Below are 115,343 nucleotides of genomic sequence, written 5' to 3'. Positions count from 1 at the left end.
CGCCGGTGACGTCCTTCCCGTCGGTGTCGGTGAACCGGTACTTGGCGAGGTTGCCGCTCAGGCCGACCTTGATGAGGTCCTGGTAGTGCAGGAGGCGGGCCTTCTGCTCGGCCGAAGTGCCGTTCGCCGTAGAGGAGTTGGGGTCCGTGTAGAGCCCGGAGGCGAAGCCCTGCACACCCGGGTCCTCGTCGAAGGGGCTGCCGCCGCGTACGGCGTCCCGGGCCCGGTCGGAGAAGGTCGCGATGCCCGTGCCGGCCATGTTCTTCTGCGTGGCCTGCACGAAACGGGCGTCGTCGGCGACCTCGCCGAAGTTCCAGCCCTCGCCGTACATGATGATCTTCTTGCCGTCGACGCCGTCCTTCGCGAGGGTCAGCGCGTCAAGTGCCTTGCGTACGGCGAGGATGTTGGCCTTCGGCTGGTGGCCCATGAGGTCGAAGCGGAAGCCGTCGACCTTGTACTCCTTGGCCCAGGTGACCACGGAGTCGACGACGAGCTTGCCCATCATGGCGTTCTCGGTCGCCGTGTTGGCACAGCAGGTGGAGGTGGCCACGCTGCCGTCGGCGAGGAGCCGCTGGTAGTAGCCGGGCACGATCTTGTCGAGCACGGAGTAGTCCGCCTGCCCGCTGGCCGCCGTGTGGTTGTAGACCACGTCCATGACGACCCTGAGGCCGTCCTCGTTCAGCGACTTGACCATCTTGCGGAACTCGACGGTACGGCCGGTGCCGTCCGGGTCGGTCGCGTACGAACCCTCCGGAACCGTGAAGTGGTAAGGGTCGTAACCCCAGTTGTAGGCGTCCTTCGCGGCGACGGCCGCCACGCACTCCTGCTGCTTCTCCGAGTCGGCGGCATAGGAGGCGAGATCGCAGCCGGTGACCGCCTGCTCGGACTTCTTCTCGGGGATGGTGGCGATGTCGAAGGCGGGCAGCAGATGCACGTACGACGTCCCGGACTTGGCCAGCTCCCGCAGATGCTTCGAGCCGTCGCTGCTCTTGTCCGTGAAGGCGAGGTAGGTCCCTCGGTCCTTCGCGGGGACCGTCTTGTCGTCGACCGAGTAGTCCCGGATGTGCAGTTCCTGGATCTCGGCGTCCTTCAACGCCACCGCCTTGGGCTTCTTCAGGCTCGACCAGCCGCTCGGGGCAAGGGACTTGTCGCCGAGGTCGACGACGAGGCTCTGCTTCGAGTCGGTGGTGAGGGCGACCGAGTAGGGGTCGGTGACCTCGTTGGTGACGAGCTTCTGGACGGTCGGCGCCCACACCTTCACGACGTACCGGTACGGCTTGTTCTTCCAGGAGGCGGGACCGGTGACGGACCAGACGCCGGTGGTGGAGTTCCGGCTCATTTTCTTCAGCGAGCCGTCGAGGTCGAGGGACACGTTTTGCGCGGTCGGCGCCCAAACGGCCAGCGTGGGAAGGCCGTTGTGGAAGGTCGGGCCGAGGTCGGCCTTGGTCGCGGAGTCGTACACGTCGTCGAGCACTCCGGCGATCTGCACGCCGGTGGCCGCCAACACCGCGCCGTTCACGGCCCGTTGGGAGGCGACGAGCTGCCCGTTCAAGGCCTCCTTGACGCGGTCGCGGTCACGCGGATCGACCGACCAGGCCGAATAGTCCTTCAGATAGGGGAACTTGGCCTTCTGGGCGTCGGTGAGCGTGGTCTTCGACAGGCGCAGCCAGCGCTCGTCGTCGCTCGTCAGCGTGCCGTCCTTCACGGCGATCGAGCCGTCGTGGGAGTAGAGGAGTTGGGTAGAGGCGGCAGCATCCGAGCCGTTCCAGGCGACCGTGTTCCGGTCGATCCAGACCGCCTTGGAGGTGGTCAGGTCGAGGGCGGCCGCGCTCCCGGCGGGCTGCGGCAGGAGGTACTTCTCCTGGCCGTTCAAGAGCCAGACCTCGTTGCCGTTGGTCTTGAGGTCGAGCGACTGATCGGCGGAGAGGTCCTTCTCGTCACCCTTGTGGATGATGTAACTGAGGCTGGTGGCACCGGAGTTGAGCGGCACCTCGAAGACAGCGCCATACGCGTCGGTCTTCACCGGCTGGAGCGGGCTCGACCAGTCCGTGGGGCTCGCGGCACCCGTCCAGACGTGCAGCCCCCAGCCGGTGTAGTCGCCGTCCGCGCGGTGGTAGTGGATGACGGCCTTGGTGGTGTCCTGCGCCGGATAGTCGGGCCGCTGTGTCTGTACGGCCTCCTTGCCCTGCTCGATCCACACCTCGCCGGTCTGCGAGACGTCGATCGAACGGTCGGCGGAGACATCCTTGTCGCCGTCCTTGTCGATCACCAGGAAGCTGACGTTCGTAGCGCCGGGCTTCAACTTGACGTAGGCGAAGGCGCCGTAGGCATCGCGGCCGGCGAAGGGGTGACTGGCCGGCCAGGTCGTGGCCTCGCCGTCGGCGAGGTCGCCCCAGGCGTAGAGGCCCCAGTTGTCGTAGTCGCCGTCGGTGCGCTTGTAGTGGACGATCGCGTAGTCGCGCGAGGAGGCGGTGGGGGTTTCCTCGGCGGGCGGGGTGCCGGTGGTGGAAACGGCCGTCGCACTCGCCGTGCGTCCGGTCGAGTCGACCACAACGGCCTTGTAGCGCAGGGCGGTTCCGGCCGGTACGTCCTTCCCGATCGCCTCCGTGACCTTGTACGGGGCGTGGTCGGCGGAGCCGAGGGTCCGCCACTTGCCGTTGCCGGTCTGGGCGGCGAAGACGACCCGGTCGAGCTGACCGCCGGTGACGTCGGCGCTCAACTCGACGGTGCCGGTGGCGCCCGCGTCCGGCGTCTTGAGGGTGATCGTGGGCTTGGTGACGGGCTTGGCGAGGGCACCGGCCGCCTTGAGGACGATCGCGGCACCGGCCGGGACGGTGACGGTGACCTTGTTGTCGGCGCCGCTCGTCGCGGTGGCCGAAGTACCGTAGATCCCCCGGTACTTCATGTCCGGCGAACCGGTCGCGAAGGTCACCGTCTTCGCGGTGTCGGCGTTGTTGAGGGCGACGATGTACTCGGCACTCTTGCCGGTCCGCGTGAAGGCATAGACACCGGCGCCGTCGGCTGCGTAGCGCTCGGTCTGGACGCCGTCGGTGAGGGCCGGGTTGTCCTTGCGCAGCTTGGAGAGAGCGGCGATCTCCTTGTACAGCGGGGCAGTTGGGTCGTAGGCGTCGCCGGCGGCAGTCCGATCGGTGCCGATCTCATCATCATCGAGATAGTCGGCGACCTTCGACGCGAACATCGTCTGGCGGGCGTCCTTGTCGCCGCCGGAGCCGGTGAAGCCCTGTTCGTCGCCGTAGTAGACGACGGGGTTGCCGCGACTGAGGAACATCAGCTCGTTGGCGAGCCTGTCCTTGGCGAGGAGTTGGGCGTCGGTGGCCTTCGGGTTGTCCTGGTCGAGGAAGTAGCCGATGCGGCCCATGTCGTGGTTGCCGAGGAAGGTGACCTGCTCGTACGCGTTCGCCTTGTCGGTCGTGTACTTGTAGTCGTCGCCGAAGACACTCGCGAGCTTCTGCGCGCTGCCGCCCTGGGAGGCGTAGGCACGGGCCGCGTCCTGGAAGGGGAAGTCGAGCGTGGCGTCCAGGCGGCCCTGGGTGACGTACGGCGAAGTGACCGACGTGTCGGCGGAGTAGACCTCGCCGAACATGAAGAAGTTCTTCCGGCCGTGCTGCGCCGCGTAGTTGTCGAGTGCGGTGGCCCACTGGGTCCAGAAGTCCATGTCGACGTGTTTCACGGTGTCGATGCGGAAGCCGTCGACGTCGAAGTCGCGGACCCACTTCTCGTAGATCTTCTCCATGCCGCTGACGACCTCGGGGCGTTCGGTCCACAGGTCGTCGAGGCCGGAGAAGTCGCCGTAGGTGGCGTTCTCGCCGACGTAGGTCGAGTCGCCCCGATTGTGGTACATCGTCGGGTCGTTGAGCCAGGACGGGACCTTCACGTTCGCCTTGTCGGCGGGGACGGTCGGGGTCTTCGGGAAGGAGGAGGTGGAGACGGAGGGGAAGGTCTTCCTGCCGTCCGCGTAGTCGGCGTCGTCGAAGGGCTGCCCGTCCTTGGTCAGGTACGGGAAGGCGCCCTTGGAGAGGTAGTCGTAGGACTTGCCCTCGTAGTCGACGACGTCGGCGGTGTGGTTGGTGATGACGTCGAAGAAGACCTTCATGCCCTTGGCGTGCGCCTTGGCGATGAGGGTCGCGAGGTCCTTGTTGGTGCCGAAGTGCGGGTCGACCTGGGTGAAGTCGGTTATCCAGTAACCGTGGTAGCCGGCGGAGGCATCGCTCCCCGTGCCCTGCACGGGCTGGTTCTTGAAGATCGGGGCCATCCAGATGGCGGTGGTGCCGAGGCCCTTGATGTAGTCGAGCTTCTTTGTCAGGCCCTTGAGGTCGCCGCCCTGGTAGAAGCCCTTGTCGGTGGGGTCGTAGCCGGTGCTGAGACGTGAACCGGTAAGCCCGCCTTGGTCGTTGGCGGTGTCGCCGTTGGCGAACCGGTCCGGCATCACGAAGTAGAACTGCTCGCGGGTGTCGTCGTGCCGGGCGGGCGTGGCCGCCAGCTTCGCGTCCGACGGGGGTGCGGGCGGGGTCGCGGCGTGGGCGGCGAGGGGTTGGACGAACGCCGCGAGGAGTGCGGCGACGATGACGCCGGTGGCCCTTCTCCGTCGCTCGGTACGGCGCGTGCGGGGCGCCGGCCATCTCGGTATCACAGGCGTGAACTCCTTGCGATTACGGCTCAGTTCGGGTCCGACCCCGGCGAGACCGTATCGCCGACGCAAGGGTTGCAGCAAGAGTCATGAAAGGAGGAGAAAGAACTTTCAGCGCAGCTCCTGTCGGTCGCCGCGCTCTGTCGGGCGCAAGCGGGACGCGGGGGCCGTAGCCGAGTGGTTCCTCTGGTACGACACCGGGCGGCCGGGGTACTCGGCACGGCGCGCGTACGGACGCGTCCCGGCAGTCGTCGCCCGACTGGAGGCGGCACTGGCCGGGCCGGAGGACCTGACCACGACACGGCTCGCCTGGGAACCGGGTGTCGCTCACGCCGTCGCGCGGGCCTGTCTCACCGAAGCGGCACGGCAGTTGATGCCCCGTCATGGGCTTGTCGCCCGCGGCGACATAGCGGAACTCCTGGAACAGTCCGGCCACGACGGGACGGCCGAGCGGCGACGCGAGCGGGTGAGAACCCTGCTGAGCCGGAAGGGCGCCCCGCGTAAACACATCTCGGTCAGCGCCGGACGGCGACGATGAACAGCCGGTCGGCGGTCTTCCGGCCGACTCCGGGTCCGATCTCGATGTCGTGGAAACCTGCCGTGGACAGACGCTCACGGAGTTCCGCCCTGCTCCACGGACGCATCGTGAAGTCGTAGCTCGACCTGCGCCGAGGCTCGTCCCTTGCGAGAAGGTCGTACTGCTCGTGAACACGCAGCAGTCCCGCCTGCCATGTGACGGTGCTGGTGAAGATCAGCAGTTTCCCCGGGCCGAGTTCCACTGTCCGTTCATGGGGCGTCCCGTCCGCGCGGGCCCGGGACCCGTGCTCGTCGCGGACGTCGAGTATCAGCAGACCGCCCTGCCGCAGACTGCTCTCGAGGGAGACGAGCACCGCGTCACGTTCGAGATCGGTGATCATGTCGTTCAGCACGCCGCGGCAGATCACCGCCTGGTAGGGCGATCCGACGTCAAGAGAGCACAGGTCGGCCTGATAGCGCCGCGCTGCGGGACACCGCTTCGCCGCCTGGTCCAGGAGAGTGACGGCCGCATCGGCGAGGTCGACACGGTGCCCTTTGGCCGCGAGGGCGGCGGCATGCCGACCGGTACCGCAGCCTGCGTCCAGCACCGACGCCGCGTAGTGGCCGGTCCGTACGAGCACGTCGTGGACCGCGTCGACCCAGGGTTCCACCGGATCAGTGATGAGCAGGTCATAGGCCGCGGCATGATCGGCGTAGAACGGTCGGGACCGACTCACCTGCGCGGAGTGTGATGTCACGCCGGACATCCTGCCCATGCCGTGAACTTCCAGTGCGCCAGGCCGTATTGGATTGCCGTGCTCTGGTGTGGGCGAGGAGAGGCTCGGCACGTCCCGTTGCACCGTCCCGGCATCGACCCGACGGTGTCTCTACGTTTACAGCCCCAGCCTGAGCGGTCGTCGACCTGCCGGAGAGATCTCATGTCAGCCGTTGTTGTCGTAGGTGCGGGAATCGTCGGCTCCTCGGTGGCCTACCACCTGGCCCGGCGAGGCGTCCCGGTCACTCTGCTTGAGCAAGGGCCGGAACCGGCCGCCGGGGTGACCGGAGACTCCTTCGCCTGGATCGGCGGCTCGGGCGGCGACTGGCCCGGCGGAGCGCGGGATCTCCGCGAGTACGTCCTGGCGGACTACCGGCGCCTGGAGAACGAGCTGCCCCAGGTCACCGTCCGAAGGACCGGCTCGCTGTCCTGGGCCGACGTACCGGCTGAGGGCTCACGGCAGTCGGGGCCGGGCCGGTTCCGCATCGGGCGAAGCGACATCGCCGCTCTGGAGCCCGACCTCCGGCACCCGCCCGACCAGGCCGTGCACACCCCGAGCGACGCGGGCGTCGACCCAACGGCCGTGTCCCGCGCACTCGTTGAAGCCGCCGGTGCCCACGGAGCGACCGTGCTCCATGACACCGAGGTCACCTCCTTGCGCGTGAGCAACGGGCGCGTCGAGGGAGTCCTGACATCGACCGGGCTCCACCCCGCCACCACCGTCGTACTCACGGCCGGAACCGCCGTCCCCCGACTGTGCGAGCGGCTACCGGCCGACCTGGCCATCGCCGCCTCCCCGGCCACCCTCGCGCGGGTCGCAGCGCCCCCGGGCCTGGTCAGGACCATCGTGGCGAGCCCTGATTTCGAGGTCCGAGAGGTACGGGACGGCCACCTCCTGCTGGTCGTGCCGCAGGCCGAAGGCACGGCGCGAAACCGTGAGCGGGCCGCGCAGGACGCGTTCCGGCACCTCAAGACGGCCTTCCGAGGAAGCGACGGATGCCGCCTGCTGGGGCACCGCACCAGCAGCCGCCCCATGCCCGCGCACGGACCCGTCATCGGGTACGCGACACACGACCGGTCCGTCTACGTCGCCGTCATGCACTCCGCCGTCACCCTGGCGCCCACCGTCGGACGACTCGTCGCGGACGAACTCGTGACCGGCAGACCGGCTCCCGAGCTACGGCGGTGCCGACCGCGCGTCCACTGACCTCACACGGCCTGACATCACACGGACCGCCATCACAGGGACCGCTCCACGGCGGCACGCGGATTCTCTTACCTTCTCCCGCGAACAAATCCGCGACACCACGCATCGAACCTTGTGTACGGCACCAGAACGACGGTGCGGGCCGCAGACCACGGCCCGCGAAGCAGGAGTGGGGACCATCACCGTGAACGAGCACCTGAACACCACCGACCAGCCCGGCACCGCCAAGCACCGCCACCGCGCGGACCGACGCTTCGGGCGCACGATGATCGGCCTGGGCGCCGTCGTCGGTCTGGGGCTCGCGGCCTGGGCGGGTACCGCGAACGCCGCGACCTCCAGTGGTACGGCGACCGCGAAGGCGACCCCGACCTGCTCCGCCGCCGCGCTCAAGGCGACCTACGGCCAGCAGCTCGGCGGTGGCATGAACCACGCGGGCATCGTCATCAGGCTGCGCAACCTCAGCGGCAAGACCTGTGCGCTGCGCGGTTACCCCGGCCTGGGCCTGGAGAGCTCCGCCCACAAGAAGCTCACGACCCACACCACCTGGGGCAACACCTGGTACGCGCACAACCCCGGCAAGAAGACCCTCACCCTCAAGGACGGCGAGAGCGCCGAGGCCGTCGTCGCCTGGACCCACGCCAACACCGGCACGTCGGGCGCGGTCCACGCCGGCTACCTGGAGATCACCCCGCCCGCCTCCACCCAGCACAAGACCCTGGCCCTCCCCCAGTGGGTCGACCACGGCGACCTCTCGGTCACCGCGCTGGCGAAGCACATCACCGTCAACTCCTGATCCCCCACGGGCCGGACGGCGGCGACGTGCCCCCTCGCGCCGCCGCCGTCCAACACCGGGATCAGCAGCTCGACTTGCCCGAGTAGATCGCCAACGCCGTGTTCGAACCCAGCGTCGCCGTGAACTGCCCGCTGGAGTTCACGGTCACCGACGTGTTGTTCTGGACGTTGCAGTACGTGCCCGCGGCGAGAGACGTCTGGTACGTCTGCGTCAGCGACGACGTCTCGTGGTTGATGGCGACGTAGCCCTTGCTGCCGCGGCCGAACGCGATCGCGTCGTTGCCGTCGTCCCACCAGTTGGTGAGGGACTGGCCGCTCGTCGCGTTGCGGAAGGCGACCATGGACTTGATCTCCGGCCAGGCGTGCTGGCACTTCCAGCCGTCCTGCCAACAGGCCGTCACCGAGCCGCCGTTGGGCGGGCCGGCGTCCGCGTCCGTCCACTCGTAGCCGGAGTTGATGTCGGGGGCGCCGTAGGGGTAGGCGAGCATGAAGACGTTGGCCAGGGTGTAGTTGGCGCCGTCCTTGTAGTTCAACGTGCTGCCGTTGCGCTCTGTGTCGTGGTTGTCGACGAAGACTCCCGCGACCGAGCTGCTCAGGTAGCCCCAGCCCTCGCCGTAGTTCTTCAGGTAGGCGAGGTTCTCGTTGTTGAAGACGCGCTTGAGGTCGTAGGCGTAGCGGAACTCCTGGACGTCGCCGTTGCCGGTGTACTCGGTGGGCTGGACGGCCTCGCCGGCACCGTAGATGACCTCCTGCTTCCAGTACGCGGAGGGGTTGCTCAGGCGGGACTTGATGTTCGCGAGGTCGGTCGCCGGGATGTGCTTGGCCGCGTCGATGCGGAAGCCGTCGGCGCCGTAGCCGAGGAGGGTGTTCATGTAGCCGGCGATGGTGGCGCGGACGTACTCCTCGCCGGTGTCCAGGTCGGCCAGGCCGACGAGTTCGCAGTTCTGGACGTTGGCGCGGTTGGTGTAGTCGCTGACCGTCGACGTGCAGTCGTCCATGTCGTACGAGGAGTACAGGCCGGGGTAGTTGTACTTCGTGTACGACGAACCGCCGGTGCCGGTGCCGCTGCCCGCCGACATGTGGTTGATGACCGTGTCGACGACGACCTTCACGCCCGCCGCGTGACACGTGTTGATCATGTTCTGGAAGGCCGTGGCGTCGCCGAGCCGGCCCGCGATCTTGTAACTCACCGGCTGGTACGACGTCCACCACTGCGAGCCCTGTATGTGCTCGGCGGGCGGGGATACCTGGACGTAGCCGTAACCGGCGGGGCCGAGGGTGTTGGTGCACTCCTTGGCGACCGAGGCGAAGTTCCACTCGAAGAGGACGGCGGTGACGTCCTTGGTGCCGGGCGGGGAGGCGTGTGCGGTGCCGGGCACCAGGAGGGCCGTCGCGGCGGCGAGGGCGCAAGCTCCTGCAAGTGATCTGCTGTTGACCATGCGGGGTTCCTTCTCCGTTGAAGGTTCTTGACAGTTCTTGCTGAAACACCGTGGAAACCTTGCAGTCGCCCAGATGTTAGAGGCCCGCCGCCCAAAAGGGCAGCGGGCCGTGTGAAGTTGCTGCAAGAACTTCCCGTGGCGGAGCGGAAGTTGCGGAGCTATGGGCTACAGAGTGGTGGTTACGGAGTGGTGGTCCACCAGACCGTCGTGTCGGCCGGCAGCTTCGCCTCGCCTGCCACCTCGGTCACCTCACCGCTCGCCAGCAGGAGACGACCGTACGCCGATGTCGTCACCGACTCCCCGCTCGTGTTCGCGACACACACGAACTCCCCACGCCGGAAGGCGAGTACACCCTCGGGCGCCCGCAGCCAGTCCACCGAGTCACCCGCGCCGAGGTCGGGCTGGGTGCGGCGGGCGGCGAGCGCGGCCCGGTACAGCTCCAGCGTCGAACCGGCCGTCCCGGTCTGCGCCTCGATGCTCAACTCGCCCCAGCCGTCCGGCTGCGGAAGCCAACTCCCGCCGTCTCCGAAGCCGTACGACGATCCGTCACGCGTCCACGGGATCGGCACCCGGCACCCGTCCCGGAAGCCGTCCTGGCCCGCGCCCCTGAAGTACGCGGGGTCCTGGCGGACTTCGTCCGGGAGGTCGACGACGTCGGGCAGGCCGAGTTCCTCGCCCTGGTAGACGTACGCCGAGCCGGGCAGCGCCAGCATCAGGAGCGATGCCGCGCGGGCTCGGCGCAGGCCCAGTTCCCGGTCGCCCGCCAGGCGGATCTGGGTGCCGAGGCCGGGCGGGTTGGCGAAGCGGGTGGCGTGCCGGGTGACGTCGTGGTTGGAGAGGACCCAGGTGGCGGGGGCGCCTACCGGGCGCATGGCCTCCAGGGTGCGGTCGATGACCGTACGGAGTTCCGCCGCGTCCCAATCCGTCGACAGGTACTGGAAGTTGAAGGCCTGGTGGAGTTCGTCCGGGCGGACGTAGTTCGCCGTCCGCTCGACGGTCGGGGTCCACGCCTCGGCCACGAAGATGCGCCCGCCCGTCTCCCGCCCCCGCCCTTCCAAGGAAGGCCCTTCGGGCCCCAACATATTTCCCGCGTACTCGTCGAGGACCGTGCGCCACTGGCGGTAGACGTCGTGCACGCCGTCCTGGTCGAAGAACGGCATGACATCGTTGCCCAGCAGCTTGAGTTGCTCGTGCGAGCCGAGGTCGGGCAGCCCCTCCGCCTTCACGAGACCGTGGGCCACGTCGATGCGGAAGCCGTCGACTCCGATGTCCAGCCAGAAGCGGAGGATCGAGCGGAACTCGTCGCCCACCGCCGGGTGTTCCCAGTTGAAGTCGGGCTGCTCGGGGGCGAAGAGGTGCAGGTACCACTCCCCCGCCGAGCCGTCGGGTTCGGTGACCCGGGTCCAGGCCGGGCCGCCGAAGATGGACTCCCAGTCGTTGGGCGGGAGTTCGCCGTGCTCGCCCTTGCCGGGGCGGAAGTGGTAGCGCTCCCGCAGCGGCGAACCGGGGCCTTCCCTCAACGCCCGCTTGAACCACTCGTGTTGGTCCGAGGAGTGGTTCGGGACGAGGTCGACGATGATGCGCAGGCCGAGCCCGTGGGCGTCCCGGATCAGCGCGTCGGCGTCGAGCAGGTTCCCGAACATCGGGTCCACGGCACGGTAGTCGGCGACGTCGTAGCCGGCGTCCGCCTGCGGGGAGGCGTAGAACGGGCTGAGCCAGACGGCGTCGATCCCGAGGTCCCGCAGATACGGAAGCCGGGCGCGGACGCCCTCCAGGTCGCCCATGCCGTCGCCGTTGCTGTCGGCGAAGCTGCGGGGGTAGACCTGGTAGATCACCGCGTCCCGCCACCAGTCGCGGTGACGGTTGATGGTGACGGTGGCGGGGGCCGGTGCGGCGGACTGCTGCTGGCTCATGGCGTCCTTGATGCGTAACTGGTTTTCGGTCATGGGGAGTTGGTGACGAGGCGACCGCGGTGATAGCGGGGTCGGATGACCACCACGGCCGCCCCGGGTATCAGGGGGGCTTGGGGGGCAGTGCCCCCCAAAAGGGGCGCGGGGAACTGCGCGACCAGCCCCCACGCACCCGCGGACAACAACGAAACCGGATTTTCTAGCCCTTCGTGCCACCCGCGGTAAGCCCGGTGACCAGGTTCTTCTGCACTAGGTAGAAGAACGCGGCGACCGGTATCGCGATCAACACCGCCGTCGCAGCCATCAGGTTGCGTTGCGCGTCGTGCTCGCTCACGAACGTCTGCAACCCGACCGCGAACGTGTACTTCGTGTCGGACAGCATGAACGTCGAGGCGAACGCGACCTCGCCGAAGGCCGTGAGGAAGCTGTAGAACGCGGCGACCGCCAGGCCCGGCTTGGCGAGCGGCAGGATCAGTCGCAGGAACGTGCCGAAGGGGTTCAGCCCGTCGACGCGTCCGGCCTCGTCGATCTCGAACGGGATCGTGTCGAAGTAGCCCTTGAGCAGCCAGGCGCAGTAGGGCACGGCGGTCGAGCAGTAGACGAGGATGAGACCAAGGTAGCTGTCGATGAGCTGTAGGTCGGCCAGAATCTGGTACATCGGCACGATGAGTACCGCTATCGGGAACATCTGGGTGACCAGCAGCACCCACATGAACTTCCGGTAGCCGGGGAAGCGCATGCGCGAAACCGCGTAGCCGGTGCTCGCGGCGATGGTCACGCCGATGACCGTGGTGCCGAGCGAGACGATCAGCGAGCTCTTCAACCAGTCGAAGAATCCGGTGTGTTGGAGGACGAACGAGTAGTTGTCGAACGTCATCTTCTTCCAGATGCCGGCCGGGTGGAGATAGTCGTCCGAGTCCGGGCCGAGGGAGAGGAAGACCAGCCAGGCGATCGGGAACAGCGCGATCAGGCTCGCGACGATCAGGATGCCGTGCGAGCCGAGAGTGCCGGCGCGGCTCAACTCGCCCCGGCGGCGGGTCCGTTCGGGTGTCGTGGTGCTCATGGGGACTCCTGCCTCAGATCGCGAGCTGTTGGTCATTGCGGTTCAGCCAGCGGCGGTAGAAGGAGGTGAAGACGATCAGGATGGCCAGCAGCAGGATGCCGTAGGCGGCCGACTGGGCGAATTCGCGCGGCTGTTGGCCGAAGCCGAGGAAGTACGACCAGGTGACCAGGATCTGGGCGTCGGGCGCGGTGTTGCCGAACAGCAGGAAGATCACGGCGAATTGGTTGAAGGTCCAGATCACACCGAGCAGGACGACGGTGGAACTGACCGACCTCAGGCCCGGGAGAGTGACGTAGCGGAAGCGCTGCCAGGGGCTCGCGCCGTCCATCTCGGCGGCCTCGTAGAGCGAGGCGTCGATGGACTGGAGGCCGCCGAGCAGCGAGACCATCATGAACGGCACACCGCACCAGGTGTTGACCATGATCGCGGCGAACCGCTGCCAGAACGTGCTCTCCAGCCAGTCGGGTTGGGGCAGATGCAGGCTGTGCAGCGCGGAGTTGATGATGCCGCCGTCGGCGAGCATGAAGCGCCAGCCGAAGACCGTGACGAAGGTGGGGACGGCCCACGGCAGGATCAGGATCAGGCGGTACAGGGTGCGGGCGCGCAGCTTCTGGTTGAGCAGGAGCGCCAGGGAGAGGCCCACCGTGTAGTGGAGGGCTACGCAGAGCCCGGTCCAGACGATCGTCCAGATGAAGTGCGACCAGAAGCGGTCGTACGACGTCGGGCCGAACAGGATGTCCTTGTAGTTGTCGAGCCCGATGAACTTGTAGGTGGCGTCGATGTGGTTGACGCCGATCGTGCGCGCGGTGTTGAGGCTGTCGGCGTCGGTGAGCGTCAAGTAGAGGCCGTACACCAGCGGGTAGAGCACGAGGACGCCGAGCACGACGACCACGGGGATGATCATCGCGTACGCGTACCAGTGCTTCTGGTAGGCGTACTTGAGGCGGCTGCCGGGGCCGGGTCGGGGGGCGCGGTCACCGTGGCGCTTGCCGGTCGCGCGGTCGATGGCGACTGTCATGGTTCGTTCGACACCTTCTGGAGGACCTTCTGGAAGTTCAAGCGGGTACGGCGAGTTCGAGGGCTACGGCAAGTTCGCGGGCTACGGCGGCGCGTGCCGATGGCCGTCGGATCCGTCCCCCCAGTTCCTGATCCGGCGGATCCGACGGCCGTGCGGGGCTACTTGCTGAAGTCCGGGACCAGCTTGGCGATCGCCAGCTCGGCGTTGCTCAGGCCCTTGTCGAGGGACTCCTTGCCACCGGCGACCTTGGGCAGTTCGGTGTCCAACGGGCCCCACAGGGAGCTGTATTCGGCGAGCGCCGGGCGCGGCTGGGCGGCGCCGAGCACGCTCTGGTAGCCGGCGATGCCCGGGTCGGACTTGACGGCGGCGGTGTAGGCGTCGTCGCGGGTCGGCAGCGTCGAGTTCTTCAGCGCGATCGTCGACTGGGAGGCCGCGGAGGTCATGAAGTTGACGAACTTCAGGGCCGCCTTCTGGTGCGCGGAGTCCGAGCCGGCGTAGACCGAGAGGTTGTGACCGCCGGTCGGGGCGCCGGACTTGCCGGTGGAGCCGGCCGGGATCGTGGCGATGCCGAGGTTGGACTTGTCCTTGAAGGCCGAGCCCTTGTAGAAGTTCGTGATCTCCCAGGGGCCCTGGATGATCGCGGCGACCTTGCCGTTGACGAACGCGTCCTGGATGTGGGCGTAGGCGTCCGCGGTGGTGTCTGCCTTGTGCAGGCCGGTGCCGGAGAAGAGGCTCAGCCAGGTGCCGTAGGCCTTCTTCGCGGCGGCGGAGTCCACGGTGATCTTCTTCGCGGAGGCGTCGACGGTGTCGGTGCCCTCGCCGTAGAGGAAGGTCTGCGCGTAGTAGGCCTGGGTGGAGCCCCAGTAGCCGTCGACCTTCGCCTTGGCCTTGATCGTCGCCGCGTCGGTCTTCAACTCGTCCCAGGTGGTGGGCGCCTGGGTGATGCCGGCCTGCTTGAAGAGGGCCTTGTTGTAGACGAGCGCGAGGGTGTCGGTGACCAGCGGCACGCCGTACGTCTTGCCGTCGTACTGGGCCTGCGTGATCAGGTTCGACTTGAACTTGGCCTGGTCCGCGAGGGCTTCGGTGCCGTCCAGCGGCAGGAAGTAGCCCTTCTTCGCGAAGGCGGGGGTCCAGCCGACCTCCGAACGCAGCACGTCCGGGGCGCCCTTGGAGCCGGCGGCGGTGTCGAACTTGTTCTGCGCCTGGTCGAAGGGCACGTTGACGTACTTGACCTTGACGTTCTTGTTGGCCGCCTCGAACTTGGCGACCAAGGCCTTGTACGTGGGTGCCTCATTGGTGGCGTTCGAGGTGTCCCACCAGGTGATGGTGACCGGCCCGTCGGACTTGCCGCTGCCACTGTCACTGCCGCCGCAGGCCGTCGCCGCGAGGGCGATGGACGCCACCAGCGCGGTGGCCGCTATGCCACGCCGCATGAGTTCTCCTTGAGGGTGAAAGCCCGTGAGGTGCAGGGCAGCGGTCCCGTCCGCCGCCCTGTCGACTTGCCGACTGCGCCGTTGCGTCCGCCGGGCGTCGCCGAACGTAACAGCGATGCAAGCCCGGCGAAAGTCCTTGCTGCAAAAAACTGCAAGACGGCCCGAGAGTTACTCGTCCGTGACCTCTCCTCGACCCCCGCGAAACCCAGCACTGGTGCGGCTGAGCGGGCAGGGGGACACTTGTGCAAGACTCTGCAAGCTCTTGCCGCATGCCGTACGTCGACCAGCAGCCGACCAGAACACGAGGGATCGCGATGACGCAGCAACCCGCAGCGCGCCGACGGCCGGTACAGTCCACTCCCGTGACCACACGGCTTGCCGACATCGCCGCCCAGGCGGGGGTGAGCGAAGCGACCGTCAGCCGCGTCCTCAACGGCAAGCCTGGCGTCGCCGCCACCACCCGTCAGTCCGTCCTCGCCGCGCTCGACGTGCTCGGCTACGAACGTCCGGTACGGCTGCGGCAGCGCAGCGAGGGCCTGGTGGGCCTGATAACACCGGAGTTGGAGAACCCGATATTCCCCGCCCTGGCGCAGGTCATCGGCCAGGCGCTGACCCGGCAGGGCTACACACCGGTGCTCGCCACCCAGACCCCGGGCGGCTCCACGGAGGACGAGCTGACCGAGATGCTCGTCGACCGCGGCGTCGCGGGCATCATCTTCGTCTCCGGACTGCACGCGGACACCTCCGCCGACATGCAGCGCTACGAGCAACTCCGGGCGCAGGGCGTGCCGTTCGTGCTCGTGGACGGGTTCTCGCCGAAGGTGCAGGCGCCGTTCATCTCCCCCGACGACCGCGCGGCGATGACCCTCGCCGTCACCCACCTCGTCTCGCTCGGGCACACCCGCATCGGGCTGGCGCTGGGCCCCAAGCGGTTCGTACCCGTACAACGCAAGATCGAGGGCTTCGTCCGCACGATGCAGGACCAACTGGCCCTGACCGCCGAGGACGTGGAGACCCGGCTCGTGCAGCACTCGCTGTACACGCTGGAGGGCGGGCAGGCCGCGGCCGCCGCGCTGATCGACCGCGACTGTACGGCGGTGGTGTGCGCGAGCGACATGATGGCGCTCGGTGCGATCCGGGCGGCGCGGCAGCGGGGTCTCGATGTCCCCAAGGACGTCTCCGTGGTCGGTTTCGACGACTCCCCCCTGATCGCGTTCACCGATCCACCGCTGACGACGATCCGCAAGCCGGTGCCGGCGATGGGACAGGCGGCCGTGCGGACGCTGTTGGAGGAGATCGGCGGGACGCCTGCCCCGCACAGCGAGTTCGTGTTCATGCCGGAACTGGTGGTGCGCGGGTCCACGGCTTCGGCGCCCGGGGACCGGAACCGTCCCTGACTCCTCCCCGAATCGTCCCTAAGGGGGAGGAAACGCGGCTGCGTCCAGTGCGCTGGTAGTAGTCCGAGGCCTCTTCTCGTCGTAGAACATGCGAGCCGGACCCGACCAAGGGATGATCGGTCGCGGAAGCCTTTTCTGGCAGACTTCGTGTCTATGGGTGAGACCACCGTGACGACATTGGAAGGCCGTGAAGAAGCCGTTCCGAGCCCCGTCGCGGACGCCGCGGGGCAGGGTTTTCTGCGGCGGTTGCGCCGGTTGCGGACTCCGCGCCGGCCCCGGCTGTGGTTCGAGATCCTGCTGATCGCGGTGAGTTACTGGACGTACTCACAGATCCGCAACGCGGTCCCGGAGCAGAAGACCGAGGCGCTGCGGAACGCCGACTGGATCTGGCGCGTCGAGCACCATCTCGGCATCGCCGTCGAGCAGTCGGTCAACCACGCCGTGAACTCGGTGACTTGGCTGATCGTCGGCATGAACTACTACTACGCCACACTGCACTTCGTGGTGACGCTGGGTGTCCTGGTGTGGCTGTTCCGCAGCCATCCGGGCCGGTACGCGGCGACCCGCCTCGTCCTCTTCGCGACGACGGCCGTGGCCCTGGTCGGCTACTACTTCTTCCCGCTGGCCCCGCCGCGCCTCATGAACGGCGGCCACTTCGTCGACACCGTCATGGTCCACCAGACCTGGGGTTCGATGGCGTCGGGCGACCTGAAACACGTGTCGAACCAGTACGCCGCGATGCCGTCCATGCACATCGGCTGGTCCCTGTGGTGCGGCCTGACGATCTTCACCCTGGCGAAACTCCCCTGGGTCCGCATCCTGGGCCTCCTCTACCCGGCCCTGACCCTCCTGGTCATCGTCTCCACGGCCAACCACTTCTGGCTCGACGCGGTGGGCGGCATGCTCTGCCTGACCTTCGGCTTCCTGGTCTCCCGGCTCTGGTACGGAGCGTTTCCGTATGCCTTGCCGAGGACGGTGGCGGTGCGGGGGGCGGGCGGGGCCTGGTTGCCCACGAAGGCGTGAGCGCTCCGCTGGGTGCGTCGGGCTGCGTGGCCTGCATGGGCTGCGTGGGATGCGTGGGATGCGTGCGCTGCGTGGATATGCGGCTTCGCCGCGGGGCCGGAATCTGCGGTCGTTCCAGTGCCGCGCCGTCGTGGCTGATCGCGCCCACGCGGCGGAGCCGCAGATCGACACAGCCCCGCGCCCCTATAGGGCGCTGCCGCGTCCCGCAGGGCCGGCTGTGGCGGTGCCGTCTCCCGGACGGCCGCGTGGATGATCCGTACGATCACGGCCGCACTGCCGTCGTTCCACTGCCGCGCCGTCGTGGCTGGTCGCGCCCACGCGGCGGAGCCGCAGATCGACACAGCCCCGCGCCCCTTTAGGGCGCTGCCGCGCCCCGCAGGACCGGCTGTGGCGGAGCCGTAGATCGACACAGCCCCGTACCCCCTTTAGGGCGCTGCCGCGTCCCGCAGCGCACGTAGGAACGCCCGTAGGGCCGGCTGTGGTGGTGCCGTCTCCCGGACGGCCGCGTGGATGGTCCGTACGGGCTCCGGGTCCCGTACGACCCGTACGACCACGTCGGGATGGCGGCTGCCGAGGCCCAGGCGGGGAATCAGGGTCACCCCGAGGCCCGCCGCGACGAAACCCTGAGCTGTCATGTAGTCCTCGCTCTGGACCGCGAACCGCGGCCGGAACCCCGCCGCCTCGCACGCGTCGAGTTGGGCGTCGAGACACGGTCCCGGCCACTCGCTGCCGACCCAGGGCTCCTCGGCCAGTTCCCCCAGTTTCACGCTCCGCCGTGCCGCCAGCCGGTGCCCCTTGGGCAGGACGGCGAGATACGGATCGTCGAGCAGCTTCACGAGCCGTACGCCCTCGTAGCCCCCGGACACTCCGGACGCCCCGACCACGAGCGCGACATCCGCCCGCCCCTCCTTCACCTCGGGCAACGGATCCACGGGGTCGGTGAGCTTCAACTCCAGCTGGACTCCGGGGTGTTCGGCACGGAGCCGGGCCACGGCGGGGGCGACCAGGGCGGCGCCGGCGGTGGCGAAATAGCGGACCGTGAGGCGTCCCGTGCGCCCGGCCACCAGGTCCGCCAGCGCCGTCTCCGCCTCGGCGACCTGCCGCCCGATCACGTCCGCGTACCCGGTGAGCAGCAACCCGGCCGCCGTGGGCCGCACCCCGCGCCCGACCCGCTCCAGCAGCGCGGTCCCGGCCTCCTTCTCCAGCGCCCCGACCTGCTGGCTGACGGCAGAGGGCGTGTACCCGAGCTGGGCCGCCGCCCCGGTCACCGACCCACACCCGACCACGGCTCGTAGTACCTGCATGCGTCGCACATCAAGCATGTAGGAGAGGTTAACAGTCACTGTAGAATCGTTCGCTTGTCCTGCACGGTCCAGCTGCCCGACCGTGGACCCATGCAGCCCGCCTCGACAGTCCGCATGGCCGTGCTCGCCCTCCTGTGGGGGTCGGGCTTCCTCTGGATCAAGCTCGCCCTGAACCACGGCCTCTCCCCCGCCCAGATCACGATCACCCGCTGCGCCCTCGGCACGCTGATACTTCTTGCGCTTGCCCGCTCGGCCGGTCAGCGTCTGCCCCGCGACCGCACGACCTGGGGCCGTCTGGCGGTGGCCGCCCTGTTCTGCAACGCCATCCCCTTCGCCATGTTCAGCATCGGCGAGCAGACCGTCGACTCCGGCATCGCGGGCGTCCTGAACGCCACAACTCCCTTGTGGTCCCTGCTGATCGGCGTCGCACTGGGCACAGACCGCGGCCTCGGCCGCACCCGCCTGACCGGACTCCTGCTCGGCTTCGCGGGCACGATCCTGATCTTCGCCCCCTGGCGCCGCTCGGGCCTCCTCACCTGGGGCGCCCTGGCCCTCCTGGGCGCCGCCGCGAGCTACGCCGTGGCCTTCGCGTACATGGCCCGCAAACTCACCGCCGGCCAGGCCCCGTTGGCGACATCGGCGGCGCAGCTGATGGCGGCAACAGCTTGGACCACGCTCGCCGTACCGGCTTCTGGCCCCGTACACCCCGACCTCACGGCCCTGCTCGCGGTGACGGCCCTCGGCGTCCTCGGCACGGGCGTGACCTTTTACCTCAACTACCGCCTGATAGCGGACGAGGGCGCCACGAGCGCCGCAACGGTCGGATATCTACTGCCAGTTGTGTCGGTGACGCTGGGCGCGGTGCTGCTCGACGAGACAGTAGGCCTACGCGTGATCGCAGGCATGGCAGTGGTCCTGGCGGGCGTAGCCCTGACAAGACCCGGCCCTGTGAAGGCTTTTGCTTTTAGGGGCGCGGGGAACTGGGCGACCAGCCCCCACCGGCGGTCAGCCAAAAAACAACCCTCTCAGGCGCCGTAGAACAACACGTCCACCACACCACGCGCCCGACGGGTAGTACGCCGATAGTCATCCAACATGTCCCCCACATGCCCCGGCCCGTACCCCAAGTACCGCCCCACGGCAGCCAGTTCACGCGGGTCGGACGGAAACGTGTCCCCGGCCCGCCCGCGCACCAACATCACCGCGTTACGAACCCGGGTGGCCAACACCCAAGCCTCGTCCAGTATCGAAGCGTCCTCGACGGAGATCAGCTCGGCCGCACAAGCCGCGGCAAGCCCCGCCCGGGTACGCGTCGTACGCAACCCCGGCTCCGCCCACCCGTGCCGCAACTGCATGAGCTGCACGGTCCACTCGACGTCGGACAGCCCCCCACGCCCCAACTTGGTATGCAGAGTCGGGTCGGCCCCGCGAGGCAGCCGCTCGGACTCCATCCGGGCCTTCAACCGCCGGATCTCCCGTACGGCGTCATCGCCCAGACCCTCCGCCGGATACCGCAGAGGATCGATCAGCTCGATGAACCGCCGCCCCAACTCCCCGTCCCCGGCGACAGGTTCGGCCCGCAACAACGCCTGCGACTCCCAGACCAGGGACCACCGGCGGTAGTACGCCTCGTAGGAGTTCAACGACCGTACGAGCGGCCCCGACTTGCCCTCGGGACGCAGGTCCGCGTCGATCAGCAGCGGCGGGTCCGAGCTGGCGACCTGAAGCAGTCGGCGCATCTCGGAGACGACCTTGTTCGCCGCGTCGGAGGCCTCGCGCTCGGGCACGCCCTCGCGGGGTTCGTGCACGAACAGGACGTCCGCGTCGGAGCCGTAGCCCAGTTCGTGGCCGCCGAAGCGGCCCATGCCGATGACGGCGAAGCGGGTGGGGAGGGTGTCGCCCCAGCCCGCGCGGACGACCGCGCGCAGGGTGCCGGCGAGGGTCGCGGCGGTGAGGTCGGAGACGGCGCTGCCGACCCGGTCGACGAGGGCGCCCTGGTCGGCCTCGGCGGGCTGGGTCTCGGTGCCGTAGGAGCCGACGATGTCGAAGGCGGCCGTACGGAAGAGTTCGCGGCGGCGGACTCCTCGGGCGAAGGTGACGGCCTGGACGGCGTCGTCGGCGCGGCCGACCGCGGCCAGTATCTCCTGGTCCAGGTGGGCGCGTTCGCGGGGTTCGAGGCCGCTCCCGCCGTCGCCGTCGCCGAGGAGGGCGACCGCTTCGGGGGCGCGCATGAGGAGGTCGGGGGCGAGGCGGCCGGCCGAGAGGACGCGGGCGAGGTTCTCGGCTGCGGCGCCCTCGTCCCTCAACAGCCGTAGGTACCAAGGGGTCTTGCCGAGCGCGTCGGACACCTTGCGGAAGTTGAGGAGGCCCGCGTCCGGGTCGGCGGAGTCCGCGAACCAGCCCAACAGGACGGGCAGCAGGGTGCGTTGGATGGCGGCCTTGCGGGTGACGCCGGAGGCGAGGGCCTCGATGTGGCGGAGGGCCGCCGCGGGGTCGATGTAGCCGAGGGCGACCAGCCGTTCGCGGGCCGCCTGGGGGCTCAACCTGGTCTCGCCGGGGGCGAGTTGGGCGACCGCGTCGAGCAGCGGGCGGTAGAAGAGCTTCTCGTGCAGACGTCGCACGACGGTGGCGTGCCGCTTCCACTCGCGGTTCAACTCGGCGACCGGGTCGGTGCGCAGGCCCATCGAGCGGCCGAGGCGGCGCTGGTCGGCCTCCTCGACGGGGACGAGGTGGGTGCGGCGCAACCGGTAGAGCTGGATGCGGTGTTCCATCGTGCGCAGGAAGCGGTAGGCGTCGTCGAGGCGGGCGGCGTCCTCGCGGCCGACGTAGCCGCCCGCGGCGAGGGCATCGAGGGCGACGAGCGTGGTGCCGCTGCGCAGCGAGGTGTCGGCGCGGCCGTGCACCAACTGGAGGAGCTGGACGGCGAATTCGACGTCCCGGAGGCCACCGGGGGCGAGCTTCAGTTCGCGGTCGATCTCGGCGGCGGGGATGTTCTCGACGACCCGGCGGCGCATCTTCTGCACGTCGGTGACGAAGTTCTCGCGCTCGGCCACCTTCCACACGAGGGGTTCGAGCGCGTCGACGTACTCCTGGCCGAGCCCGAGGTCGCCGGCCACCGGGCGGGCCTTGAGCAGGGCCTGGAACTCCCATGTCTTGGCCCAGCGTTGGTAGTAGGCGAGGTGGCTGGCGAGGGTGCGGACCAGCGGGCCGTTGCGGCCCTCGGGGCGCAGATTCGCGTCGACGGGCCAGATGGATCCCTCGACGGTGGTCTCGGAACAGATCCGCATCATGTGCGCGGCGAGCTTGGTGGCCGCGCGGACCGCCTTGCCCTCGTCGGCGCCCTCGACGGCCTCGCCGACGAAGATGACGTCGACGTCGGAGATGTAATTCAGCTCGTGGCCACCGCACTTGCCCATCGCGATCACCGCGAGCCGGCACAGCGCGGCGTCGTCGGGCGCGGCGGTGCTCGCGATGGCGAGGGCGGCGCGGAGGGTGGCGGTCGCGAGGTCGGCGAGTTCGGCGGCGGTCTGCGCGAGGTCGGTGGTGCCGCACACGTCACGGGCGGCGATGGACAGCAGGCAGCGGCGGTAGGCGACGCGCAGGGCGACGGGGTCGGTGGCCTCGGCGAGTCCGCGCTCGAACTCCTCCACCCCGGGGTGGAGGTCGCGGGGCTCGTACATCACGAGGGCGTGCCAGTCGCGCGGGTGCCGGGCGAGGTGATCCCCCAGGGCGGCGGAGGCGCCGAGCACGCCGAGCAGCCGGTCGCGCAAGGGCTTCGCCGCGATCAGGGTGTCCAGCAGCTCGCGACGGGGGGTGTCCTCGGGCTGCGCCTCCAGCAGCCGTACCAGACCCTGAAGGGCCAGGTCGGGGTCGGCGGTGGCGCCCAGCGCCTCCAGCAGGACCGGGTCGTTCCTTATCGGCGCCAGCTCCGCGCTCTCCAGGAGCCGCTCGGCGGCCGAGGGATCGGTGAAACCGTGCCGCAGCAGTCGCGTGAAGGTGCTGCTCCTGCGCCCCGGCGCCGTCATCCTCGGCCTCCCTCGGATCTGGGTCGTGCGGATCAGGGTCGTACGGATCTAGCTCGTACGGAGGCCGTACGGGATCTAGGTCGTACCGTCCCGAGCCTAACCGCAGGTGCGGGCGGTGGCGCCGGGGCGTGCGGCGATGAGTTCTGGAGGGGTACGGGGTCTGCCCCGTAGGACCCGGGACGGACCGACACGGACGGACACAGGGAGAAGCCGATGATCTACGACTCAGGGACCAGGGGCAGCCGATGACCGACAGGGAACCGATCACCCGTCTCGACCCCCGCTACAGCGACCCGGCGGCCACGGCGACGGACTGGCCCGCGGCCGAGACGCGGCTCGCGGCGGCCGAGCAGTTCTGGATCTCGACGGTAGGGCCGGACGGGCGGCCGCATGTGACGCCCCTGCCCGCGGTGTGGGCGGACGGCGCGCTGCACTTCTGCACCGGGCCCGAGGAACGCAAGGCCCGCAACCTCGACGGCAACCCGCACGTCGTGCTGACCACCGGCACGAGCACCTGGGACAAGGGGTACGACCTGGTCGTCGAGGGTGCGGCGGCGCGGGTCGCGGGCGAGCGCCGGCTGCGCGAACTGGCCGCCGCCCGGGAGGCCAAGTACGGCAGCTTCTGGCGCTTCGACGTGCGGGACGGGGCGTTTCATCACGGTTCCGGGTACGCGTACGTCTTCGCTGTGGCGCCGCGCACGGTTTTCGGCTTCGGTAAGGGGGAGCCGTTCAGCCAGACGCGGTGGCGGTTCGAGTGCGTGCCTGACAAAGACGTGCCTGACAAAGGAGTCAAGCCATGGACATGACCCTCGAAGTGATCGTGCTGCCCGTCTCGGACGTGGACCGGGCCAAGGCGTTCTACCAGGACAAGGTCGGCTTCCACGTGGATCTGGACGGCGAGGTGATGGAGGGCGTGCGGATCGTGCAGCTGACGCCGCCGGGGTCCGGGTGTTCGATCGCGCTGATCGACGGGTTGCAGATCCCGACCGGGGTGCCGCAGCCGGGGACGTACCACGGCATGCAGTTGTGCGTGCAGGACGCGAAGGCGGCCTACGACGAACTGACCGCGCGCGGACTTGAGGTGAGCGAGCCGGTGCAGTTCGCGCCGCAGGACGGGGCGACGTTCATGTACTTCAAGGACCCGGACGGCAACGGCTGGGCGATCCAGGAGTACCGGAAGCGTGCCGCCGAGCCGCTGCACCAGGTGCTGGCCCAACTGGCGGCGCTCCAGGAGTAGTTCGCCGGCTTCAGCAGTAGTGGTTCGCCACCAGCAGTAGTTCACCACTTCTTCATCCGCCGGGTTGGGAGCGGTGGGGCGCGGGCATCTTGGCGTGTGCATGCTCGGTTCGCACCGTCACCCCCGTCCTCCCCCCCCCACCCGGAGGTAGATGTGTCCGGCAATGAAGAAGTGTCCGGCGGTCCCGGCAGTTCCGGTGGCCCCGGCAGTTCCTGCGGTCCCGCCAGTCCCGGCAGCTCCGTGTACCGCCGCAGCCGCGCCGCCGTGGCGTCCGCGCTCGCCTTCTCGGCAGCCGCCGTCGGGGTCTGGACCGGGTTCGGAGGCATCTCGGCCGCGCACGCCGCGACCGGGGTGCCCACCCCGGACCACGTCGTCGTGGTGGTGATGGAGAACCACGCCTACAGCCAGGTCATCGGCTCCTCCAGTGCCCCCTACATCAACTCGCTCGCGACCGGCGGTGCCGCCCTCACCCAGTCGTACGGGATCACCCACCCGAGCCAGCCGAACTACTTCGCGCTGTTCTCCGGCTCCACCCAGGGGATCACCAGCGACAGTTGCTACACGGCGGGCTTCTCCTCGGCCGCGAACCTCGCCTCCGAGGTGACCGCCGCGGGCGGCACCTGGGCCAGCTACAACGAGACGCTGCCGAGCCAGGGTTCGACAACGTGCAGCAGCGGCAACTACGCCCGCAAGCACAACCCTTGGTTCGGTTTCTCCAACGTCGCGACGTCCACGGCGAAGACGTTCACGCAGTTCCCGACGGACTACACGACCCTCCCCGACATCTCCTTCGTCACCCCCAACCTGTGCAGCGACATGCACGACTGCTCGGTGGCGACCGGTGACACCTGGGTGAAGAACAACCTCGGCGCGTACGCCACTTGGGCCAAGACCCACAACAGCCTGCTCGTCGTCACCTTCGACGAGGACAACCTGCTCAGCGGCAACCGCATCCCCACGGTCTTCTACGGCCAGCCGGTGAAGGCGGGTTCGACGTCCTCGACCACGTACAACCACTACAACCTGCTGCGCACCCTGGAGGACTCCCAGGGCCTGACCACCCACGCGGGCAACGCGGCCTCGGCCGCCGACATCACCGGCATCTGGGCGTCCTGAGATGTACGTGGCGGACAGCCGCGCCAACGCCGACCCAAGTGCCGGAAGTACTACGGGTATTGCCCGTAGAACGGCGCGGGTGTCCGCCGCCGTGACGCCCACCGTCTTCGCCCTCGGCGCGGTCAGCCTCATCACCGACGTGTCGTCCGAGATGGTGACCGCGGTCCTCCCCCTGTACCTGGTGACAGGCCTCGGCCTCTCCCCGCTGGGCTTCGGTCTCCTGGACGGCGTCTACAACGGCTTCTCGGCACTCGTCCGCCTGGCCGGCGGCCACCTCGCCGACCGGGGCGGCGGCCGCCACAAGTGGATCGCGGGCATCGGCTACGGCATCTCGGCGCTCTGCAAACCGTTGCTCCTGCTCGCCCACACACTCACCCCGATCGGCCTGATCCTCGCCGCCGACCGCACGGGCAAGGGCCTGCGCACGGCACCGCGCGACGCGTTGATCTCCCTCTCCTCCACCCCGGGAAACCGGGGTCGTGCCTTCGGGGTACATCGCGCGATGGACACCGCGGGCGCGCTGCTCGGCCCGCTGGTGGCGTTCCTGATCCTCCGGGCGACGGTGGACGGCTACGACGCGGTGTTCACGGTGAGCTTCTGCGTGGCGGTGGTCGGCGTCCTGGTGCTGGTGCTGTTCGTACCGGGATCGTCGCCAACTGCCGCGCCCCGCACGGAGAAAGCCGTACGGGAGCAGGTCGTAGGCGAAAGGACCGTAGGGGCAAAGGCCGTAGGGGAAAGGGTCGTAGGGGAACAGGCCGTGGGTGAGAAGGCCCTAGGTGAGAAGGCCGTACGCCCGACCCTCCGCGCCGCCTTCGCCCTCCTCGCCCGTCGCGACCTGCGCCGTATCACCGTCTGCGCACTCCTCCTCGGCCTCGCGACGGTCAGCGACTCCTTCGTGTATCTACTCCTGCAACGGCGACTCGGTGTCCCCGACCGCTGGTTCGCGCTGCTCCCGCTCGGCACGGCGGCGGCGTTCCTGCTCCTGGCCGTACCCCTGGGCCGGTTCGCGGACCGTGTCGGCCGCTGGCGGGTGTTCCTGGCAGGCCACGGAGCCCTACTCACGGCGTACGCCATATTGCTGACCTCCTGGCGCGGCACGGCCCTCCCCTACGCCGTTCTCCTCCTGCACGGCGCCTTCTACGCGGCGACCGACGGCGTGCTGATGGCGGCGGCCTCGAACAGCGTGCCGGAGGAACTGCGGTCGTCGGGGCTCGCGTTGGTGCAGACGGGCCAGGCGGCGGCACGGTTCGTGTGCTCGCTCGGCTTCGGTGCGGCGTGGACGCTGTGGGGCGACCGTACGGCGCTCATGGCGTCGGCGGCGGCGCTGGCGGTCTGCGCGGCGTTCGCCCTGACACTCCGCCCCGGCCGATCAGTTCTGGAGCCCGCCTCATGACCCTGCGCAACCGCGTCCTGGTCCTCGTGGCCGCCGTAGCCGCACTCGCCGTAGTGGCGGTGGCCTCGATCCTGCACGCGTCGGCCCGCGCCGAGCGACGGAACGAGACCCAACCCGGCGGCCCGAAGATCACCGCGGGCAGGATCACGCTCACCGCACCCGGCACCATGGTGTTCCGCAACATGGCCTGGGGCCCGCACCGCGACGAACTCACCACGGTCCCGGCGTCCGATCCCTCCGGCCCCCGCACCGCCGCAGGCGTCAAGTGCCTGCGTTTCTACGCCAGTTCGGGCACCGGGGTCTGCCTCCAGGCGGTCCACGGCACGGTCTCGGACACGTACCGCGCGCTGATCCTCGACGCGCACCTCAAGGAGACGGCCCGTTACGACGTCCCCGGCATCCCCTCCCGCGCCCGCGTCTCCCCCACCGGCCACTTCGCCGCGTGGACGGCGTTCGTGGGCGGCGACTCGTACGCCGGGACGAACTTCTCGACGCGGGCGGCGATCGTGGACACGAGGACGGGGAAGCTGATCCCGACGTTGGAGTCGTTCCGGATCGTCAAGGACGGCCACGTCTACCACTCCGCCGACGTCAACTTCTGGGGCGTGACCTTCGCGTCGGACGACCGCACGTTCTACGCGACGCTGGCGACGAAGGGCAGCACCTATCTGGTGCGGGGCGACCTGCGCACGCGGACGGTCACCACGCTCCACACCAACGTCGAATGCCCGTCCCTCTCCCCCGACGGCACGCGCATCGCGTACAAGAAACGCGTGAAGGGCCTCCCGAAGGACGCCCCTTGGCACCTCTACGTCCTCAACCTCCGCACGCTGCGCGAGACTTCGCTGGCGGAGCCGAGGAGCGTCGACGACCAGGTCGTCTGGCGCGACGACCACACGATCGTCTACGCCATGCCCGGCGACTACGGCGCCGACCTGTACAGCGTGCCGGCGGACGGCACGGGAAGCTCCCGGCGGATCAGCAGCGCGGCGGTGTCTCCCGCGTACGTGCGCTGACGCGGGCCGTCATCGAGCGGGGCCCAGCGTCTCGTCCAGCACCCGCGGCCGGTCCCCGTGGCCCAGTCCACCCGCCATGAGCAGGTCGCGCCAGTCGGTACGGGCGAGCCGGACCGCCGACCGAAACCGTTCGACGTCCCCGGCCGCGATCCGGCGCGCTGCGGATCCTGGCGGTCGAACTGGAGGCGAGAATCCCGCGCCGGACATCGGCGTCCGGAAAGTCGCGCCGGATCCTCCTGAGAAGCCGGTCGCCGATCAGGTCCTCGTCCATGCCACCCCCTGGCCGGAGGCTAACGACCCCGCCGGACCGGCGGAAGTGCGACGGCCCTGTGACGGGCAGGTGAACTACGCCCCAGCCGCAGGTCAGGCAATTGATTGGCCCCTGGGGGACGGCTGTCCGAACAACTCCCCGGCGTCGAATCTCGGTGTCAGACGCCCGGCGCACGCTGCCGGCGCACGACTCAGAGGAGACAAGGGTGACGGTCAACGCCGGCACGCGCCGTAGTGGGGATTCCGTGGTCGCACGGAAGAAGACAGGGAAGAAGTGGATGGGGCTGGCGACGCTGGCGCTGGCACCGATGGTGCTGCTCGCGTCCCCCGGGGTCGCCTCGGCGGCCAGCCAGGAGTGCCTGCAGAACTCGGAGAACTCTTCGCACGACATGGCCGGCAACTCGTCGACCGACCACCAGACGCAGTCTGTGGGCGTGCAGCAGGCGAACAACACCTGGCAGGACTGGGTGTGGCGCGGCCCGACATTCCAGTGCCCGTGGAACGTGCCGAGCTGCTCCTACGCCTGGCAGCAGTCGAAGACGACGGGTTGGCAGTACTCGGCCGGCCTGAGCATCAAGGTCCCGATTCCCGTCATCGGGAACGACCTGGCCAGCCTTACCCCGTCGTACAACCGAAGCGGCTCCACCACCACGTCGTACACCTTCACGACCAACCTGAGCCCGGGGCAGTTCGCCCAGCCGATCCAGGTCGTGCAGCGCCGCTGGACGCAGGGCGTCTACAAGGGCATCTACCACTCCACCGGCGCGAAGTGCACGCCGAGCCCGAGCAACCCGAACGGCAAGGCGTACGAGTACACCTGGTCCCCCGACGAACGCTGGGGCAACTGGACGACCAACCTCAAGGTCAGCGACTACGGGACGTACAACGTCTGGAAGTGATCAGCCCGCTTCCGCTGGGGCACCTGGCCGGTCGGCGAGGTGCCCCAGTGACCCGAACGTCTCCCGCTCCGCCCAGACCAACAGGACTTGATCTCCATGACGGTGCGTCGTCGTCTCTTCCGTGCTGCCGCCGGTTCGCTCACCGTGCTCGCCTGCGGTCTGCTGGCCGCGTGCGACAGCACCGCCCACGCCACGCCTTCGGCCGCGGCTACGGCTGCCATCGCCGCGCCGAGCCCCACGCCCTCGGTGAAGACGCTGCCGCCGTCGCAGCTGTGCACCGTGCTGACCGCGGGCGTCGCCCGGCGGATCGTCCCCGACGCCCGGCTCGCGGCCCGGGTCAGCCCGAACAAGGGCGCCGCCCCGGACGTCTGCGACTACACCTCCGCCGACGGCCGCTCGACCCTGTCCCTCACCCCGGCGTCCCGCACCTACGCAGCGGAACTCTCCGCCGCGCACAACCTGGCCGCGAACCCGTCCTCGGCCGGAATGCGCGACGTACAGGTCGACGCGGTGAGCGGCCTGGGCCGGCAGGCGTTCCGCGAAACCGCGTACCAGACCCAGGCGAAACAGCAGCTCACCTTCGTCGTGTGGAAGGCGGGATCCCGTAACTGGGTCCTGACCTACGCGACCGCCGCGAACACGCCGTCGGCCCCGGCCACCGTGTCGGACGACAAGGTGACCGGGGCCGCCCGATCGATCACGGCGAAGCTGCCTACCGGCAAGTGAGCCTGCGCAGACGAACCCCCGCTTACAGCACCGGCAGGTTCTTCCGCAGCTCGAACGCGGTGACCTCGCTCCGGTACTCCTCCCACTCCGCCTTCTTGTTGCGCAGGAAGAAGTCGAAGACGTGCTCGCCCAGGGTTTCGGCGACGAGGTCGCTGCGCTCCATCAGGGTCAGGGCCTCGCCCAGGTTCTGCGGGAGCGGCTCGATGCCCATCGCGCGGCGTTCCGCGTCGGAGAGGGCCCAGACGTCGTCCTCGGCGCCCGGGGGGAGTTCGTAGCCCTCTTCGATGCCCTTGAGGCCGGAGGCGAGGAGGAGGGCGTAGGCCAGGTACGGGTTCGCGCCCGAGTCCAGGGAGCGGACCTCCACGCGCGCGGAGCCGGTCTTGCCGGGCTTGTACATCGGGACGCGGACCAGGGCGCTGCGGTTGTTGTGGCCCCAGCAGATGTACGAGGGGGCCTCGCCGCCGGCGCCGGCCGTGCGCTCGGAGCCGCCCCAGATGCGCTTGTAGGAGTTGACCCACTGGTTGGTGATCGCGGAGATCTCGCCCGCGTGCTTCAGCAGGCCCGCGATGAAGGAGCGGCCGACCTTGGAGAGCTGGTACTCGGAGCCGGACTCGTAGAACGCGTTCCGGTCTCCCTCGAAGAGGGAGAGGTGGGTGTGCATTCCGCTGCCCGGGTGTTCCGAGAACGGCTTCGGCATGAACGTGGCCTGCACGCCCTGCTCCAGTGCCACCTGCTTCATGACCAGGCGGAACGTCATGATGTTGTCCGCCGTCGAGAGGGCGTCGGCGTAGCGGAGATCGATTTCCTGCTGGCCCGGGGCTCCCTCGTGGTGGGAGAACTCGACCGAGATGCCCATCGACTCCAGCATGGTGATCGCCTGGCGGCGGAAGTCCATGCCCACGTTCTGCGGGGTGTGGTCGAAGTAGCCGGAGTTGTCGGCGGGGGTGGGGCGGGAGCCGTCCAGGGGGCGGTCCTTCAGGAGGAAGAACTCGATCTCCGGGTGGGTGTAGAAGGTGAAGCCCAGGTCGGAGGTCTTGGCGAGGGCGCGCTTCAGCACGTAGCGCGGGTCCGCGAAGGACGGGGAGCCGTCCGGCATGAGGATGTCGCAGAACATGCGGGCCGTGCCGGGGGCCTCCGCGCGCCACGGCAGGACCTGGAAGGTGGAGGGGTCCGGCTTGGCGATCATGTCGGACTCGTAGACCCGGGCGAAGCCCTCGATCGCGGAGCCGTCGAAGCCGATGCCCTCGTCGAAGGCCTGTTCCAGCTCGGCGGGGGCCACGGCGACGGACTTGAGGAAGCCCAGCACGTCCGTGAACCACAGCCGTACGAACCGGATGTCGCGCTCCTCCAACGTCCGGAGCACGAACTCCTGCTGCTTGTCCATCTTCCGCTTCCCCATCCTTGCTGGTCAGGCCGCCTGTCCTCGTACCGCAGGAGGCGGTCGGGCACCTGAGCATCCCACCACAACACCATTTCGTGCGCGTTGCCGACCTTGATCGACAGACCGACCTCGGACTGAACGGCTCGCGTACGGCGGGTGTCCTGCGCTGTTGCCCCTCTTCCGACCATCTTGCCTGCTCGGACTGACATTCGTAATGCCTGGTCCGGGGGTGACCCTGGTGTTCCCCTGACTTTGCTGTGGGCGCCCTACGAGAACGTGTTTCTGCCCACTACGATCAGCAGGGCCCGACCTTCCTGCCCCCGCCCCTTCCCTCCCCGTCCCTTCCCCCAAAAAGGACACATACCTCATGGGTTCCGCCAAGAACACCGGTACCGCGGCGCGCAAGGCCCGCATCGAGGAGATGCGGCGCGCCGAGCAGTCGCGCGAGCGACGCACCCGGATCGTGAAGATCGCGGCGAGCGCGGTGGTCGTCGCCGGTCTCGTCGTCGGCGGTGTCGCGGTCGTGCACGCCCAGTCCGGCAAGAAGGACAGCTCGGCGAGCGACTCCAAGAACTCCGCTTCGGGTCACTTCGTCGCGGGCGCGGACGGCGTGAACACGTGGAAGGGCACGCTGGGCCGCACGCATGTCACGGGCACGGTGAAGTACCCGATGCACCCGCCGGTCGGCGGCAACCACAACCCGGTCTGGCTGAACTGCAACGGCGACGTCTACACCAAGGCCGTCAAGGACGAGAACGCGGTGCACGCGCTGGAGCACGGCGCGGTGTGGGTGACGTACAACAAGAAGGCCTCGGCGGCCGACATCAAGGCGCTCGCGACCAAGGTGAAGTCGACGCCGTACTCGCTGATGAGCCCGTACGACAGCCAGAAGGACCCGATCACGCTGTCGGCGTGGGGGCACCAGCGGACCGTGAAGAGCGCGAGCGACCCGGCCGTGAACACGTTCTTCGAGAAGTTCGTGCAGGGCAGCCAGACGCCGGAGCCGGGCGCCGCGTGCACGGGCGGGCTGTCGCAGTGAGGTCCGCGGCTCTGATCGCGGGGGCCGCGGCGACGGCGCTCATCGCGGCCGGCGCGATCACGTACGCGGTCGCCGAGGACGGCAGCGGGTCCGGCAACTCCCCCACTCCTACGGCCGATTCGGCGGACGCGGGCTTCGCGCGGGACATGGCGGTCCATCACCAGCAGGCCGTCGAGATGTCGTACATCGTGCGGGACCGGACGAAGAACGTGGAAGTGCGGCGCCTTGCATACGACATCGCGCAGACGCAGGCCAACCAACGGGGCATGCTGCTGGGCTGGTTGGACCTGTGGGGGCTGCCGAAGGTGTCCGCGGACCCGCCGATGACCTGGATGGGCATGGGTGACATGGCGTCCGGCAAGGACGGCGCGCTGATGCCGGGGATGGCGACCAACACCGAGCTGAAGAAGTTGAACACGCTGAGCGGCAAGCCCGCCGAGGTGCTCTTTCTTCAGCTCATGACGGACCACCACAAGGGCGGTATCCACATGGCCGAGGGGTGTGTGGACAAGTGCCGGGTGGGGGTGGAGAAACGGCTGGCGCAGGGGATGGTCGACGCGCAGCAGTCGGAGATCCAGTTGATGGCCGACATGCTCAAGGAACGTGGCGCAAAAGCGCGTTCGTAAAGCATGCCCGGTCGTTCGTTACACGCCCGTAAGGAAAAAAGCCCCCAATTCGCCCTGGGTGACGGTTCCTTGGGTGTCTCTTGACTTTTGCGTTCCCCTGGCATGAACGGTTCATCGAAAGAGTGGCCCCCACGTGTGATCCATCCACGGGCCTTCCCGCCGCGGGTTCCGTACGGATCGACGACGACCAACCACTCCATGCGTCGAACCGCATAGCAGGGGGTTTTATGAGATCCAATCGCGCCACCAGGCGCGCCGGCGTGAGCATGGCAGCGACACTGCCCATGATCGCCGGGGCGCTGGCGCTCGGCATACCCGCGGCGCACGCCGCGGACAGCCCGGGCCGGGACACGCTCGCGGGCACCAAGCCCGCGTGGGCGACGGCCAAGGCGGACAAGGGAGCGACCTCCGACAGCTCCAAGGTCTCCGCCCGGGTCTACCTCGCCGGCCGGAACGCCTCCGGTCTCGCGGCGTACGCCAAGTCCGTCTCGGACCCGAGTTCGGCCGTGTACGGCAAGTACCTGAGCGCCGCTCAGGTACAGCAGCGCTTCGGCGCCACGACGGCCCAGGTGACCGCCGTCAAGTCCTGGCTGAAGTCCGCCGGGCTGAAGGTCACCGGCACCACGCAGCACTACGTCACGGTCTCCGGTGACGTGGCCGCGGTCGAGAAGGCGTTCAGCACCTCGCTGCACAACTACTCGAAGGGCGCGAAGACCTACCGCGCCCCGTCGAAGACGGCCTCCGCGCCGGACAGCCTCAACGGTGCCGTCCTGACCGTCACCGGTCTCGACAACGCGCCGCACACGGCGAACCACGACGACGCGCTGCCGGGTCCGACCGCGGTGTTCAAGAACGCGGGGCCGTTCTCCTCGTACTACGGCTCCAACACCGCGACCACGCTGCCCAGCGCGTACGGCAAGAAGATCCCGTACGCCGTCGAGGGGTACACCGGCAAGCAGCTGCGTGCCGCCTACGGCGCGGGCAAGTACACGGGCAAGGGGGTGCGGGTCGCGATAACCGACGCGTACGCCTCCCCGACGATCGCCTTCGACGCGGCCAAGTACGCGAAGAACCACGGCGACGCGTCCTGGAAGACCAGCCAGCTGCACCAGGTCCTGCCCTCGCAGTACACGAACACCGGCGCCGACGAGTGCGACGCCTCGGGCTGGTACGGCGAGGAGACCCTCGACGTCGAGGCCGTGCACGCGGTGGCTCCGGCCGCCGACGTCACGTACGTGGGCTCCGCCTCCTGCATGGACGACGACCTGCTCGACTCGCTCAGCAAGGTCGTCGACAACCACCTGGCCGACATCGTCTCCAACTCGTGGGGCGACATCGAGGCCAACCAGACCCCGGACCTCGCGGCCGCCTACGACCAGGTGTTCCAGCTGGGCGCGGTCGAGGGCATCGGCTTCTACTTCTCCTCCGGTGACAACGGTGACGAGGTCGCCAACACCAAGGTGAAGCAGGTCGACACCCCGGCCAACTCGGCGTGGGTGACGGCGGTCGGCGGTACTTCCCTCGCCGTCGGCAAGGGCGACAAGTACCTGTGGGAGACCGGCTGGGGCACCGAGAAGGCCACGCTGTCCACGGACGGCAAGAGCTGGACCAGCTTCCCCGGCGCCTTCACCTCGGGCGCGGGCGGCGGCACCAGCAAGACGGTGGCCGAGCCCTTCTACCAGAAGGGTGTCGTCCCGGACGCGCTCGCCAAGGCCAACAGCGCCACCGGCAACCGCGTCGTCCCGGACATCTCGGCGATCGCCGACCCGAACACCGGATTCAAGGTCGGCCAGACGCAGACCTTCCCCGACGGTTCGGAGCAGTACAGCGAGTACCGGATCGGCGGCACCTCGCTCGCCTCCCCGGTGATCGCGGCGGTCCAGGCCCTGGCCCAGGAGGCGCGCGGCGGCAAGGCGATCGGTTTCGCCAACCCGTCGATCTACTCCAAGTACGGCACGAAGGCCTACCACGACGTGACCGACAACCCGACGGGCTCCGGCCTGGCGGTGGCGCGCGTGGACTTCGCGAACGCGTTCGACGCCTCCGAAGGCCTGCTGACCTCGGTCCGCAGCCTCGGCAAGGACAGCTCGCTGTCCGCGGTGAAGGGCTATGACGACGTGACCGGCGTGGGCACGCCCGCGGACGGCTACGTCTCGTCGTTCAGCCGCTCGCAGGGTCACCACTGACCTCGTAGCGGCAACAAGTAGCGAGTAGTCACCTGTAAATGGGGTGGCGTGGGGTGCACCACACCTCACGCCACCCCATTGCGTCGCCCTGACGATTACAGGCGATTACAGTGGTGCCCGTGCCTCCACTGAACTTCTGGTCGATCTATCAGCACGGCTTCGCCCGGGTCGCCGCCTGCACGGGTCACACCGTGATCGCGGACCCGCACGCCAACGCCGAGGCCGTCCTGCGCCACGCTCGCCGGTGCGACGAGGAGGGCGTCGCCGTCGCCGTCTTCGCGGAGATGGGCCTGTGCGGCTACTCCATCGAGGACCTGCTCCTCCAGGACGTCCTCCTGGACCAGGTCGAGGAGGCGCTGCGGGAGGTGGTGACGGGGTCGGCGGACCTGCTGCCGGTGCTGGTCGTCGGGGCCCCGCTGCGCCACCGCAACCGGATCTACAACTGCGCGGTGCTGGTGCATCGTGGCCGGGTCCTGGGTGTCGTACCGAAGTCGTATCCCCCGAACTACCGCGAGTTCTACGAGCGCCGCCAGATCGCCGACGGCGCGGACGAGCGCGGCGGTTCGATCCGAGTGGGCGGCGAGAGCGTGCCGTTCGGGGTGGATCTGCTGTTCGCCGCGCAGGACGTACCGTCCCTCGTGCTGCACGCGGAGATCTGCGAGGACATGTGGGTGCCGGTGCCGCCGAGCGCCGAGGCCGCTCTGGCGGGCGCGACGGTCCTCGTCAACCTCTCCGGCAGCCCGATCACGGTAGGCCGCGCCGAGGACCGCAAACTCCTCTGCCGCTCGGCGTCCGCGCGCTGCCTCGCCGCGTACGTCTACGCCGCGGCCGGCCTCGGCGAGTCGACCACCGACCTGTCCTGGGACGGCCAGGCGATGATCTACGAGAACGGCGCACTGCTCGCCGAGACGGAACGCTTCCCGCTGGGCGACGAGTACGCGGTGGCCGACATCGACCTCGACCTGCTGCGGCAGGAGCGGCAGCGGATGGGCACGTTCGACGACAACCGCCGTACGCACCGGGCGAGGACGGCCGACTTCCGCACGGTCTCCTTCGAACTCGCCCCGCCGCTAACCGACTTGGGACTCCGCCGGCGCCTGGAACGCTTCCCGTTCGTGCCGGCCGACGCGGAGCGCCTCGCACAGGACTGCTACGAGGCGTACAACATCCAGGTCGAGGGGTTGCAACAACGCCTCGCCGCGATCGGCGGCCCGAAGGTGGTCATCGGGGTGTCCGGCGGCCTCGACTCGACGCACGCGCTGATCGTCGCCGCGCGGGCGATGGACCGCGCGGGGCGTCCGCGCGGCGACATCCTGGCGTGGACGCTGCCCGGTTTCGCGACCAGCGACCACACGAAGGACAACGCGCACGCGTTGATGCGGGCGATCGGCGTCACGGCGGCCGAGCTGGACATCACGCCGACGGCACGGCTGATGCTGAAGGAGATGGACCACCCCTTCGCCTCCGGCGAGCCGGTGTACGACGTCACCTTCGAGAACGTCCAGGCGGGCCTGCGCACGGACTACTTGTTCCGCCTCGCCAACCAGCACAACGGCATCGTGCTCGGCACGGGCGACCTCTCGGAGCTGGCGCTCGGCTGGTCCACGTACGGCGTCGGCGACCAGATGAGCCACTACAACGTCAACTCGGGCGTGCCGAAGACCCTCATCCAGCACCTGATCCGCTGGGTCGTCAGCAGCGACCAGTTCGACGAGGAGACCGGCAAGATCCTCACCGCGATCCTCGACACGGAGATCAGCCCGGAACTGGTACCGGGCGAGGAGATGCAGTCCACGGAGTCGAAGATCGGGCCGTACGCGCTGCACGACTTCACGCTGTTCCATGTGCTGCGGTACGGGTTCCGGCCGTCGAAGATCGCGTTCTTGGCGTGGCACGCGTGGCACGAGGTGGGGGCGGGGGCTTGGCCTCCGGGGTTCCCTGAGGCGAAACGGGTTGCGTACGACCTTCCCGAGATCCGGTCGTGGCTGGAGGTGTTCTGCCGGCGGTTCTTCGGGTTCGCGCAGTTCAAGCGGTCGGCGATGCCCAATGGGCCGAAGGTTTCGGCGGGGGGGTCGTTGTCGCCTCGGGGGGATTGGCGGGCGCCTTCGGATGGGTCGGCGACTGCCTGGCTGCGGGATCTGGAGCGGTTCGACTAGAGCTGTTCCGGGGCCCGGCCGTCACCATGGGGCTCGGGACGACGACGGCCCATGCGGACCCCGGAATCCCGGACGTCGGCTACGGGCACGCCAACAACCCCGATTCGGTCGGCTGTGCGCAGTCCTTCGTGAACAACTACCACTGGGACACGACCCAGTCGGCGGTCAACGGGATCCTCGGCAAGAACACGGGCGGGGTCGTGCTCAAGCACATCAAGCGGTACCCGCTGTCGATCGACTACCGGAAGGCCAGTCGCCGCGCCCACGAGGTGCCTTCGTACGGCGTCATCCTCAACTGACGCCCGTCGAGCGGCCGGTGCCCCTCCCCACCGACCGGGGCGGGTGGGAGGGTGGGCAGGGTCAGGGGCGCAACGCCGGTGCCTGTTCGGGGACGTGGGTCGCGACCACGCGCTCGCGTCCCGGTACCGCCCGCCGCCGGTCCACCGTCGCCGCCGTAGCCGCAACTCCCAACCCCAGCACGGCCAACACCGCTCCGGCCACCGCAGGCGACGTAGCGCCGAAGCCCGCCGCCAGGGCGAGGCCGCCGATCCAAGCGCCGCCCGCGTTGGCCAAGTTGAAGGCTGCCTGGTTTGCGGAGGAGGCCAACGACGGGCCTGCCGAGGCCTTTTCCATGACCATCAGCTGGAGCGGGGAGCCCGTGACGAACGCCGCCATGCCCAGCAGGATCACCGCCAGGGCTGCCGTCCACTCCGTCGTCATCAGGAGGGGGAACAGGGCCAGGACGACGGCCAGGGATGTCAGGCCGCCGAAGAGGGTGCCGCGGAGGGAGTGGTCCGCCAGGCGGCCGCCCACCAGGTTGCCCGCCGTCGCGCCTACGCCGAACAGGGCCAGGAGGAGCGTCACGCTGCCCTCCGCGAAGCCTGCCGCGTCCGTCAGCATCGGGGTGATGTAGCTGTAGGCCGAGAACAGGGCGCCGAAGCCGGCCACTGTGGTGCCGAGGGCCAGCCAGACCGGGAGGGAGCGAAGCGCCGCCAGTTCGCGGCGCAGGCCCACCGCGGGCGCGTGTGCGTGGTCGCGCGGGATCAGGAACGCCAGGGACGCTATCGCCGCGACGCCGATCACGCTCACGCCGAGGAACGTGGCCCGCCAGCCCAGGTGCTGGCCCATCAGCGTGGCCGCCGGTACGCCCACGACGTTGGCGACCGTGAGGCCCAGGAACATCAGGGAGACGGAGCGGGCCTTGCGTTCGGGCGCGACCATCGTCGTGGCGACGACCGCTCCTACGCCGAAGAAGGCGCCGTGCGGCAGGCCGCTCAGGAAGCGGGCCGCCAGGAGGTAGTCGTAGTTCGCGGCGAAGGCCGAGAGGACGTTGCCCGCCACGAACAGTGCCATCAGGCCGATCAGGACCGTGCGGCGGGACAGGCGGGCCGTGACCGCGGCGAGCAGCGGGGCGCCGATGACGACGCCCAGCGCGTACGCCGAGACCAGGTGGCCCGCCGTGGGGATGGAGACGTTCAGGTCGTCCGCGACCTCGGGCAGAAGGCCCATGATCACGAATTCGGTGGTGCCGATACCAAAAGCGCCGACGGCCAGAGCGAGCAGGGCCAGGGGCATGGAAGAGCCTGTGCCTTTCGGGGGAGAGCGGAGTTCCGTACTGCTGAGCTTAAGTTCAGTTACGGAACAAAGGCTCCCGGGCCCGCTATTCCACGCGCTACGAGCTCGTGTCGAGGTTCACACGGGCCGCGATCGGGAGGTGGTCGCTGCCCGTCCTGGGCAGGGTCCACGAGGTGACCGGCTCCACGCCCTGGACCATGATCTGGTCGATCCGCGCCATCGGGAACGACGCCGGCCAGCTGAACCCGAAGCCGCTGCCCGCCGCGCCCTGCGTGGAGCGCATCTGGGAGGTGACGGCGTTCAGCGAGCGGTCGTTCATCGTGCCGTTCAGGTCGCCGAGGAGGATCTTCCGCTTGAGCGGCTCGGCGGCGATGGCCTCACCCAGCGCGTCGGCGCTCGTGTCGCGCTGCCGGGCCGTGAAGCCGGCCTGGATCTTCACCCGCACCGAGGGGAGGTGGGCGACGTAGACCGCGATCTGTCCCTCGGGGGTCGCGACGGTGGCGCGCATCGCGCGCGTCCAGCCCAGCTTTATGTCCACGGCCTTGACGCCGGTCATCGGGTACTTGCTCCACAGCCCGACCGTGCCCTCGACCGCGTGGTACTTGTACGTCGAGGCGAGGGCCTTCTCGTACGTCGGGACCGCCGAGGCCGTCAGTTCCTCCAGGGCGACGATGTCCGCGCCGGACGCGGCGACGTCACGGGCCGTACCGGCCGGGTCGGGGTTCTCCGCGTTGACGTTGTGCGTGGCCACCGTCAGGTCGCCGCCGGTGCCGGTCTTGTCGCTGAGCAGCAGTCCGCCGAAGAGGTTCAGCCACACGACCGTCGGGAGGACGACGGCGATGAGCGCGGTCGCCGACTTCCGGACCAGGCCGAGGACCAGGAGGACCGGGATCGCGAGCCCGAACCACGGCAGGAACGTCTCCGTGAGGCTGCCGAGGTTGCCGATCCGGTTCGGGATGCGTGAGTGCAGCAGCATGACGAGGGACAGGAGGATCGCGAGCGCGGCGAGGACCAGGCCCCGGCGCCAGATCCTGGGATCGTCGCGCCAGCCACCCGTCAGTCTGTTCCACAGGCGCCGAAGCCGGGATCCGCGCGGCTCGTCCCCCGAGCCGCCGTCGTCCGTCTCCGTCACATACGCCTGCTGTGCCATACCGTCGCCTCACTACCTGCCGTGCACACCATCGTCCCCGCGCCTACGACCCTAGGGGATGATCGGTTCCGATCCGCCGTCCCATGACGGCCGTACGGGCACGAGGACGAACAAGTCGGTGTCCGGAGTTCCGAACACGCGCGGCGGGAGCGGCTTCTGTGACGGAACGCGCACATTCGGACGGTTACTCAGTTGGCAGGCCTGACGGGTCGTAGGGCCACCAGCACCGTGTCGACGAGGAGTTCCGACAGGCCCTCGGGGAGGTCCGCGTCGAAGCGCATGACGGTGCGCAGGAGCATCGGGCCGACCAGCATGTCGTTCATCAGCTCGGGGTCGAGGTCGGTGCGGAGTTCGCCGTTCTCCTGGGCCCGGCGCAGGAGGTCGACCTGCTTGCGGCGGCGGGGTTCCACGACGGTCGCGTGGTAGGCGGTCCACACCTTCGGGGTGCTCTTCATCTGCGCGTACACGTTGTGCAGGAGCGCCGAGGACCGGGTCATCAGGCCGCGCTGGCGCAGCTGTTCCATCATGGCGACGAGGTCGTCGCGCAGGGAGGTGCCGGGCAGTTCGGGGTCCTGCGGCTCCGCCTCGCGGACGACATCGACGAACAACTCCTCCTTGCCCGGCCAGCGGCGGTAGATGGTGGCCTTGCCGACTCCGGCGGTACGGGCGATGCGCTCGATGGAGAGTTCGGCCAGCGGCACGCCTTCCTCCAGGAGCTTCATCACGCCCTCCGTGATGGCCCGTTCGACGGCCTCGCTGCGCGGACGCCCCCTGGTGGGCGCGCACGGCGGCCGAGTCCCGCTGTCGGTGCCATCGTCGTTGCCATTGGCGGTACCGGTGGCGGTGCCGTTGTCGGCAAGGCTCACTTCACTCCGTCCCTTCCGCTGTTCCCCCCGTTCCCGTCTCAGGTGATTGTCGTCGCTATTCCCCTACGACGACCAACTCCGACTCCTCCTTGCCCTCCTGAGGGACCGGAGGCCTGCCGGGCAGGAAGAGGAACGCCACTACGGCGCCGATGAGCGCGACGCCCGTGCCGCACAGGGCGGTGACGTGCATGGCGTGCAGGAAGGCGTCGTTGGCCGGGGTGACCAGGGCCCTGCCCTGCGGGCCGAGCTTCGCGGCGACACCGAGGGTGGCCTCGATGGACTCGCCGGCGGTGTCGCGCAGGGCGGCCGGTACCGAGCCGAGCTTGCCCTCGATGCCGTTGCGGTACGCCGTGGACAGCACCGAGCCGAGGACGGCGATGCCGAGGGCGCCGCCGACCTGGCGGAAGGTGTTGCTCAGCGCGGACGCGGAACCCGCCTTCTCGCGCGGCAGCGCCTGCATGATGACGACGCTGGTCGGGGTCATCACGTGGGCCATGCCGGCGCCCATGAAGAAGAAGATGACCTCCAGGATCCAGATGGGCGTGTCCGCCTTGAGGGTCGCGAAGGCGGCGAGCATCCCGGCGAGCACCAGCAGGCCGACGCCGGTCGTGATCCTGTTGCCGAACCGGTTGACGACCAGCCGGGCCCGCGGCGCGAAGATCATCTGTGCGGCGGCCAGCGGCAGCATCAGCAGGCCGGTCTGGAGCGGCGAGTAGCCGCGCACGCTCTGGGTGTAGAAGACCGAGAAGAAGGTCACGCCCATCAGCGCGAAGAAGACCAGCGCGATGGCGGCGATCGCGGCCGAGAACACCTTGTTCTTGAAGTACGTGACGTCGATCGACGGGTGGTCGCTGCGCTTCTCGAACCAGACGAACCCGGCGAGCACGACGACACCGGCGATGATCGTCGCCAGCACCTTCGGTGCCGTGAAGTCGGCCAGCTCGCCGCCCTCGATGATGCCGTAGACCAGCAGGACGAGGCCCACGACGGACAGGACGACGCCGACCGGGTCGAGGCGGCCGGGCTTCGGGTCGCGGGAGTCGGGGACCAGCCAGATCATCAGGGCGAGGGCGACCAGCACGATGGGCACGTTGATCAGGAAGACCGAGCCCCACCAGAAGTGGTCGAGGAGCACGCCGCCGGTGATCGGGCCGATCGCGATGGCGAGGCCGACGCCGCCGGCCCAGATGCCGATGGCCTTGGGCTGCTCGTCGCGCTCGAAGACGTTCATGAGGACGGCGAGGGTGGCGGGCATCACGAACGCGGCGCCGAGGGCCATCAGGGCGCGGTAGCCGATGAGTTGGTCCGGCGAGCCGGACTCGGCGGCGAGCGCGGAGCCGATGCCGAACACGACGAGTCCGCCGAGCAGGACCTTCTTGCGGCCGATCCGGTCGCCCAGGAGGCCCGCGGTGAACAGCAGACCGGCGAAGACGAGGGTGTAGGCGTTGATCGCCCACTCCAGCTCGCTCTGGGTGGCGCCCAGGCCGGTCGGGGCCGGGGTGGAGATGGTCTTGATGGCGACGTTGAGGATCGAGTTGTCGAGCACCACGATGAGCAGGCTCAGCATCAGCACGCCGAGGATGGCCCAGCGACGGCGGTGCACCGCTTCGGGTATCCGGGTGCCGGGGACGGGTGGAGTGGTCATGCGGTCCAGACTAGGGAGCGCCGGGCCAATTACGATACGGGACGGTGCCGTATCGTAAATATTTTACTCAGGCCTTACGTATGCCTTCTTACGCATGGGCCTCCTTAAGCATGCCTTCGTACGTGACGCGGGCGACTGGGGTCCCTCTGGCCCTCTGTGGCACGAGGTGCCACCATGGAGGGGATCTGGGGACGCCGTAAGGGTGCCTCAAGATGACTGAAGGAGCCGTTGCAATGACGCAGCTTTCGGCTGCCCAGGCTGGGAAGAACAGCTCCTCCGACGGCAGCAAGGCGCTGTACGGAGGCAAGGGCACACGCCGCATCACCGTCCGGGACATCGCCCTCGCCAAGGAACGCGGCGAGAAGTGGCCCATGCTCACCGCCTACGACGCGATGACCGCGTCCGTCTTCGACGAGGCCGGGATCCCGGTCATGCTCGTCGGTGACTCGGCGGGCAACTGCCACCTCGGGTACGAGTCGACCGTGCCGGTCACCCTCGACGAGATGGCCATGCTGTCCGCGGCCGTCGTACGGGGCACGAGCCGCGCCCTGATCGTGGCCGACCTGCCCTTCGGCTCCTACCAGGAGGGTCCGGTGCAGGCGCTGCGCTCGGCGACCCGGCTGGTGAAGGAGGCCGGGGTGGGCGCCGTGAAGCTGGAGGGCGGCGAGCGGTCGCACGAGCAGATCCGGTTGCTGGTCGAGTCCGGGATTCCGGTCATGGCGCACATCGGTCTGACCCCGCAGTCCGTGAACTCGATGGGGTACCGGGTGCAGGGGCGGGGCGAGGAGGCGGCTCAGCAGTTGCTGCGGGACGCGAAGTCCGTGCAGGACGCGGGGGCGTTCGCCGTTGTACTGGAGCTGGTTCCGGCGGAGTTGGCGGCCGAGGTGACTCGGGTGCTGCACATTCCCACGGTCGGGATCGGGGCCGGTGCGGAGACCGACGCCCAGGTCTTGGTGTGGACCGACATGCTGGGACTGACCGGCGGGAAGATGCCGAAGTTCGTGAAGCAGTACGCGGATCTCCGAGGGGTCATGGGGGACGCGGCGAGGGCGTTCGCGGAGGATGTCGTGGGCGGGACGTTCCCTGGTGAGGAGCACTCCGTCCACTGACCGGTCTGGCCCATCTGAGCCATTGCGGCACCACGCAGCCCCGCCGATCTTCCCCCGTCGGCGGGGCTGCCCCTTTGTCGCCTGCCGCCCGACCCTGGGGGCTCCGCCCCCAGACCCCCATCGGCCCTGAAGGGGCCTCGTCCTCAAACGCCGGACGGGCTGGATTTTGCCGGTCGGAGTTTTGTAGGCGGCTGTCGGTGGCTGTCGGTGGGATGTAGGCGTTCTGTCGGCAGGCCCTGGCACTGTCATCCGCATGACGCGAATCGACATGAATTCCGGCGGCACGGCCGTGTCCGTGCGGGGGCTGGTCAAGCATTACGGCGAGACCAAGGCGCTGGACGGCGTCGACCTGGACGTCCGGGAGGGCACCGTGATGGGTGTGCTCGGGCCGAACGGTGCCGGTAAGACCACCCTCGTACGGATCCTGTCCACGCTGCTCGCCCCGACCTCCGGCGAGGCCACCGTCGCCGGCTACGACGTCCTGCGCCAGCCCCGCCAGCTGCGCCGGGTGATAGGCCTCACCGGCCAGTACGCCTCCGTGGACGAGAAGCTCCCGGGCTGGGAGAACCTGTACATGATCGGGCGGCTGCTCGACCTGTCCCGCAAGGACTCCCGGGCCCGCGCCGACGAACTGCTGGAGCGGTTCTCGCTGACGGACGCGGCCAAGCGGCCGGCGAGTACGTACTCCGGCGGTATGCGGCGGCGGCTCGACCTCGCGGCCTCGATGATCGGGCATCCGCAGGTGCTGTTCCTGGACGAGCCGACCACCGGGCTCGACCCCCGCACCCGCATGGAGGTGTGGACCGAGGTGAAGTCCATGGTCGGCGGCGGCGTGACCGTGCTGCTCACCACCCAGTACATGGAGGAGGCCGAGGCGCTCGCCTCCGAGCTGACCGTCGTCGACCACGGCAAGGTCGTGGCGGGTGGCGCCATCAATGAGCTGAAGGCGAGGGTCGGGGGGCGGGCGTTGCGCATTCGGCCTGCCGATCCGTTGCAACTGCGGCCGCTGGCAAGGGCGTTGGACGAGCTGGGCATCACCGGACTCGCCACCGTCACCGTCGACGTGGAGAGCGGAACCGTCCTGGTGCCGATCCTCAGCGACGAGCAACTGACCGCCGTCGTCGGCGCGGTGAGCGCCCGCGGCATCACCATCGCCTCCATCACCACCGAACTCCCCAGCCTGGACGAGGTGTTCCTGTCCCTCACCGGACACCGCGCCAGCGCCCCGCAGGACTCCGTGCCCACCCACGACCGCGAGGAGGTCGCCGTATGAGCGCCGTCACCGTGAGCCCCGCCGGCGTATCGGCGGCGGACCCCCGTATCCCGCTGCGCAACCATCTGCGCCACACCGGCGCGCTGATCCGCCGCAACCTGCTGTGGATCCGGCAGGACCCGGAGTCGATGTTCGACGCCATCCTGTTCCCGGTCATCTTCACGCTGCTGTTCGTGTACGTCTTCGGCGGCTCGATCGGGCAGTCGCTCGGCGGCGGGCAGGAGGCGTACGTGCAGTACGTCGTGCCCGGCCTGCTCGCCATGATGGGCATGAACATGGCCCAGGGGGTGGGCACCGGCTTCAACACCGACTTCCACACCGGGGTCATGGACCGGTTCCGGTCGCTGCCCATCGGGCGCGCCTCGGTGCTGATCGCCAAGATCTCCGTCGAGATGATGCGGATGCTGGTCGCGTCCGCCGTGCTGATGGTCGTCGGTGTCCTCGTCGGCTTCCACATCCACCACTGGCTCGGCATGCTCGCCGCGATCGGACTGTCCGCCGTGTTCGGCTCGGCCCTGATGTGGGTGTTCCTCACCCTCGGCGTGACCATGAAGAGCGCGCAGTCCGTGCAGGCCATGGGCTTCCTGGTGCTGATGCCGTTGCAGTTCGGCTCGTCGATCTTCGCGCCGACCGGGTCGATGCCGGGCTGGCTCCAGAACTTCACCGACTACAACCCGCTGTCCGCCCTGGCCGACGCGGCCCGCGGGCTGATGGTCGGCGGCCCGGTCGCCCACGGCGTGCTGCTGACGCTGGCCTGGTCGGTGGGGCTCACCGCGGTGATGGCCCCGATCTCGATCTACAAGTTCCGCACCAAGACCTGACCCGGCCGTGCGTCCCGTCCCACCGGGTCCGTGCCGGCCTCACACCAGGGCGGCAGCCTCCCTCGCGGAGAGGCTGTCGCCTTCGGCGTACTCGGTCTCGTACGACTCATAGGCCGCGTCGCCGAGCACGGCGCGCGCTCGCAGCTCGGCCTGGCGGTACACCTCGCGCTCGACGGAGGTCGCGACATGCCCCTGCGGCAGCAGCGCCCGCGCCGCGACGAGGCAGCGGACACCGACCTTGGCCCGGCTGCCGCCGTCGACTTCGACGAGGACGACCGCGGCGACCCCCAGGTACAGGGAGACCATGTTCGGGGCGATGGCCTCGGACAAGGGGTCACCGGCCCGCTCCAGCGCTTTGCGGACCTTGTCCAGGGACTCCTCGTAGTTCCCGTCGACCGCCTCCACCCACGCCTCCGAGCCGAGGATGAACGCGTCGAAGACGACGAAGTGGGAGATCGGGAACTCCTCGCGCAGCAACCGCATCTCCTCGCGTGCCTCCTCGACGCGGCCGGACATGGTGAGCCGGCTCGCGAGGAACATCCGGGCGGCGGGCATCGCCTCGCTGCCCTGCCCGTGCTGCTGCTCGATCACCTCGCGCAGCAGGCGCTCGCCCCGCTCGAACTCGCCGGCCTCGATGAGCGCGCTCCCCAGCCGGGCGCCGAGTACGGCCGTCTGGCCGTGGGCGCCGAGCCGTTCGGCCTGTTCGATCGCGGCCTCGTAGTCGAGGGCAGCCAGTCGGTAGTCGCCGGTGCGTTCCCGTGCCTCGGCGCGGGCGGAGAGCGCCTCGGCGGAGCCCCAGGCGTCGCCGAGGCGGCGGAAAATCTCCAGCGACTCGTCGGCGTCCCGGGCCGCGTCGCCCGCCCAGTCGGTGCGGTTGGCGAGCATGTTGGCGCGCATCTGGAGGGTGGTGGCCAGCTCCCACTCCATGCCGGGGTTGGTGCGGCAGGTGTGGATGTCGGCGTCGAGGATCACGGGCAGCCGCTCCACGCCGCCGCTGAGCAGCACGGCGAAGAACCAGAACATGCCGGGCGTACGGCAGGTCTGCGGCAGGCCCGGTTCGTAGACCTCGGCGATGAGGCGCAGCTTCTCCTTCGCGGCCGGCGCCTCCCAGGCGTCCAACTCCGTGTCCATACAGGCCAGATGCGCGAGATGGAGTCCGCGCCGGGCCTCGGCGAGGAGTTCTCCGGTGAGCGGGGGCGGAACGTCGGTGCAGCGCTGCCAGACCGCGGCGGCGCGCTGGACGGGGGTGGCGAAGGGGTCCGGCCCCAGGGCCATGACCTCGACGCACCAGTTGCGGGCCTCCATGCGGACGTCGCGCATGTGCCAGTACCAGGTCAGCGACAGGACGAGGCAGATCGCCTCCTGCTCGTCGCGCTCGGCGACGGCATGCCGCAGGGCGGTGCGGAGGTTCTCGTATTCGAGCTCCAGTCGTCCTACGGCGGCGAGTTGGCCGGGGCCGCGCAGCAACGGGTCGGTGGTGCGGGCGAGTTCGCGGTAGTACGTCAGGTGGGCGCGCTCGGCGCGGGGGCGGCGGCCGGCCTCGTCGAGCCGTTCGCCCGCGTACTCGGCGACGGTCTCCAGGAGCCGGTAGCGCATCTCCCCGTCGCCCGAAGGGGCCGCCACCACAAGGGACTTGTCGACGAGGGAGCCGAGCGTCTCGAACGCGACCGGCCCGCACACGGCCTCGGCGGCGGCGAGGTCGCAGCCGCCGGCGAAGACGGACAGGGTGCTCAGCACGTCCCGTTCGTCCGCGTCCAGCAGGTCCCAGGACCAGTCGACGACCGCCCGCAGGGTCTGCTGGCGGGGCCGCAGCGTACGACTGCCCGAAGTGAGCAGCCGGAAGCGGTCGTCGAGCCGGTCGGCGATCTGACGCGGCGTCAACATCCGTAGCCTGGCTGCCGCCAGCTCGATGGCGAGGGGCAGTCCGTCGAGGCGCCGGCAGATCTCGGCGCAGGCCTCGGGGTCGTCCTCGACGCTGAACCCGGGCCGGGCGGCGGCACCCCGGTCGGCGAGCAGCCGTAGCGCGACGGGGTCGGGCAGTGGCTCCACCGGGCGCAGCAACTCGCCCGGTACGCCCAGGGGTTCACGGCTGGTGGCGAGCACGGTGAGGGCGGGGCAGCGCTCCAGCAGGGTCTCCACGAGGCGGGCGGCGGCGTCCACGACGTGCTCGCAGTTGTCGAGGACGATCAGCATCCGGCGGCTGCCGCAGTGTTCGGCGAGCCGGTCGACGGGTTTGTCGTGCCGCTCGCCGCCGGCGGCCCGGATCGCCTCGGCGCCGGCGCCGTACATCACGGTCTCGCGCGCGCCGACGGCGGTGAGGACGGCCGTCGGTACGGCGTCGGGGTCGTCCACGGGGGCGAGTTCGGCCAGCCACACCCCGTCCCGCGCCGCGTCCCGCACCCCTTCGGCGGCCTCCTGCGACAGCCGCGTCTTCCCGGCCCCGCCGGGTCCGAGCAGCGTCACGAGCCGGGCCGAGGCGAGATCACCCCGGATGACGTCGATGTCGGCCTCCCGGCCGACGAAGGAGGTGAGGCGGGCCCGGAGGTTGCCGGGGGGTGGGGTGGCTCGGGGGGAAGAGACGACCACGGGGGTGGGGGTGGACGTACTGGGCGCGGGCGCGGGGGCGAGGCTGAGCAACTCCCCGTGCAGCGCCCGCAGTTCGGTACCCGGGTCGGAGCCCAGCCGGTCCGCGAGGAGCTGTCGTACGTCCTCGTACGCGGCCAGTGCCTCCGCCGTGCGGCCCGTCGCGCGGAGGGCACGCAGGCGTAGCGACTGGAGGGGTTCGTCGAGGGGGTGGGTGTCGCAGAGGGCGGTCAGTTCGGGGAGGGCGGTGTCCGCGTCGCCGAGGGAGACGGCCGCGGTGAGGCGGGCGCGGCGGGCGTCCAGGTGGCGGGTCTCCCAGCGGGCCGCCTCCGCCGTGCGGTCGGGGAGGTCGGCCAGGGCCGGGCCGCTCCACAGGGCGAGCGCGTCGTCCAGGACCTCGGCCGCCTTCGCGGGGTTGCCGTCGGCCAGCGCCCGCAGCCCCTCCCCCGCCAGCCGCTCGAAACGGTGCAGGTCGATGTCGTCGGGGGCGGCGGCGAGCCGGTAGCCGCTCTCCGCCGAGGTGATCGCGTCGGCGCCGAGCGCCCGGCGCAGCCTGCCCACCAGCGCCTGGAGCGCACCCGTGGCGTCCGCCGGCGTGTCCACGCCCCACACCTCGTCCACCAGGAGGCTCGCGGGCACGGTCCGACCGGGCCGCAGGGCGAGCACGGTGAGCAGGGCGCGCAGCCGCGCCCCGCCGACCGGGACGGGCGTACCGTCGGGTCGTAGTGCCTGGGTGGTGCCGAGAATGCGATAGCGCACGGGGTCCATTGTCTCCGGTGGCGTGGAAAGCGGTCACGGGGTTGCGGCGGCGCGGCGCCGGGCGCGCTACGACGCCTCCCCAAGAAGCGCCCGAGGGGTGACGGGGTCGTAGAACGCGTGCCAGAGTCCCATGTCCCCACCTTCCCCGGAACCGACGGCCGCTCGCGAGACGTTTTCCCCCCGTGCCCGGTACCGTCGGGCTTCGCGTCCACCGACCCAGCAGGGAGCCCGCCCCCATGACCGCCACCACCACCCGCCCCAGCGACCGGCGGATCAGTCCCGTCTTCCTCGGGATCCTGGCTGTCACGGCGGTGACCGGCTGGGCCACCTGGACCGGGTTCGCCGAGAAGCCGGGCATCGCCGTGTTCCTGTTCGTGACGGCGGCCTGGATCGTCTCGCTGTGTCTGCACGAGTACGCGCACGCCCGCACCGCCCTGCACAGCGGTGACATCTCGGTCGGCTCGAAGGGCTATCTCACCCTCAACCCGCTGAAGTACACGCACGCGCTGCTCAGCATCGTGCTCCCGGTGATCTTCGTCATCATGGGCGGCATCGGTCTGCCCGGTGGCGCGGTGTTCATCGAGCGCAACCGGATCCAGGGCCGCTGGAAGCACAGCCTGATCTCGGCGGCCGGTCCGCTGACGAACGTGCTGTTCGCGGCCGTCTGCACCGCGCCGTTCTGGCTGCACTCGCTCGACGGGGTGCCGCGGGACTTCCGGTTCGCGCTGGCGTTCCTCGCGCTGCTCCAGGTCACGGCCGCGCTGCTGAACTTCCTGCCGGTGCCGGGCCTGGACGGCTACGGCGTGATCGAGCCCTGGCTGTCGTACAACATCAAGCGGCAGGTGGAGCCGTTCGCGCCGTTCGGCCTGCTGTTCGTGTTCGCGCTGCTGTGGGTGCCGTCGATCAACACGTACTTCTTCGATGTGATCGACGCGATCCTGCGCGGCCTCGGCATCAGCGACTTCGAGACCTACTGCGGGCAGAACCTGTACCGCTTCTGGCAGGGCACCAACGAGTTCTGCTCGATCAACGGGTGACCGAGCGACCGCGCTTCAGGTAGTACCAGCACATGTTGGACGAGAGGCCCGCGATCAGCACCCACACGATCCCGAGCAGGCTGCCCTGTACGAAGGAGACGACCGCCGCGGCCACGGCGAGCAGGCAGACGACGAGGGCGTAGAGGGCGAGGCGGGGCATGGGATCGGCTCCTGTCGGCAGAACAAAGGGGACACCGGTGGTCGGTTGCCACCAGTGTCCCCCACCCGCTCAGACGTCCGTGACGCGCAGGCCCGCGTGTGCCTTGTAGCGGCGGTTGACGGAGATCAGGTTCGCGACCAGGGACTCCACCTGGTGGGCGTTGCGCAGCCGGCCGGCGAAGACGCCGCGCATGCCGGGGATACGGCCGGCCAGCGCCTGCACGATCTCGACGTCGGCGCGCTCCTCGCCCAGCACCATCACATCGGTGTCGATCTCGGCGATCTCCGTGTCCATGAGCAGCACCGCCGACAGGTGGTGGAAGGCGGCGGCGACCCGCGAGTCGGGCAGCAGGGCGGCGGCCTGTTCGGCGGCGCTGCCCTCCTCCGGCTTCAGCGCGTAGGCGCCCTTCTTGTCGAAGCCGAGCGGGTTGACGCAGTCGACGACGAGCTTGCCGGCCAGTTCCTCGCGCAGCGACTCCAGGGTCTTGCCGTGGCCGTCCCAGGGCACGGCGACGATCACGACGTCGCTGCGGCGCGCGGTCTCGGCGTTGTCGGCGCCCTCGACCCCGTGGCCGAGTTCGTCGGCGGCGGCCTGCGCGCGGTCGGCGGCGCGGGAGCCGATGATCACCTTCTGGCCGGCCTTGGCGAGCCGGTAGGCGAGGCCCTTGCCCTGCGGCCCGGTCCCGCCGAGCACGCCGACGACCAGTCCGGAGACGTCGGGAAGGTCCCACGGGTCCTTGGCGGGGGCCTTCGCGGGGGCGGTCCCGGAGTCCGTCGCGGGGGTCGTCCCGGGGGTCTGTGCAGCACTGTCGGTAGAGGTCATGGGCCGACTTTACGTCCGGCTCCGGACCCGTATCGGGTCAGGTGAGGTCCGTCACGGGGACCCGGCGGAAGGTGATCGTCTCGTACGGCCCGAAGTCGCCGGTCTCGTAGAGGAGTCCGACCGTGTCGTCGTCGACGCGTACGAGGTCGGAGTAGGCGGCGGGCAGTCCGTCGACCGTGTGCACGGGGCGCCAGGTGGTGCCGGCGTCGGTGGAGGCGCGCAGGGTCATCAGGGCGCGGGCGGCCGGGTCGGCGGGGCCGGAGTACAACAGCACGTCCGGGTCGCGGAGTTGGAGGACGCCGGCCTCACAGACCGGGGCGGTGAGGCCGGCCTGCGGGCGGAAGGGTTTCGTGAGCGTCGTGCCGCCGTCCGTCGAGTACGCGTCGGCGCGGTTTCCGGGGGACGGGGAGTCGTTGCGGGTGTTGAAGTAGACGCGCCCGTCCGGGAGTTCGGCAGCGGTGGTCTCGTTGCAGTTGACGTAGCCGTCCGGGTTCTCGTCGACGTAACCGAGGGACCACGTCTCGCCCCTGTCGTCGCTGAGCAGGCAATGGCCGCTGTTGTACTTCGCCTCATTGCCTACGTCCGTGCCGGTGGGCGGGATCGTGTGGTTGGCGGCGACGACCACACGGCCGGTGCTCAACTGGATCGCGTGCCCGGGCGTGGTGGCGTACCAGCGCCACTCGGGCTTCTTCACCCGGTCGGTGATCTCCGTCGAACTCGACCAGGTGACACCGTCGTCGTCGCTGTACCGCACCCAGATCCTGCGCCCGTCGGCCGGCTTCACCTGGCCGCGCAGGATGGCGTCCTCGGTGGCGGTGGCGGTCGCGCGGACGTAGACGAGCAGGACGCGGCCGGTGTCGAGGACGACGGGGGCGGGGTTGCCCGCGAGGTGGGGGCCGTTGGTGGCGGCGGGGGTGAGCGGGCCCCAGGTGCGGCCGCCGTCCGTGGAACGCCGCAGGACGATCTCGATGTGGCCGTGGTCGCTCGCTGAGTCGACGCGGCCTTCGCAGAACGCGAGGAGGGTGCCGGTGGCGGTGACCACGACGGCGGGGATGCGGTAGCTCGCGTAGCCGCCTTGGCCGGCGATGAAGGGGACGGATACATCCGCGGTCTCTGCGGCCTCTGAGGTCTCTGCGGTTTCTGTCATGAGGTGACTCCTTGTGGGACCGATGAGCCCGCACCATCCCCAAGTTGGGCGAATTCGTGGTGAACTCCGCGTCACGAGTGGCCGGTTGAGGCAGGATGCGCGGACATGGACGCCGTACGGGTCGCGCTGTTGCGTGAAGTGCTCGCCGGGACCGAGTGGTTGGGGGCGACCCGACGGTTCGCGGGGGTGTTGCGCGGGTCGGTGGTGTCGCACGGGGGTGGGCTGTTGCTGGTGGGCACGCCGGCGTACGAGCCGTGGCATCTCGCGGCGCACCTGGTCGACGAGGCCGCGTGGTCGGGTACGCCCGAGCTGGCACCGACTCTCGTACGACATGACGCGCGTCCCTCGGATCCGGCGCACCTGGCGGTCGGGCTCGGCCGGATCGAGGCGGCCCGGCGTGGGGAAACGCTGCTGGTGGTGTCCCCCGAGGTCCCCGGTGACCCGCTCCTGGAACGGGTGCACGACGCCCGCCGGGCCGGGGCGACCGTCCTCTCGCTGGGCTCCGGTGACCGCGAACTCGCCTCCCTGGCCCACGAGTCACTCCCCGTACCCGAGGGCACGGACCTGGACCTCGACACCGTCCAGCACCTGGTGAGCGCGGCGGCCGGCGAGAACGTCCTCCCGGCGACACGGGGGCGGCGCCGCTTCCGTGACCGTTTGTCCCGCCTGACGGACCATCTGACGGCACCGCCGCCTGCGCCTTGGTAACAGGTTTCCCACCCACCCACCCACCTGTCTAGGTCGGCTGAGAGGTGGACGAAAGGAGCGACACCAGACCGCAGCCTACAAGTGACCGTTACGCGTCACCACCGCCGCCGGTCGCCCACCCACCCGCCCGTCTAGGCGGTTGAGAAGTGGACGCGAAAAGCAGCACCAGACCGCCGCCTCCAAGTGACCCCGGCACATCACCACCGCCGTCGGTTACCCACCCGCCCACCCGTCTAGGTCGCCTGAAGAGTGGGCGAGAAAAGCGGCGCCAGACCCCCACCTACAAGTGAACCCGGCGCATCACCACCGCCGTCGGTTTCCCACCCGCCCACCCGTCTAGGTCGCCTGAAGAGTGGGCGAGAAAAGCGGCGCCAGACCCCCACCTACAAGTGACCCCGGCACATCGCGACCGCCAACTCCCCCACGCCGCCCGCCGACCACCCGTACTGGTCGGTCGAAAGCGGACGAGGAAATCGGTGCCAGGCCGGCGCCCCCAAAGGACCGAGGCAGGTCGCCACCACCGACTCCCCCACACCGACCGCCAGTCACCCACCGACCACCACCTGCGCACCTACTCACCGACCCCCGACGAATTCCGGTCACCCCCACAACCCGCCCCGCGGAAATCCGCTTGCCACCCCCACCCCCCACCCCAACCATTACCCCTCGTGACCGACAGCGCCGATCCCCCCGCCGAACCCCCCACGGGCCTCCGCGCCCTCCTCCCCGACCTCGCCCCCTGGCACGCCTCCGTCGACTTCCGCAGGCTTTGGATCGCGGGGCTGGTCTCGAACTTCGGTACCTTCCTGACGTTCGTCGCGCTTCCGGTGCAGATCAAGGAACTAACCGACTCCGCCGCGGCGGTGGGTGCGGTCGGTGCCGTGGAGTTGGTGCCGTTGATCGTGTTCGGGCTCTACGGCGGTGCGCTCGCGGACGCGTGGGACAAGCGGAAGTTGATCGTCTGGACCGAGGTCGGGCAGGGCGTGCTCTGCGGGGCGCTGCTGTTCAACTCGCTGTTGCCGCACCCCGCCGTATGGCCGCTGTATGTCTTCGCGGCCCTGACCTCCGTCCTCGGTTCGATCCAGCGGCCCGCGCTGGACTCGCTGTGGCCGCGGATCGTGGCCCACGAGCACATGACGGCCGCGTCCGCGCTCAACTCCCTGCGCTGGACGGTCGGCGGGGTCACGGGCCCGGCGCTGGCGGGTGTGGTGGTGGCGTTCGCGGGGCTGCCCTACGCGTTCGCGGCGGACACGCTGACGTTCGCGGTATCCGTCGTCCTGATCTTCCGTATCGCCGCCTCCCCCGGCGCCCACGAGGCGCGGAAGCCGTCGTTGAAGGCGATCGCGGAGGGCGCCCGGTACGCGTGGAGCCGTAAGGAACTGCTCGGGACCTACGCCATCGACCTCGCGGCGATGTTCTTCGCGATGCCGCTCGCCGTGCTGCCGTTCCTCGCCGATGATCTGCACGCCCCGTGGGCGCTGGGGCTGATGTACTCGACCGTTCCGGCCGGTGCCCTGCTGGTGAGTGTGACCAGTGGCTGGACCTCGCGGATCCAGCGGCACGGGCGGATGGTGGTGCTGGCGGCGGCGCTGTGGGGCGCGGCGATCGCCTGCGCGGGCGCGGTCGGCAACGTGTGGCTGGTGCTGCTGTTCCTCACCGTCGCCGGCGGCTGCGACATGGTCAGCGGCATCTTCCGCGGGGTCATCTGGAACCAGACGATCCCGGACGAGCTGCGCGGCCGGCTCGCCGGGATCGAGCTGCTGTCCTACTCGGTGGGCCCGCAGCTGGGCCAGGTCAGGTCCGGTGGCATGGCCGCCCTGTCCGGGGTGCGGACCTCGGTGTGGGCGGGCGGGCTGATGTGCGTGGGAGCGGTGGGGCTGCTGGCCGTGGGACTGCCGAAGCTGATGTCGTACGACGCGCGGACGGACGAGCACGCGCTACGGCTGAAGGCGCAGCGGGCGGCGGCGACTCCTACGACCCGTACGACCCGTACGACCCCTACGCCCCCCGCAGCCCCGGCCGACGCCTGAGCGGTCGGCGCCGGAGCCCGTCGTAGCGCGGCCTGATCAGGTCACCGCCGCCGATGCCCGTCGCGGCGCGAGCCGATCAGGTCACCGCCGGAGCCCGTCGTGGCGCGAGCCGGTCAGTCGTCGTCCGTGCCCTTGGTCGCGTCGTGCCACTTGGGGTCGTTCTCCCACTCCAGGTTGCGCTCGCGGGCCGTCTCCATCGCGTGTTCAGCCTCGGCGCGGGTGGTGTACGGCCCGAACCGGTCCTTGGCGGGGCACTCCGGCCCCTCCTCGACCTTCTTGTGTTCGAGGCAGTAGTACCACTCGCCGGGCTTCCCGACCGTGCGCTTCTTGAACAGGGCCATCAACGGCTCCTTTCCCTACGGCCATGTTCCCCCATGTCCGCTGGTTAGACTCGCTGGCATGTCTGGCCAGTCGCTGCTCGTACCAGGGGAGCTCTCCCCCACCCGTCCCGTGCCCGGAAACATCCGTCGCCCCGAGTACGTCGGCAAGCCCGCGCCGACCCCGTACACCGGGCCGGAGGTGCAGACCCCCGAGACGATCGAGGCGATGCGCGTCGCCGGGCGGATCGCCGCGCGGGCGATGGCGGAGGCCGCGAAGATCATCTCGCCGGGGGTGACCACGGACGAACTCGACCGCGTGGCGCACGAGTACATGTGCGACCACGGCGCCTACCCGTCGACGCTCGGCTACCGCGGCTTCCCCAAGTCCCTGTGCACCTCGCTCAACGAGGTGATCTGCCACGGCATTCCGGACTCCACAGTGCTGCGCGACGGCGACATCATCAACCTCGACGTGACGGCGTACATCGGCGGCGTGCACGGCGACAACAACGCGACCTACCTGGTCGGTGACGTCGACGAGGAGTCCCGGCTGCTGGTCGAGCGCACCCGCGAGTCCCTGGACCGCGCGATCAAGGCGGTCAGGCCGGGCCGCCAGATCAACATCATCGGCCGGGTCATCGAGTCGTACGCCAAGCGCTTCGGCTACGGCGTGGTCCGGGACTTCACCGGCCACGGCATCAACTCGTCCTTCCACTCCGGCCTGATCGTCCCGCACTACGACAGCCCGCACGCGACGACGGTCATCCAGCCCGGGATGACGTTCACCATCGAGCCGATGCTGACGCTGGGGACGTACGAGTACGACCTGTGGGACGACGGGTGGACGGTCGTCACGAAGGACCGGAAGCGGACGGCGCAGTTCGAGCACACGTTGGTGGTGACGGAGACGGGGGCGGAGGTCCTGACGCTGCCGTAGGGCTCCCGCAGAAGTCCTGTCGGGCCCCGCACCTGGTCACAGCGGTCCGCTCTCTCGTGGGGCGGGCCGTTTTTCTGTACCCTTTTACCGACAGGGTGTCGGCAAACCTGTTGACTTAGGTAAGCCTTGCCTTAGAGGATAGGGCTCATGGACTCCTTCTCGACAGTCATCCGCACCGCGTCCCACGAACAGCACGTGGAGGCCGAGACCTCCACCTTCATGAGCGATCTGCTCGGCGGCCGGCTGGGCGTGGACGCGTACGCCCGGTACACCGAGCAATTGTGGTTCGTCTACGAGGCGTTGGAGACCGGGGCGGAGCGCCTCGCGGCGGATCCGGTGGCCGGGGCGTTCATCCAGGCCGAGTTGTTCCGACTGCCGGCGCTGGAGCGGGACCTTGAGCATCTGCGGGGTGCGGACTGGCGGGCGGGGCTGACCGCGCTTCCCGCGACGCGGGCCTATGCCGAACGGGTGCGGGAGTGCGCGGAGTTGTGGCCGGCCGGGTACATCGCCCATCACTACACGCGTTACCTCGGGGACCTCTCCGGCGGGCAGATCATCCGGGACAAGGCGGAGCGGACGTGGGGGTTCTCCCGGAAGGGGGACGGGGTGCGGTTCTATGTGTTCGAGGGGATCGGGAACCCGGCGGCGTTCAAGCGGGGGTATCGGGAGTTGCTGGACGGGGTTCAGGTCGATGATCTGGAGAAGCAGCGGGTCGTGGCCGAGTGCAGGCGGGCGTTCGCGTTGAACACGGGGGTCTTTCGGGCGCTGGGTGAGGAGTTCCCGCTGTCCGCGTGAGCGGTTGGTTGTCTGCGGGAGCGTTGCCGGGGGACGCCCGCCCGCGTAAAAAGGCAGCGCTACTGAACCGTCAGCGCTCCAGGAACACCCGCCCCCCGACCTCCACCCAACCCCCCGGCTGCGGAGCCGTAAGTATCTGGGAACCCGCGCCCTGCGTGATGTTGAGGGCGCGGCCCAACTGGTCGGTCAACAGCAACGCCGCCGCACCCGTCGCCTCGTCCTCCTGGATGCCGTCGTCGCGGCCGGGGAACGCTCGGGCGCGGATGCGGCCCGCTGCCTCGTCCTCCCAGGCCCAGGCGTAGATCCACTCACCGGGCGGGGGGACGGGGAGGGCGTCGACCTCGCGGGCGGTGGCGTACTGGCGGAGGGTGCGGGGCGGGGCCCACTCCGGGAGTGCCTCGATCCAGCTGAACTCGCCGTCGAGGCGGGTGCCCACGATGCCTGCGGGGGTGACCAGTTCGGGTATGTCCAGGAGCCAGGCCGTGCCGACGCAGGGGTGGCCGGCGAAGGGCAGGCGGGTGGTCGGGGTGTAGATGTCGATGACTCCGCGCTCGGGGTCGTCGACGAACACCGTCTCGCTGAAGCCGAGTTTCCCCGCGAACACCTGCCGCTCGTCCGGGTCCGGCATGACGGAACCCTCGCGGACGACGCCGAGTTCGTTGCCGTATCCGCCGCTGGGTCCGCAGAAGACACGCAGTACGTCGTAGTCAGTCACGGGGGCATTCAAACACCGCGCGGGCGGCGAGGTCATCCCAGGCCGGGGCTCCGCCGGGGAGGGGCCAGGTGAGGGTGGGGGCCTCGTCGTACGGCAGCGAGGACATGGTGTTCTCGTACGCCGTTTCCAGGAGGGCCTGTTGGCGTTCAGGGGTCTCCGGGTGCTCCGCGAACTGTCGTACGCGCTGTTCGTGTGCCTCGGTCGGTTCGGCGGCGGTGCGGCGCCAGTCCTCGTCGTCCGGTACGCGGTACAGGACCAGGCACGGCGGGGTCAGGCCCTCCGCCAGCGCCGCCACGGCACGGTCGTGACCGTCGAGGAGCGCCCAGCCGTCGAACGGCGTGACCCGCCACAGGAGGACGGGGGCGAGCGTGTCCTCCCGTACGTGCTTGCGGTACGCCTTCACGCGTGGCGCGTCCGTCGGCGACAGCGGTCGTAGCGGTACGACGCCCTCCCAGCCGCCCGCGCACCAGTCGAGGTGGCAGGCGGGCCAGTCCCGCATGAAGTCGCCCCACCACACGTACGCCGGGAACTTGCGCCGCTCGCGGAGGTGCCAGCGTGCGTCGTGCAGCGGGCCCTCCTTCGCCTCCTCCAGCCAACTCGCGTACTGGTGAACCCAGTTACCGGGGTTCCTCATCAGGTCCGACCGGATCCTCGGCAACGGTGAGCGGAAGCCGTCGAGCCGGTGCACGAAAAGACCCTCGTGCGAACAGCCGCCCTCTTCCTCCCGGCCCAACAGCAGGGGCCGCCCGCCCTGTCGGAGCAGCAACCGGCCGCCGGCCGCCGTCTCGAAACGCAGCGGGGGCGGACCGGGCCGGCCTGTCACGGCCAGCACCAGTCCGCCCTCAGGCAGTAGTTCTCTGTGCCCCCTGGTCACCATGGGGCACAGTCTTACGCCTCGGTACGCCGCCTACGCATCGCGAAGACCACGCCCGCGCCCGCCGCCACGGTCACCGCGGCCGCCGTGCCCAGGGCCGCCACCGGGATGTCGGAACCGGTCGAGGCCAGCGAGCCGTTCACGTTGCCCGTCGTGGAGCCGGTGACGCCGCCGCCCGAAGTCGAGCCTGTCGTACCGGAGTTGGCGGTGCCTCCGGAACTTCCGGAAGAGCCCGTGCCGGACGTCGACGACGAGCCGTCCGAGGGGAGGGTGGCGTCCGTCGTCAGGGTCACCGACAGGTCCAGCGGGTCGAGTTCGGCGCCGGTCTGGTAGAAGCCGCCGAAGGCCTTCGCGCCGGCCGCGGTCAGGGTGGCGGTGACGTCGTCGAGGGTGATGACGTCGTTCTTCGCGGTGAGGTCGGTGGAGTCCGCCTTGAGGTCGGCCAGGACCACGTCCTCGGACTTCTCGCCCAGGCTCGTCACGTCCGCCGTCAGTTTGCCGGAGCCCTTGTCGAGGGTCGCCTTCAGGTCGGTGAAGGTGAGGTCGAGGCCGTAAGTGCCGTTGTCCTCATGGCCCTTGAAGTTCACCGCGCCCTCGAAGGCGGCGGAGAGGGTGTCCGCGTCCGTGTCGTAGCCGCCGGTCGCGCCGGTGAAGGTGAAGACGCCGTTGCCCGCCGCCTGGGCCGCGCCGGCCGACGTCGTGATCTTGCCGTTGGCGACGCTGCCGACGACGTAGGAGCGGAAGGACTCCTTGACGCCCCAGTCGAGCTTGCCGTCCGCTATCTCGCCCTTGGTGGCGGCCGGTTGGGAGGCGGTGTCCGAGGGGCTCGCGCTGTCGGGGGGCGTGACGGACGGGGTGGTCGTGGCCGACGGGGTGGTCGTGGCGGGCGAGGACGCCGGCTGCGACGGCGTCGGCGATACGGGCGTGCTCGGGGTCGGGGACGTCGTCGACACCGGCTTGACCGCCGACAGCGGGTCGCCGGCCGCGTTCGCGTACGAGTCGCTGCCGAGGAACGTGCCCGCCGCCGCGGTGAGGGTGGTGGCCAGGTCCTTCAGGTCCTGGCTGGTCGGTGCGGCGACCGTCGCGAGCGTCACGTCCTGCTGCTTGGTGCCGCCGTCCGCGACGAGGTCGGCGGTGAGGGTGCCCGCCGCGCTGTCGTACTGGAAGTCGGACATCTCCCGCACAAAGCCGTGCAGCGTCGACTTGGCGGTGACGGTGCCCTTGAAGGTGAGGTGCACGGCGTGGCTGGTGGTGTCGTAGGTGCCCGTGCCGTCCGTGAAGGTGAAGGCACCGTTGTTCGCGGCCTGCGAGGCACCGTCGGTGGCGGTGAAGGAGCCCTGCGCGTAGGTGCTCACGTAGGTGCGGTACGACTGCTTGATGCCCCAGGTCAACTCGTAGCCGCTGAGCGGGACTTCGGCCGCCGACGCGGTGGTCGTGGCGAGCGCCGTGGCGCCGAACGCGGCGGCGGTCGCGACGGCCGCGGCGAGGGCGAAGGAAAGTCGAGGGCGTCTGACGGGCATGGCCGTGGTTCTCCTTGAGGTGAGTGGATGGTCCGCCGACACGCGGACCGGGTGAGGGAGTCAGTCGGCTTCCGGCCCGGCGGCGGTCCCGGTGGCCGGATCGGTACGGCGCCTGCGGACCAGGAACACGGACACCGCGGCCACCACCAGGAGGGCGCCGGCCGCCAGGCTGATCGGCAGGGCTGCCGAAGTGCCGTCGCCGCCACCGGAGTTGTCGGCGACCGGCTCCGCGGACACCGAGGGGTGGGCCGACTGTTCCTCCGGGGTCTCGCTCGCCGTGGGCGTGGCGCCGAGGTTGGGCAGCGCGGGCAGTTTCGCGTCGTCGGTGAGGGCGACAGCCAGGGACACCGGGTCCATGTCGGTGCCCGCCGGGTACATGCCGCCGAAGGCCTCCACGCCCTGCGCGGTGAGTTGCGCGGGCGCCTCGGTGACCTTCGCCAGGCCCTTGGTCGCCTTGAGGTTCTTGGCGGTGAAGGTGACCAGCGGGACCTTCTTGCCGGTGAAGTCGGCGCTGGCCGCAGCGGTGCCGGTGACGTCGGCGTAGAGCGTGCCCTTGCCGTCCTCGACCGTCGCCCGGACCTCGCTCAGCTTCAGATCCAGGCCCTCGGCGCCGGTGAAGCGCACCGCGCCCTCGAACGAGGCCGTCAACTGCCCGTTCTTGTACGTCCCTTCACCGCTCGGGAAGCGGAAGAGCGCGCCGCCGTCCTCGGCTCCGGCCGACAACGTCCACTTGCCCTTGGCGATGTCCCCGGTGACGTACTCCCGGAAGGTGCGGCGCACGCCCCAGTCGACGGCGCCGTCCGCGATCGCGCCGCTCGAAGTCCCCTTCTTCGCGGCGGACTTGGTGGGTGTCGGGGAGGGCGTGGAGGTGGCGGCCCTGGTGGCCGCCGCCTTCACGTCCGCCGAGAGGCTCACCGGGTCGAGGACCGTACCGGCCGTGTAGTACCCGGCGAAGGACTTCGCGCCCTGTGCGGTGAGTGTGGCGGGGAGGTTGTCGAGGACGACCGCCGTGCCGCCGCCCTTCATGTCGATGCCGCCCAACGAGAGGGAGGCGAAGGGCACTTGGGAGGACGTCGTGACCGTCCCGGTGCCCTTCGCCTTGCTGGTGACGTCCAGGTAGAGCGTGCCGGTCGAGCCCGAGACGCGGACCGTGGGGCGGCTCAGGGTGAGGTCGAGTTCGTAGTTGCCGTCGGTCTTCTTGTGGCCGACGAAGTGCACCCCGCCCGCGAAGGACGAGCGGAACGCGCCCGTCGCACCGTCGTACGAACCCGTCGCCGAGGGGAAGCGGAACTGGCTGCTGCCCACGGTCGCCGCGCCGCCCGTGAGGGAGTAACTCCCGTTCGCGATGGGGCCGGTGACATAGCTCTGGAACGAGGACTTGATGCCCCAGTCGAGCCGGCCGCCCTGGACTGTACGGCTCTCGGCGTGGGCGAGGGCCGCCGGGAGCAGGGCGGCGAGGACGGTCAGGACGGCCGTGCACACCACGGTGGCCAGGGCTTTTGGGCGCGCGGGCATGGGTGGGTCCTCCGGATGACGACTGCCGGTAGCGAACAAAGGTAAGGCTAACCTAAGCTTTCCTCACCTGAAACGACAGTGCCCGAGAGATATCGAGAGATGCCGAGAGAGACGGACGGGACCGTGCCACGCTTGCGCACACGACTGGCGGGAGCACTGTTGTCCGTGCTCGCGCTCACGCTCACCGGATGCGGGGGCACCGGCACACCGGCTGCCACGGCAACCTCGAAGGCCACCGCCCCGGCCAACCGCGTGGAGCCGCTCACCGACACCCCGGTCCCCCAACTCCCGGTCACCGTAGGCTCCGCCGACGGCAAGAAGGTCACCGTCGAGAACGCGCGCCGCATCGTCCCGCTCTCCGGCAGCCTCAGCGAGATCGTGTTCACGCTCGGGCTCGGTGACCGGGTCGTGGCCCGGGACATCACCGCGACCTTCCAACAGGCCGCGAAACTCCCCCTGGTGACCCGCAACCACGACGTCTCGGCGGAGAGCGTGCTGTCCCTCAGGCCCGACCTCGTCCTCGCCGAGACGACCACCGGACCGTCCGAGGCCATGGGGCAGATCCGCGCCGCCGGCATCCCGGTCCTGGTCGTCGACCCGGCGAAGGGGCTGGCGGATGTGGGCCCGCGTATCCAGGCCGTGGCCGACGCGCTCGGCGTACCGGGCGCGGGCAAGGAGCTGACCAAGCGTTCGGAGGAGCGAATCGCCGCTGTCCGTAAGGCGATTCCCCAGCACAAGGAGAAGCCTCGGGTCGCGTTCCTGTATCTGCGCGGGTCCGCGTCCGTGTATCTCATCGGGGGGAAGGGGTCGGGTGCGACCTCGCTCCTGGAGGCGGCCGGGGCGGTCGACGCGGGTGCGGAGTCGGGCCTGAAGAAGGACTTCACCGCCATCACCACCGAGGCGCTCGCGCAGGCCGCGCCCGACGCGATTCTCGTCATGACCAAGGGACTTGAGTCGGTCGGCGGCGTCGACGGGCTGGTGAAGATCCCCGGTGTCGCGCAGACCCCGGCCGGGATGAACCGGCGCGTCGTGTCGATCGAGGACGGGGTGCTCCTCAACTACGGGCCGCGCACCGACCAGGTACTCAAGTCGCTGGTGGACCAGTTGTACGGAGTCGGGGCCGAATGACCGTACTGGACAAGGGGGTTGAGGCGACCGTCACCTCAACTCCCCCGCGAAGACGGCGCGGTAGGGGCTGGATGCTCACCCTCGGGCTGGTGATCGCCCTTCTCGTCCTGGTGCCGGTGGCCGCGGGGCTGGGCGCGTATCCGATCCCGACCGGGGATGTGTTGGCCTCGGTGCAGCACCGACTCGGGCTCGGGGGCGGGGCGTTGGACCGCGTGCCGGAGTCGGTGCTGTGGAACGTGCGGTTCCCGCGGATCGTGCTCGCGCTGCTTGTCGGCGCGTCGCTGGGGTGCGCGGGGGCGTTGATGCAGGGCGTGTTCGGGAATCCGCTCGCGGAGCCGGGGGTCATCGGGGTGTCCTCGGGGGCCGCGGTGGGCGCGGTCGCGGTGATCGCGTTCGGGCTCGACTTCCTCGGGACGTGGACGGTGTCGGCGGTGGCGTTCGTCTCCGGGCTCGCCACGGTTCTGCTGGTCTACGCGATGTCGCGCTCCGGCGGCCGTACGGAGGTCGTGACGCTGATCCTCACCGGCATCGCGCTGAACGCGTTCGCGGGGGCGCTGATCGGGCTGTTCCTGTTCTTCGCGGACACGGCGGCCGTCAACCAGATCACCTTCTGGCAGCTCGGTTCGCTCTCCCAGGCGACCTGGCCGAAGGTCCTCGCGGTCCTTCCCTGCGCGGTGATCGGCCTGACCCTCGCGCCGCTGCACGCCGGCCGCCTGGACCTCCTCGCCCTCGGTGAACGACCCGCCCGGCACTTGGGAGTTGACGTCGAGCGGCTCCGGATCGTCCTGGTGCTGGTCATCGCGCTGCTCACGGCGGCGGCGGTCAGCGTCTCCGGGATCATCAGCTTCGTGGGGCTTGTCGTCCCCCATCTCCTCCGTATGGCGGCGGGGCCCGGCCATCGCTTCCTGATCCCGGCGAGCGCGCTTCTCGGCGCGCTGGTGCTGTTGGGCGCGGATCTCACCGCCCGCACGGTCGCGGCCCCTGCGGAACTGCCGCTCGGCGTTCTGACGGCGTTGCTCGGGAGCCCGTTCTTCTTCTGGTTGCTGCGGAGGACGCGGCGCAGGCAAGGGGGTTGGGCATGAACCAGGTCCAGAGGTTGCCGGGAACCATCCACCGCTTCCCCGCCGAGGGTGCCACTGGATGTGGGTTGGGGGCTGCGGGCCGTGGGGGGCTGGTCGCGCAGTTCCCCGCGCCCCTAAAAGGGGCGCTCAGGTTGCCCGGCGGATCAAGTACGCCGTGCCTTTGTCCGCCGCCCCGTACCGCCTCCGCCCCTTCTCCACCGCCCGCCAACTCTCCTCCACCACCCCTTCTCCGCCGCCCGCCCCTTCTCCTCCCCCGCCCCTTCTCCACCGCGCGCCGACTCTCCTTCACCACCCCTTCTCCGCCGCCCGCCCCTTCTCCTCCCCCGCCCCTTCTCCACCGCGCGCCGACTCTCCTCCACCACCCCGTTCCACCTCCGACCCCGTTCCACCTCCGACCCCTCTCCCCCGCCCGCCGCCTCTCCCCACCCGCCAACTCTTCTCCGCCGCAACGGCGTTCAGCCCCCGCGAACCATCCCGGCGGTGCCGAACAACCCTCGCCCCCTCCCCCGCAAGGAGCCCGCGCATGAGACTCCTCCGTAGCCGCCCCGCGCCCCCCGCCCCCGCCGAACCGGGAGACGTCCTCGCCGAGGCCGTGGACCTTCGCGTCCAGCTCGGCGGGCGTGTCGTCCTTCACGGTGTCTCCGTGCCCGTCCGTGCCGGTGAGGTGCTCGCGCTTGTCGGGCCCAACGGGGCGGGGAAATCAACCTTGTTGGGCGCACTCGCCGCAGATCTGCCGCCCGCCGCCGGAGTTGTCCGGATCTACGGTCGGCCCGCCGCCGAGTGGTCCGCCCCCGAACTCGCCCTGCGGCGTGCCGTGCTTCCCCAATCGGCCGCGCTCTCCTTTCCGTTCACGGTCGAGGACGTCGTACGGATGGGGCGGGCGCCGCACGCCACCAGTCCCGCCGAGGACGAGGTCGCCGTAGCGGAGGCGATGGCGCGGGCGGAGGTGACGGGCTTCGCGCTGCGGCCGTTCTCGGCGCTCAGTGGTGGGGAGCGGGCCCGGGTCGCGCTCGCGCGGGTGCTGGCCCAGCGGGCGCCGCTGCTGTTGCTCGACGAGCCGACCGCCGCGCTCGATCTGCGGCATCAGGAACTGGTCCTGCGGCTGTGCCGGGAAAGGGCGCGCGCGGGGGACGCGGTGGTCGTGGTGCTGCACGATCTCGCGCTGGCCGCCGCCTACGCGCACCGGGTCGCGATTCTGCGCGCCGGTCGTGTCGCCGCCGACGGTCCACCGGGGGTCGTATTCACCGAGGAGTTGTTGTCGGACGTCTACGACCAGGCAGTTGAGGTGTTTCCGCATCCGCGCACGGGGGCGGTCGTGGTGACGCCGAGACGCCCTGCTTGACCTGCCCTTGACCGTCCCTTGCCGTTCGTTTTCCGCCGCCGAGATCAAGCCGTGTCTGTGATTTTTCTGTGGGCAGTGAATACCGGACGGGACGGGTATGACTGAGGTAAGCCTCAGGTAAGTTAGGGCAGCCTCACCACACTGCCTCGTCACACACTCCCGCTTGGAGCCTGCATGCGTGCCGTCCGACTTCCCGTCGCCACCGCCGTCGCCGCCGCGGCCGCACTGACCGCCGTCACGGCGTGCACCGCGAAGAGTGACGCCAAGGACGGCGACGCGATCCAGGTGACCGCGGCCGACTCCAAGTGCACGACCTCCAGCAAGTCGATCCCGGCCGGTCAGGTCACGCTGAAGATCGAGAACACCGGCTCGAAGGCGACCGAGGTCGAGATCCTCTTCCCGGACGACCGGATCGTCTCCGAGAAGGAGAACATCGGGCCGGGGACCAAGTACACGCTCACCGCTGAAGTGAAGGCTGGGTCCTACGAGATCGCCTGCCGGCCTGGGATGAAGGGGCACGGTGTGCGGCAGAAGTTGACCGTCACCGGGGGCAGCGTCGCCAAGCGTGACCCGAAGCTGGACGCGGCCGTCGCCGCCTACCGCGAGTACGCGCAGGAGCAGGCCGACGCGACGATCCCGAAGGTGGAGACGTTCGCGAACGCCATCAAGGCGGGCGACCTCACCGCCGCCAAGAACGCCTACGCCCCCTCGCGCGTCGGCTGGGAGGCCACCGAGCCGATCGCCGAGTCGTTCGGGGACATCGACCCCAAGACCGACACCCGCGCCGACGGCCTGGAGAAGGGCCAGAAGTGGACCGGCTGGCACGCGCTGGAGAAGGCGCTGTGGCAGGACAAGAAGATCGGCGCCGAACAGAAGGTCCTCGCCGCCGAGTTGGTCACCGATCTGAAGGACTGGCAGAAGCGCGTCGGCAAGGCCGAGATCACCCCGACCTCCATGGCAAACGGCGCCAAGGAACTCCTCGACGAGGTCGCCACCGGCAAGATCACCGGCGAGGAGGACCGCTACTCGCACACCGACCTGAGCGACTTCAAGGCCAACGTCGACGGCGCCCAGAAGGCGTACGAGCTGCTGAAGCCGGTCGCCCAGAAGAACGACGCGGCCCTCACCACCGAGTTGGACAAGCAGTTCGCCGCGCTCAACACGCTGCTCGACAAGTACCGCTCGACCACGACCTCCGACGGCTTCGTGTCGTACGACAAGGTCACCAAGGACCAGCGCAAGGAGCTGTCGGACGCGGTCAACGCGCTCGCGGAGCCGCTGTCGAAGCTCGCCGCCGCCGTCGTGAAGTAGGCCTGAGATGACCGACGTTCAGGAGAGCGAAGTCCAGGAGAGCGGTTCGCCGTCCCGCCGTTCGCTCATCGGCTGGGGCGGTGCCGGGCTCGCGCTCGGTGCCGTCGCGGCCGGTGGCGCGGTCGCGATGACCCGTGTCGGCGACGATGTCGATCCGGCCGGTGCCGACACCGGTGCCGCGGTCGCCTTCCACGGCGCCAACCAGGCCGGTATCGCCACGCCCGTGCAGGACCGGCTGCACTTCGCCGCGTTCGACGTGAAGACGGACGACCGCGCCGAGTTCGTGCAGCTGTTGAAGGACTGGACGGCCGCCGCGCGGCGGATGACCGGTGGGCACGCGGTCGGCGACGGGGCCTACGGCGGGCTCGCCGAGGCGCCGCCGGACGACACCGGTGAGGCGCTGGGGCTGAAACCCTCGCGGCTGACGCTGACGATCGGCTTCGGGCCAGGGTTCTTCGACCACTTCGGGCTGAGCGGCAGTCGTCCCGATGCCCTGGTCGATCTGCCGCAGTTCCCCGGCGAGAACTTCGACAAGTCCCGTACGGGCGGGGACCTTTGTGTGCAGGCCTGTGCGGACGATCCGCAGGTCGCCGTGCACGCGATCCGCAACCTGGCCCGGATCGGGTTCGGAAAGGTCGCCATCCGCTGGTCCCAACTCGGCTTCGGGAAGACCTCGTCGACGACCCCTGGTGCCCAAACCCCGCGCAATCTCATGGGGTTCAAGGACGGCACCCGCAACATCGCGGGGACGGAGACGGACCGGCTGAAGAAGTTCGTGTGGGTCGGCGAGGGAGATAACGCCACCAACTCGGCCTGGATGACCGGGGGTTCGTATCTCGTCGCTCGGCGGATCCGGATGAACATCGAGACCTGGGACCGGACCTCGCTCCAGGAGCAGGAGGACGTCTTCGGGCGGGACAAGGGCGAGGGCGCGGCGGTCGGCAAGGCGAAGGAGCACGACCCGCCGTTCCTGAAGGCGATGAAGCCCGACGCGCACGTCCGGCTCGCGCACCCCGACTCCAACAGCGGGGTCACCATCCTGCGCCGGGGCTACTCCTTCACCGACGGCACCGACGGCCTCGGCCGGCTCGACGCGGGCCTGTTCTTCCTGGCCTACCAGCGTGACGTACGCAAGGGATTCATCCCGCTCCAGCGCAAGCTGTCCGCGTCCGACGCGCTCAACGAGTACATCCAGCATGTGGGTTCGGCGGTCTTCGCCGTCCCGCCGGGCGTCCGCGACAAGGACGACTGGTGGGGCAGCACGCTGTTCTCCAAGGGCGCGAAGGAGTCGTAGACCGTGTTCTCGAACTATCTGATCGGTCTGCGCGAGGGGCTCGAAGCCAGTCTCGTCGTCTGCATCCTGATCGCCTATCTGGTCAAGACGGACCGGCGGGACGCGCTGCGGCCGATCTGGATCGGCATCGTCGTCGCGGTGCTCATCGCGATGGGCTTCGGCTGCGCGCTCGAATTCGGCTCGCAGGAGATGACGTTCCAGGCGCAGGAGGCGCTCGGCGGTTCGCTGTCGATCCTCGCGGTCGGTCTGGTGACGTGGATGGTGTTCTGGATGCGGCGCACCGCCCGGCACCTGAAGGCCGAACTGCACGGCAAGTTGGACGCGGCGCTCGCGATGGGCACGGGTGCGCTGGTCGCCACCGCGTTCCTCGCCGTCGGCCGCGAGGGCCTGGAGACCGCGCTGTTCGTGTGGGCGTCGGTGCACGCCGCGAGCGACGGCACCCCGCGCCCGCTGGTCGGCGTAGGACTGGGCCTGGCCACGGCCGTGTTGCTGGGCTGGCTGTTCTATCGCGGGGCATTGAAGATCAACCTCGCGAAGTTCTTCACCTGGACCGGCGCCATGCTGGTCGTCGTCGCGGCCGGTGTACTGGCGTACGGCTTCCACGACTTGCAGGAGGCCGACTGGGTCCCGGGGCTGACGAAGCTGGCCTTCGACATCAGCGACACGATCCCGCCGGACAGCTGGTACGGCACCCTCCTCAAGGGTGTCTTCAACTTCCAGCCGGACCCGACCGTCCTACAGATCACGGTGTGGCTGCTGTACCTGGTCCCCACGCTCGCCCTGTTCTTCGCCCCGGTAGGGTTCGCCTCCGGGAAGGGGAAGGTGAAGACACCTGATGAGCAGGGATCGCAGCCCTCGAAGGCTCCGCAGGCTTGACCGGCGCGTACTGATAGCGGCCTCGGTGACCGCTTTGTCGCTGACGGCAAGCGGTTGCGTGGTGGTCCACGGCGAGCGCGAGGTGCTCCCCGCCACCACCCGCGCCGAGGCCGCCACAGCCCTCCAGCAGTTCACGACCGCGTACAACGCGGCCGACAAGGCGTACGACAGTTCCCTGGACTCCGTTCATGTCACCGGCGCGCTCGGCGACATCGACGCGGCGCGACTGAAGGCGGGGCACACCAACTCCCCGGCCGGGAACCCGAATTACTCGCCGCTGGAGCTGACGGACGCGAAGTTCACCATCCCGAAGAAGGCCGGCTGGCCGCGCTGGTTCGTCGCCGACGCCGCCGCCAACAAGGGTGGCGGGGCCCGTTGGTTGCTGGCCTTCACGCGCGACGACCTGTCCGAGCCGTGGCAGGTGGCGTATCTGACGTTGCTCGCGCCCACCGCCGTACCGAAGTTCAAGACCGACAAGGACGGCTGGGCCGAGGCCGTACCGGCGAACTCGGCCGAACTGACCGTCGCGCCCGGCGAGTTGAGCCAGAGCTACGCGACGTATCTGAAGAGCGGCGGGAAGGCCTTCGCGGACGGCACGCACACCAGCGCGTGGCGTGCGTCCCGGGAGAAGGCCACCAAGCCCGGTCTGGCCGTCCAGTTCCTCGACCAGCCGCTGACGAACGGCGACTACGCGCCGCTGGCGCTGCGCACGGCGGACGGCGGGGCGTTCGTGTTCTTCACCACGCGGTACTTCCAGAAGGAGACCGCGGCGGAGGGCACGTCGGTGCCGACGCAGAACAAGGACGTGCAGGCGCTGACGACGGGTGAGGTGGAGCAGTCCCTCACCCTCCAACTCGTGTCCAACCAGGTGGCGTTGGATCCGAAGCGGGGTGGGAAGGTGTCGGTGCTGGGGCGGATCGAGGGGCTGACCTCGGCACAGGGCGGCTGACCTCGGAAGGTCAACGGCCCAGTGGCCAGGCCGAGTTCTCGTGGTCCGGTTCCGCGCCGGCGTGGCGGGCGCAGGCGTCCGTGAGGGTTTCGAGGAGGGTCAGCGGGTCGGGCAGGGGGTGCTCGGGGCCGCGTACCCAGTGAACGGACTGGTTCTCGCCGGGGAGTTGGGCCGGGGGGACCAGGACGTAGGAGCCTCGGCAGTGCCAGCGCAGGCCGGGGTGTTCGTCCATCGTCTCGGGGTGGCAGTCCAGTTCACAGGGCCACCATTCGTCCTCGTCCTCGGGGGTGCCGCGGGTGAGGGTGAAGAAGAGCAGCCGTCCGTCGTCACTCGCGGCGACCGGGCCGACCTCGACACCGGCGGCGAGCAGCCGCTCCAGTGCCTCGTGGCCCGCTTCGAGGGGTACGTCCAGGACGTCGTTGACCATGCCGGTCGCGGTGATGAAGTTGGCCTGCGGCTGGTGGCGGGCCCAGCGCTCGATCTGGGCGCGGTCGGTGGTGGACTGCGTCTGCCAGGCGAACGACACGGGGTGGCGGGCCGGTGTGGGGCAGCCCACACGGTCGCACGAACATCGGTAGCCCGGGGCGGGGTGCGCGGCGGGGGCGAGCGGCAGGCCCGCCTCGGCGGCGGCCAGCAGCAGCGCCTCGCGTCCGCTGCCGTCGTCGGGGGCCTCCTGCGGGCGGCGTCCGCGCAGCCACGAGGAGAGTTTGCCCTGCCGACCGGTCCGGCCACCGAACGTCGCGCTCATCTATCTCCTCGCCCTGCTGTTGTCGCCCTGCCCTTGTGCGGAGAAGTCCTGCCCTTGTGCGGAGAACTTCCCCTATGGTCCCACCATCCTGCGCCTTGAGAGGCGGGACCCCGTATCCGGGGTGAGTGGGACGAGACACACCGAGACCCGGATCAGCGGCTATCACGTGATTTGGCGGGATTTACGACCTTCAGGGCTACGGCGGCCAGGGGTCGCCCCAGTCCGTGTCCCGTGCCGCCTTGTACAGGTCGCCGTGGCGCTTGGTGACCGTCGTCCGGCGCAGCTGCTCGTCGGTCTCGCAGAGGTCGAGGAGTACCTGGCCCTTGCGGATCTGCGGGCGGCGTACGACGCGGGCGGGGGCGGGTTCGACGGGGAAGCGGGCGGCGGCCACGTAGCTGAACTTCTCGTCCTCGTACGGCAGGGAGCCGCCCTTGACCTGCCGGTGCAGGGACGAACGGCTGACCCGCGCCGAGAAGTGGCACCAGTCCTCGCCGGGGGCGATCGGGCAGGCGGCGCTGTGCGGGCAGGGGGCGGCGATGTGGAAACCGGCGGCGATCAGTCTGTTCCGGGCCTCGATGACGCGGGCGTAACCGGCCGGGGTGCCGGCTTCGACGATCACCACAGCTTGGGCTGCGGATGCGGCGGCGTCCACGAGGGCGGTTCGGTCGGGGGCGGTGAGTTCGTTGAGGACGTAGGAGACGGTGACGAGGTCGGTGGGGTCGAGGGTGAGTGCGGACCCGATGCGTGCGCGGCGCCAACTGGTGTTGCTCAGGCTCGGGTTGGCGGCGGCGATCTCTTTCCCCAGGGCGAGCGCGGGCTCGGCCCAGTCGAGGACGGTCACCGGGCGATCACCGCCCCAGGTCGCGGCGACGGCCCAGGTCGCGGAACCGGTTCCGCCGCCGACGTCCACGTGTCCCTGCGGGGCCCAGTCGGGTACGGCGTCCGCGAAGGCGTCCAGTGCGGAACGTACGGCTTCGAAAGTCGCCGGCATCCGATAGGCCGCGTAGGCCGCGACGTCCGCACGGTCCCTGAGGATCGGGGCGTCGGTCGGGGTGGCCCCGCGATAGTTGCCGATCAGGCGCTCCACCGCCCCGGCAGCCTGCCTCGGCGGAAGCCCGTCGAGCAGGCGGGCTAGAGCGGTACGCAGGGTTTCGGCCGGGGCCACGGGGTCGTTCACCCGCCGATTCTAAGTGGCCCGGGGTTGCAGCCGAGGTCCCTGGGGGCTCCGCCCCCAGACCCCCGAGGCCTATGCCCACCCACCACCCGTCTCGGGCACTTGAAAGGCGCGGCTCAAAAGCCCCGCCCTACCCGCCGACTCAGCAAGCCGAAGCCCATCCCAGCCGCCCGAAAACCCAGCCTCCCCCTCAGCCCCGAACCGCCCGAGCCACCCGCGTCCCCGCAGCCGCCCGCGGCCCGCTGTCCGCCCCCCGCCTCCGCGGATGCACCGTGTTCGCCAGCAACACCAAAAACGTATCCGTAGCCGGATCCAACACCACCGACGTCCCCGTGAACCCGGTGTGCCCCACCGCCCCCCGCCCCGCCAACTCCCCCATGAACCACGCCTGATCGACCCCGAAGCCCAGACCGGGCGGGGTTAGCAACAACTCCACGAAGTCGGATCCCAGGATGCGGGCGGGGCCGTAGGAACCGCCCGCCAGCAGCGTGCGGCAGAAGATCGCCAGGTCGCGGCCCGTCGAGAAGAGGCCCGCGTGGCCGGCCACGCCACCGAGCGCCCACGCGTTCTCGTCGTGGACGACGCCCCGCAGCATGCCCCGGTCCGCCTTGGCCCAGGGGCGGCGTTGGTCCTCCGTCGCCGCCGCGCCGGGGCAGGGGCCGAAGTCCGTGGACGTCATGCCGAGCGGGCGGGTGATGCCCTCGTGGATGAGGACGTCGAGCGTGCGGCCGCTGATGCGTTCCAGGACGAACTGGAGCAGGAGGAGGTTCAGGTCCGAGTAGACGTACTCGCCCGGCTCCCCCACCGGCGCCTCCGTTCGGAGCATCGACAGGCGTTCGGCGTCGTCGGCACAGTCGTAGAGGGGGAGTTCGGGGCGTAGGCCCGAGGTGTGGGTGAGGAGTTGGCGGACGGTGATGCCGTGGCGGGCTGCCGCGCGGAAGTCGGGCAGGTACGCGCCCACCCTCGCGTCTATGCCCAGCGTGCCCCGCTCGATCTGCTGCATCGCCGCCACCGACGTGAACAGTTTGGTGAGGGAGGCCAGGTCGAAGGGGGTGTCCACCGTCGTCGGGACGCGGGAGGCGGGAGGTAGTTCGACGCCCCGGTCGGTCTCGGGGTCGTAGGCGGAGTAGCGCACGGCACAGCCCGCCGCCTCCTCCACGGCGATCACCGGGCCGCGGCCGGCGACCACGACGGTGCCCGCCGCCCAAGGACGGTCGCCGGTGGTGAGGTCGTGGACCTGCCGGACCAGGTGCCGGAGTTCCTCGGGGTCGAGGCCGGCCCGTTCCGGGGTGTCGTGGCGCAGTCTCGGGGCGCTCAGCTCCCCACTCCCTCCGCGATCGTACGTGTGTTCCAAGGACGGCACATTCCCACGAAGCAGGCCACCGCCACCAGTGCGGCCACCAGTTGGACAACCGCCATCGGGACCGCCGTGTGCTCGCCCGCGATGCCGACCAGCGGGGACGCCACCGCGCCTATCAAGAAGGACGACGTGCCCAGCAGGGCGGAGGCCGAGCCTGCGGAGTGGCGGGTGCGCATCAACGCCAGGGTCTGGGCGTTGGGAAGCGTCACGCCCATCGCCGACATCAGGACGAAGAGCCCGGCCGCCACCGGGACCAGGCCCACCCCTCCGAACGCACCCGTCGCCATCAGCAGCAACGCCGTCGCCGCCAGCACCACCACCGCCAGGCCCGTGCCCAGGACCTTGTCCATGGAGACCCTGCCCACCAGCAGCTTGCCGTTGATCTGCCCCACCGCCACCAAGCCGACCGAGTTGACGCCGAAGAGGAGGCTGAAGGTCTGCGGGGAGGCGCCGTAGATCTCCTGGACGACGAAAGGCGATGCCGAGATGTACGCGAACAGCGCGGCGAAGGAGAAGCCGCCCGTCAGCATGTAGCCCGTGAAGGGGAGGTCCGCCAGGAGGGCGCGCATGCCGCGCAGGGCCTCCGCCGTGCCGCCCGCGTGGCGGTCCGCCGGGGCCAGGGTCTCGGGGAGGCGGGTCCAGACGAGGACGGCGAGTGCCGTGCCGACGAAGGTCAGGATCACGAAGACGCCCCGCCAGTCCGTGACCCGCAGGATCTGGCCGCCCACCAGCGGCGCCACGATCGGGGCCACCCCGGAGACCAGCATCAGGGTGGAGAAGAAGCGGGCCATCGCCACGCCGTCGTACAGGTCGCGTACCACCGCCCTCGCGATCACTATTCCGGCCGCGCCCGCGAGGCCCTGGAGCAGGCGGAAGGCGACCAGGGACTCGACGTTCGGCGCGAACGCGCACAGGGCGGTCGCCACGATGTAGACGGCGAGGCCGGTCAGGAGCGGGCGTCTGCGGCCCCACTTGTCGCTCATCGGGCCCACCACCAACTGGCCCAGCGCCATGCCCGCCAGACAGGCGGTGAGCGTGAGTTGGACGGTCGCGGCGGGGGCGTGCAGGGAGCGGGTGACCGCCGGGAGGGCGGGGAGGTACATGTCCATCGACAGCGGCGGGGTCGCCGTGAGGCCGCCGAGGACGAGGATGACGAGGAGGCCGGTCCGGCGGGACGCCTTGAGCGACGGTACGGCGGACTGGGGCACAGCCGACGCCGGTGCCTTCGCTCTCTGCTCGGGCATGCGGCCCTCCCTCTCCGATGTCTCCTGGTGATCCGCCACCTATGCTCTCAGCTCGTACAAGGTGCCGAGGGTCTGGTGAGCGAGGGTGGGGCCGCGATGACGGAACAGAGGGTGCGCTGGGGAGTCCTGGCGACCGGCGGGATCGCCGCCGCGTTCACCGCGGCGCTGGTGGATCTGCCGGACGCCGAGGTGGTCGCGGTGGCCTCGCGGACGGAGTCCTCGGCGAAGGCCTTCGCGGAACGGTTCGGGATCGAGCGGGCCTACGGCGACTGGGACGCGCTGGCGCACGACGCGGACGTCGATGTCGTCTACGTCGCCACCCCGCACTCGGCGCACCGCACGGCGGCCGGTCTCTGTCTGGAGGCCGGGCGGAACGTGCTCGTCGAGAAGGCCTTCACCCTCAACTCCCGCGAGGCGACGGAACTTGTCGCGTTGGCGGGCGAGCGCGGCAGCTTCCTGATGGAGGCCATGTGGATGTACTGCAATCCGCTCGTACGGCGGCTGAAGGCTCTCGTCGACGACGGCGCTATCGGTGAAGTCCGCACCGTCCAGGCCGACTTCGGGCTCGCCGGGCACCTCTTGCCGGAGGCGAGGAATGGGATACTGCCGCCCTCACACCGGTTGCGCGACCCGGCACAGGGCGGGGGCGCGCTGCTGGACCTCGGGGTGTACCCGGTGTCGTTCGCGCATCTGCTGCTCGGTGAGCCCGCGGACATCAAGGCGTCGGCCGTGCTCTCGCCCGAGGGCGCCGACCTCCAGACGGCGGCGCTCTTCTCCTGGGACAGCGGCGCGCTGGCCGCGCTGCACTGCTCGATCGTCGGCGGTACGGGGACCTCGGCGTCGGTGACCGGGTCCCTGGGGCGGATCGACATCCCGGACGGCTTCTTCCACCCGGAGCGGTTCGTGCTGCACCGGGACGGGCGTGACCCCGAGGAGTTCGTGCTCGACCCGGCGGACGGGCCGCGCAACACGTTGCGGCACGAGGCGTCCGAGGTGATGCGGGCGGTGCGGGCCGGCGAGACCGAGTCGCCGCTGGTGCCGTTGGAGGGCACGCTCGCGGTGATGCGGACGCTGGACGCGGTGCGGGAGCGGATCGGGGTGCGGTACCCGCAGGAGGGGTGACTCGTAGGCTGCGGCCATGAACGCTGAGGAATCGTCGAGGATCGCCGTGGTGACCGGCGCGGGCTCCGGGATCGGGCGCGCGGTCGCCGTGGAACTGCTGCGCGGGGGCTGGTCGGTGGCGCTGGCCGGCCGCCGCACCGGGCCGCTGGAGGAGACGGCGGCGCTGGTGCCCGAGGGCGCCTCCATCGCCGTAGCGACGGATGTGGCGCGGCCGGAGGACGTGGACGGGCTGTTCGACGCCGCTGTGGAGCGGTTCGGGCGGGTGGATCTGCTGTTCAACAACGCGGGGACCTTCGGGCCCGGTGGGGTGGCGGTGGAGGACTTGCCGTACGACGCGTGGCGGCATGTGGTGGACACCAACCTCAACGGGGCCTTCCTGTGTGCGCAGGCGGCGTACCGGCGGATGAAGGAGCAGGTGCCGCAGGGCGGGCGGATCATCAACAACGGGTCGATCTCCGCTCATACGCCTCGGCCGCACTCCGTGGCCTACACGGCCACCAAGCACGCGTTGACGGGGCTGACGAAGTCGCTGTCGCTGGACGGGCGGGCGTACTCGATCGCGGTGGGGCAGATCGACATCGGGAACGCGGCGACCGACATGACGGCGCGGATGGAGACCGGGGCGTTGCAGGCCAACGGGGTGGTAACCCCGGAACCGGTGATGGATGTCGCGGATGTGGCGCGGACCGTGCGGCACATGGCGGAGCTGCCGTTGGGGGCGAATGTGCAGTTCGCGACGGTGCTGGCGACCGCGATGCCGTACGTGGGGCGCGGCTAAGTCGATTGGCACAAACGGAATTTGACCGTCCGCACCATTGCGCCCGGTTGCTGACTTATGCTCAACTCTTCTCCACCAAAGCTTCACACTTGGAGCACGGGGCTTCCGCGATATCGGAGTCCCGGGTTCCGCAGACCAAAACCGAGGGGGGAGAGGCGACAGTCGTTCCACGGCCCGGGTGGGGGTGGATCTCGCGTGGGACCGCGAGGTACGCACCGGGCCATGGAGCGGCTGTCGCGTCACATCAACTCCCGTCGAGCTCCTGGGACTTGGCCGACGCTACGGCCGCCCGTCGCCTGCGCAGCGCGAACGCGCCGCCCGTGAGCACCGCGACCGCACCCGCAGCGCCGCCCAGCAGGGGCCAGGGCGAGGCACCGGCCGACGAGGACGCGGCGGCTCCGGTGGCGCCGGGCGCCCCCTTGGCGCCCTTCCCCCCTGGTGTCGGACTCGCGGTCGCCCCGCCCTCGCTCAGCGGCTCGACCAGCGCGCCCACGGCCGTGGCCGAACTCCCTTTGCCGAAGCCCCAGTCGAGGAGCGCGGCGGTCTCCTTGTAGACCTCGTTGCCGCCGTTCGCTGGGTGCATCACGGTGACCAGGAGGGTGCGGCCGCCGCGGGTGGCGGCGCCGGTGAAGGTGTTGCCCGCGTGGCTGGTGTAGCCGTTCTTCACGCCGATGATGCCCGGGTACGGGCGCAGGCCGTAGGCACCGCTGAGCAGGCGGTCGGTGTTCTGGATCTGGAAGGTCTTCTTGCCGCCGGCCGGGAAGTTCGCGACCCGCGTCGAGCAGTAGGAGCTGAAGTCGTCGTCGTGCAGCCCGTGCCGGGCGAAGAGCGTGAGGTCGTACGCCGACGAGACCTGCCCTGGGTGGTCGAAGCCGTCCGGGCTCACCACGTGGGTGTCCAGGGCCTGGAGGTCCTTCGCCTTGGCCTGCATCTCGGCGACCGTCGCGGCGATCCCGCCGTTCATGTGGGCCAGCACGTGCACGGCGTCGTTGCCGGAGCGCAGGAAGACGCCCTGCCACAACTGGTGGACGCTGTACAGGATTCCGGGCTTCACGCCGACGAGGCTGGAGCCGGAGGGGACGTCGGCGAGGTCGGCGTCGGTCACCCGGTAGGTGCGGGTCCGCTCGAACTTCCCCAGCACGGTGTCGGCGAACAGCATCTTCAGCGTGGAGGCGGGCGCGAGCCGCTGGTGCGCGCGGTACGAGGCGAGCACCTCGCCGGTCTTGTGGTCGGCGATCAGCCAGGAGCGGGCGGTGAGTTTCTTGGGCAGGGTGGAGGCATCGCCCACCTGGATCCCGTCCCGGGCCAGGCGCTCACCGCCTATCGCGGTCGCCGCGGACGCGGGGGTCGCCGCCGCCAGGGGAAGAGCGGCGGCGGTCAGGCCGAGAGCGGCACGCCGGGTGAGCCGAGAAGAATCGCGCATCTCGGGACCGTACAAAATGCGGGCGCCGACGCACACGGCGGGGTGCATCGCGGGGCGTCGAAAGGGTGATCGACAGTCCATGTCAGCAGGCCATTGAACAGGGGTTTCCTGGCAGGAGGCCCTCGGCAGCTTAGGAATGAGCTGTCTGACGCAATTCTGATTTCGGGCCTCTTTTTCTCAGGCCAGACACATCCTTTACTCAGGTCGACTCAAAGGTTCCTCCATAGCTTGTGGCCGCGCCCACAGCGGGCGCCAAGAACCTTTGGGGAACGGGATGTTTGGCATCTATCTCAAGCGCGAGCTGATCCGGCGCAAGAAAGCGGCCCTGGTCATCGCCATGGGTCTGGCGCTCGGTATCGCGCTGGTCATCACCGTCAACTCGGTGTCGGCCGGCATGAATCAGGCTCAGGACAAGGTCCTCAAGTCTCTTTACGGTCTCGGAACTGACATGACCGTGACCAAAGCGCAATCGGCCCCCAAGGCCGGCAGCTCGCAGGGTCCCAGCTTCAAGTTCGGCGCCACCTCCTCCAGCGGCAGCTCGCAGAGCTCGGACCGGGTGAACACGCAGGGTGGTCAGGCCCTCGCGTCCTCACTGGTCACGAAGGTCGGCTCGCAGAAGGGCGTGTCCAGCGCGGTCGGCGCGCTCACCCTGAACGTCACCAAGGTCGACGGCTCCTTCACCCAGGGCAAGGCCAAGTCCTCCACCACGTCCGGCTCTTCGGGCTCCTCGCAGCAGGGCGGCCCCGGCGGCGGTGGCGGAACCAGCAGCACCGGTGCACCCCAGGTGCAGGGCGGCGGCGCCAACTTCAACGTGAACTCGTACTCGGTCGCGGGCATCGACGTCACCAACCAGACGCTGGGCCCGCTGTCCACGTCGAAGATCACCACCGGCAAGACGTTCACGACCGCACAGACCGACGCGAAGGTCGCGGTCGTCAGCAAGTCGTACGCCAAGACGAAGAAGTACAAGGTCGGTTCGACCTTCAAGATCTCCAGCACCAAGTTCACGGTCATCGGCATCGCGACGCCCAACAGCAGCGAGTCCACGATCGACGTGTACGTGCCGCTGAAGCAGGCGCAGACGCTGGGCGACTCGAAGAACAAGGTCACCACGATCTACGTCAAGGCGACCGACTCCAAGCAGATCTCGTCGGTCAAGACCACCATCCAGAAGAACATCTCGGGTACGACGGTCACCACCTCCGCGGACCTCGCGTCCACGGTCTCCGGTTCGCTGTCCACCGCCTCCAACCTCGCGACCAGCGTGGGCAAGTGGCTGTCCATCGCGGTCCTCATCGCCGCGTTCCTCGTCGCCGCGCTGCTCACCTCCTCGGCGGTCTCCCGCCGGGTGCGTGAGTTCGGCACGCTGAAGGCGCTCGGCTGGCCGAGCCGCAAGGTGACCCGGCAGGTCGTCGGCGAGTCCATGGTCAACGGTCTGATCGGCGGCGGTCTCGGTATCGCGCTGGGCCTCCTGGCGGCCTACACGGTCACCGCGATCAGCCCCAAGCTGACCGCGCAGCTCGGCTCCACCTCCACCGGTGGTGGCGGTATGGGCGGCGGCCCCGGCGGTGGCGGCCAGGGCGGACCCGGCCAGCAGGCCGCCTCCAACACCCTGGAGATCGCCCTGAACGCGCCGGTCTCGCTGACCACGATCGCCCTCGCGGTGGGCCTGGCCGTCACCGGTGGCCTGATCGCCGGCGCGATGGGCGGCTGGCGTGCGTCCCGGATGCGTCCGGCGGACGCGCTGCGCAGCGTGTCGTAGCGCGGCCGTACCCCCTTGAACCGGGGCGCCGCCACCGTTCCCCCCGGGCGGCGGCGCCCCGCCCCTCTTCTTCACAGACGTTCTTCACGACGGAGATCCCATGTACAAGCTCACCGGCGTCACCAAGCGCTACTCGCGGGGCAAGGAGACGGTCGAGGCGCTGCGCGGCGTCGACCTCACGATCGATGACGGCGACCAGCTCGTCATCCAGGGCCCCACCGGCGGCGGCAAGTCGACGCTGCTCCAGATGATCGGCGGCCTGGACCGCCCCTCCGAGGGCAGTGTCGAGCTGGACGGCGTCGACCTCGCCACCATCAGCGAGGCCAAGCTGACCCGGCTGCGGGCCGAGAAGATCGGCATCATCTTCCAGTCCTTCAACCTCATCCCGACGCTCACCGCGCAGGAGAACGTCGAGACTGCCCTGGTGCCGCTCGGCGTCAAGCCGGCCGAGCGCCGCGAGCGGGCCGCCGAGGCGCTCTCGTCGGTCGCTCTCGGCGACCGACTGAAGCACGCCCCGTCCGAACTCTCCGGCGGCCAGCAGCAGCGCGTCGCGATCGCCCGCGCGCTGGTGAAGAAGCCGAAGGTGCTCCTCGCCGACGAGCCCACCGGCAACCTCGACGAGGGCACCCGCGACGACATCATGGGCCTGCTCGAAGGCCTCTGGCACGAGTACGGGCTGACCTTCATCATGGTCACCCACGACTCGTCGATCGCCCGCCGCGCGCCCCGCCTGGCCACCATCAAGGCCGGCCGGATCACCCTCACCGAACAGGGCCGCGGCGGCGGCCAGTTCGCACCCCACCAGGGCCAGTCCTACGGCGACCAGGAGCAGTACGCGCAGTACGGCAATCAGGGTCACTGAGCCGAACCGGGAGCCGGGCCCGCGGCAACCGGGGTGTCGTGCCCATCAGCGGGCCGAGGCGGCTGGGTACTTCCGAAAAGTGTGACACTTTCGCCAGAAGTGTCACACTTTTTCGGATGAGGTGCCCCGGCCGCGCCGGACCCGCCCACAGCATCACGGTCCCGTCGGGCCGCTCACCTCCCGAGCACCCGGTCGACCTCCGCCAACTGCCCAGCAGTAAGCGGCCCCTTGGCGATCGCGCCCGCGTTCTGCTCGGCCTGGGTGACCGAGCGGAAGCCGGGGATCGGGACGGTGCGGGGGCTGCGGGCCCAGAGCCAGGCGAGGGCGCCCTGGGCCGGGGTGCGGCCGTCGGAGGTGAGGATCTCGCGGAGGGCTTCGACGCGGGTGACGTAGTTCTCGTCGGCGCCGTCCCCCTGCTTGAAGCCCTGCATCCAGGCCGGGGGCGTGTTGCGGATGTCCCCCGCCTCCAACGCCCGCCCCGACGCCTGCTTTCCGGTGAGCAGGCCCATCGCGAGGGGGCTGCGGTTGATGCTGGCCAGGCCCAACTCCTCGCACAGGGCGAACATTTCGGGCGCGTCCTGCAACACGTTCGCCGAGTGCTGTACGGCCGCGCAGTGCTCCCCCTCGGCGAACACGGCGGCACGGGCGGGGTCGTCGGTGCTCCAGGCGTAGGCGCGGATCAGCCCCTCGCGCACGAACTCCTCGCACTGGTCCCGGAGTTGGGCGGCGTGCTCCAAGTCCGCGTCGGACAGGTGCAGTTGGTACAGGTCGACGTGGTCGGTGCCGAGGCGCTCCAGGGATGCGGTGAGCGCGCGGCGGGCGTACTCCGGGGAGTCGTCGGAACCGGTGAGGGTGCGGGTCTCCTCGTCGAAGACGTTGCCCCACTTGGTGGCGAGGACCACGTCGTCCCGGCGCTTGCCCAGCGCGCGGCCGAGGACGCGTTCGCTGTGCCCCGCGCCGTAGGTGTCGGCGGTGTCGAAGAACGTGACGCCCAGATCGAGGGCGCGCCGGACCGCCCGTACGGACTCCTCGTCGTCGACCTTGCCCCAGCCGAGCGGCTGCCCGCTCACGTCCTGCCACTCCCCGCCGATCGCCCAGCAGCCGAAGCCGAGAGCGCTCACGTCGATACCGCTGCGGCCGAGGGTCCTGATGTTCGACTTCGTCTCCATGCCTGCGGACACTAGGAGTTGGAGCACACTCCAAGGCAAGGGCTTTTCGGCTTTCCACGGCGGCTTTCTGCGGCAGGCCTTCTACGGGGGCTTTCTACGGCGGTCAGGCCTGGCCCGTCTCGAAGCGGGCGATCCTGCCGTCCTCGCCGACCGTGAAACTCCACCGGGTGCGCATCTCGCCCCACGCGTCGTTGGAGTAGCGGGCGACGAGGGCGCGCCCGCCGTCGGACTCGCGGTCGACCTCCATGTGGCCGTGCGAGGAGAAGATCTCCCGGTCGATCCACTCGGCGAGATCGCGGTCGGAACCGTCGTCCGCCATCGTCGCGCCCGGCGCGAGCAGCTCCAGGAAGGCGTCCCGGTCATGGGCGTTGACGGCGCTGACGAACGCCCGGACGGCCGGATCGCTGAGTTTGGCTGGCTGAATCGTCATGCCGGTCAGACTCACACCGTTCCCCGGGGGCCGCCACCCGAACGGCCGCGCGAACCCGCCCGCCCGACGCCCGGGGTGCGACGGTGGAGGGACCGTCCCCGTCGCCTGTTCAGGGAGTCACCGTGACCTGTTACGACCGACAAGATCTGGGCCTGCTGCTGCTCCGGCTGGGTACCGGCGGCGTGCTGGCCGCGCACGGCGCGCAGAAGCTGTTCGGCTGGTTCGGCGGGGGCGGGATCGAGGGCACCGGCGCGGCCATGGAGGCGATGGGGTACGCGCCGGGGAAGCAGAGTGCCGTGCTGGCGGGGCTCTCGGAGGCGGGCGGCGGCGCGCTGCTCGCGCTGGGTCTGGCGACCCCGGCCGCGGGCTCGGCGGCGGCCGGCGCGATGGCGGGAGCGGCCGCCGTGCACGCGCCCAACGGTTTCTTCGCGGCGGCCGGCGGCTACGAGTACGCGGCCTCCCTCGCCCTGACCGCGGCCGGCCTCGCGGTCACCGGCCCGGGCCGGCTCTCCCTGGACCACGCGCTCGGGCACGCGGTGAACCGGGGCTGGATGGTTCCGGCGGCGCTCGCGGTGACGGGGGCGGCGACGGCCGTGGTGGTGGGGCTGCGGAACAGGCGGGTGCGGGAGGCGGCGGAGTTCGGGCAGGAGACGTTGTTCGACGAGTAGGCGCGGGTACGAGCAGACACCGGTGAGGACGGGGGCGGCGGTGATGGCAGGCTGGGTTCATGAGTGAGCAGAACGACCGGTCCGCCGACCTCTGGGCCGGTATCGACGACTTGTGGACCTGGCTGGAGGCCGAACAGCCCCTCGACGGCCGTGAGGGCATGCTCCTGCGCATGCTGAAGCTGTCCGAGGAGGTCGGTGAGGTCGCCGAGGCGGTGATCGGGGCGACCGGGCAGAACCCGCGCAAGGGCGTCACCCACACCTGGGACGACGTGCAGGGCGAGTTGTGCGACGTCGTGATCACCGCGCTGGTGGCGTTGCGCACACTGACCCCCGACACGCAGGAGGTCTTCACCCGCCACCTGGCCCGCGTCATGGAACGCTCCCTCGGCCCGTCCGCAGTTGTTCACCCCCAGGACCTGCCCACACCCCGCGGAGTTGGTGAAGTCCGCTGAACCTTCTCGTCGACACCGAGCCGACGAAGGGGTCCCCGTGCAGGACTACGCAATCTCCAACGGAGTTTTCTCCAACGGAGTTTTCTCCAGCGGGCGCAGGACGGTCGCCGTGGCGGGCACCTGCCTCGCCCTCGCCGCCCTGAGCCTCGGCAACAGCCAGGCGCACGCGGCGAGTTACGGCACCCCGACCATCTCCCTCTCGGCCACGTACCTTTCGGGCGCGGTGGGCGCGGTCGGCGATCCGACGGTCCAGGTGACGGTCGCTCAGAGCGGCGCGGACGTCGGCGCGTTGACGGTCGCGGTCAACAAGAGCAGCAAGACGTCCGTGGCGCCGACGAGCGCGGTGACCGTGACGGGCACCGGCGCGACCCGCCAACTCGCCGTCGCGGCAGCCGCGCAGGGCTACACGGACCTGACGGTGAAGGTGACGGGCCTCGGCGGCAAAACAGCCACGAAGACCCTGCACTACGCGGCCTCCGCAGCCGTCCAACAGCCCGCCGACACCCGCTACTTCACCGGCTCCAGCGACGCCTCCGCCGCGGTCGACGTGGGCGGCGGCTATGTCGTCGTAGCGGACGACGAGTCCAACGTCCTTCGCCTGTACGACCGTTCGGCCTCCGGTGCGCCCGTGAAGACCTGGGACTTCAGCGACGACATCGACGTCTCCAAGGAGATCGACATCGAGGGCGCGGCCCGCGTCGGCGACACGATCTACTGGACCGGCTCGCTCGGCAACAACAAGGACGGCGAGTACAAGTCGGCCCGCAACACGGTCTTCACCACGAAGGTGACCGGCACGGGCGCCAACACGACGCTCTCCTACGGCAGTTCGTACGGCAAGCTGCGCGACGACCTGGTGGCGTGGGACAAGGCGAACGGCAACCGGTACGGCTTCGCGGCGGGTACCGCGGACGGTCAAGTACCCAAGGAGATCGACGGGTTCAACGTGGAGGGCCTGGAGTTCGCGCCGGGCTCCACGACCACGGCGTACCTCGGTTTCCGCGCGCCGCTCGCTCCGGCGGTGGAAGGCGGCAAGGCGCTGCTCGTGCCGGTCACCAACATCGACAAGGTGATCGCCAACGGCACCGCCGCGACCTTCGGTTCCCCGATCGAGCTGGACCTCGGCGGCCTCTCGGTACGCGACATCCGCAAGAACGCGGCGAACCAGTACCTGATCGTCGCCGGTTCCTGGGCCGCCGACGACAACTCCGACCCGTACGCCCTCTACTCCTGGACCGGCAACGCGTCCGACCGACCGGTCGAGCTGCGCGACCTGCCGACGACCGACCCCGGCGCCTGGGAGGCGGTCGTGGACGTCCCTGACCTGACGACCTCGGGCGCCCGCGCCCAACTGATCACCGACGACGGCGCGGCCGACCTGTACGGCGACGGCACCGAGGCGAAGGACCTCTCCCACGAGGAGTGGCAGAAGTCGCGCTCGACCTGGTTCACGGTCACGGGCTGACGGGTCCGCGATCACGGGCCGAGCGGCCTGCGGCCACGGACTGACGGACCCCCGTTCACCGGCTGACGGGCCTGCGGTCACGGGCCGACGGAAGGTGGTCCGGGCCGTCGGGTCGGCGGTCACGGGAGGGAACTGTCACGGGGGGGGTCACAGGGGGGCGGGCCCTCAGCCTCAGGCCCGACGGGTCCGCGATCACGGGTCGACGGACCGGCGCGCGCCCCGCCGGGAGGCCGGGCGCGTGCCGCCCTGGCACGCTGGTCCTCGACAACACCGTCGAGGACGAAAGCCGAGTCATGACCACCGAAAAGCTCACCGTAGGCGTCCTGGGCACCGGCATCATGGGCGCCGCGATGGCCCGTAACCTCGCCCGCGCCGGTCACACCGTGCACGCCTGGAACCGCACCCGCGCCAAGGCCGAACCCCTCTCCGCCGACGGCGCGCACGTCCGCGACACGGTGGCGGACGCCGTACGTGACGCGGACGTCATCCTCACGATGCTCTACGACGGCGACGCCGTCCTCGACGTGATGCGTGAGGCCGCGCCCGTGCTGCGTCCCGGCGCCGCGTGGATCCAGTCGACGACGTCGAGCCTCGAATCGGTGGGCGAACTGGCCGAGTTCGCGAACCGGCACGACCTCGTCTTCTACGACGCCCCCGTCCTCGGCACCCGCCAGCCCGCCGAGGCCGGTCAGCTGACGGTCCTGGCGGCGGGCCCGGAGAGCGGCCGTGCGACGGTCACCCCGGTCTTCGACGCGGTCGGTGCCCGCACGATGTGGGTCGGCGAGGAGGGCGCGGCGGCCACGGCGACCCGGCTGAAGCTGGTCGCCAACAGCTGGGTCCTGGCGGTGACGAACGCGGCGGGCGAGGCCCTGGCCCTGTCCAAGGCCCTGGACGTGAACCCCCAGAGCTTCCTCGACCTCATCGCCGGCGGCCCCCTCGACATGGGCTACCTGCACGCCAAGTCGGCCGCCATCCTCAACGACCAGCTGACCCCGGCGAGTTTCGCGGTCACCACGGCGGAGAAGGACGCCCGCCTGATCGTGCAGGCGGGCGCGGCGAACGGCGTACGGCTGGATGTGGCGGCCGCGGGAGCGGAGCGGTTCGCCCGGGCGGCGGCGCAGGGGCACGGGGACGAGGACATGGCGGCGGCCTATTTCGCCAGCTTCGAGGCGGACGCGGACGGGAAGTCGGCCGGCTGACATCCCAACGAACCGGTGGGGGGCGGGCGTTGGAGGCACCGGACATGGCACGATGGCCGCCGTGTCCGGTCAAGTCTGGGTGTCCCTCACTTCGTTCGGCGGCGTGGCGCTCGGCGGCGTGCTGTCCTTCCTCGTCCAGTTCACCACCCAGCGGTCGGCCGAGCGGGCCCAACAGCAGCGGCATCGAACGGAGTTGGCGGAGACCCGCCGCACGGAGCGGCTCGCGCTGCTGGAGCGGTTCGTCGAGGTCGCGGCGGAAGCAGAGCGCATGGCCTTCGGCCGGCCGGAGGAGTGGGACGACACGACCCCGTGGAAACTCACGACCCAGGACGTCATGAACCGGCTCTGGGTCGTGGAACGACTGATCCGCATCCAGTTCCCGCTCCCGGTGCACGACGCGGCCCGCCGGTACTTCCTCGACCTCAACCGCACCGTGTGGGACGGCCTGCCCGAGGGCGAGAGCGTGCGCGACTACCTGGAGGACAACCGGCTGGCGTTCCTCGACGCGGCCCGCGCGGTCATGGCGCGGGCCGACCCCTCCTGACCGTCCGTCCTGATCCGGCTCTGAACCCGTCACCGTACGGACACAGCGGACACACAGGAGAAACCGCGCGTACGGCCTGAACTGTCTCCCCCGGCGAAATACCGGCACGGCCGGTCGCACGAACGGAACTCGGGGGACGTCATGCAGAAGAGCAGCATCCGCAGGGCCACGATGGCGCTGGCCGCGCTGTCGGCGGCGATGGTGATGACGGCGTGCCAGCCGGGTGACGCGGAGAGCGGGTCCGCCGGGTCGCCGGACGCACCGACCACGACGGCCTCCTCCCCCGCCTCCCCCACCTCCTCCGGGGCCACTGGAACATCTGGATCCACGGGCTCGTCCGGGTCCACCGGAACCGCGGCGAAGCCCTGTGCGGCGACCGCCCTGAAGGCCACCGCCTACCAAGCCGCCAACCGCCCCGCCGGTACCGGAACCGGCGCCGCGATCGTCCAGTTCACCAACACCGGTGCCAAGGCCTGCGTCCTCCAGGGGCACCCCACCGTCGCCGGTGCCGCGAACGGTTCCCCGGAGCTCAACGTCCCGCTCCAGGTCACCCCCGTCGGCTCCGCCTCCCCCGTGAAGCTCGCCCCGGGCGCTCAGGCCTGGCTGAAGCTGACGTTCGTACAGGTGCAGGGCGAGGGGGACGGCTACTGCAAGTCCGGTTCGGCGCCCGTGGTCTACCCGACGATGGTGATCGGGCTGCCGGGTGCCGGGGCGCACCAAGTCGCCCTGGACGACGGGCAGTTCGCGGAGTGCGACGGCACGCTGACCGCGACGGCCGTATCGGCGACGAAGCCCTCCTGACCGTACGACGGACCGATCGGGCGGCTACACCGGCTGGCGGTCGCCCGACGCCTCCGCCGCCAGCCCCCGCATGACGTGTTCGAGGAGCGCGAGCAGCACCGACTTCACCGACTCCTTGTCGCGGGCGTCGCACAGGACGAGGGGGATGTCGGGGGCGAGGTCGAGGGCGGCGCGGATCTCCTCGGGATCCTCCTCGCAGACGCCGTTGAAGCAGTTGACGCCCACCGCGAAGGGGATGCCGCGGTGCTCGAAGAAGTCGACGGAGGGGAAGCAGTTCTCCAGACGCCGGGTGTCGGCGAGGACGACCGCGCCGAGCGCGCCGCGGGACAGGTCGTCCCACATGAACCAGAACCGGTCCTGCCCCGGCGCCCCGAAGAGGTAGACCACGAGGGCCGAACTGAGCGTGATCCGGCCGAAGTCCATGGCGACCGTCGTCGTGGTCTTCTGCTCCACCCCGGCGAGGTTGTCCACGCCGACGCTGGCCTCGGTGATGAGTTCCTCGGTGCGCAGGGGCGTGGTCTCGCTGATCGCGCCGACGAGCGTGGTCTTGCCGACTCCGAAGCCGCCCGCGACCAGGATCTTGGCGGTGGCGGCGTTGGGCGCGACGGTGGTGGCGCGGCGGTCAGATTCTGCGTATGCCATCGATCACTGCCTGGAGGAAACGGGCGTCGGGGGTACCGGCCGCGGCGGGCGGAGAGACGGAGACGAGTTCGTTGTCCAGGAGGTCATCGAGCAACACCCTTATGACCGCGACGGGTTGATCGAGCCGGGCGGCGACCTCCACCAGCGCGGTGGGCGTACGGCACAGGGCGAGCAGCCGGTTCTGTTCCGGCTGGAGGCGCTGGTCGCGGGTCGGCGGCCGGACGGTGCTGATCAGGGTGATCAGTTCGATACCGGAGTGGAAGGTCGGGGTGCGGCCGCCGGTGACCGTGTACGGGCGGACGAGCAGCGCGGGGTCTTCGTCCTCCCACGGGTCTTCCTCGGACCAATGTCTCATTCATGCTCACCCGCGAAGGGCGCGCCGCTGTACTCCGGGAACCGCGGGGGCGCGGTGAGGAACTGCCCCACCTGCCGTACGACCATGGTCATTTCGTAGCCGACGTTGCCGACGTCCACCTGCGAGGTGGCGAGCACGGCGAGGCGGGCGCCGCCGCCGGCGGTGGTGACGAAGAGGAAGAGGTCGTCCATCTCGATGACGGTCTGCTGCACGCGCCCGCCGCCGAAGTGCCGGCTGGTGCCCAGCGCGAGCGAGTGGACTCCCGAGGAAATCGCGGCGAGTTGCTCGGCGTCGTCCTGCGCGAGCCGTTCGGAGGAGCCGACGAGGAGCCCGTCCTCGGACAGGACGATGGCGTGCAGGGTCTCGGGGATCCGCTCGATCAGGTTGTCCAGCAGCCAGGCCAGTCCGCCGTGCGTGGTGTTGGGCGCAGTCATGGGGTGTTCCTTGTCGGACGGGGACGGGTGGGCAACTGACGCCGCTCGGGCGGGTCCGTGTTCCAGGTGGGCGCGGGAACTTCTTCTCTCGGCGACGCCTGCCGGGGTGCGTCCGCTCGCGGTGACTTCGGCCAGGGAGTGTCTCCGCGCAGCGACGAGGGCCAGGCGGGCGTGGGTACCTCCTCCTGCTCGCGGGCCCTGCGGGTCCCGTCCCGCAACGCGGCCAGCATCGACCGGGCCTGCTCGGGCCGCCGTTCGGCCTCCCGCCCGGCCCCGTGCTCGCCGTCCGCCTCGTCCGGCCGCCCCCGCAGCTGCGGCGCGAGATGCGCCTGCCGTACACGCCGGGGGAGCCGACTGGAACCGGGGCCGCCGGTGCGGGGCGTCGCCGGAGGGGAGGCGGCCGAGGGGGATTCGGACGTACCGGAGGTTCGGGCATGCGGGAAGGGCACGGTCCCGCGGGAACCGGTGGCGGATCCGGCCCCGCGGTTGCCTGCGAAGGGGCCCCCTGTACGCGGGTCGCCAGAGGAGCCAGCCGAACGGAAGTCCGCCGAGGACTCGGCCTGACGGGACTCCGAGAAAGGCTCGGCCGCACGAGAACCCGAGGCAGGATCAGCCGCCCGGAAGTCCGCGGACGGCCCGCCCTCGCGGAAGTCCGCCGCGGTCCCGGCCGCACGGAAGTCCGCCGCGGTCCCGCCCTCGCGGGAGTCCGGGAAGCGTGTCGTGTCGCCGGGGCCCGCCGAAGGTCCGGCCGCGCGCGGCGGCGCGGCGGCGGAGTCGGTTGCCGGCGGTGCCGCCGGGCCGGAAGCGGGCTGGGCGTGCGGGGCGGCGGGGCGGGTGCGGACACGCATCGGCATACCGCCGGTGGTCACCCTGCCCCGTCCCGGAGGGGCGACCGGCCCGGTGGTCGTCCCGGCCGCCGAGCCCATGCCCGAGCCGCTGTCCGACCGCGTCTCCGAGCGCTGCCCTGAACCCGTCGCCAGACCGGTCACCGAGCCCGTCCCCGAACCCGACCCAGTCACCAGTCCCGGCACTGAACCTGTCCCTGCCCCTGTCCCCGATCCGGCTCCCGTCTCTGTGATCGACCCCGTCGCCAACCCCGCGACCGAGGCCAGATGCCGCTCCGCCCGCGCGTCCAGCGTCGGCGGCACCGCGTCCGCCGCCGACTCCGTGAGGGCGTGCGGGAGGACGACGACGGCGAGCGAGCCGCCGTACGACGAGGCCTGAAGGCTTGCTGTGACGCCGTGGCGTTGGGCGAGGTGGCCGACGGTGAAGAGGCCGAGGCGGGGGTCCTCGCCGAGGGTGGTGAAGCTGAAGTCCTTGGGGTGGTGCAGGAGTTCGTTGGCCGCCGCGTACTCGTCCGCCGTCAGACCGAGTCCCCGGTCCTCGACCTCGACGGCGTAGCCCTGCGCCACCGGCAGTGCCCGTACCCGTACTTCGGTGTGCGGGGGCGAGAACGTCACGCCGTTCTCGATGAGTTCGGCCATGAGGTGGATCGTGTCGCCGACCGCGGGGCCCAACACCGCGATGGGCGGGAGGGGTTCGACGACGACCCGGGTGTACCCCTCGATCTCGGACACCGCGCTCCGCAGCAGTTCCGCGAGCGGTACCGCGTGCTTCCAGCGGCGCCGGGGGGACGCGCCGGACAGCACGGTCAGGCTCTCCGCGTTGCGCCGCATCCGGGTGGCGAGGTGGTCGACGCGGTAGAGATCGGAGAGGAGTTGAGGGTCCTGCTCCTTGCGCTCCATGGAGTCGATCACCGTGAGCTGCCGGTGCACGAGGAGTTGGATACGGCGCGACATGTTGTGGAACACGAGCCGCGCTCCCTCGCGCAGCGCGGCCTGCTCCAGCGCGACGCTCACGGCGGTGCGCTGGGCGCTGTTGAAGGCCTCCGCGACCTTGCCCAACTCGTCGGTGCCGTAGTCGAGTTCGGGCAGGTCGTCGAGTTCGGCGCGTTTGCCCTGGGTGCGCAGCCGGGTGATGAGTTCGGGCAGCTTCTCCTCGGCCAGTTCGAGTGTCGCCGCGCGCAGCCCGGACATCCGGCCGATGAGGGACCGGGTGATGCGCCAGGACAGCAGGCCCACGGCGAGGACGGCCACGAACGCGAGGGCGCTGCCGAGCAGCGCCTTGACGAGCACCTGGTGGGTCCGGTCCGCGGAGTCCTGGGTGACCTTGCCCAGGAACTGGCCCTCCACGGCCTGCACCGCGCCGGACACCCGCCCGGGGGCGGCGGCGCGGGCGGCCGGGACGGCGGGCACGGAGATCGTGCCGTCGTGCCCGGCGGAGGCCGCGGCGACGGTCTTCTCGAAGGCCGCCATGGCGGTCCAGTCCTGGCCGCCCATGGTCTTGCCCAGCTCGGCGCTCAGCTCCGCGGGCAGGTAGGGCTCGACCTCGTTGGACAGCACGGAGACCCGTACGGCCTGGGCGGCCGCCAGCGCCGACCGCTCCTGGACGCTCAACTTCCGTGACGCGGCGACCCCGTTGAGGATCGCCTCCTCCTGCGAGAGCGCCTCCGCCCCGCGCAGGAACGCCAGCGCGTGACCGGCGTCGGCTGCGGTGGCCGCGTCGCCGCTGTCGGTGCTGAGCATCCCGAAGAGGTTCAGCGCCGAGGACACGGCGTCGGAGTAGACGGTGTAGGCCTGCTGCCGGGTGGTCTTCCCGTCGTCGACGGCGGTCCGTTCGGTGGTGAGCCCGGTGAGCCGCTTCCGTACGGTGGCCAACTGGGCCTGGTACTCGGCCGATCCGGCCCCGGCGGAGGCGGCGTCCGCCGTGCGGAACCCGGCGAGTACGGCGTCCGTCCGGCGCCGCTGCGCCGTCAGGGCGGCGGGGCTGCCGTGCGAGGCCAACAGGCTGACCGTCAGCTGCCGTTCCTTCTGGAACTCTCCGACCGCGGGCTGTAGGGCGTAGGTGGTCTTCGCGGCCTGCCCGACGTCGTTGGAGTTGTTCCACTGGTCGAAGAGCGCGTACGAACCACTGACCCACAGCAGGACCATCGCCGTCGCCGGCACGACCGCGAGCGTGATGAGCGAGGCCCGGATACTGCGCCCCCGCCCGGCCTTCGCTCCCGTTTCCTCCGGCGCGGACGTACCCCGATGTCGGCTCACCTCGCCCACCGGCACCCGACGGCACGGCAGAGAAGAGGAGCTGCGGTGAAGAACTGCGACACCGGCTTTTTCCTTTCCGGGGTGGCGCGCGACGTATCGAGACGGGCCGGCAGACACGTCAACACGCCTGCACACACTGGGGAGTTGACGGCGCGGCACACCAGGAACGCCAAGGACACCCTGCGGATCTCACGACGGGCGCCCGAGCCCCCCGCACAGCTGGATAGGTATGAAACCGAGCCATCCCACCCGGGTCAAGGGACGCCACAAACCCGCCAGGCGGACAGGTTTGGGCCACTCAGGACACTACGCGCGTAGACAATCCGGGCCCCCTCTCCCCCAACCCCTCGGCCACAAAGACGTTTTGGCTGACTACCCAGGGTGAGGCGAAGGGGAGAGGGTGGTTCGAGGGGTGCCGGGGACAGGGCTTGAGTGGAGGGGCGGGAGGTCCGGAGCGGAGGCTGCTGTGACCTAGTTCACAGCATGAACACCGACCAAGCACACCAACTCCATCGGCCACGGGGGGCCGTTGGGCGAGTGCCGCGTACGGAACACCCGCGACTTCCCCGCTCACCCCCGCCCCGGCGCCCCCAACAACCCCTCGCACTGCGCCCTCAGCCACGTCATCCCGTACGTCTCCGCCCCCCGGGACGCCTCCCGCAGCAGCCGTACCGCGTTCGGCTCGCTTCCCGGGCCGCCCACACGGCGCACGGCGCGGGCCTGGGCCAGGCGGAGGCGGGCGAGTTCGGGCTGGGAGGAGCGGGCCGGGACGGCGGCCTGGCGGAAGTGTTCGAGGGCGGTCTCCGGTTCCCCCGCGGCGAGGGCGAGGACACCGCAGGCGCGGGCGGTCGGGCCGACGAGGACGCTGGGCCAGCCGCCCAGGGCGATCTGCTGGCCGTCGTGCGGGGCCAGGCCCGCGCGGAGCGTGGGCAGCACCGGCGCCAACTCGGCCTCGAATCCGCCCTCCAGGTCCAGCGCCGCGCAGACCTCCGCCAGCAGAACGAGCACGGGGACGGCCCAGCCCGACGGCGGGAAGCGGTCGACGTCGGCGACGCAGCCGAGGAACAGGTCCGCGCCCTCGGCATGCTGCCCGGTCTCGCACAGGGCGAGAGCCAGACCCGCCCGCCAGATCGGGAAGTAGGCGTGCCGCTCGACATCGCCGGCCAGGTCGGAGGTGAACAGTTCGGTCAGCCGGCCCTGCTGTCTCAGCAGCCAGTAGGCCTGGCCGAGGCGGGTCTGGGTGAGGTTGTCCGCGGGGACGGCGTAGTCGGCGCGGAGCAGTTCGATGAACTTCAGCGACTCCACGAAGATCCACTCGGCGGCGGCGTCGAACCGGCCGTGCCACAGGTCGAGCAGGGCGTCGAGGGTGTGCCGCTGCCACAGGGCGAGGGCGCTCTGGGTCTCGGCGGCGTGTTTGCGGTACTGGTTCGCGGTGGCGAGGGCGCTGAAGATCCTGCCGTTGCGGAGCTGGTCGATGGCGACGGCCATGAGGGCCTCACCGCGGAAGTACGTCGAGTCGTGCCGTGCCGCGGCCTCGCGCAGTTGCTCGGAGAGGGTCAGTGACTCGGGGGCCGGCATGAAGTCGTAGCGTGCCCAGCGGCACTCGGTGAGGACCTCGCAGCGCACCTCGTCGTCGCCGGCGTCGGGTAATCGGCGCAGGGTCTCCTCGGCGAGCCGCGCTCCTTCGGCGGGTCCCGCCAGTCCCGCCGCGGTGTCCTGGCTGACCGCCAGGGCCATCTTCTTCGCGAGATGCGCTTCGAGCCGTAGCCGTAGCCCCGCGGCCTCCGCGCTGCCGTCGCCGTCCAGTGCGACCAGGCAACCCCTCAGCGATTGCAGCAGTTCGCGGTCGACCTGTCCGGGATCGGACCAGCGGCGCGCCATCCTGATCACGGCCTCAGCCTGTGCGCGCGGGTCGCCCTCGGCGCTGCGGTAGGCGGCGGTGTAGAGCCGCTCAGCCTCCCGCATCCCGCCCGCGGTATGGCTGAGGTCACCGCGCCGCAGCAGCCGGCGGAACTCGGCGCGGTCCGGCCCACCGGCCGAACGCCCGTCCTTCTCCGGCGACTTGACCGTCCCGGACGCCTTCTCACCCGCCCCGCCCCGGACCGCCTTCGGTACGGCGTCGGAGCCGGGCAGCGGCGCCAGCCCGACCAGCGCGCCCTTCGCACCCAGCACCTCGTCGCACAGCTGGGCCAACTCCAGGGACGCCCTGCGGCGCCCGTTCTCCACGCGGCTCAGGAAGCTGCGGCTGCAGTACACCTTGCCGGCCAGCTCGCTCAGCGACATGCCTGCCTCGATGCGGCGCCTGCGTAACTCGGCGCCGAACCCGTCGTACTCGATGACCATCCCCCCAACAACACACCGCCCGAACGGTGTTGCCAAATACCCGCTGGCAACACCCGACCCCTCCGGACCGGCCCGATGACCGGGGAAGCTGTCTGTGCCGGAGCCTACGGGCACGGGGGCGCGTCCTATGGGGGAACGGGCGCACTGATCATGCCTTCGGACGAACCCGAGGCGCGTGCTGCGGTCGATATGCCGGAGGCATCCGACCGCAGCACATCCGGCGCCAATCCCCCCTGTGTTCCACGGGGGCGCCGAAGAGCCGAACGACGACGGGGGAATGGGGGGTCCACGGTCCGGGGCGCGTGGGGGCGCGCTCCGGACCCCGGATCCGGACGACCCCGATTGATTCATGTGGTGGCAGGGGCTACTGCAACAACCTTCCGACTGCCAACGTCGCTGGTCAGGGCCACTCCCTGAGCATCAGGGCCAGCCCCTGAGCGGCTTGAGCAGAAGGAAGAGAATGAACTCAGCAAGGAATGCGCAGCGCCTCGTACTGGCGCTCATCGGAACGGTCGCCGCCGTCACGGCGCCGCTTTCGGTGTCCACTCCCGCGTGGGCGGCCACCACGACCTCCACGACGACCACCGTGTCGGCACAGCCCACGCAGGGTCAGTGGAAGCAGCTCGACAGGATCGCCGCCGCGCACTCCGCGCTCGGCGTCGCGGACTCCGGCTCGGTGCTGCGGCTGGCCGCCGGCACCTCGGCCGTGCAGCGGGCGAAGGTCGCGGCGCAGCTCCCGGCCGGCGCGAAGACCGTCGTACGGACCAGCCGGTTCAGCCAGAGCAAACTGAGCCGGATCCAGAAGACGGTCACGGCGCGCGACTGGAACAGCGACGCGGACAAGTACGGCGTGGCCACCTCGTACGACCCCGCCACCGACAAGGTCGTCGTCTACACCAACGCCCCGACGTCCGTCACGAAGTCGCTGAGCACGACGTACCCGGGCGCCCTCGACGTCGAGCAGTCGCGTCTGGAGGCGCAGAACACCCGGTTCGGTGACGCCCAGCCGTTCTGGGGCGGGGTCGCGCTGGTCGCCAGTGAGAACAGCAACGCCTACAAGTGCACGGCCGGTTTCACGGTCAAGGAGCGGGCCACCGGCAACCTGTACATGACGACCGCGGGCCACTGCTATACGAACCTGACGCACGTCTACAACCGTCGTACGGACGACAGCAGCGGCAACTGGGTCGGGCAGATCAACCGCCGCAACCAGAACATCGACACCGAGATGATCTACGCCAGTTCGTCGGTGTCCTACGGCACCGACATCTGGACCGGCGGCTCGGCGGCCAGTGGAACCCACTCCTTCGTCCACGGAACGGAGGCGGCGGCTCTCGGCGACAAGGTGTGTGTGAGCGGCTCCGTGTCGTTCAACCACTGCGGTCACCCGATCTCCAACACCGCCTTCAGCATCTGCTACACGGGCGGCGTGAACTGCATCAAGAACGGCCAGGGCTTCCTCTACGACCGGGGCGGGTCCTACCCGAGCTACGACAACGGGCAGATCACGCAGGGCGGTGACTCCGGTGCGCCGATCTACACCGAGGACTACACCTCGTCGGCCGCCTGGATCGTCGGCTCGCACTCCGGCATCGTCTACCAGGGCGAGGACGCCTGCGGCTGCTCGAAGCCGCACATGGTCGGCGTGAAGATAGGCGCCATCGTCAGCAACATGGGCGTGGACGTCGTCACCAGGTGACCGCCCACCGTCCCCACCCGGTCGCCTGACCCCGGTCCGGCGCACACCCCCGGAGTGCTGAGGTGCCGGCCGCCCATGCGGGCGGCCGGCACCCGTCTCCAACTCCCCCACCACGCCCTGGAGTTGCCATGCCCCACACCACCGACACCGACACCGGCCTCGGTCGCCGACTGACCGCCAACGTCCCGCACTTCGGCCCCTACGTCGCGATCGCAGCGGCGCTGAACATCCTCGCCCTCGTCCTCGGCGGCACGGGCATCACCGACACCGCCGACCAGATCCTCGGCACCGGCGACTGGACCCAACTCCACACCTGGGCAGCCCTGTTGCTGAAGATCGGCATCAGCGGGCTGGGTTTCCTGCCCGTGGGCGTCGCCGCGTACGTCGCCCACTGCATCGCGGGCCGACCGGCACTGGTCCCCGGCCTCCTCGGCGGCATGGCCGCGATGGGCATGGAGGGCGGCCTCCTCGTCGGCCTGTCCGCGGGCCTGATCGCGGGCGCGACCACCCTGGCCCTGCAACGCGTCCCGGTCCCCGCCAAGACCCCACCCACCCTGCTCCCCCTCCTGGCCTCCCTGATCACCTCGTCCACCGTCTTCGTACTCGCGGACGTACTCCTGAACTCCCTGACGACCTGGCTGCACGACAAGATGGCCTACCTGGAGTTCCACGACACCGCGCTGCTGGGCGTGTTCCTCGGCCTGATGGTCTGCTCCGACCTCGGCGGCATGATCAGCAAGACCGCCGTCGCCTTCGGCACGGTCGGCGTGAGCGGCTACGACACCTCGAAGCTCAGCCCGATCGACATGACCATCATGGCCGCGGTGGTCGCCGCAGGCATGGTCCCGCCGCTCGCCCTGACCCTCGCCACCCTGGTCCGCCGCACCCTCTTCACCGACGCCGAACGCGCCTACGGCAAGGCCTCCTGGCTCTTCGGCGCGACCTTCGTCCCCGAGGGCGCGATCCCCTTCGCCCTGGCCGACCCCCTACGGGTGATCCCGGCGAGCATGGCGGGCGGAGCGGTCAGCGGCGCCCTGGTCATGACCCTGAACCCCACGATCTCCGTCCCCTACGGCGGTGTCCTCGCGGTCGGCGACATGGGCAAGCCGCTGCTCTTCGCCGTCGCCGTGGCGGCCGGTGTCCTCGTCACGGCCGGGGTCACGGTCGCCCTGAAATCCCTGCGCCGCCCGGCCCCGGCGACCACGCGTGCCACCCCCGCCCGCGTCCGCACCGGCCGGAAGACATCGGCGGCGGTCTGAACCGTCGTACGGCATCCGGCACTTCACCCGCCGCACACCGTCCGATACGGCACGTCCGGCAGGTACGTGTGCCACCGGGTCCTCGTCAACTCGGCGTCGCCGGTGCGGGCGCAGATCAGCGGGACCGCGCGGGCCGGGTCGACGACGTAGCGCTGGAGGGGGACGTGGAGGCCGGACGCGTACAGGGTGGTGCTGTCGGCGCTGAAGGCAAGGGAGTCGACGGGGTCGCCCGGGGTAGGCAACGGATCGCCGAGGGGTTGCCCGGTGGCGATGTCCCAGAGCTGGAGGGTGCCGGTGTCGCCGCCGACGGCGAGGGTACGGCCGTCCGGGCTGAGCGCGAGGGCGCTGACCGACTCCGGGTGCTCACCTAGGGGCGCGGGGAACACGTTGCGGAGCACCCCGGTCCGGTGCCGGCCGGTCCCGTCCCACAGCGTGACCCGGCCGCTGTCGTCACCGACCACCAGCCGGGAACCGTCCGGCGCGAAGGCGAGGGCGCCGATCTCACCGCCCTGGGCGAGATCGGACGCGTCTGCCGTGCCGGATCCCGAGGGCAGATGGACGGTACGGTCGTCGCCGACGAGGAGCCGCCCGTCGGGCCGTACGGCCAGATGTTGGCCCGGCGTCGCGAACGACCCCGTCCGCCGCCGACGCCCGATGTCCCACGTCTCCACCCTCAGTTCGCCGAGGACGGGGGCGCGAACGGCGTACAGGGTGCGGGAGTTGGGGCCGAGGGCCAGGTTGACCACGGCGTCCGGGGACGACGGTGCGGCCAGGTCGAGAGTGGTTCGTGCCCGCCTCCGGGCCAGGTCCCACACCATGACGGGCTGGGTGGTGGTGTCGCGGCCGGGGGCGGAGACGCCGTAGGCGAGGGTGTGGCCGTCCGGGCCGAACGCCAGGAGCGGCAAGGTGCCGGACGGGTCGACCGGTTCGGCGGGGTCGGCGGAGACGGGTGCGGGTGGGGCGGGGAGTGTGCGGGTGACCCGGCCGGTGGCGGTGTCGCGGAGCTGGACGCGGTAGGCGGCGCCGGTGCGTCGGGCGGTGGCGAGGGTACGGCCGTCCGGGCTGAGCAGGACCTCGTCCTCGGGGTGGTCGGTCCAGGCCTGTGTGACGGCCGTGGCGATGTCGAGGGTGTGCACGGTGCCGGCTTCGAGGTAGCGGATGCGGGGGTGGGCGGGGTCCCAGGCGAGGCCGCCGGGGGCGGGGACCTGGTTGTCGAGGGCGTAGCGGAAGACCGGTGCGCCGGTGTCGGACAGCCGCCAGACCTTGATCTCGCCGTTGTCGACGGTGGCCAGGAAGGCGCCGTCCGCGCTGAAGGCGGCGGAGTCGATGTCCGGGGCGGCGAATTCGGCGACCTGGAGTCCCGTCTCCACATCCCAGACATGGACCCCGTCGGCGGTGACGACAGCGAACCGGCCGCCACCGCCGAACGCCACCAGGGAACTGTCACCGTCGTGGCAGAGCGCACCGGCCTTCTCCCAGGCGCCGGTGAGCATGCGATGGCGGGCGAGGTCCCAGACCTGCGGGGCGCGCCCGGTGGGACAGACGGCGACCAGCCGCCCGTCCGAACTCGTCGTGAGATCAGCCGAGTTGGGTGCCCGGACAGCAAGGAGCACCCGTCCGTCCGCGACAGACCGCAGCCGCACCTGGTCGTCGCCCGTGTAGCTCTCCAGATAACCGCGACCATCCGCCGCGAGGTCCACGGCGCCGACCGTCGCCCCGGACGTGCGACCGACCCACCGCCCACCAACCGTGTCCCACAACCTGATTCCGTTCGGGGCGCTCTCCGCGTAGACCGCGAGGAACCGTCCGTCCGGCGAGGCGGAGGAGACCCGCCCGGCGGGCAACCGGCCCGAGGCGATACGGCGTCGGGTGGCCACGTTCCAGGTGCGCCAGGTGCGGCCGTCCACGCTGAGGAGAGTGCGCCCGGAGTCGACGAGGAAACGGGCGGGGTCCCCGGTGCCGGGGTCGGGATCGGTGAAGCTGTCCGTCTCCGGCTGGGCGAGGGCGCCGAGCAACGCCCGCCGCGTCTCGGGCAGTTGGGCGGTGCGCCAGGCGGCGAGGCCGAGAAGCTGTGCGGTACGCGGGTCGGTCGTACGCAGGGAATCGGCGACCTCGGCGACCCGGCGAGCCGTGTCGTCCGTGCTCTTGCGCCGACTGTCACGGTGCTGCTCCCAGGCGACCACACCGGCGACGAGCGCGACGACGAGAACCGCGGAGAGCATCGACACCAGGGCCCGGCCCCGCCGCACGGCTCTGGCACCGGCCCGGCGTTCGGCGTCCCGCGCCTCGAACGCGGCGACCAGGAAGGCCCGTTCGGGCGTGGTCAGCGCGGGATCGTCGACGTACGCAGGGAACATGTCCTCGGCCCGGCGCAGACTGGCCCCCCGGTACAACGCACCAGGATCCCGACCATGCTCCACCCAAACCCGAGCAGCCTCGGCCAACCGCCGCTGCTCCCGTATCCGCTCCCGCCCCTCCTCGACCCACCCCCGCAGCCTGGGCCAACAGGTGATCAGCGCCTCATGGGCAAGATGAACCCCGCCCTCGTCCCCGGTGAGCAGCCGGGCCCGGGTCAACACATCGAGGACCAACGGGACTGAGGGGTCGGGCCAGTTGGCGAGTTCGGAGCGGGTGAGTGGGCGTCGGGTGTCGGGGGTGGCTGGGGAGGGGTTCGTCGTCCAGCCGTCGGGTTCGATACGGCTCGGCGGGCGCCAGTTGTCGGCGGAGGCTGGAGAGGGTGCCACCCGGCCGTCGAGTTCGACACGAGCCGGCGAACGCCGGGGCCCTGGGGCACACGCCAACGGGTCCACCCCGTCGTCGAGTTCGGCACCGGCCGATGAATGCCCGGCATCCGGGACACCCTCCGATGGCCCCACCCAACCATCGGCTACGGCACGGGTCGGCGAGCGCCGGGTGTCGGGAGCGGCTGGAGAGGGGGCCGTCCGGCCGTCGACTCCGGCACGGGTCGGCGAGCGCCAGGTGTCGGCGGAGACTGGAGAGGGTGCCGCCCGGCCGTCGACTCCGGCACGGCCCGGCGAGCGCTCTGGACCGGAAGTACACGCCAACGAGGCCATCCCGCCGCCGAGTTCAGCCTCGGCCGATGAACGCCCGGCATCCGGGGCACCCGCCGACGCCCCCACCCGGTCATCGACGTCGGCACGGTCCAGCAGCCGCCGGACATCGGAAGTGCCCTGCCCCGGCTCGACCATCCGCAGCAACAGCTGCCGGGCGGCGCGCGCCTCGGTCTCGGAGAGGTGGCCGTACGCCTCCTCCGCGGTCGCCGCGATCGCCCCGCGTACCCCGCCCGCCGCCTCGTACGCGGCGAGGCTCAGCATCCGGCTGCGGCGGCGGCGCCACGTCTCCAGCAAGGCGTGCGACAGCATCGGGAGGCCGCCGGGTTCGCCCAGGACGTCCTCGACGATCCGGGCGGTCAGCTCCCGTTCCACGATGAGGCCGGTGGCCTGGGCGGGCTTGACTACGACATCCCGCAGCTCCTCCGCGCTCATCGGTCCGACCAGCATCCCGGCGCCGCACAACGCCCTTGCCAGTTCGCGGTGTTCGGCGCAGCGCGGGTAGAAGTCGGCGCGTACGGCGACGAGTACCCTCAGCCGGCTGTCCGGTTCGCGGGCGGTGAGCAGCAGGTCGATGAAACGGGTCCGTTCCGCCGTGTCACGGCAGAGAGTGAAGACCTCCTCGAACTGGTCCACGACCACATAGCTGTCCGGGTCGCCCTCGGCCGGAGTGAGCAGGTGTCCGTACGTCTCGGCGGGGCGGGGTCCCGGCGTGAGCACCCGTAGCGCCGCCGGACGTCCTCGGCTCGCGATCTCCTGCTGGAGCCTGGGGATCAGTCCGGCCCGCAGCAACGACGACTTGCCGCTCCCGGACGCCCCGAACATCACCGCGAACCGATGCGCGCACACCAGCTCGCCGAGTTCGTCGATCAGCCGGTCCCGGCCGAAGAACAGGTCCCGGTCCCCCGGCTCGAACCGCGCGAGGCCCCGGTACGGCGGTACCTCGTCCGCAGCGTCGTCCCGTGGCACGCGGGCGAACTCCGCCTCGGCATCCTTCCAGCGCGACTCCCACTCCGCCGGGTCGCCGCCGCAGGCCCGCACATACCCCTGGAGCGCGGCGAGGGAGGGCAGCCGTTCCCCACCCGCCGCCCGTGACAACGTTGCCGCCGTGCATCCCGCCGCACCGGCCATGCTCCGGTACGACGGACCGCCGGCCGCCCTCCGCAGCTCCCGCAACTCGTACGCGAGCCGCTGCACCGGCCCCGCGTCCGGGTCCACCGGTATCTCAGGGCGCCCCACATGCCCACCCACTTCCACACAAGCTCCGCACAGCGGATGAAAGCCACGATCAACGGCGATCAACTTATGTTCTGGACCGATCGGACGTCACGCGGTTGCCCGGGATGTGGGCGTGATGACGATCACTTGGCGGGGAGGCACACATGCGCGGGCTCGCCCCGGTACGCCTGCGCAGGCGTACCGGGGCGAGCCCGTCAGGTCCTCAGCCCTGGCTGCAGTAGTCCACCCAGCGGTGCGACGAGATGTTGTTGTTGACGCTCTTGCCGAACTGCGACAGGCCCGCGCCGTAGGTGAAGGTGTAGTTGCCGGTCGTGGTGTCGGGCCAGCTGTCGCCCTGGCTGATGCAGGCGTGCGCGCCGCCGGCGTTGGGGGCGGTGTACAGGTCCACGGCGTCCAGGCCGCCCGCGTAGCCGTTGTTCCAGATGTCGGAGGTCAGGTTGCGGCAGCTGCCCCAGTTGTCGGAGTTGCCGGACCACTTGCACTCGCGGCCGCCGCCGTAGGGCTGGGTGTAGACGTGGAGGTAGCCGTCCCCGGAGGCGAGCCGCGCGGTCGCGGTCGACTGGGCACCCGCGTCCAGCGCGCTGGCGCTGGAGACCGGGGAGAAGAGCGCGGCGACGGCGGCGGCCGAGGCCGCGACGGTGAGAAGACGCTTGACGGACATGGTTTCCCTCGTTTCGTGGTGATGCGAGTGGGGTGATAGGCCCACGGTGGGGTGACAGGTCCACGTGGGGTGATGCGCCCACGGCTCGACGGCCGTGGTGGTCTGTGTGGGGTGAAAGGAGCGGGTGCGGGCCGGGTTCAGGCGCCGTGCGCGACGATCTCGCGGGCCCGGGGCAGCGCCTCGCGCTTGAGGCGCGCCAGATCGGCCGTCTCCCGGGGGTGGCTCCGCCGGAGCCGGTCCCGGTATTCGGAGTCCAGGGACTCGGCCACGGACGACAGGCCGCTGGAGACGGCACAGGCCGCCTCGGCCGAGGCCAGCCGTACCTCCTTGTCGTGCGGCCACGGGGTCCCCGGCAGGGTGGCCGCGGCCCGGGCCCGGGCGGGGTCCGCGTAGGTGTAGGTCCGCTCGCGCATGCAGCGCGCCCAGGTTCTGACGGCCGCCTTGTAGCGCTTGTCGTCCGTCACGAGGCCGACGCGCATGCCGGCCAGGCTGTCGGTGACCCGGGTGGCCCGGAACCAGGCCTGGAGATCGCCGTAGAGCTGCCGTTGGGCGGTGGCCTGGCAGCCCTGGTCGCTGTGGGTGACCCGTATGCCGTTCGGGAGGCGGGCCGAAAGTCCTTGTGGGCGGGCCCCGTTGAGGTCGCTCACCAGGACGGCCCTGGTGTCGGCCGGTACGGAGTGGAAGTACCGCTGGTTGGGGTCGCTGCGGACCTCGGCCTCCCGCTGCCGGCGCAGATCGGTGCCGTAGCCGTGGGTCCTGGCCCATGCCGGGTCGTCCACGACGTAGGGGAACCGGACCGAGACGTCGTCACCGCCGGGCGGCTCGACCCAGTACTCGTGTCCCTCCTTCTCCATGCACTTCTTGATGAGGAGCTGCTCCGCGAGCCGTAGCGTCTCCGCCGTGCTGCCCGCGGCCCGGGGCGTGCTGCTCCCGGCCGCCCCGGGGGTGGTCGTGGTGCCCGCGCATCCGGTGGCCGTCGTCGCCAGCAGACCGGCGGTCAGCAGGGCCAAGGTCCAGCGGTGCATGGGGCGGCTCCCGGGGCTCGGGTCGAACGGGCGTGTTGCTTTCGAGCCGTTGACGCCCCAGGGGCACCGTCCGTATGCCCCTGGATCACAGGGTTTTTTTCTTTCTCCGGCGCTCATACGACGGCGGCGCGCGAACCGTCCTCCCTGCACGCGACAGGCCTCACCGACCGTCGATAACCAGCCAACCGGCAGGAGGAGGAAGGAACACCGCCCCTCTGACAGAGGCGCGCACTACAGACATCACCTGCCCTGACCTCGCAGGTGAGGGCCACCGGTCCGCCGAATCGATCGAATCCGGTCACGGCGGTCCGGCCTTCGCTGTGCCTTCGCTATGTCGTGGGCATGTTCGCCGATATCTTTGCCGTGCTCCATGGGGCGCATGGTGCGGCGATCGGGGAACGATGTTCGAAGTGCGGCTGCTCGGTCCGGTGGAGGTGTGGGCCGGCGGCCGGCGGGCCCCGCTCGGCGGGGTCAGGCCCCTCGCGGTCCTGTCGGCACTGGTCGTCCACCTCGGCGAGGTGCTCTCCACCGAGCGGCTCGTGGACTGTGTCTGGGACGAGCGGGCGCCGGCCACCGCGGGCGCCCTGGTGGCCACCCATGTCTCCGCCGTACGCCGGGCACTGGCCCAGGTCACGCAGGACACGGTGGTCCGGACGCGGCCACCGGGCTACGTCGCCGACCTCGACCCGTCCCAGATCGACGCCCGCCGGTTCGAGGACCTGCTCACCTCGGGCCGGGCCGCCGCCGCGGCGGGCCGTCTGGAGGAAGCCGCCGATCTGCTGCCCGAGGCGCTGGCACTGTGGCGCGGCCAGGAAGCGCTGGAAGGACTGGGCCAGAACTTCGCCCGGATCGAGGCGTCCCGGCTGGCCGAACTGCGGCTCATCGCCCAGGAGGAGTCCTTCGGACTGCATCTCGATCTGGGCCGCGCGGACCGGACGATCGCTCCGCTGCTCGCGCACGTCGCCGCCCACCCCCTGCGGGAACGGCCGCGCGGCCAGCTGATGACCGCGCTGGTCCGCACCGGCCGCGTCTCCGACGCCCTGCGCACCTACCGGGAGGGCCGCGCGGTCCTGCGCGAGGAGCTGGGCATCGATCCCGGCCCGGAGTTGCAGGCACTGCACCAGGCGGCACTGACCAACGACACACCGGTGGCGGGCACCGCACGCCCGGACAGGATCAGGCGGGAACCTTCGCGGCCCCCGAAGTCGCCGCCGGGCGACAGTCGCGGCACGTCCAGTGCTCGGGCGTGGCCCACGCCGTCCCATCTCCCGCCGGACATCTCCGACTTCGTGGGCCGCTCCGAGCAGATCGCCTGGGCCGCCGCGCTGGTGGGCGGGGTCGACGAGGCGGGCCGTACCGCTCCGCCGATCGGGGTGATCTCCGGCCGGTCCGGCACGGGCAAGACCGCGCTCGCCGTGCACGTCGGCCACCGTACGGCCGAACTCTTCCCGGACGGCCGCCTGTTCGTGGACCTGCGGGCGGCCGACACCGCGCCGCTGCAACCCGCCGACGCGCTCGCCCGGCTGCTGCGCGCCATGGGCGCCGACCCCGAGACCCTGCCGACCTCGGTCGAGGAGCTGACGGGGCTGTACCGCACCCACATCGGACACCGGCGCGTCCTGCTGATCCTGGACAACGCGGCGGGCGAGGCGCACGTACGACCCCTGCTGCCTCCCGGCCCGGGCTGCGCCGTCCTCGTCACCAGCCGGCGCCGACTGGTGGCACTGGAGGGCTCCGCCCATCTGGACCTGGCCGTGCCCGGTCAGGCGGAGGCGCTCGAACTGCTGCGCCGTGTCGCCGGACCGGACCGTACGAGCGCCGAGCCGGAGCGGGCCGCGGAGATCGTCTCGCTGTGCGGACGGCTGCCGCTGGCGGTGCGCATCGCGGGTGCCCGGCTGGCGGCCCGCCCGCACTGGGCGCCCGGCCGGCTCGCCGACCGGCTGCGTGACGAACGCCGCCGGCTGAGCGAACTGCGCGCCGGGGACCTGGAGTTGCGCACCAGCCTCGAACTCGGTTACGCCGACCTGGAGTTGCCGGAGCGCCGGGCGCTGCGCCGGCTGGCCCTGCTCGACCTGCCGGACTTCGCGGCCTGGATCGCCGCCCCACTGCTGGACATCGGCACGGAGGAAGCCGAGGAAGCGGTGGAGCGGCTGGTGGACTGCCACTTCATCGACGTGATCGGCGTCGACGAGACGGGACGCAGCCGGTACCGCATCCATGACCTGGCCCGTGAACACGCCCGCGAGCGCTGTCTGTCCGAGGAGAGCGCCGAGGAGCGTACGGCGGCCGTGCTGCGGCTGGTGGCCTCCTGGCTGGATCTGGCCGAGAAGGCGGCCGCCCTCGGCCCGGGCGGAGCGGCCCGGCGCTTCCCCGAACCGGCCGCCGTACGGCCTCTCGACGCGGAGACCGAGGACGAGCTGCTGGAGCGGCCCACGTCCTGGTTCGCCGCCGAACAGGCCTGTCTGCTGGCGGCAGTTGAGTACTGCGCCGACCACGGCATGGTCCGCGCCGCCCGCGATCTGGCCGGCGCGCTGATCGCGAGTTCGGCCGCCCTGTACAACCAGTTCGACGCCTGGTCCCGTTCGCACGCCGCGGCCATGGCCGCCGTCCACCGCGGCGGGGACGACGAGGGAGAGGCGTGGCTGCTCGCGGGACTCGGCCAACTGCGCTACGAACAGGACGAGTTCGAGGATTCGTACACCTACTTCGGCAAGGCCCTGCGTCTGTTCGAGGCGCGCGGTGACGTGCCCGAGGGTGCGGCGCTCGCGCTCGCCGGGATGGGGACGGCCCGCCGCGAACAGGCCGGGTACGCCGAGGCGTCGGAGCTGTTGGACGCGGCGCTGGAGCGGTACGGGGAGTCCGCCGGGCGGGGCGCCCGGGCCCGGGTGCTGTACGGCATCGGCTATGTGCACCGGGAGCAGGGGCGCGGCGCACAGGCGCGGGAAGCTCTCGCGCGGGCACTGGACCTGTACCGCGCGGCGGGCGACCGGCACGGGGAGGCGTTGACCCTGCGGTCGTTGGCCCTGTGCGACCGGGCCGAGGGCGCGCTCACGGACGCCGAGCGGCAACTGCACGAGGCACTGCGGATCTTCGCGGCTCTGCGGGACACCTTCGGGGTGATGTACACCGAACAGTCGCTGGCCAAGACGGAATTGAGGCTCGGCCGCCCCGACGAGGCACGGGCGCGGCTTAGCCGGTGCCTGGCCGTGGCCCGTGAACGCCAGGACCGCTTCGGCGAGGCGCTCGTCCTGCGCACCCTGGGCGAGTGGCATCTGGCGGTCGGCGATCCGGACGGCGCGCGGGAGCCGCTGGAGCGGGCGCTGTCAACCTGGGAGGCGCTGCGGCTCCCCCTGTGGCGGGCCCGCACGCTCCGGGACCTGGCCGAGGTGCGGGAGGCACACGGCGACGCGTCGGCTGCGCGGGCGGCCAGGGCCGAAGCACTCGGCGTCTTCCGGGAGTTGGGCTGCCGCGAGGCACAGGAGCCGACGGCGGGCGCCGGGTAGTCCGCACCGGTTCCCGAAGGACGCCGCCGTAGCCATCCGCACGCCTGTAGAAGTGCTGGTGGGCCGCCTACAGGCAACTTGCAGAGCAGTTGCAGCGGGGTCCGCGATGCTGATGCACGTGACAGAGATCATCACCCTCTCGGACGCCCGGGTCGCCGCCGTCGCGGAGGACGACTGCGGCGAACCGCTGGTCGACCTGCGCGGCACGGACGACCTGCGGATCGACCACCGGCAGGCCGACGACGACGGAAGCTACGCCCACCTCAGGGCCGGTGCGCTACGGCGGCTGGTGCGCGCCCAGCGGCTGCTGCCGGCCGGGGTCCGCTTCCTGGTGGTGGAGGGGTACCGGCCGCCCGCCCTGCAACGCCGGTACTTCGAGGAGTACGCGGAGACCATGCGCCGGGCCCACCCTGACGCGTCGCCGGAGCGGATCCGCGAACTGGCGAGCGCGTACATCTCCCCGCCGGAGGTCGCGCCGCACGTCAGCGGCGGGGCCGTCGATCTGACGCTGTGCGACCTGGACGGCCGGGAGCTGCCGCTGGGCACGGAGGTCAACGCGACCCCCGAGGAGAGCGAGGGCGCCTGCCGCACCGGGGCGCCCGACATCAGCGCCGAGGCACGCGCCAACCGGGCCCTCATGAGCTGGGCCCTCGACGCGACCGGCTTCGTCAACTACCCGACCGAATGGTGGCACTGGTCGTACGGCGACCGGTACTGGGCGCTGCTGCGCCGGGCACCGGCCGCGCGCTACGGGCCCGCCGCCCCACCCGGCCCGACGGCCTGGGGTGCTGGAAGCCGGGGGCAAATCTAACCGCCGTAGCGGACTTTGACTGGCTAGAAAAGACCCCAGCCTCCAGCACCCCAAGCCGCCGCCCCCGGCCCGACGGCCTGACCAGCCACCGACCGGGACACCCGACGACCGCACCATACGGCCGACTTCACGCACGACCGAGTTCACGGCCGAGTTCACGACGGAGTTCACGACCGAGGGGGAAACAGCATGGAGACCGGAACCTGCGCCGTCCCGCCACCGCGGCGCGAGGACGGTGACCGGATGAGCCCGAAGGACTTCGACGCGTCCTTCGCCGCCGACATGCCGCGCCTGCGCCGCCGGCTGCTGGCCTTGACCGGCAACCCGCACGACGCCGACGACCTGCTACAGGAGACCTACCTACGGCTCTCCCGGCGCGCCCGCGCCCAGAACCTGACGCGGCAGCAGCACCCGTACGCCTACACCTGCACCGTCGCCCTGAACCTGCTGCGCGACGCGTGGCAGCACCCCTCCCGGCGCGAGCAGTCCACCGACCGGCTGCCCGAGTCGGGCTGGGACGGCGGACTGGCCTCCTACGAGGCGTCCCAGACCACGCTGGCGCTGCTGGGCGTGCTCTCCGAGAAGGAGGCCGCGGCGGTGATCCTCGTCGACCTGGAGGGCCTCAGCCACGACACCGCGGGCGAACGCCTCGGCGCCCACCGCGGCACGGTCCAGCGCAACCGGATGCGCGGCCTGGCCAAGATGCGCGACGCGCTCGGCCACTAGCCCCACCCACGTGCCGCTCCCCCACGGGGGTGGGGAGCGGCACGCACGTCCACACCGCCGTCCCCAACCGCCGTCCCCAACCGCCGTCCCCGGCCCGTCCGGTGACGTCATCTCGACGAAGGAAGACTTCCTTGAACACCAGCAGCACGCGCCGCCGGACCAGCGGCGCGCTCCTGGGGGCCTCGGTCCTCGCCCTGTCCGCGTTCGTCTCCGCCCCGGCCCACGCCGCCGCGCAGGACGCCACCTGCGGTGTCCTGGCACCGGGCGCCTCGGCCATCGCGCAGGCCGCGGTGAACGCCGCCTGTTCGCAGATCGGCGTCTGGTACAGCTGGGGCGGCGGACACGCGGCCACGCCGGGCGCCAGCTACGGCTACTACGACGGCTCGGACCCCGACAGCCTCCACGACAACGAGCGCAAGGGCTTCGACTGCTCCGGCCTGACGCGCTTCGCCTACTACCAGGCCACCGGCCGTGACCTGCTCAACGGCACGGCGGACGACCAGTTCCACAGCTCGCAGGCCTCGGCCCGCTTCTCCGCTTCGCAGGGCTCCGCCCCGCTGCTGCCGGGCGACCTGATGTTCTGGGGCAGCGGGCACGTCCACCACGTCGCCATGTATCTGGGCAACGGGCAGATGGTCGAGGCGTACGAGTCGGGCACCCACATCCGGGTCGCCCCCGTACGCACCGGCGGCGACTACGCGGGCGCGATCCGGGTCAACGGCTCGGGCACACCGACTCCCCCACCCGCGAACGGCGGCACGGTCTTCGAGACCTGGGGCACGGGGGTGCGCACCCGCTCCACGCCGAGCGTGCGCGGTGCCGTGGTGGACACCTTCGCCGGTCCGACCCAGGTGTCCGTCCAGTGCCAGGAGCACGCCGAGACCGTCACCGCCGAGGGCTACACCAACGACATCTGGTCCAAGCTGGCCGATGGCTCCTGGCTGACCAACATCTACATCAAGGGCCCGGCCTCGCTGCCCGGCATCCCGGACTGCGGCGGCAGCAGCACCCCGCCACCCTCCGGAGGCAGCAAGCCCTTCCAGACCTGGGGCACCGGCGTCCGCACCCACAGCCAGCCGAACGTCAACGCCGGCGTGGTCGACTACTTCGCCCAGCCCACCACGGTCAACGTGGTCTGCCAGGCCCACGCCCAGGAGGTCACGGCCGAGGGCTACACGAACGACGCCTGGTCCAAGCTGACGGACGGCTCCTGGCTGACGAACATCTACATCAAGGGGGCGGCCTGGCTGGACGTCCCGACCTGCTGACGCGAAGCCGAGTCCGAGACCGCCGGCCGCCGTACGCCTCAAGGGACGTGCGGCGGCGGGCAGTTGGACACGAGGAGCGGCATACGAGTCGACCCGTCCGGGGTCACCAGGTGTGAGCCACGTCCACGACGAGATGGTTGGCCGTCTGGAAGACCTGGAACGGCAGCCGGGCACGGACGCCCAGTCCGGCCTGGGTGTATCCCTCGGAGCCGCCGGTGACCTTGAACTCCCGGAAGGTCCGGTACCCGGTGACGTCGACGGACGGAAGCGGCGGGTAGGGCTGTCCGGTCGCCGGGTCGTAGCGCGAGGAGAACAGCGAGATCTCCAGAATGGCTCCGCCCTTGATCGGAACCACGATGTCGCTCGGGTCCTGACGCAGTACGTCGACGTAGCGGACCGTATAGCCGATCGGGTCGGCCGCCGTGCCCTGGGCGTCGAAGACCAGCCGGTCGAAGCACTCGTGCTGTCCGGCCCTCACGTCGGTCAGTCTCCTGGAGGCAACGGCGTCACCGGTCTTGTCCAGGCTCCCCCACGTCACGGCACAGTCCACGGCCGTCGGCGCGGCCACCGCCGGAACCGTACCGGCCAACAGGCCGCCGCCCGCCAGCATCATCGCGGCCAGCGCAGTACCTATCCGTCGCATGACTACCCCCGGTAGCTCGCGTAGGTGTGTGTCTGTTCAGACCGGCGGCTTTCCGGAAGGTTGTGCGCAGTGGAACAGTCCATCGCGGCGCAGAGGCCCTTCCAGCACCAACTGCCCGTGAGACCACAGGGTTTCCGCGTGCACCGCCGCCTGATGCTGTTCTTCCTGATGTTCCGTCTCGGCCTGGGCATCGCACGCGGTGTCCTCGACATCGCCCCCACCACCCGGCACCCCGCCCAGTCCTCAGACATGGGAAAGGGCCCCGACCGGCCAATAGAGCCGGTTCAGAGCCCCGCCGACAGACGAGCCGGGCCGTACGCCGGGTATCTCTGACGCACCTTCCTGACCTGTGCTTTTGTGAGCCGTATCGGTTGTGACCTGCTAGGTCGGGTTGCAGAGGCGTTCGAAGGCAGTCAGAGGAAATCGCTCGGATTCGACCCCGGTTCGACCCGGGCCGCTCAGAGGCAGTCAGAGGCAGCGACCTCCGCAACTTGCCCTCCAGAGGCCCGAGTTGACGGGTGCGGATCATGGGTGGCGACTCTGGCGAGACCTCTGATTCGTCTTCGGTCGAGCCGTGATGGGAACGCCTGCCTTCCATCGGAGCCAGGTGTACGAAAGCCTCCAGGACCGGAAATCCTGGAGGCTTTGCTGGCACCGATTGGAGGTCGGTTCCGGACTCCACCCGTGGTTTTAGCGGGCCTGGGTGGCGTCTCTGTCCTTGCGGGACGGCTCCACAGTGGCACACAGCACCCACCAGACCGACTCACACCGATGGCTTCCTCACCCGCACGAGCGGCTGGGCCTTCGCCACCTGCCTCGATCTGCGGCTGATCTGATCCTGCTCGGCGACCTCACCGGCCGCTACGCGGCAGGCAGTTACAGCAGGCTCAGCTCCGATCGCCGGACCCTTGTCCTGCGCGAGGACCGCCAGGGTGCGGCCGAGCACGGTCACCGGATCACCGCGGCCATTGCCTGCCACGTGGCTCGCGCCGGCGGAAGCGTGGACGAGCTGGCGCAGTTGCTGCTGCATCCCGAGCACGAGGGTGGCCGGCACGCACGGCACATCGCTGTCCGCTCGGGTCAGTCGCGGGCTCTGGACTACATACGCCGGGTGTGGGCCAGCGCCTCGGATGCCGTCAGCGGCACGAGAGTGCTGGAGTCGCGCCACCATGCGCACGAGGTCCTCGCCGCGCTGCGCGACAGGATCGAGACAACGCCCTGGCGCGGGGAACGGGGGCGGACCGCGCTGCGGGTACTGCGGGCCCATCTGGACTTCGCCGAGATCGCGGGCGGCCCTCTGCACCAGGCCAGCGAGCGGCAGACCGCGGAGGAGGCCGGGATCTCGCGGACGGCCCTCCGGGTCGTCTATGAGACCGTCCTCAAACCGCGAGGCTGGTTGCGACGCCTGCGAGTAGGACATGGCCGCGAGGGCTCGACCTGGTACCTCGACGACGGCAGGACCGCCCGAGACGGCATTCCCGCTCCGCGGTCTCGTTTCCGGACCACTCAGTACCCCCCCGACCCGGCACTTGAGGACTGGCCCACCCCTGAGACAGGCGTGTCGGCCGACATCGATTCCACCGTCATCGGCCGTCTGATGGGCCACGACGCCTTCGCCCACCACGGTCTGGGCAGCGCCGCACTCTTGATCATCGGCGCGCTGCATGCCCGCCCGGCGCAGACAGCCGGCGAACTTGTCGGATCGTCCTCGGTCTCCCGCGCCACGGCCTACCGCACTTTGCGACGCCTGGCCAACCTCGGCCTCGTCCACCACATCGGTGAGACCTGGACCCTCGCACCCGGCGCCTTGGAGGGCTTCGGGAGCAGTACTCCGGCGTCCATGGACGCCGAGTGTGCCGAGCCGGCGCAGGGGTGGGATTCGCTTGCACAGCGGCATGGAACCACGGGCGTCGCGGCCCGGCGTAAGGCGCTTCACGCTACGGAGCGCGCGGCGTATCGCAAGGTGCTGGAGCGGCTGTCGGAGCACCGCAGCAAGGCTGTGGTGATCGTCCGCGAAGGGCGCCAGGTCCTTGTCCCGGCACCCCGGCCCGATGAGGTCACATCCACCTTGCAGGCCAGGGACGGATGCGTCCTGGATCCGGTCACCGGACGGCCCACTCCTGACTGGCGGATCGCGACCGACGGTCGGCTGATCCTCATCACCCCCGCCGACCAGCGCAGTTACGACGAACTGGCCGCCGCACATGCCGAAGCCCTCAGCGAATGGGAGTCCGCAGCATGAACCCACACCCCCCGAACACACCCCCGGACGGTGAACCACCGACCCCGCAGTCCCTGCGTCAACGGTACGAGTCCGGTTCCACCGTCGAGGAACTCATGGCTGCCAGCGGCCTGTCGTACGGCACTCTTCTCAACCGGCTGCGTGAGGCCGGGACCGTGATGCGCACCTCGTGGCAGACCCGCCGGATGCGAGCGGACCCAGAAGCGCGCCGACGTCTCGCGGCCCGTCTGCGGAACCTCTACGAGGAGCACGGAGCGACCCTCACCGAACTCGCCGCAGCGGCGGGTGAGTCGAGGATCGTTGCCCGGCGCCTGCTCATCGAGGCCGGCGGCACCGTGCGCACCACGAAGCAGACGGTGCGGATCCGTTCTGCGGCGCGTGCCGCCAGGCAGCAGAAGCTCGCTCTGTCTCTGCGGGCGCGCTACGAAGCTGGCGCCACCGTGCCCGCACTCGCCAAGGAGTGCAGCTACTCCGTCGCCACCGTCTACCGGCTTCTGCTCCAAGCAGACACCCGTATGCGTCCCCAGCACGACCACGGTCCGGCTCGCGCTCCACGGAAGCCGTCATGAGCACCCCCGGCATCACCGGTGCCGGCCGACATATCGGACAGGTCAAGAACCCGACCCACCATCCCAAACACAGCACTTGTGCTCGGGCGCCCCCGCCGTCGGACGACAGCCATAGCCCGACGTCAGCTCCGGCCCCCGATATGCGCGGAACAACACCCCTTCCAGATACAGGAGATCAAGGACACGTGAACGAGAACACCCGTCACAAGACCGTGGCCGCGGCCACCGGACGCGTCTGGGACGCGTTCGTCATCGTGGTCGGCATGCTCAAGGGCGGGACTGCCAAGACCACCTCCGCCTGGTTCATCGCTCGCTACTACGCCGTCGTGCTCGGCCTGCCCACCCTGCTTCTCGACGCCGACGCGTCCAGCCAGTCCGCCTACGACTGGTTCAAAGTCGCCCAGGCCGCAGGCTTCGAGATCCCCGGCAACCTGATGGTCGAGCGGTACCCGTTCGACGACATCGCCGAGTACATCCGTACCAAGCGCGCCGAGTTCGGCGCGATCGTGGTCGACGCCGGCGGCGGCAGCGCGAAGCTGTTCCACGAGGCCGTCACCGAGGCAAACCTCCTGCTCGTCCCCGTGGCCCCCACCAAGATCGAGCGCCGCAAGCTCGTAGCCACCTTCGACGAGGCCGAACGCGCCGCCGCCCGCAACCAGCGGGACGTCACCGCCCACGTGGTCATGGTCAAGGCCGACGACCGCACCAGCCTCCCCCGAAACGCCCGGGACAAGCTCCTGGAGCCTGCCCAGGGTGAGGGCATCGGACCCGACCGCGACGAACCCTTCCCGCTCGCCGACACCACCATCCACTCCTGGGTCCACTACATGGAGGCCTTCGGCGAGATCCCCACCGAACTGAGCGAATACACCAAGCTGATGAAGGAGCTGACGGCATGACGGACCGAATGAGGCCCCCGGCCCGCCGCACGAGCGGTCGCACTCTGGGCGGAGCCAACAGGGCGACCCCGCCACCCCCTCCCCCGGCCGCCGAACTCACACCCGAGCAATTCGCCGCCGAACAGGCCGCCGCCCAGCCCGAAGGCGGCCCCGCCGCCAACCTGCCGCAGCATCTCTCTCCATCCCACGCGCCCGGCGACTCAGCAGCGGAGGGCTCGGCCGAAACGACAATCGGATTGACACAGAGCGCCGCCCAGGCCGAGCCTCGCCGCCCCGAGCAGGAGCCTGCCGCCAGCCGACCCGCCCACCCAGCCGTTGTCACCCCCCAACCAGCTGATGCGCCAGCGGAGTTGAGGACGTCGCAGAGGGTCTCGGCCGACGAACCAGCAGCCTCCACTCAGCCGGCCGAGCCTGTTGCGCAGCACGGTCCACCCCACGTTGCATGGGCGCCTTCTGCCGCGCCCTCGTCCCGCGAAGTGGCGGTACGTACGACCGTTCCTCCGATGGCAGGCGGTACAGCGTTCCCTGTGAAAAGCGATGGTCCGGGGTCTCACCAGGAGCAGGACGCAGGACCGTATGAGGAGCCCGGCGAGGGAAGGCCGTATACCCACGGTCCCGGCCGCCCCAAGGACATCCCCGAGGCCGCTGTGGTTCTCAACCAGCGCATCATCGCTCGCGAGAGCCTCGACTCGTCGGTCCCCGCCGCGCTGAAGCTGAAGAAGCGGATCAAACGCTTCGCGTTGGACAACGAACTCGACCACCTGCCCATCGGCGACATCGTCTCGGTCGCCCTGGACGAGTGGCTCACCGCCCGCGGGTTCTGAACCCAACCGCAGTGAACGGGTTGGCCTCCCCACGCCCAGGGGGTGGCCGCCCCTCGCGCCGACATTCCAATAGCCCAATAGGCGGATAGCTATCCGCCTAGCCGGACCGAACGGAGCCGCTCTCGTGCCTGATCACTTCCCCTACGCCCGCAGACTGCGAGAAATCGCAGATGCGCTCGACGCCGAGCGCCAGCCAACCGATGACGTTCTTACGCCGCACCCGGACACTATGGCCGTCATCAGTAACCGGCACACCAAACGCGGTCAACTCAACTATGCCGTCCCCGAAGTTCTCCAGCTCCAGCACCGGATCCGCCGCTACAACGCCGATACCGATGTACCGCACGGAGACATCGTGACTCTGGCCCTCGACACTTGGCTCCGCGCAAAGGGCTACTCGCCCGACCTCGAACCGCCAAGAACAGGGGTTGTTTGACCAGCGTTCTCACTCCGGAAAGCATCGAGAGACCCATACTTCGCGGAGGCCTGGTGCGATCGAACGCGCGTCGCCCGTCGCGCGATGTTTGGACAGCACGGGGCCGAGGACGATCTGGATCAGGCCTTCTCTCCCTGCCCTTACCGATCAGGCTTGAGCCCCGGACACCGAGCATGGCCAGGGCGGCACCTCCGAGTGCTTCGTGAATCTCACTCCCGTGGCGTGAAGTCGTGGACAAGGCTCTGTGTCTTTCTGATGCCACTCAGGGTTACGTTGCCGCTTGATCGAACGACGAGTTGGTGCAGCGGGTATGGAATGAGGCGTACGCACGGTGCGCCTGCCGCGCCTTGCTCCAATCCGGAGACGACAACAAGGAAGAAGTTCTCCTCGGAGGCGGCACGCTCGAATTCTGAAGGCGTAAAGGTCACCGTGTCCTGCTCTGGCCCATACATGGTCTTGAGTTCGTAGAAACGGGACAGGCGGTCCACGGCATCCGCACCCAGACCGTGCTGTGCACGGAGATCTCGAAGCCACTGAGGTTCCGCTTCGGCCCCCAATACCTGGGCCAGGAACTGGATGGCCACAGCCTCTTGCTCGACCGTTGTGTAAGAACGCGGTACCGACTGTGAACTTGGTACCGCCGGTTCCGTCCGGGGGCGTGGCAGGGTGACCCCGGACTGGGCCCGCTCTTCCCCCGATGGGTGGATGACGCCAGGGGTTCCTGTCGTGATGCGGCCGTCGTCCACGAGGCGAAATCTCTCTGGATCGACGAGCTGTCGCCGCACCGTGGCAGGGCTGTTGACCGCTGGAACGGTGCCCGAAGTTCCCTGGCTTCTTCCCGTGGCAGGACGCACACTGGATCTGCCCTTGTCACCGGCTTGCGCGCGGCGTTCAGTGTGCTCCTCCTGGAGCGATACCAGCCTTTGCGCGATCTCAGCATCGGCCGCGGCTCTGTCCCTCTCCGCTTGTTCCTCGGCCAGGCTCAGCCGGACCGCCTCGCGCCCTTTCTCCGCCTCGTCGTACGCGGCCGCCCAGGCGTGGGCCACCTCCCTTCGTCCCTGTGCGAAGAGGGCGGCTACGGTTCGGCCCATCTCGGAGGCCCGACCCAAGGCGCGATTATCCACCGCGTACAGGCTCCTGGTCGGCAGGTCGAGCGCCGTGCCCATGTGCACCAGAACCGGTTCCGCGTCGAGCAGGTGAACGTGGCATTCCACTCGCGGCGCGACTCTCACTTCTACGGCGATGAGTTCGTCCCAAGACCCGTTGAGGGATCGCGCGATCGCGGACGCGTTGCGCTGTAGATCCTCGCGCAGCAGAGCAAGGGCTGCTCGTATCAACGAAGTGGCCTCCGGATCCACGGGCGCCTTGTCCGGAGAACAGGGCGTGATGTCCTGCGGCTTCACCTCATGCACGCGGAGTGGCCCGAGCAACGCCCGGAACTGTTCGAGTTCGGC

At 70.2% G+C, this 115,343-nt stretch carries 94 protein-coding genes (2 of these 94 only partly in view); 53 read left to right on the top strand and 41 right to left on the bottom strand.

What is annotated here, in order from left to right; all coding sequences use genetic code 11:
* Positions 1-4,651: the 5' portion of a pullulanase-type alpha-1,6-glucosidase gene (gene pulA, locus OG194_RS34015; protein ID WP_327404594.1), read on the bottom strand. 755 nt of this gene lie to the left of the window's left edge; only the first 4,651 of its 5,406 coding nucleotides appear in the window; it begins with the start codon at positions 4,649-4,651; its stop codon lies off the left edge, out of view.
* 512 nt (positions 4,652-5,163) lie between these two features.
* The gene (locus OG194_RS34010) at positions 5,164-5,901 is read right to left on the bottom strand and encodes a class I SAM-dependent DNA methyltransferase (RefSeq protein WP_327404593.1); all 738 of its coding nucleotides are present in this window, start codon (positions 5,899-5,901) and stop codon (positions 5,164-5,166) included.
* Positions 5,902-6,102: 201 nt separating this feature from the next.
* Here OG194_RS34010 and OG194_RS34005 point away from each other — a divergent pair, with 201 nt between their 5' ends.
* Complete coding sequence (locus OG194_RS34005; RefSeq protein WP_327404592.1) at positions 6,103-7,146, top strand: NAD(P)/FAD-dependent oxidoreductase; 1,044 nt, start codon at positions 6,103-6,105, stop codon at positions 7,144-7,146.
* A 184-nt stretch (positions 7,147-7,330) separates the two neighbouring features.
* Positions 7,331-7,939: a DUF4232 domain-containing protein gene (locus tag OG194_RS34000; RefSeq protein ID WP_327404591.1), complete on the top strand. Its 609-nt coding sequence runs from the start codon at positions 7,331-7,333 to the stop codon at positions 7,937-7,939.
* Positions 7,940-8,000: 61 nt separating this feature from the next.
* Here OG194_RS34000 and OG194_RS33995 read toward each other — a convergent pair whose 3' ends face one another.
* From OG194_RS33995 to OG194_RS33975, 5 genes are all read right to left on the bottom strand, one after another.
* The gene (locus tag OG194_RS33995; RefSeq protein ID WP_327404590.1) at positions 8,001-9,377 is read right to left on the bottom strand and encodes an alpha-amylase; all 1,377 of its coding nucleotides are present in this window, start codon (positions 9,375-9,377) and stop codon (positions 8,001-8,003) included.
* Positions 9,378-9,556: 179 nt separating this feature from the next.
* Positions 9,557-11,290, bottom strand: coding sequence for a glycoside hydrolase family 13 protein (locus OG194_RS33990; RefSeq protein ID WP_327407307.1), 1,734 nt, complete (start codon positions 11,288-11,290; stop codon positions 9,557-9,559).
* A gap of 196 nt (positions 11,291-11,486) precedes the next feature.
* Positions 11,487-12,350: a sugar ABC transporter permease gene (locus tag OG194_RS33985; protein ID WP_327404589.1), complete on the bottom strand. Its 864-nt coding sequence runs from the start codon at positions 12,348-12,350 to the stop codon at positions 11,487-11,489.
* A gap of 13 nt (positions 12,351-12,363) precedes the next feature.
* On the bottom strand, positions 12,364-13,368 hold the full coding sequence (locus OG194_RS33980; protein ID WP_327404588.1) for a carbohydrate ABC transporter permease: 1,005 nt from the start codon (positions 13,366-13,368) through the stop codon (positions 12,364-12,366).
* 158 nt (positions 13,369-13,526) lie between these two features.
* Positions 13,527-14,801: an extracellular solute-binding protein gene (locus OG194_RS33975; protein ID WP_327404587.1), complete on the bottom strand. Its 1,275-nt coding sequence runs from the start codon at positions 14,799-14,801 to the stop codon at positions 13,527-13,529.
* A gap of 362 nt (positions 14,802-15,163) precedes the next feature.
* On the opposite strand from OG194_RS33975, the gene OG194_RS33970 reads away from it, so the two are divergent.
* Together OG194_RS33970 and OG194_RS33965 are read left to right on the top strand one after the other, a co-directional pair.
* Positions 15,164-16,198 carry a LacI family DNA-binding transcriptional regulator gene (locus OG194_RS33970; protein WP_318015932.1) on the top strand — a complete coding sequence of 345 codons (1,035 nt, stop codon included), beginning with the start codon at positions 15,164-15,166 and terminating at the stop codon, positions 16,196-16,198.
* Positions 16,199-16,351: 153 nt separating this feature from the next.
* Positions 16,352-17,221, top strand: coding sequence for a phosphatase PAP2 family protein (locus OG194_RS33965; RefSeq protein WP_327404586.1), 870 nt, complete (start codon positions 16,352-16,354; stop codon positions 17,219-17,221).
* 425 nt (positions 17,222-17,646) lie between these two features.
* Here the strand turns inward: OG194_RS33965 and OG194_RS33960 are convergent, their stop codons facing one another.
* The gene (locus OG194_RS33960) at positions 17,647-18,543 is read right to left on the bottom strand and encodes a LysR family transcriptional regulator (protein WP_327404585.1); all 897 of its coding nucleotides are present in this window, start codon (positions 18,541-18,543) and stop codon (positions 17,647-17,649) included.
* Between the two features lie 72 nt (positions 18,544-18,615).
* Here OG194_RS33960 and OG194_RS33955 point away from each other — a divergent pair, with 72 nt between their 5' ends.
* Entirely contained in the window at positions 18,616-19,563 is a 948-nt protein-coding gene (locus tag OG194_RS33955; protein WP_327404584.1) for a DMT family transporter, read from the top strand.
* Here the strand turns inward: OG194_RS33955 and OG194_RS33950 are convergent.
* Entirely contained in the window at positions 19,551-22,550 is a 3,000-nt protein-coding gene (locus OG194_RS33950; protein WP_327404583.1) for a bifunctional [glutamine synthetase] adenylyltransferase/[glutamine synthetase]-adenylyl-L-tyrosine phosphorylase, read from the bottom strand. The genes OG194_RS33955 and OG194_RS33950 overlap by 13 nt on opposite strands.
* Positions 22,551-22,795: 245 nt before the next feature.
* On the opposite strand from OG194_RS33950, the gene OG194_RS33945 reads away from it, so the two are divergent.
* The 7 genes from OG194_RS33945 to OG194_RS33915 all read left to right on the top strand — a co-directional run bounded on the left by OG194_RS33945 (position 22,796) and on the right by OG194_RS33915 (position 29,207).
* Positions 22,796-23,356 carry a pyridoxamine 5'-phosphate oxidase family protein gene (locus OG194_RS33945; protein WP_327404582.1) on the top strand — a complete coding sequence of 187 codons (561 nt, stop codon included), beginning with the start codon at positions 22,796-22,798 and terminating at the stop codon, positions 23,354-23,356.
* Entirely contained in the window at positions 23,347-23,787 is a 441-nt protein-coding gene (locus tag OG194_RS33940; protein WP_327404581.1) for a VOC family protein, read from the top strand. The genes OG194_RS33945 and OG194_RS33940 overlap by 10 nt, the downstream gene beginning before the upstream one ends.
* Before the next feature lie 240 nt (positions 23,788-24,027).
* On the top strand, positions 24,028-24,903 hold the full coding sequence (locus OG194_RS33935; protein ID WP_327407306.1) for an alkaline phosphatase family protein: 876 nt from the start codon (positions 24,028-24,030) through the stop codon (positions 24,901-24,903).
* Between the two features lies 1 nt (position 24,904).
* Positions 24,905-26,296, top strand: coding sequence for an MFS transporter (locus OG194_RS33930; RefSeq protein ID WP_327404580.1), 1,392 nt, complete (start codon positions 24,905-24,907; stop codon positions 26,294-26,296).
* Positions 26,293-27,312, top strand: a complete 1,020-nt coding sequence (locus OG194_RS33925) for a TolB family protein (RefSeq protein WP_327404579.1) — start codon at positions 26,293-26,295, stop codon at positions 27,310-27,312. The genes OG194_RS33930 and OG194_RS33925 overlap by 4 nt, the downstream gene beginning before the upstream one ends.
* A gap of 476 nt (positions 27,313-27,788) precedes the next feature.
* Entirely contained in the window at positions 27,789-28,481 is a 693-nt protein-coding gene (locus OG194_RS33920; protein WP_327404578.1) for a hypothetical protein, read from the top strand.
* A 96-nt stretch (positions 28,482-28,577) separates the two neighbouring features.
* Complete coding sequence (locus OG194_RS33915) at positions 28,578-29,207, top strand: hypothetical protein (RefSeq protein ID WP_327404577.1); 630 nt, start codon at positions 28,578-28,580, stop codon at positions 29,205-29,207.
* Between the two features lie 22 nt (positions 29,208-29,229).
* On the opposite strand, the gene glnA is transcribed toward OG194_RS33915, so the two are convergent.
* Positions 29,230-30,591: a type I glutamate--ammonia ligase gene (gene glnA / locus OG194_RS33910; RefSeq protein ID WP_327404576.1), complete on the bottom strand. Its 1,362-nt coding sequence runs from the start codon at positions 30,589-30,591 to the stop codon at positions 29,230-29,232.
* A 364-nt stretch (positions 30,592-30,955) separates the two neighbouring features.
* Here glnA and OG194_RS33905 point away from each other — a divergent pair, with 364 nt between their 5' ends.
* The 5 genes from OG194_RS33905 (at position 30,956) to OG194_RS33885 (ending at position 36,894) form a co-directional block, all read left to right on the top strand.
* Positions 30,956-31,627 carry a DUF3105 domain-containing protein gene (locus OG194_RS33905; RefSeq protein WP_327404575.1) on the top strand — a complete coding sequence of 224 codons (672 nt, stop codon included), beginning with the start codon at positions 30,956-30,958 and terminating at the stop codon, positions 31,625-31,627.
* A complete protein-coding gene (locus OG194_RS33900) occupies positions 31,624-32,253 on the top strand; it encodes a DUF305 domain-containing protein (RefSeq protein WP_327404574.1) in 630 nt (209 codons plus the stop codon). Before OG194_RS33905 ends, OG194_RS33900 begins: the two co-directional genes overlap by 4 nt.
* Positions 32,254-32,519: 266 nt before the next feature.
* Entirely contained in the window at positions 32,520-34,439 is a 1,920-nt protein-coding gene (locus OG194_RS33895; RefSeq protein WP_327404573.1) for a S53 family peptidase, read from the top strand.
* A gap of 119 nt (positions 34,440-34,558) precedes the next feature.
* Positions 34,559-36,595: an NAD(+) synthase gene (locus tag OG194_RS33890; RefSeq protein WP_327404572.1), complete on the top strand. Its 2,037-nt coding sequence runs from the start codon at positions 34,559-34,561 to the stop codon at positions 36,593-36,595.
* Between the two features lie 26 nt (positions 36,596-36,621).
* On the top strand, positions 36,622-36,894 hold the full coding sequence (locus OG194_RS33885) for a hypothetical protein (RefSeq protein ID WP_327404571.1): 273 nt from the start codon (positions 36,622-36,624) through the stop codon (positions 36,892-36,894).
* A 61-nt stretch (positions 36,895-36,955) separates the two neighbouring features.
* On the opposite strand, the gene OG194_RS33880 is transcribed toward OG194_RS33885, so the two are convergent.
* From OG194_RS33880 to OG194_RS33865, 4 genes are all read right to left on the bottom strand, one after another.
* Positions 36,956-38,170 carry an MFS transporter gene (locus tag OG194_RS33880; RefSeq protein WP_327404570.1) on the bottom strand — a complete coding sequence of 405 codons (1,215 nt, stop codon included), beginning with the start codon at positions 38,168-38,170 and terminating at the stop codon, positions 36,956-36,958.
* Between the two features lie 97 nt (positions 38,171-38,267).
* On the bottom strand, positions 38,268-39,320 hold the full coding sequence (locus OG194_RS33875) for an endonuclease/exonuclease/phosphatase family protein (RefSeq protein ID WP_327404569.1): 1,053 nt from the start codon (positions 39,318-39,320) through the stop codon (positions 38,268-38,270).
* A gap of 188 nt (positions 39,321-39,508) precedes the next feature.
* Entirely contained in the window at positions 39,509-40,186 is a 678-nt protein-coding gene (locus tag OG194_RS33870; protein ID WP_327404568.1) for a TetR/AcrR family transcriptional regulator, read from the bottom strand.
* Between the two features lie 55 nt (positions 40,187-40,241).
* On the bottom strand, positions 40,242-41,831 hold the full coding sequence (locus tag OG194_RS33865) for an MFS transporter (RefSeq protein WP_327404567.1): 1,590 nt from the start codon (positions 41,829-41,831) through the stop codon (positions 40,242-40,244).
* Between the two features lie 233 nt (positions 41,832-42,064).
* On the opposite strand from OG194_RS33865, the gene panB reads away from it, so the two are divergent.
* From panB to OG194_RS33850, 3 genes are all read left to right on the top strand, one after another.
* Complete coding sequence (panB, locus tag OG194_RS33860) at positions 42,065-42,940, top strand: 3-methyl-2-oxobutanoate hydroxymethyltransferase (RefSeq protein WP_327404566.1); 876 nt, start codon at positions 42,065-42,067, stop codon at positions 42,938-42,940.
* A 253-nt stretch (positions 42,941-43,193) separates the two neighbouring features.
* The gene (locus tag OG194_RS33855; RefSeq protein WP_327404565.1) at positions 43,194-44,213 is read left to right on the top strand and encodes an ATP-binding cassette domain-containing protein; all 1,020 of its coding nucleotides are present in this window, start codon (positions 43,194-43,196) and stop codon (positions 44,211-44,213) included.
* The gene (locus tag OG194_RS33850) at positions 44,210-45,034 is read left to right on the top strand and encodes an ABC transporter permease (protein WP_327404564.1); all 825 of its coding nucleotides are present in this window, start codon (positions 44,210-44,212) and stop codon (positions 45,032-45,034) included. The genes OG194_RS33855 and OG194_RS33850 overlap by 4 nt, the downstream gene beginning before the upstream one ends.
* A 39-nt stretch (positions 45,035-45,073) precedes the next feature.
* Here the strand turns inward: OG194_RS33850 and OG194_RS33845 are convergent, their stop codons facing one another.
* Positions 45,074-48,385, bottom strand: coding sequence for a BTAD domain-containing putative transcriptional regulator (locus OG194_RS33845; RefSeq protein ID WP_327404563.1), 3,312 nt, complete (start codon positions 48,383-48,385; stop codon positions 45,074-45,076).
* 227 nt (positions 48,386-48,612) lie between these two features.
* On the opposite strand from OG194_RS33845, the gene OG194_RS33840 reads away from it, so the two are divergent.
* Positions 48,613-49,413 (top strand): site-2 protease family protein, encoded by an 801-nt coding sequence (locus OG194_RS33840; RefSeq protein WP_327404562.1) that lies wholly within the window; start codon positions 48,613-48,615, stop codon positions 49,411-49,413.
* On the opposite strand, the gene OG194_RS33835 is transcribed toward OG194_RS33840, so the two are convergent.
* The 3 genes from OG194_RS33835 to OG194_RS33825 form a co-directional block, all read right to left on the bottom strand.
* Positions 49,403-49,573 (bottom strand): hypothetical protein, encoded by a 171-nt coding sequence (locus OG194_RS33835; protein WP_327404561.1) that lies wholly within the window; start codon positions 49,571-49,573, stop codon positions 49,403-49,405. The two genes, OG194_RS33840 and OG194_RS33835, sit on opposite strands and share 11 nt — an antisense overlap.
* A 69-nt stretch (positions 49,574-49,642) precedes the next feature.
* The gene (gene npdG / locus OG194_RS33830) at positions 49,643-50,395 is read right to left on the bottom strand and encodes an NADPH-dependent F420 reductase (RefSeq protein ID WP_327404560.1); all 753 of its coding nucleotides are present in this window, start codon (positions 50,393-50,395) and stop codon (positions 49,643-49,645) included.
* Positions 50,396-50,432: 37 nt separating this feature from the next.
* The gene (locus OG194_RS33825) at positions 50,433-51,542 is read right to left on the bottom strand and encodes a sialidase family protein (protein ID WP_327404559.1); all 1,110 of its coding nucleotides are present in this window, start codon (positions 51,540-51,542) and stop codon (positions 50,433-50,435) included.
* Between the two features lie 105 nt (positions 51,543-51,647).
* On the opposite strand from OG194_RS33825, the gene OG194_RS33820 reads away from it, so the two are divergent.
* On the top strand, positions 51,648-52,250 hold the full coding sequence (locus tag OG194_RS33820; protein ID WP_327404558.1) for a hypothetical protein: 603 nt from the start codon (positions 51,648-51,650) through the stop codon (positions 52,248-52,250).
* Between the two features lie 668 nt (positions 52,251-52,918).
* Positions 52,919-54,280, top strand: coding sequence for an MFS transporter (locus OG194_RS33815; RefSeq protein ID WP_327404557.1), 1,362 nt, complete (start codon positions 52,919-52,921; stop codon positions 54,278-54,280).
* A 113-nt stretch (positions 54,281-54,393) separates the two neighbouring features.
* On the opposite strand, the gene OG194_RS33810 is transcribed toward OG194_RS33815, so the two are convergent.
* Positions 54,394-54,621 (bottom strand): hypothetical protein, encoded by a 228-nt coding sequence (locus OG194_RS33810; RefSeq protein ID WP_327404556.1) that lies wholly within the window; start codon positions 54,619-54,621, stop codon positions 54,394-54,396.
* Positions 54,622-54,679: 58 nt separating this feature from the next.
* Between OG194_RS33810 and map the strand changes: the two genes are divergently transcribed.
* A complete protein-coding gene (gene map / locus OG194_RS33805) occupies positions 54,680-55,537 on the top strand; it encodes a type I methionyl aminopeptidase (protein ID WP_327404555.1) in 858 nt (285 codons plus the stop codon).
* Positions 55,538-55,684: 147 nt separating this feature from the next.
* Positions 55,685-56,332 carry a biliverdin-producing heme oxygenase gene (locus OG194_RS33800; protein ID WP_327404554.1) on the top strand — a complete coding sequence of 216 codons (648 nt, stop codon included), beginning with the start codon at positions 55,685-55,687 and terminating at the stop codon, positions 56,330-56,332.
* A 70-nt stretch (positions 56,333-56,402) separates the two neighbouring features.
* Here the strand turns inward: OG194_RS33800 and OG194_RS33795 are convergent, their stop codons facing one another.
* Genes OG194_RS33795 through OG194_RS33780 form a run of 4 tightly spaced genes read right to left on the bottom strand, consistent with a single transcriptional unit; the run spans position 56,403 to position 60,956 of the window.
* Positions 56,403-57,047 (bottom strand): PhzF family phenazine biosynthesis protein, encoded by a 645-nt coding sequence (locus tag OG194_RS33795; protein WP_327404553.1) that lies wholly within the window; start codon positions 57,045-57,047, stop codon positions 56,403-56,405.
* Entirely contained in the window at positions 57,040-57,924 is an 885-nt protein-coding gene (locus OG194_RS33790; RefSeq protein ID WP_327404552.1) for a hypothetical protein, read from the bottom strand. Before OG194_RS33790 ends, OG194_RS33795 begins: the two co-directional genes overlap by 8 nt.
* 11 nt (positions 57,925-57,935) lie before the next feature.
* Positions 57,936-59,441, bottom strand: a complete 1,506-nt coding sequence (locus OG194_RS33785; RefSeq protein WP_327404551.1) for an HtaA domain-containing protein — start codon at positions 59,439-59,441, stop codon at positions 57,936-57,938.
* Between the two features lie 60 nt (positions 59,442-59,501).
* Positions 59,502-60,956 carry an HtaA domain-containing protein gene (locus tag OG194_RS33780; RefSeq protein ID WP_327404550.1) on the bottom strand — a complete coding sequence of 485 codons (1,455 nt, stop codon included), beginning with the start codon at positions 60,954-60,956 and terminating at the stop codon, positions 59,502-59,504.
* Positions 60,957-61,055: 99 nt separating this feature from the next.
* On the opposite strand from OG194_RS33780, the gene OG194_RS33775 reads away from it, so the two are divergent.
* From OG194_RS33775 to OG194_RS33745, 7 genes are all read left to right on the top strand, one after another.
* Positions 61,056-62,084 (top strand): heme/hemin ABC transporter substrate-binding protein, encoded by a 1,029-nt coding sequence (locus OG194_RS33775; RefSeq protein WP_327404549.1) that lies wholly within the window; start codon positions 61,056-61,058, stop codon positions 62,082-62,084.
* Complete coding sequence (locus tag OG194_RS33770) at positions 62,081-63,166, top strand: FecCD family ABC transporter permease (protein ID WP_327404548.1); 1,086 nt, start codon at positions 62,081-62,083, stop codon at positions 63,164-63,166. Before OG194_RS33775 ends, OG194_RS33770 begins: the two co-directional genes overlap by 4 nt.
* A gap of 523 nt (positions 63,167-63,689) precedes the next feature.
* A complete protein-coding gene (locus OG194_RS33765; protein ID WP_327404547.1) occupies positions 63,690-64,508 on the top strand; it encodes a heme ABC transporter ATP-binding protein in 819 nt (272 codons plus the stop codon).
* 174 nt (positions 64,509-64,682) lie between these two features.
* The gene (gene efeO, locus OG194_RS33760) at positions 64,683-65,819 is read left to right on the top strand and encodes an iron uptake system protein EfeO (protein WP_327404546.1); all 1,137 of its coding nucleotides are present in this window, start codon (positions 64,683-64,685) and stop codon (positions 65,817-65,819) included.
* Positions 65,820-65,826: 7 nt separating this feature from the next.
* Positions 65,827-67,113 (top strand): iron uptake transporter deferrochelatase/peroxidase subunit, encoded by a 1,287-nt coding sequence (gene efeB / locus OG194_RS33755; RefSeq protein WP_327404545.1) that lies wholly within the window; start codon positions 65,827-65,829, stop codon positions 67,111-67,113.
* Positions 67,114-67,116: 3 nt separating this feature from the next.
* Complete coding sequence (efeU, locus tag OG194_RS33750) at positions 67,117-67,989, top strand: iron uptake transporter permease EfeU (protein WP_327404544.1); 873 nt, start codon at positions 67,117-67,119, stop codon at positions 67,987-67,989.
* Positions 67,949-68,938, top strand: coding sequence for a hypothetical protein (locus OG194_RS33745; RefSeq protein ID WP_327404543.1), 990 nt, complete (start codon positions 67,949-67,951; stop codon positions 68,936-68,938). Before efeU ends, OG194_RS33745 begins: the two co-directional genes overlap by 41 nt.
* A 10-nt stretch (positions 68,939-68,948) precedes the next feature.
* On the opposite strand, the gene OG194_RS33740 is transcribed toward OG194_RS33745, so the two are convergent.
* The 4 genes from OG194_RS33740 to OG194_RS33725 all read right to left on the bottom strand — a co-directional run bounded on the left by OG194_RS33740 (position 68,949) and on the right by OG194_RS33725 (position 73,464).
* Positions 68,949-69,686, bottom strand: coding sequence for a bifunctional DNA primase/polymerase (locus OG194_RS33740; protein WP_327404542.1), 738 nt, complete (start codon positions 69,684-69,686; stop codon positions 68,949-68,951).
* A gap of 196 nt (positions 69,687-69,882) precedes the next feature.
* Entirely contained in the window at positions 69,883-70,863 is a 981-nt protein-coding gene (locus tag OG194_RS33735; protein ID WP_327404541.1) for a small ribosomal subunit Rsm22 family protein, read from the bottom strand.
* Between the two features lie 187 nt (positions 70,864-71,050).
* The gene (locus tag OG194_RS33730; protein WP_327404540.1) at positions 71,051-72,223 is read right to left on the bottom strand and encodes a serine hydrolase domain-containing protein; all 1,173 of its coding nucleotides are present in this window, start codon (positions 72,221-72,223) and stop codon (positions 71,051-71,053) included.
* On the bottom strand, positions 72,175-73,464 hold the full coding sequence (locus OG194_RS33725) for a multidrug effflux MFS transporter (RefSeq protein ID WP_327404539.1): 1,290 nt from the start codon (positions 73,462-73,464) through the stop codon (positions 72,175-72,177). The genes OG194_RS33730 and OG194_RS33725 overlap by 49 nt, the downstream gene beginning before the upstream one ends.
* A gap of 96 nt (positions 73,465-73,560) precedes the next feature.
* On the opposite strand from OG194_RS33725, the gene OG194_RS33720 reads away from it, so the two are divergent.
* Entirely contained in the window at positions 73,561-74,586 is a 1,026-nt protein-coding gene (locus tag OG194_RS33720) for a Gfo/Idh/MocA family protein (protein ID WP_327404538.1), read from the top strand.
* A 16-nt stretch (positions 74,587-74,602) separates the two neighbouring features.
* Positions 74,603-75,364, top strand: a complete 762-nt coding sequence (locus tag OG194_RS33715) for an SDR family oxidoreductase (protein WP_327404537.1) — start codon at positions 74,603-74,605, stop codon at positions 75,362-75,364.
* A 244-nt stretch (positions 75,365-75,608) separates the two neighbouring features.
* Here OG194_RS33715 and OG194_RS33710 read toward each other — a convergent pair whose 3' ends face one another.
* Positions 75,609-76,787 (bottom strand): D-alanyl-D-alanine carboxypeptidase family protein, encoded by a 1,179-nt coding sequence (locus OG194_RS33710; RefSeq protein ID WP_327404536.1) that lies wholly within the window; start codon positions 76,785-76,787, stop codon positions 75,609-75,611.
* Positions 76,788-77,061: 274 nt separating this feature from the next.
* On the opposite strand from OG194_RS33710, the gene OG194_RS33705 reads away from it, so the two are divergent.
* Both OG194_RS33705 and OG194_RS33700 read left to right on the top strand, forming a co-directional pair.
* Entirely contained in the window at positions 77,062-78,549 is a 1,488-nt protein-coding gene (locus OG194_RS33705; RefSeq protein WP_327404535.1) for an ABC transporter permease, read from the top strand.
* Positions 78,550-78,649: 100 nt separating this feature from the next.
* Positions 78,650-79,411 carry an ABC transporter ATP-binding protein gene (locus OG194_RS33700; RefSeq protein WP_327404534.1) on the top strand — a complete coding sequence of 254 codons (762 nt, stop codon included), beginning with the start codon at positions 78,650-78,652 and terminating at the stop codon, positions 79,409-79,411.
* A 173-nt stretch (positions 79,412-79,584) separates the two neighbouring features.
* On the opposite strand, the gene OG194_RS33695 is transcribed toward OG194_RS33700, so the two are convergent.
* Positions 79,585-80,580, bottom strand: coding sequence for an aldo/keto reductase (locus tag OG194_RS33695; RefSeq protein WP_327404533.1), 996 nt, complete (start codon positions 80,578-80,580; stop codon positions 79,585-79,587).
* Positions 80,581-80,683: 103 nt separating this feature from the next.
* Positions 80,684-81,010 (bottom strand): nuclear transport factor 2 family protein, encoded by a 327-nt coding sequence (locus tag OG194_RS33690; RefSeq protein WP_327404532.1) that lies wholly within the window; start codon positions 81,008-81,010, stop codon positions 80,684-80,686.
* A gap of 122 nt (positions 81,011-81,132) precedes the next feature.
* Here OG194_RS33690 and OG194_RS33685 point away from each other — a divergent pair, with 122 nt between their 5' ends.
* The 6 genes from OG194_RS33685 (at position 81,133) to OG194_RS33660 (ending at position 86,139) form a co-directional block, all read left to right on the top strand.
* Complete coding sequence (locus OG194_RS33685) at positions 81,133-81,678, top strand: DoxX family membrane protein (RefSeq protein WP_327404531.1); 546 nt, start codon at positions 81,133-81,135, stop codon at positions 81,676-81,678.
* A gap of 59 nt (positions 81,679-81,737) precedes the next feature.
* Positions 81,738-82,130, top strand: coding sequence for a MazG-like family protein (locus OG194_RS33680; RefSeq protein ID WP_327404530.1), 393 nt, complete (start codon positions 81,738-81,740; stop codon positions 82,128-82,130).
* Between the two features lie 37 nt (positions 82,131-82,167).
* On the top strand, positions 82,168-83,595 hold the full coding sequence (locus tag OG194_RS33675) for a hypothetical protein (protein ID WP_442811669.1): 1,428 nt from the start codon (positions 82,168-82,170) through the stop codon (positions 83,593-83,595).
* A 293-nt stretch (positions 83,596-83,888) separates the two neighbouring features.
* The gene (locus OG194_RS33670) at positions 83,889-84,794 is read left to right on the top strand and encodes an NAD(P)-dependent oxidoreductase (protein WP_327404529.1); all 906 of its coding nucleotides are present in this window, start codon (positions 83,889-83,891) and stop codon (positions 84,792-84,794) included.
* Positions 84,795-84,846: 52 nt separating this feature from the next.
* Positions 84,847-85,338 carry a hypothetical protein gene (locus OG194_RS33665; protein ID WP_327404528.1) on the top strand — a complete coding sequence of 164 codons (492 nt, stop codon included), beginning with the start codon at positions 84,847-84,849 and terminating at the stop codon, positions 85,336-85,338.
* 141 nt (positions 85,339-85,479) lie between these two features.
* Positions 85,480-86,139 (top strand): DUF4232 domain-containing protein, encoded by a 660-nt coding sequence (locus OG194_RS33660; RefSeq protein ID WP_327404527.1) that lies wholly within the window; start codon positions 85,480-85,482, stop codon positions 86,137-86,139.
* Between the two features lie 24 nt (positions 86,140-86,163).
* Here OG194_RS33660 and OG194_RS33655 read toward each other — a convergent pair whose 3' ends face one another.
* The 5 genes from OG194_RS33655 to OG194_RS33635 all read right to left on the bottom strand — a co-directional run bounded on the left by OG194_RS33655 (position 86,164) and on the right by OG194_RS33635 (position 93,014).
* The gene (locus OG194_RS33655; RefSeq protein ID WP_327404526.1) at positions 86,164-86,781 is read right to left on the bottom strand and encodes a GTP-binding protein; all 618 of its coding nucleotides are present in this window, start codon (positions 86,779-86,781) and stop codon (positions 86,164-86,166) included.
* Entirely contained in the window at positions 86,762-87,136 is a 375-nt protein-coding gene (locus OG194_RS33650; protein ID WP_318015985.1) for a DUF742 domain-containing protein, read from the bottom strand. The genes OG194_RS33655 and OG194_RS33650 overlap by 20 nt, the downstream gene beginning before the upstream one ends.
* Entirely contained in the window at positions 87,133-87,570 is a 438-nt protein-coding gene (locus OG194_RS33645; protein ID WP_327404525.1) for a roadblock/LC7 domain-containing protein, read from the bottom strand. Before OG194_RS33645 ends, OG194_RS33650 begins: the two co-directional genes overlap by 4 nt.
* Positions 87,567-90,671: a sensor histidine kinase gene (locus OG194_RS33640; protein ID WP_327404524.1), complete on the bottom strand. Its 3,105-nt coding sequence runs from the start codon at positions 90,669-90,671 to the stop codon at positions 87,567-87,569. Before OG194_RS33640 ends, OG194_RS33645 begins: the two co-directional genes overlap by 4 nt.
* A 570-nt stretch (positions 90,672-91,241) precedes the next feature.
* On the bottom strand, positions 91,242-93,014 hold the full coding sequence (locus tag OG194_RS33635) for a helix-turn-helix domain-containing protein (protein ID WP_327404523.1): 1,773 nt from the start codon (positions 93,012-93,014) through the stop codon (positions 91,242-91,244).
* Between the two features lie 460 nt (positions 93,015-93,474).
* Between OG194_RS33635 and OG194_RS33630 the strand changes: the two genes are divergently transcribed.
* Together OG194_RS33630 and OG194_RS33625 are read left to right on the top strand one after the other, a co-directional pair.
* Positions 93,475-94,713, top strand: coding sequence for a hypothetical protein (locus OG194_RS33630; RefSeq protein ID WP_327404522.1), 1,239 nt, complete (start codon positions 93,475-93,477; stop codon positions 94,711-94,713).
* A gap of 128 nt (positions 94,714-94,841) precedes the next feature.
* The gene (locus OG194_RS33625; protein ID WP_327404521.1) at positions 94,842-95,972 is read left to right on the top strand and encodes a PTS fructose transporter subunit IIC; all 1,131 of its coding nucleotides are present in this window, start codon (positions 94,842-94,844) and stop codon (positions 95,970-95,972) included.
* A 23-nt stretch (positions 95,973-95,995) separates the two neighbouring features.
* Here the strand turns inward: OG194_RS33625 and OG194_RS33620 are convergent, their stop codons facing one another.
* The 3 genes from OG194_RS33620 to OG194_RS33610 all read right to left on the bottom strand — a co-directional run bounded on the left by OG194_RS33620 (position 95,996) and on the right by OG194_RS33610 (position 101,968).
* Positions 95,996-100,282 (bottom strand): WD40 repeat domain-containing protein, encoded by a 4,287-nt coding sequence (locus OG194_RS33620; protein WP_327404520.1) that lies wholly within the window; start codon positions 100,280-100,282, stop codon positions 95,996-95,998.
* Between the two features lie 202 nt (positions 100,283-100,484).
* Positions 100,485-100,943: a hypothetical protein gene (locus OG194_RS33615; RefSeq protein ID WP_327404519.1), complete on the bottom strand. Its 459-nt coding sequence runs from the start codon at positions 100,941-100,943 to the stop codon at positions 100,485-100,487.
* A 137-nt stretch (positions 100,944-101,080) separates the two neighbouring features.
* Entirely contained in the window at positions 101,081-101,968 is an 888-nt protein-coding gene (locus OG194_RS33610) for a hypothetical protein (RefSeq protein ID WP_327404518.1), read from the bottom strand.
* A gap of 401 nt (positions 101,969-102,369) precedes the next feature.
* On the opposite strand from OG194_RS33610, the gene OG194_RS33605 reads away from it, so the two are divergent.
* The 4 genes from OG194_RS33605 (at position 102,370) to OG194_RS33590 (ending at position 108,276) form a co-directional block, all read left to right on the top strand.
* On the top strand, positions 102,370-105,471 hold the full coding sequence (locus OG194_RS33605; RefSeq protein ID WP_327404517.1) for an AfsR/SARP family transcriptional regulator: 3,102 nt from the start codon (positions 102,370-102,372) through the stop codon (positions 105,469-105,471).
* Positions 105,472-105,589: 118 nt separating this feature from the next.
* Positions 105,590-106,282, top strand: coding sequence for a M15 family metallopeptidase (locus tag OG194_RS33600; RefSeq protein ID WP_327404516.1), 693 nt, complete (start codon positions 105,590-105,592; stop codon positions 106,280-106,282).
* 189 nt (positions 106,283-106,471) lie between these two features.
* Positions 106,472-107,008: an RNA polymerase sigma factor gene (locus OG194_RS33595; RefSeq protein ID WP_327404515.1), complete on the top strand. Its 537-nt coding sequence runs from the start codon at positions 106,472-106,474 to the stop codon at positions 107,006-107,008.
* A gap of 131 nt (positions 107,009-107,139) precedes the next feature.
* Positions 107,140-108,276, top strand: a complete 1,137-nt coding sequence (locus tag OG194_RS33590) for a C40 family peptidase (protein ID WP_327404514.1) — start codon at positions 107,140-107,142, stop codon at positions 108,274-108,276.
* A gap of 103 nt (positions 108,277-108,379) precedes the next feature.
* Here OG194_RS33590 and OG194_RS33585 read toward each other — a convergent pair whose 3' ends face one another.
* Complete coding sequence (locus OG194_RS33585) at positions 108,380-108,919, bottom strand: AMIN-like domain-containing (lipo)protein (RefSeq protein ID WP_327404513.1); 540 nt, start codon at positions 108,917-108,919, stop codon at positions 108,380-108,382.
* Between the two features lie 69 nt (positions 108,920-108,988).
* Here OG194_RS33585 and OG194_RS33580 point away from each other — a divergent pair, with 69 nt between their 5' ends.
* From OG194_RS33580 to OG194_RS33560, 5 genes are all read left to right on the top strand, one after another.
* The gene (locus OG194_RS33580; RefSeq protein WP_327404512.1) at positions 108,989-109,252 is read left to right on the top strand and encodes a hypothetical protein; all 264 of its coding nucleotides are present in this window, start codon (positions 108,989-108,991) and stop codon (positions 109,250-109,252) included.
* Positions 109,253-109,622: 370 nt separating this feature from the next.
* Entirely contained in the window at positions 109,623-111,161 is a 1,539-nt protein-coding gene (locus OG194_RS33575; protein ID WP_327404511.1) for a transcriptional regulator, read from the top strand.
* Positions 111,158-111,730 (top strand): helix-turn-helix domain containing protein, encoded by a 573-nt coding sequence (locus OG194_RS33570; protein ID WP_327404510.1) that lies wholly within the window; start codon positions 111,158-111,160, stop codon positions 111,728-111,730. Before OG194_RS33575 ends, OG194_RS33570 begins: the two co-directional genes overlap by 4 nt.
* 185 nt (positions 111,731-111,915) lie before the next feature.
* On the top strand, positions 111,916-112,629 hold the full coding sequence (locus OG194_RS33565) for a ParA family protein (RefSeq protein WP_327404509.1): 714 nt from the start codon (positions 111,916-111,918) through the stop codon (positions 112,627-112,629).
* A 527-nt stretch (positions 112,630-113,156) separates the two neighbouring features.
* Positions 113,157-113,453, top strand: coding sequence for a hypothetical protein (locus OG194_RS33560; RefSeq protein ID WP_327404508.1), 297 nt, complete (start codon positions 113,157-113,159; stop codon positions 113,451-113,453).
* Positions 113,454-113,550: 97 nt separating this feature from the next.
* On the opposite strand, the gene OG194_RS33555 is transcribed toward OG194_RS33560, so the two are convergent.
* The gene (locus OG194_RS33555; protein ID WP_327404507.1) at positions 113,551-113,799 is read right to left on the bottom strand and encodes a hypothetical protein; all 249 of its coding nucleotides are present in this window, start codon (positions 113,797-113,799) and stop codon (positions 113,551-113,553) included.
* A gap of 299 nt (positions 113,800-114,098) precedes the next feature.
* On the bottom strand, positions 114,099-115,343 hold the 3' portion of the coding sequence (locus OG194_RS33550) for a sacsin N-terminal ATP-binding-like domain-containing protein (RefSeq protein ID WP_327404506.1). It continues 3,300 nt past the right edge of the window; only the last 1,245 of its 4,545 coding nucleotides appear in the window; the start codon falls outside the window, past its right edge; it ends in the stop codon at positions 114,099-114,101.

Source organism: Streptomyces sp. NBC_01288, from assembly GCF_035982055.1.
Taxonomy (GTDB): domain Bacteria; phylum Actinomycetota; class Actinomycetes; order Streptomycetales; family Streptomycetaceae; genus Streptomyces.
This window is presented reverse-complemented; position numbering and strand designations above follow the sequence as displayed.

Excerpts from the sequence above, each read along its gene's own strand:
- OG194_RS34005 (WP_327404592.1), top strand. The coding sequence starts at position 6,103 with ATGTCAGCCGTTGTTGTCGTAGGTGCGGGAATCGTCGGCTCCTCGGTG.
- OG194_RS33995 (WP_327404590.1), bottom strand. The coding sequence starts at position 9,377 with ATGGTCAACAGCAGATCACTTGCAGGAGCTTGCGCCCTCGCCGCCGCG.
- OG194_RS33990 (WP_327407307.1), bottom strand. The coding sequence starts at position 11,290 with ATGAGCCAGCAGCAGTCCGCCGCACCGGCCCCCGCCACCGTCACCATC.
- OG194_RS33985 (WP_327404589.1), bottom strand. The coding sequence starts at position 12,350 with ATGAGCACCACGACACCCGAACGGACCCGCCGCCGGGGCGAGTTGAGC.
- OG194_RS33980 (WP_327404588.1), bottom strand. The coding sequence starts at position 13,368 with ATGACAGTCGCCATCGACCGCGCGACCGGCAAGCGCCACGGTGACCGC.
- OG194_RS33975 (WP_327404587.1), bottom strand. The coding sequence starts at position 14,801 with ATGCGGCGTGGCATAGCGGCCACCGCGCTGGTGGCGTCCATCGCCCTC.
- OG194_RS33965 (WP_327404586.1), top strand. The coding sequence starts at position 16,352 with ATGGGTGAGACCACCGTGACGACATTGGAAGGCCGTGAAGAAGCCGTT.
- OG194_RS33960 (WP_327404585.1), bottom strand. The coding sequence starts at position 18,543 with ATGCTTGATGTGCGACGCATGCAGGTACTACGAGCCGTGGTCGGGTGT.
- OG194_RS33955 (WP_327404584.1), top strand. The coding sequence starts at position 18,616 with ATGCAGCCCGCCTCGACAGTCCGCATGGCCGTGCTCGCCCTCCTGTGG.
- OG194_RS33950 (WP_327404583.1), bottom strand. The coding sequence starts at position 22,550 with ATGACGGCGCCGGGGCGCAGGAGCAGCACCTTCACGCGACTGCTGCGG.
- OG194_RS33945 (WP_327404582.1), top strand. The coding sequence starts at position 22,796 with ATGACCGACAGGGAACCGATCACCCGTCTCGACCCCCGCTACAGCGAC.
- OG194_RS33940 (WP_327404581.1), top strand. The coding sequence starts at position 23,347 with ATGGACATGACCCTCGAAGTGATCGTGCTGCCCGTCTCGGACGTGGAC.
- OG194_RS33930 (WP_327404580.1), top strand. The coding sequence starts at position 24,905 with ATGTACGTGGCGGACAGCCGCGCCAACGCCGACCCAAGTGCCGGAAGT.
- OG194_RS33925 (WP_327404579.1), top strand. The coding sequence starts at position 26,293 with ATGACCCTGCGCAACCGCGTCCTGGTCCTCGTGGCCGCCGTAGCCGCA.
- OG194_RS33915 (WP_327404577.1), top strand. The coding sequence starts at position 28,578 with ATGACGGTGCGTCGTCGTCTCTTCCGTGCTGCCGCCGGTTCGCTCACC.
- glnA (WP_327404576.1), bottom strand. The coding sequence starts at position 30,591 with ATGGACAAGCAGCAGGAGTTCGTGCTCCGGACGTTGGAGGAGCGCGAC.
- OG194_RS33905 (WP_327404575.1), top strand. The coding sequence starts at position 30,956 with ATGGGTTCCGCCAAGAACACCGGTACCGCGGCGCGCAAGGCCCGCATC.
- OG194_RS33895 (WP_327404573.1), top strand. The coding sequence starts at position 32,520 with ATGGCAGCGACACTGCCCATGATCGCCGGGGCGCTGGCGCTCGGCATA.
- OG194_RS33885 (WP_327404571.1), top strand. The coding sequence starts at position 36,622 with ATGGGGCTCGGGACGACGACGGCCCATGCGGACCCCGGAATCCCGGAC.
- OG194_RS33880 (WP_327404570.1), bottom strand. The coding sequence starts at position 38,170 with ATGCCCCTGGCCCTGCTCGCTCTGGCCGTCGGCGCTTTTGGTATCGGC.
- OG194_RS33875 (WP_327404569.1), bottom strand. The coding sequence starts at position 39,320 with ATGGCACAGCAGGCGTATGTGACGGAGACGGACGACGGCGGCTCGGGG.
- OG194_RS33865 (WP_327404567.1), bottom strand. The coding sequence starts at position 41,831 with ATGACCACTCCACCCGTCCCCGGCACCCGGATACCCGAAGCGGTGCAC.
- panB (WP_327404566.1), top strand. The coding sequence starts at position 42,065 with ATGACGCAGCTTTCGGCTGCCCAGGCTGGGAAGAACAGCTCCTCCGAC.
- OG194_RS33855 (WP_327404565.1), top strand. The coding sequence starts at position 43,194 with ATGACGCGAATCGACATGAATTCCGGCGGCACGGCCGTGTCCGTGCGG.
- OG194_RS33850 (WP_327404564.1), top strand. The coding sequence starts at position 44,210 with ATGAGCGCCGTCACCGTGAGCCCCGCCGGCGTATCGGCGGCGGACCCC.
- OG194_RS33845 (WP_327404563.1), bottom strand. The coding sequence starts at position 48,385 with ATGGACCCCGTGCGCTATCGCATTCTCGGCACCACCCAGGCACTACGA.
- OG194_RS33840 (WP_327404562.1), top strand. The coding sequence starts at position 48,613 with ATGACCGCCACCACCACCCGCCCCAGCGACCGGCGGATCAGTCCCGTC.
- OG194_RS33835 (WP_327404561.1), bottom strand. The coding sequence starts at position 49,573 with ATGCCCCGCCTCGCCCTCTACGCCCTCGTCGTCTGCCTGCTCGCCGTG.
- npdG (WP_327404560.1), bottom strand. The coding sequence starts at position 50,395 with ATGACCTCTACCGACAGTGCTGCACAGACCCCCGGGACGACCCCCGCG.
- OG194_RS33825 (WP_327404559.1), bottom strand. The coding sequence starts at position 51,542 with ATGACAGAAACCGCAGAGACCTCAGAGGCCGCAGAGACCGCGGATGTA.
- OG194_RS33820 (WP_327404558.1), top strand. The coding sequence starts at position 51,648 with ATGGACGCCGTACGGGTCGCGCTGTTGCGTGAAGTGCTCGCCGGGACC.
- OG194_RS33810 (WP_327404556.1), bottom strand. The coding sequence starts at position 54,621 with ATGGCCCTGTTCAAGAAGCGCACGGTCGGGAAGCCCGGCGAGTGGTAC.
- map (WP_327404555.1), top strand. The coding sequence starts at position 54,680 with ATGTCTGGCCAGTCGCTGCTCGTACCAGGGGAGCTCTCCCCCACCCGT.
- OG194_RS33800 (WP_327404554.1), top strand. The coding sequence starts at position 55,685 with ATGGACTCCTTCTCGACAGTCATCCGCACCGCGTCCCACGAACAGCAC.
- OG194_RS33790 (WP_327404552.1), bottom strand. The coding sequence starts at position 57,924 with ATGGTGACCAGGGGGCACAGAGAACTACTGCCTGAGGGCGGACTGGTG.
- OG194_RS33785 (WP_327404551.1), bottom strand. The coding sequence starts at position 59,441 with ATGCCCGTCAGACGCCCTCGACTTTCCTTCGCCCTCGCCGCGGCCGTC.
- OG194_RS33780 (WP_327404550.1), bottom strand. The coding sequence starts at position 60,956 with ATGCCCGCGCGCCCAAAAGCCCTGGCCACCGTGGTGTGCACGGCCGTC.
- OG194_RS33775 (WP_327404549.1), top strand. The coding sequence starts at position 61,056 with ATGCCGAGAGAGACGGACGGGACCGTGCCACGCTTGCGCACACGACTG.
- OG194_RS33770 (WP_327404548.1), top strand. The coding sequence starts at position 62,081 with ATGACCGTACTGGACAAGGGGGTTGAGGCGACCGTCACCTCAACTCCC.
- OG194_RS33765 (WP_327404547.1), top strand. The coding sequence starts at position 63,690 with ATGAGACTCCTCCGTAGCCGCCCCGCGCCCCCCGCCCCCGCCGAACCG.
- efeO (WP_327404546.1), top strand. The coding sequence starts at position 64,683 with ATGCGTGCCGTCCGACTTCCCGTCGCCACCGCCGTCGCCGCCGCGGCC.
- efeB (WP_327404545.1), top strand. The coding sequence starts at position 65,827 with ATGACCGACGTTCAGGAGAGCGAAGTCCAGGAGAGCGGTTCGCCGTCC.
- OG194_RS33745 (WP_327404543.1), top strand. The coding sequence starts at position 67,949 with ATGAGCAGGGATCGCAGCCCTCGAAGGCTCCGCAGGCTTGACCGGCGC.
- OG194_RS33740 (WP_327404542.1), bottom strand. The coding sequence starts at position 69,686 with ATGAGCGCGACGTTCGGTGGCCGGACCGGTCGGCAGGGCAAACTCTCC.
- OG194_RS33725 (WP_327404539.1), bottom strand. The coding sequence starts at position 73,464 with ATGCCCGAGCAGAGAGCGAAGGCACCGGCGTCGGCTGTGCCCCAGTCC.
- OG194_RS33720 (WP_327404538.1), top strand. The coding sequence starts at position 73,561 with ATGACGGAACAGAGGGTGCGCTGGGGAGTCCTGGCGACCGGCGGGATC.
- OG194_RS33715 (WP_327404537.1), top strand. The coding sequence starts at position 74,603 with ATGAACGCTGAGGAATCGTCGAGGATCGCCGTGGTGACCGGCGCGGGC.
- OG194_RS33710 (WP_327404536.1), bottom strand. The coding sequence starts at position 76,787 with ATGCGCGATTCTTCTCGGCTCACCCGGCGTGCCGCTCTCGGCCTGACC.
- OG194_RS33705 (WP_327404535.1), top strand. The coding sequence starts at position 77,062 with ATGTTTGGCATCTATCTCAAGCGCGAGCTGATCCGGCGCAAGAAAGCG.
- OG194_RS33700 (WP_327404534.1), top strand. The coding sequence starts at position 78,650 with ATGTACAAGCTCACCGGCGTCACCAAGCGCTACTCGCGGGGCAAGGAG.
- OG194_RS33695 (WP_327404533.1), bottom strand. The coding sequence starts at position 80,580 with ATGGAGACGAAGTCGAACATCAGGACCCTCGGCCGCAGCGGTATCGAC.
- OG194_RS33690 (WP_327404532.1), bottom strand. The coding sequence starts at position 81,010 with ATGACGATTCAGCCAGCCAAACTCAGCGATCCGGCCGTCCGGGCGTTC.
- OG194_RS33680 (WP_327404530.1), top strand. The coding sequence starts at position 81,738 with ATGAGTGAGCAGAACGACCGGTCCGCCGACCTCTGGGCCGGTATCGAC.
- OG194_RS33670 (WP_327404529.1), top strand. The coding sequence starts at position 83,889 with ATGACCACCGAAAAGCTCACCGTAGGCGTCCTGGGCACCGGCATCATG.
- OG194_RS33665 (WP_327404528.1), top strand. The coding sequence starts at position 84,847 with ATGGCCGCCGTGTCCGGTCAAGTCTGGGTGTCCCTCACTTCGTTCGGC.
- OG194_RS33660 (WP_327404527.1), top strand. The coding sequence starts at position 85,480 with ATGCAGAAGAGCAGCATCCGCAGGGCCACGATGGCGCTGGCCGCGCTG.
- OG194_RS33655 (WP_327404526.1), bottom strand. The coding sequence starts at position 86,781 with ATGGCATACGCAGAATCTGACCGCCGCGCCACCACCGTCGCGCCCAAC.
- OG194_RS33650 (WP_318015985.1), bottom strand. The coding sequence starts at position 87,136 with ATGAGACATTGGTCCGAGGAAGACCCGTGGGAGGACGAAGACCCCGCG.
- OG194_RS33645 (WP_327404525.1), bottom strand. The coding sequence starts at position 87,570 with ATGACTGCGCCCAACACCACGCACGGCGGACTGGCCTGGCTGCTGGAC.
- OG194_RS33635 (WP_327404523.1), bottom strand. The coding sequence starts at position 93,014 with ATGGTCATCGAGTACGACGGGTTCGGCGCCGAGTTACGCAGGCGCCGC.
- OG194_RS33630 (WP_327404522.1), top strand. The coding sequence starts at position 93,475 with ATGAACTCAGCAAGGAATGCGCAGCGCCTCGTACTGGCGCTCATCGGA.
- OG194_RS33625 (WP_327404521.1), top strand. The coding sequence starts at position 94,842 with ATGCCCCACACCACCGACACCGACACCGGCCTCGGTCGCCGACTGACC.
- OG194_RS33615 (WP_327404519.1), bottom strand. The coding sequence starts at position 100,943 with ATGTCCGTCAAGCGTCTTCTCACCGTCGCGGCCTCGGCCGCCGCCGTC.
- OG194_RS33610 (WP_327404518.1), bottom strand. The coding sequence starts at position 101,968 with ATGCACCGCTGGACCTTGGCCCTGCTGACCGCCGGTCTGCTGGCGACG.
- OG194_RS33605 (WP_327404517.1), top strand. The coding sequence starts at position 102,370 with ATGTTCGAAGTGCGGCTGCTCGGTCCGGTGGAGGTGTGGGCCGGCGGC.
- OG194_RS33595 (WP_327404515.1), top strand. The coding sequence starts at position 106,472 with ATGGAGACCGGAACCTGCGCCGTCCCGCCACCGCGGCGCGAGGACGGT.
- OG194_RS33585 (WP_327404513.1), bottom strand. The coding sequence starts at position 108,919 with ATGCGACGGATAGGTACTGCGCTGGCCGCGATGATGCTGGCGGGCGGC.
- OG194_RS33570 (WP_327404510.1), top strand. The coding sequence starts at position 111,158 with ATGAACCCACACCCCCCGAACACACCCCCGGACGGTGAACCACCGACC.